Source organism: Priestia sp. USM5 (genome assembly GCF_058323215.1).
The window spans coordinates 1-81899 of the sequence record NZ_JBSGKN010000007.1; the positions used below are offsets into that span (position 1 = coordinate 1).

The 81899-nt window shown below is 35.9% G+C and carries 69 protein-coding genes, 18 tRNA genes, 3 rRNA genes, 1 pseudogene and 1 riboswitch; of the genes and pseudogenes, 54 read left to right on the plus strand and 37 right to left on the minus strand.

Translation table 11 applies throughout. The features are described 5' to 3' along the window. Positions 1-121: 121 nt before the first annotated feature. The 4 genes from ACWATA_RS27850 to ACWATA_RS27865 all read right to left on the minus strand — a co-directional run bounded on the left by ACWATA_RS27850 (position 122) and on the right by ACWATA_RS27865 (position 2353). Entirely contained in the window at positions 122-328 is a 207-nt protein-coding gene (locus tag ACWATA_RS27850) for a hypothetical protein (RefSeq protein ID WP_060744819.1), read from the minus strand. A 25-nt stretch (positions 329-353) separates the two neighbouring features. Next, the gene (locus ACWATA_RS27855; RefSeq protein ID WP_060744820.1) at positions 354-995 is read right to left on the minus strand and encodes a hypothetical protein; all 642 of its coding nucleotides are present in this window, start codon (positions 993-995) and stop codon (positions 354-356) included. A 153-nt stretch (positions 996-1148) separates the two neighbouring features. After that, a complete protein-coding gene (locus ACWATA_RS27860; RefSeq protein WP_060744821.1) occupies positions 1149-1583 on the minus strand; it encodes a GNAT family N-acetyltransferase in 435 nt (144 codons plus the stop codon). 422 nt (positions 1584-2005) lie between these two features. Continuing rightward, positions 2006-2353, minus strand: a complete 348-nt coding sequence (locus ACWATA_RS27865) for a winged helix-turn-helix transcriptional regulator (RefSeq protein WP_016766175.1) — start codon at positions 2351-2353, stop codon at positions 2006-2008. 197 nt (positions 2354-2550) lie between these two features. Between ACWATA_RS27865 and ACWATA_RS27870 the strand changes: the two genes are divergently transcribed. The 5 genes from ACWATA_RS27870 to ACWATA_RS27890 all read left to right on the plus strand — a co-directional run bounded on the left by ACWATA_RS27870 (position 2551) and on the right by ACWATA_RS27890 (position 6190). After that, positions 2551-3414 (plus strand): SDR family oxidoreductase, encoded by an 864-nt coding sequence (locus ACWATA_RS27870; protein WP_047934403.1) that lies wholly within the window; start codon positions 2551-2553, stop codon positions 3412-3414. Between the two features lie 301 nt (positions 3415-3715). After that, on the plus strand, positions 3716-4075 hold the full coding sequence (locus ACWATA_RS27875) for an immunity protein CdiI family protein (RefSeq protein WP_047934401.1): 360 nt from the start codon (positions 3716-3718) through the stop codon (positions 4073-4075). A 596-nt stretch (positions 4076-4671) separates the two neighbouring features. Then, a complete protein-coding gene (locus ACWATA_RS27880; RefSeq protein WP_060744822.1) occupies positions 4672-5070 on the plus strand; it encodes an IDEAL domain-containing protein in 399 nt (132 codons plus the stop codon). A 32-nt stretch (positions 5071-5102) separates the two neighbouring features. Next, the gene (locus tag ACWATA_RS27885) at positions 5103-5561 is read left to right on the plus strand and encodes a flavodoxin (protein ID WP_047934397.1); all 459 of its coding nucleotides are present in this window, start codon (positions 5103-5105) and stop codon (positions 5559-5561) included. Continuing rightward, complete coding sequence (locus ACWATA_RS27890; RefSeq protein ID WP_053215362.1) at positions 5558-6190, plus strand: WD40/YVTN/BNR-like repeat-containing protein; 633 nt, start codon at positions 5558-5560, stop codon at positions 6188-6190. Before ACWATA_RS27885 ends, ACWATA_RS27890 begins: the two co-directional genes overlap by 4 nt. Positions 6191-6544: 354 nt before the next feature. Here ACWATA_RS27890 and ACWATA_RS27895 read toward each other — a convergent pair whose 3' ends face one another. From ACWATA_RS27895 to ACWATA_RS27905, 3 genes are all read right to left on the minus strand, one after another. Next, positions 6545-7345, minus strand: a complete 801-nt coding sequence (locus ACWATA_RS27895; protein WP_152669696.1) for an ABC transporter ATP-binding protein — start codon at positions 7343-7345, stop codon at positions 6545-6547. 86 nt (positions 7346-7431) lie between these two features. Then, positions 7432-8457, minus strand: a complete 1026-nt coding sequence (locus ACWATA_RS27900) for a FecCD family ABC transporter permease (protein WP_060744824.1) — start codon at positions 8455-8457, stop codon at positions 7432-7434. Next, a complete protein-coding gene (locus ACWATA_RS27905) occupies positions 8457-9500 on the minus strand; it encodes a FecCD family ABC transporter permease (RefSeq protein ID WP_060744825.1) in 1044 nt (347 codons plus the stop codon). Before ACWATA_RS27905 ends, ACWATA_RS27900 begins: the two co-directional genes overlap by 1 nt. A 173-nt stretch (positions 9501-9673) precedes the next feature. On the opposite strand from ACWATA_RS27905, the gene ACWATA_RS27910 reads away from it, so the two are divergent. The 3 genes from ACWATA_RS27910 (at position 9674) to ACWATA_RS27920 (ending at position 13802) form a co-directional block, all read left to right on the plus strand. Beyond that, complete coding sequence (locus ACWATA_RS27910) at positions 9674-10612, plus strand: ABC transporter substrate-binding protein (RefSeq protein WP_047933997.1); 939 nt, start codon at positions 9674-9676, stop codon at positions 10610-10612. 210 nt (positions 10613-10822) lie between these two features. Then, positions 10823-12538 (plus strand): ABC transporter ATP-binding protein, encoded by a 1716-nt coding sequence (locus tag ACWATA_RS27915; protein ID WP_047933999.1) that lies wholly within the window; start codon positions 10823-10825, stop codon positions 12536-12538. Positions 12539-12911: 373 nt separating this feature from the next. Then, positions 12912-13802 carry an Rpn family recombination-promoting nuclease/putative transposase gene (locus ACWATA_RS27920; protein WP_080967604.1) on the plus strand — a complete coding sequence of 297 codons (891 nt, stop codon included), beginning with the start codon at positions 12912-12914 and terminating at the stop codon, positions 13800-13802. A 381-nt stretch (positions 13803-14183) separates the two neighbouring features. Here ACWATA_RS27920 and ACWATA_RS27925 read toward each other — a convergent pair whose 3' ends face one another. The 5 genes from ACWATA_RS27925 to ACWATA_RS27945 all read right to left on the minus strand — a co-directional run bounded on the left by ACWATA_RS27925 (position 14184) and on the right by ACWATA_RS27945 (position 20793). Beyond that, positions 14184-15284: a GerAB/ArcD/ProY family transporter gene (locus tag ACWATA_RS27925; protein WP_047934002.1), complete on the minus strand. Its 1101-nt coding sequence runs from the start codon at positions 15282-15284 to the stop codon at positions 14184-14186. Between the two features lie 213 nt (positions 15285-15497). Further along, a complete protein-coding gene (locus ACWATA_RS27930) occupies positions 15498-16610 on the minus strand; it encodes a GerAB/ArcD/ProY family transporter (protein ID WP_047934003.1) in 1113 nt (370 codons plus the stop codon). A 214-nt stretch (positions 16611-16824) separates the two neighbouring features. Continuing rightward, positions 16825-17934: a GerAB/ArcD/ProY family transporter gene (locus ACWATA_RS27935; RefSeq protein WP_047934004.1), complete on the minus strand. Its 1110-nt coding sequence runs from the start codon at positions 17932-17934 to the stop codon at positions 16825-16827. A gap of 20 nt (positions 17935-17954) precedes the next feature. Then, positions 17955-19181 (minus strand): Ger(x)C family spore germination protein, encoded by a 1227-nt coding sequence (locus tag ACWATA_RS27940; RefSeq protein WP_047934005.1) that lies wholly within the window; start codon positions 19179-19181, stop codon positions 17955-17957. Next, positions 19171-20793, minus strand: a complete 1623-nt coding sequence (locus ACWATA_RS27945) for a spore germination protein (protein WP_047934006.1) — start codon at positions 20791-20793, stop codon at positions 19171-19173. Before ACWATA_RS27945 ends, ACWATA_RS27940 begins: the two co-directional genes overlap by 11 nt. Before the next feature lie 133 nt (positions 20794-20926). On the opposite strand from ACWATA_RS27945, the pseudogene ACWATA_RS27950 reads away from it, so the two are divergent. Continuing rightward, positions 20927-21150, plus strand: a pseudogene (locus ACWATA_RS27950) (YczF family membrane protein). 91 nt (positions 21151-21241) lie between these two features. Here ACWATA_RS27950 and ACWATA_RS27955 read toward each other — a convergent pair. After that, positions 21242-22018: a DUF4046 domain-containing protein gene (locus ACWATA_RS27955; protein ID WP_047934007.1), complete on the minus strand. Its 777-nt coding sequence runs from the start codon at positions 22016-22018 to the stop codon at positions 21242-21244. A gap of 166 nt (positions 22019-22184) precedes the next feature. Between ACWATA_RS27955 and ACWATA_RS27960 the strand changes: the two genes are divergently transcribed. Further along, a complete protein-coding gene (locus ACWATA_RS27960; RefSeq protein ID WP_047934008.1) occupies positions 22185-22457 on the plus strand; it encodes an AbrB/MazE/SpoVT family DNA-binding domain-containing protein in 273 nt (90 codons plus the stop codon). Positions 22458-22886: 429 nt separating this feature from the next. Next, positions 22887-23393: a shikimate kinase gene (locus ACWATA_RS27965; protein ID WP_047934009.1), complete on the plus strand. Its 507-nt coding sequence runs from the start codon at positions 22887-22889 to the stop codon at positions 23391-23393. 1222 nt (positions 23394-24615) lie between these two features. Here the strand turns inward: ACWATA_RS27965 and ACWATA_RS27970 are convergent. The 3 genes from ACWATA_RS27970 to ACWATA_RS27980 form a co-directional block, all read right to left on the minus strand. Next, on the minus strand, positions 24616-25047 hold the full coding sequence (locus ACWATA_RS27970; protein WP_060744826.1) for a hypothetical protein: 432 nt from the start codon (positions 25045-25047) through the stop codon (positions 24616-24618). Beyond that, positions 25044-25250 (minus strand): helix-turn-helix transcriptional regulator, encoded by a 207-nt coding sequence (locus ACWATA_RS27975; protein ID WP_060744835.1) that lies wholly within the window; start codon positions 25248-25250, stop codon positions 25044-25046. Before ACWATA_RS27975 ends, ACWATA_RS27970 begins: the two co-directional genes overlap by 4 nt. Positions 25251-25412: 162 nt before the next feature. Next, positions 25413-25694, minus strand: a complete 282-nt coding sequence (locus ACWATA_RS27980; RefSeq protein ID WP_060744827.1) for a hypothetical protein — start codon at positions 25692-25694, stop codon at positions 25413-25415. Positions 25695-25884: 190 nt separating this feature from the next. On the opposite strand from ACWATA_RS27980, the gene ACWATA_RS27985 reads away from it, so the two are divergent. Beyond that, complete coding sequence (locus ACWATA_RS27985) at positions 25885-26349, plus strand: helix-turn-helix domain-containing protein (RefSeq protein ID WP_060744828.1); 465 nt, start codon at positions 25885-25887, stop codon at positions 26347-26349. Between the two features lie 337 nt (positions 26350-26686). On the opposite strand, the gene ACWATA_RS27990 is transcribed toward ACWATA_RS27985, so the two are convergent. The 5 genes from ACWATA_RS27990 to gdhA form a co-directional block, all read right to left on the minus strand. Beyond that, positions 26687-27154, minus strand: a complete 468-nt coding sequence (locus ACWATA_RS27990) for a hypothetical protein (protein WP_060744829.1) — start codon at positions 27152-27154, stop codon at positions 26687-26689. Between the two features lie 222 nt (positions 27155-27376). Beyond that, complete coding sequence (gene ltrA, locus ACWATA_RS27995) at positions 27377-29026, minus strand: group II intron reverse transcriptase/maturase (protein WP_060744830.1); 1650 nt, start codon at positions 29024-29026, stop codon at positions 27377-27379. 1325 nt (positions 29027-30351) lie between these two features. Next, entirely contained in the window at positions 30352-31638 is a 1287-nt protein-coding gene (locus ACWATA_RS28000; protein ID WP_473050491.1) for an IS110 family RNA-guided transposase, read from the minus strand. 416 nt (positions 31639-32054) lie between these two features. Further along, positions 32055-32333 (minus strand): YesK family protein, encoded by a 279-nt coding sequence (locus tag ACWATA_RS28005; protein ID WP_081085184.1) that lies wholly within the window; start codon positions 32331-32333, stop codon positions 32055-32057. 56 nt (positions 32334-32389) lie between these two features. Then, positions 32390-33772: an NADP-specific glutamate dehydrogenase gene (gdhA, locus tag ACWATA_RS28010; protein ID WP_047933711.1), complete on the minus strand. Its 1383-nt coding sequence runs from the start codon at positions 33770-33772 to the stop codon at positions 32390-32392. A gap of 169 nt (positions 33773-33941) precedes the next feature. On the opposite strand from gdhA, the gene gltC reads away from it, so the two are divergent. The 10 genes from gltC to ACWATA_RS28060 all read left to right on the plus strand — a co-directional run bounded on the left by gltC (position 33942) and on the right by ACWATA_RS28060 (position 42857). After that, complete coding sequence (gltC, locus tag ACWATA_RS28015; protein ID WP_047933710.1) at positions 33942-34847, plus strand: glutamate biosynthesis transcriptional regulator GltC; 906 nt, start codon at positions 33942-33944, stop codon at positions 34845-34847. A gap of 1156 nt (positions 34848-36003) precedes the next feature. Then, positions 36004-37008, plus strand: coding sequence for an LLM class flavin-dependent oxidoreductase (locus ACWATA_RS28020; protein WP_016766178.1), 1005 nt, complete (start codon positions 36004-36006; stop codon positions 37006-37008). A gap of 105 nt (positions 37009-37113) precedes the next feature. Continuing rightward, positions 37114-37452, plus strand: coding sequence for an ArsR/SmtB family transcription factor (locus ACWATA_RS28025; RefSeq protein WP_034669104.1), 339 nt, complete (start codon positions 37114-37116; stop codon positions 37450-37452). Between the two features lie 18 nt (positions 37453-37470). After that, complete coding sequence (locus tag ACWATA_RS28030) at positions 37471-38427, plus strand: TIGR03571 family LLM class oxidoreductase (protein WP_016766180.1); 957 nt, start codon at positions 37471-37473, stop codon at positions 38425-38427. A gap of 57 nt (positions 38428-38484) precedes the next feature. Then, positions 38485-39462, plus strand: coding sequence for a nuclear transport factor 2 family protein (locus tag ACWATA_RS28035; protein ID WP_016766181.1), 978 nt, complete (start codon positions 38485-38487; stop codon positions 39460-39462). Between the two features lie 109 nt (positions 39463-39571). Beyond that, positions 39572-39853: a hypothetical protein gene (locus tag ACWATA_RS28040; RefSeq protein WP_016766182.1), complete on the plus strand. Its 282-nt coding sequence runs from the start codon at positions 39572-39574 to the stop codon at positions 39851-39853. Between the two features lie 87 nt (positions 39854-39940). After that, positions 39941-40369, plus strand: coding sequence for a DMT family transporter (locus ACWATA_RS28045; RefSeq protein WP_016766183.1), 429 nt, complete (start codon positions 39941-39943; stop codon positions 40367-40369). A gap of 15 nt (positions 40370-40384) precedes the next feature. After that, positions 40385-40861: a DMT family transporter gene (locus ACWATA_RS28050; protein WP_016766184.1), complete on the plus strand. Its 477-nt coding sequence runs from the start codon at positions 40385-40387 to the stop codon at positions 40859-40861. A 324-nt stretch (positions 40862-41185) separates the two neighbouring features. Continuing rightward, complete coding sequence (locus tag ACWATA_RS28055) at positions 41186-41614, plus strand: MarR family winged helix-turn-helix transcriptional regulator (RefSeq protein WP_016766186.1); 429 nt, start codon at positions 41186-41188, stop codon at positions 41612-41614. A gap of 214 nt (positions 41615-41828) precedes the next feature. Beyond that, positions 41829-42857, plus strand: coding sequence for an NADH:flavin oxidoreductase/NADH oxidase (locus tag ACWATA_RS28060; protein ID WP_205663327.1), 1029 nt, complete (start codon positions 41829-41831; stop codon positions 42855-42857). A 79-nt stretch (positions 42858-42936) separates the two neighbouring features. On the opposite strand, the gene ACWATA_RS28065 is transcribed toward ACWATA_RS28060, so the two are convergent. Next, positions 42937-43080 (minus strand): anti-repressor SinI family protein, encoded by a 144-nt coding sequence (locus tag ACWATA_RS28065; protein WP_016766188.1) that lies wholly within the window; start codon positions 43078-43080, stop codon positions 42937-42939. Between the two features lie 307 nt (positions 43081-43387). After that, on the minus strand, positions 43388-45472 hold the full coding sequence (locus ACWATA_RS28070) for a methyl-accepting chemotaxis protein (RefSeq protein ID WP_205663329.1): 2085 nt from the start codon (positions 45470-45472) through the stop codon (positions 43388-43390). 451 nt (positions 45473-45923) lie between these two features. On the opposite strand from ACWATA_RS28070, the gene ACWATA_RS28075 reads away from it, so the two are divergent. Beyond that, positions 45924-47573: a catalase gene (locus ACWATA_RS28075; protein WP_060744834.1), complete on the plus strand. Its 1650-nt coding sequence runs from the start codon at positions 45924-45926 to the stop codon at positions 47571-47573. A 136-nt stretch (positions 47574-47709) separates the two neighbouring features. Here the strand turns inward: ACWATA_RS28075 and ACWATA_RS28080 are convergent, their stop codons facing one another. Beyond that, a complete protein-coding gene (locus ACWATA_RS28080) occupies positions 47710-48837 on the minus strand; it encodes a 5-methyltetrahydropteroyltriglutamate--homocysteine S-methyltransferase (RefSeq protein ID WP_205663331.1) in 1128 nt (375 codons plus the stop codon). Between the two features lie 81 nt (positions 48838-48918). Then, a riboswitch (SAM riboswitch) is annotated at positions 48919-49019 on the minus strand. 386 nt (positions 49020-49405) lie between these two features. On the opposite strand from ACWATA_RS28080, the gene ACWATA_RS28085 reads away from it, so the two are divergent. From ACWATA_RS28085 to ACWATA_RS28095, 3 genes are read left to right on the plus strand one after another with little or no spacing between them, the layout of a single operon-like run. Continuing rightward, complete coding sequence (locus ACWATA_RS28085) at positions 49406-49705, plus strand: hypothetical protein (protein ID WP_060746203.1); 300 nt, start codon at positions 49406-49408, stop codon at positions 49703-49705. Between the two features lie 12 nt (positions 49706-49717). Then, positions 49718-50851 (plus strand): FtsK/SpoIIIE domain-containing protein, encoded by a 1134-nt coding sequence (locus ACWATA_RS28090; RefSeq protein ID WP_473050482.1) that lies wholly within the window; start codon positions 49718-49720, stop codon positions 50849-50851. Further along, positions 50848-51543 (plus strand): hypothetical protein, encoded by a 696-nt coding sequence (locus ACWATA_RS28095; RefSeq protein WP_473050484.1) that lies wholly within the window; start codon positions 50848-50850, stop codon positions 51541-51543. The genes ACWATA_RS28090 and ACWATA_RS28095 overlap by 4 nt, the downstream gene beginning before the upstream one ends. Before the next feature lie 1008 nt (positions 51544-52551). Here ACWATA_RS28095 and ACWATA_RS28100 read toward each other — a convergent pair. Then, positions 52552-52767 (minus strand): helix-turn-helix domain-containing protein, encoded by a 216-nt coding sequence (locus ACWATA_RS28100; protein WP_016766070.1) that lies wholly within the window; start codon positions 52765-52767, stop codon positions 52552-52554. Between the two features lie 467 nt (positions 52768-53234). On the opposite strand from ACWATA_RS28100, the gene ACWATA_RS28105 reads away from it, so the two are divergent. Further along, positions 53235-54776: a hypothetical protein gene (locus ACWATA_RS28105; protein WP_060746206.1), complete on the plus strand. Its 1542-nt coding sequence runs from the start codon at positions 53235-53237 to the stop codon at positions 54774-54776. 118 nt (positions 54777-54894) lie between these two features. Here the strand turns inward: ACWATA_RS28105 and ACWATA_RS28110 are convergent, their stop codons facing one another. The 5 genes from ACWATA_RS28110 to ACWATA_RS28130 all read right to left on the minus strand — a co-directional run bounded on the left by ACWATA_RS28110 (position 54895) and on the right by ACWATA_RS28130 (position 60317). Continuing rightward, positions 54895-55116: a helix-turn-helix domain-containing protein gene (locus ACWATA_RS28110; RefSeq protein WP_016766067.1), complete on the minus strand. Its 222-nt coding sequence runs from the start codon at positions 55114-55116 to the stop codon at positions 54895-54897. A 341-nt stretch (positions 55117-55457) separates the two neighbouring features. Next, positions 55458-55931, minus strand: a complete 474-nt coding sequence (locus ACWATA_RS28115; protein ID WP_016766066.1) for a MerR family transcriptional regulator — start codon at positions 55929-55931, stop codon at positions 55458-55460. An 803-nt stretch (positions 55932-56734) separates the two neighbouring features. Then, entirely contained in the window at positions 56735-57469 is a 735-nt protein-coding gene (locus ACWATA_RS28120) for a MerR family transcriptional regulator (RefSeq protein ID WP_016766065.1), read from the minus strand. Positions 57470-58170: 701 nt separating this feature from the next. Then, on the minus strand, positions 58171-58926 hold the full coding sequence (locus ACWATA_RS28125) for a ParB N-terminal domain-containing protein (protein WP_473050485.1): 756 nt from the start codon (positions 58924-58926) through the stop codon (positions 58171-58173). Between the two features lie 107 nt (positions 58927-59033). Continuing rightward, positions 59034-60317, minus strand: a complete 1284-nt coding sequence (locus ACWATA_RS28130; RefSeq protein ID WP_473050486.1) for a replication protein — start codon at positions 60315-60317, stop codon at positions 59034-59036. Positions 60318-61969: 1652 nt separating this feature from the next. Between ACWATA_RS28130 and ACWATA_RS28135 the strand changes: the two genes are divergently transcribed. The 22 genes from ACWATA_RS28135 (at position 61970) to ACWATA_RS28240 (ending at position 70209) form a co-directional block, all read left to right on the plus strand. Beyond that, positions 61970-62158, plus strand: coding sequence for a hypothetical protein (locus tag ACWATA_RS28135; RefSeq protein ID WP_060746209.1), 189 nt, complete (start codon positions 61970-61972; stop codon positions 62156-62158). A 1490-nt stretch (positions 62159-63648) separates the two neighbouring features. Then, positions 63649-65200, plus strand: a 16S ribosomal RNA gene (locus tag ACWATA_RS28140). Positions 65201-65425: 225 nt separating this feature from the next. Further along, positions 65426-68361, plus strand: a 23S ribosomal RNA gene (locus ACWATA_RS28145). A 63-nt stretch (positions 68362-68424) separates the two neighbouring features. Beyond that, positions 68425-68540, plus strand: a 5S ribosomal RNA gene (rrf, locus tag ACWATA_RS28150). The 16S, 23S and 5S rRNA genes sit together here with 18 tRNA genes alongside, the layout of an rRNA operon. A gap of 116 nt (positions 68541-68656) precedes the next feature. Next, positions 68657-68732 (plus strand) — tRNA-Val (locus ACWATA_RS28155). Between the two features lie 4 nt (positions 68733-68736). Next, a tRNA-Thr gene (locus tag ACWATA_RS28160) sits at positions 68737-68812 on the plus strand. Positions 68813-68820: 8 nt separating this feature from the next. Beyond that, positions 68821-68904, plus strand: a tRNA-Tyr gene (locus tag ACWATA_RS28165). A gap of 9 nt (positions 68905-68913) precedes the next feature. Next, positions 68914-68988, plus strand: a tRNA-Gln gene (locus ACWATA_RS28170). A 4-nt stretch (positions 68989-68992) separates the two neighbouring features. Further along, a tRNA-Lys gene (locus ACWATA_RS28175) sits at positions 68993-69068 on the plus strand. Positions 69069-69081: 13 nt separating this feature from the next. After that, a tRNA-Leu gene (locus tag ACWATA_RS28180) sits at positions 69082-69163 on the plus strand. Between the two features lie 19 nt (positions 69164-69182). Beyond that, positions 69183-69257 (plus strand) — tRNA-Gly (locus ACWATA_RS28185). An 8-nt stretch (positions 69258-69265) separates the two neighbouring features. Next, positions 69266-69339: transfer RNA gene (locus ACWATA_RS28190), tRNA-Cys, on the plus strand. Between the two features lie 14 nt (positions 69340-69353). Next, positions 69354-69442: transfer RNA gene (locus tag ACWATA_RS28195), tRNA-Leu, on the plus strand. Positions 69443-69451: 9 nt separating this feature from the next. After that, positions 69452-69528: transfer RNA gene (locus ACWATA_RS28200), tRNA-Arg, on the plus strand. 4 nt (positions 69529-69532) lie between these two features. Then, a tRNA-Pro gene (locus ACWATA_RS28205) sits at positions 69533-69609 on the plus strand. Between the two features lie 10 nt (positions 69610-69619). Then, positions 69620-69695 (plus strand) — tRNA-Ala (locus ACWATA_RS28210). Positions 69696-69705: 10 nt separating this feature from the next. Further along, positions 69706-69798: transfer RNA gene (locus ACWATA_RS28215), tRNA-Ser, on the plus strand. Between the two features lie 11 nt (positions 69799-69809). Beyond that, positions 69810-69885, plus strand: a tRNA-Asp gene (locus tag ACWATA_RS28220). Between the two features lie 13 nt (positions 69886-69898). Further along, positions 69899-69972 (plus strand) — tRNA-Gly (locus ACWATA_RS28225). 6 nt (positions 69973-69978) lie between these two features. Then, positions 69979-70055: transfer RNA gene (locus ACWATA_RS28230), tRNA-Ile, on the plus strand. A 3-nt stretch (positions 70056-70058) separates the two neighbouring features. Further along, a tRNA-Asn gene (locus tag ACWATA_RS28235) sits at positions 70059-70133 on the plus strand. 4 nt (positions 70134-70137) lie between these two features. Beyond that, positions 70138-70209 (plus strand) — tRNA-Glu (locus ACWATA_RS28240). A 364-nt stretch (positions 70210-70573) separates the two neighbouring features. On the opposite strand, the gene ACWATA_RS28245 is transcribed toward ACWATA_RS28240, so the two are convergent. From ACWATA_RS28245 to ACWATA_RS28255, 3 genes are all read right to left on the minus strand, one after another. Next, positions 70574-71698, minus strand: a complete 1125-nt coding sequence (locus ACWATA_RS28245; protein ID WP_205663320.1) for an FtsZ/tubulin family protein — start codon at positions 71696-71698, stop codon at positions 70574-70576. Continuing rightward, positions 71695-72000, minus strand: a complete 306-nt coding sequence (locus ACWATA_RS28250; RefSeq protein ID WP_029325486.1) for a hypothetical protein — start codon at positions 71998-72000, stop codon at positions 71695-71697. The genes ACWATA_RS28245 and ACWATA_RS28250 overlap by 4 nt, the downstream gene beginning before the upstream one ends. Positions 72001-72650: 650 nt before the next feature. After that, positions 72651-73622, minus strand: a complete 972-nt coding sequence (locus ACWATA_RS28255) for a helix-turn-helix domain-containing protein (RefSeq protein ID WP_189667139.1) — start codon at positions 73620-73622, stop codon at positions 72651-72653. Between the two features lie 476 nt (positions 73623-74098). Between ACWATA_RS28255 and ACWATA_RS28260 the strand changes: the two genes are divergently transcribed. From ACWATA_RS28260 to ACWATA_RS28270, 3 genes are all read left to right on the plus strand, one after another. Then, positions 74099-75247, plus strand: coding sequence for a tyrosine-type recombinase/integrase (locus ACWATA_RS28260; protein WP_473050487.1), 1149 nt, complete (start codon positions 74099-74101; stop codon positions 75245-75247). Between the two features lie 411 nt (positions 75248-75658). Then, positions 75659-76840: an Alp7A family actin-like protein gene (locus ACWATA_RS28265; protein WP_047933903.1), complete on the plus strand. Its 1182-nt coding sequence runs from the start codon at positions 75659-75661 to the stop codon at positions 76838-76840. Positions 76841-76857: 17 nt separating this feature from the next. After that, positions 76858-77232 carry a hypothetical protein gene (locus ACWATA_RS28270; RefSeq protein WP_205663323.1) on the plus strand — a complete coding sequence of 125 codons (375 nt, stop codon included), beginning with the start codon at positions 76858-76860 and terminating at the stop codon, positions 77230-77232. Positions 77233-77660: 428 nt separating this feature from the next. Here the strand turns inward: ACWATA_RS28270 and ACWATA_RS28275 are convergent, their stop codons facing one another. Next, positions 77661-77960: a hypothetical protein gene (locus ACWATA_RS28275; RefSeq protein WP_060744815.1), complete on the minus strand. Its 300-nt coding sequence runs from the start codon at positions 77958-77960 to the stop codon at positions 77661-77663. 226 nt (positions 77961-78186) lie between these two features. On the opposite strand from ACWATA_RS28275, the gene ACWATA_RS28280 reads away from it, so the two are divergent. Beyond that, the gene (locus tag ACWATA_RS28280; protein ID WP_060744816.1) at positions 78187-78441 is read left to right on the plus strand and encodes a hypothetical protein; all 255 of its coding nucleotides are present in this window, start codon (positions 78187-78189) and stop codon (positions 78439-78441) included. 109 nt (positions 78442-78550) lie between these two features. Then, on the plus strand, positions 78551-78769 hold the full coding sequence (locus ACWATA_RS28285) for a hypothetical protein (RefSeq protein ID WP_060744817.1): 219 nt from the start codon (positions 78551-78553) through the stop codon (positions 78767-78769). 81 nt (positions 78770-78850) lie between these two features. On the opposite strand, the gene ACWATA_RS28290 is transcribed toward ACWATA_RS28285, so the two are convergent. From ACWATA_RS28290 to istA, 3 genes are read right to left on the minus strand one after another with little or no spacing between them, the layout of a single operon-like run. After that, positions 78851-79414: a histidine phosphatase family protein gene (locus ACWATA_RS28290; protein WP_060744818.1), complete on the minus strand. Its 564-nt coding sequence runs from the start codon at positions 79412-79414 to the stop codon at positions 78851-78853. A 49-nt stretch (positions 79415-79463) separates the two neighbouring features. Beyond that, complete coding sequence (gene istB, locus ACWATA_RS28295) at positions 79464-80222, minus strand: IS21-like element helper ATPase IstB (protein WP_060746201.1); 759 nt, start codon at positions 80220-80222, stop codon at positions 79464-79466. Next, on the minus strand, positions 80219-81766 hold the full coding sequence (gene istA, locus ACWATA_RS28300; RefSeq protein ID WP_141235330.1) for an IS21 family transposase: 1548 nt from the start codon (positions 81764-81766) through the stop codon (positions 80219-80221). Before istA ends, istB begins: the two co-directional genes overlap by 4 nt. Positions 81767-81899 lie beyond the last annotated feature (133 nt).

Sequence of the window (81899 nt, forward strand, 5' to 3'; positions counted from 1 at the left end):
ATACTTTATCCCCCCTTAGCTTGTATATATCATACATTATTAGTTACCATAATCACGGGTTTAGGAAGGAACAAAAAACACCTAACTAAATAATTAGGTGTTTTTATATATTTTTATCAAATTAATTATACCAACCTATGCTATTGAGTATTATTACTCCTATAAAAACTACTAATACACCGGTTGTTAGGCTTATAAGGAGTGTGCTCCAACTTTTAATCTGAAACCAAATATTCAAAGCTAAAAGGGTTATAAAAATCAGTCCTAACAATAGTGCAGCATAAGGGTTTGTTGGAGTAATCCAATCATACCAACTTAAAAAGTGCATAGGCTCGCTCCTCCTTAGGTCTAAATTAATTTCTTCCTAATTCGTTCATTTGAAAAATCATCTGTATCTCTTCTCCGACCATTTGATAAGCAGAAGCTTCACCTTGCAAATATCCACTTCTATAATCAGTCTTATCAAGCTCAAATTTTTCTTTAAGCATGTCCGCCATTCTTTGATAATTTACGGATAACCTCTCTGTATAGCTCAACTTATCAGCGTCTTCTGATTTAAGAATCAATTCTAGATCAATCATTATTTTTTCATATGCAATAGACATACCTTCAAAAAGACCTTTTTGTAATTCTACAGGTATTTTTTTAATTTCTTCTTTTGCTTCATCAGGGATTTCATCATAAAATCCACCCGTTAAAAAATCCTTTTCCTTAAAATTACTTTTTTCTTTTGCATCTAAGGATCTTTTTTCTAATGACTCTATTAACTCTGTTAATTTTATATCCATGGCGACTCCCCCTTTAGAATAATCGAATTCTCTTACTAAACGATTTACAATCATACGGTAAGCTTTACTCATGCCAGATAATAATAATTTCTCATCGCCTGTAGTTACCTTTATAGACTTGGTGAGCTCTTTTTCCATATCAATAAAATCCAAAATACAATCTTCGATTTTTGCTCCTCGGAACATTCTTTTTCTATAATTAGACATATAATACATCTCCTTACAAAAATAATACTTTATCTGTAAACAAATGTAAACATTTATTGTTTACATTTGTTTACAAAGCTTGTCTTTAGAGATGGTTGCCCTATACAGCTTTAGTTACCATAATGTTTTTTATCGGTAGGAAAAGTACTTGAATTAATTCAAGTACTTTACAAATAGAACCTTATCTTGATTGTCTTTATTCCCCTGTTCAATTTCAAAACCCATTTTAGTATGATAAGCAATTGAAGCTTTATTCACAGGAGAAGTCACACAGCGAACAATATTGCGGCCACTTTGTTTAATTACATCGAAAAATTGATTATATAGTTGTCTCCCAATACCTTTTCCCCTGTACTGCGGATGGATTCCAACAAAATGAATGTATGCTTCATTCGAATAAGATTGAGATAAGAATCCAATTAAAAAGCCTATGATTTCACCTTCTTCTTCAACAATAAAGCTAGTATTTTTAAAATGATCAAAAAAAAGCTTTGGCAACAAGTCAGACATTTGCCTTCCATTCCACCAGTCGTTGATTAACGGAGATATTACATAATAATCTGATCCTTTTACTAAACGAACTATCATTTTGATCTCTCCCTAATTTATTTATGAATTTACTTAAATTGATGCTATCACAGGAAGAAAATGCTATGTTATTCTTTCTTATTTTTTACTAATGAATGCTAATATGAAAAGTGAATAGAATATACAAAATCAGTTAACATAATACCTCTTTCCGGAACACAACTCAAAAAAGAACCCTTGGTAGGCAAGGGTTCAAAGTTTGTTGTTCGAACGGGAACATGCAGCTTTTTATACATCCTTGGTGTCACAAGGTTTCTCTAAGCGATGTACGTCAGAAAAATGAATAAAAAGCGCACCTTTTATTCATATGCTATTCCTTATAAAAATAGTATTTTTTAGAATTTACGCTATGTTATATAGAAAAAAATTTCATATTAAGTTTCCTTTGTAAGCTAACTCACCTGACGACCTGAGGTAACTTTTTAAATTTGGTTCTTTAAATATTTTTTGCTCCATTCTCCCATACTATGCAGGATAGGAATGAAACTTTGTCCTAACGGTGTTAGCGAGTATTCTACTTTTGGAGGAACTTCTTTATATACTTCTCTGTGAACCATTTGATCTTCTTCCAGTTCTCTTAACTGACGTGTCAAAATCCCTTTTGAAATATCAGGTAGAAGTTTTTGAAGTTCATTAAACCTCCTAGTTTCTATGCTTAAATGCCATAGAAGAATGATCTTCCATTTTCCAGCAATAATTTCTTGTGTTTGTGTAACAGGACAAACTTCTTTATGCTGCTCTGGAGGTTCACCGATCCAATTTCTTGCCATAATAAATGCCTCTCTTTCTTAATGGTTCTATTTTTGTGACTATGTCATAAAAAAATGACTACTTTCAAAAAAACAGTTAAGACTATAGTATTATATTATCCCGTATAAATAAAATCTCTTTCAATAGACCTTATTTTATACATTAGTTGTAACCGAATTGGTTATAACGGAAAAATATAAAAATGGAGGAATTATTCATGAAAATGTTAGTAACAGGTGCAACAGGGAAATTAGGAACAAAAGTGGTAGACACTTTATTGAAAACTGTACCAGCGAACCAACTAGCTGTCAGCGTCCGAAAGCCTGAGAAAGCTGAAGGACTTCGAGTTCAGGGAGTAGACGTTCGTCAAGGTGATTTTGATCGTCCAGAAACATTGGATGCTGCTTTTAAAGGCATCGATCGCTTATTACTCATTTCTGCGGATGGAGATAATGAAACAAGAATTCGTCAACACACCAATGCAGTAGCTGCCGCAGAGCGTGCTGGAGTTAAATTTATTGCTTATACTAGCATAGTAAACGCACAGGAAAGTAAAAACTTCCTTGCTCCAACGCATCAGGCAACTGAAGAAGCTATCTTGAAAACAGGTATTTCCTACTCCTTCTTACGTAACAACTGGTACTTGGAGAATGAAATTTCAAGCATTCAAGGTGTACTAGCAGGAGCCCCATGGGTAACTTCTGCAGGAAATGGCAAAGTAGGTTGGGCACTTCAACAAGATTATGCAGAGGCTGCTGCTACAGTACTGTCTGGAAATGGTCATGAAAATACAATCTATGAACTTTCAGGTAAGCTATTGAGTCAAGACGAACTTGCTTCTGCTCTTAGCAGTGTATTAAGGAAAGAAGTGTCTGTACAGCTGGTTGATGACGCTACTTATGCCGATATTATGAAAGGTGCTGGCGTACCTGATTTCCTTATTCCTATGCTTGTTGACATCCAGAAAGGGATTCGAGAAGGCACACTAGAAATCGAAAGCAACGATTTTGAAAAACTTCTTGGACGTCCAGCTACACCAATTAATGAGGGGTTAACTCAAATCTTTAAAGCTATTTCTTAAACAGCATAATCGAACTTAATTAAGAACCGACCTCTCAAAATGAAACAGAGGTCGGTTTTTAAATTCAAGAATTATTAAAAATATCAGAAGTCTATAGAAGAGAATCAACTATAAAACAATGCCCCACAAATTCGTTGTCCAATGAACATGTTAAGGACATGCAAATTATATGCTACTAAAAGCCCTCCAAATAAGGCTACTCAGCATTTAATTTCCTTTAAATTACATCATATTAACTAAAATTAATATAGGATTTTACATACTTTGAATGTATTATAAGGAATGTAAATGGAGGTAGTTTATGTTCTTTAAAAAATTATGGAGTGATAAAAACTGTAAGCATAATACATATAAACTAGAAGCCGATTTTTCCGTAGATTCTATTTGGTGCAATGAATGTGGAGAAAATCTTGATATTGAGGATTTCTCTTTATCTAATAGTCTTCAAGAAGAACTGGAGTACTGGGTTAGTGATTATGGGAAGTGGATCGATTTTGGTACAGATTCTTTAAGGGAAAAAGGAATTGAAATGGAAAACGATCATAATAAAAAAGGTCTAGGTCTCTTGAAAAAGATAAAAGAAGAATTAGGGAGAGATTACCCTATTATATTTAATTCTTCTAAATCTGGAAAACTATATCAAGCTGAAAAAGAAAAATAAGAAGTCTTTATTATTAACTATTATCATTTGTCGTCTTTAAGTGTAAATAGTCAAACTTAAATTTATAAAAATGTGTTATTTTTATGAAACGTACCCGTTTATAAAGTGTGTATTTACTGATAAACAAATAGAAGAAGGTTATTTAAAAGGTATAAAGAAAAAACACCAATTTTTAAGTTGTTTTAGAAAAAGAAAAGTGAATCATCTCTCTATAGGTTCACATGCTGAATGGATTAATTACTATCAGTGGTGAAAGGTGAAGGTAATAAACAGTTTTAATAAAAATAAAAAGCTGACTATGTCACCTGAGTTCTATTCTAAGAAGGACTTAGGTTTTTTAATTTCTTTAGAACTGTTCATTGTTATACAAGTTTCTGTATGAGTGCAACATATTTTCTACCTCGTTGACAGACGTACCATATACATTTTGCATCTCTATTAATGGATTCTTGCACAAGAAAAGAGAAGATTAACCGGAACATAATTGACATTGATAATCATTATCATATAAAATGACAATGATTATCAATGTCAATTATAGTGTTTTAATAAAAGAAAATTTTAAAAAATAGAAGGAAGTAGGGGAAGACTCATCTATGGATAAACAATTTGTAATAATGAAACCATTTTGTCATGAAGTAGGATGCTGCTGTCCAGAACAACAGCATCAACATATGATTAACTTCCGTCAAGGAGATGTTTGGACGATTACAAACAACCGGAAGTACGTCGATAGCTTAGGATGGTACTGTTTAATCGATATTAATAACGAATTTCAGTTCTTTATCTATGTTGATGATATTCAGGAATTATATGTTAAGGGGAGCATTTGCTCTATTTGGGATTTAGACCTAAAGATTAATCATTTGAAGTTTAAAATAAACGAAGCACTCGATACACACGACAGAGAAGTATTTCTTTCTCTTTCTAATGAGCTACACCATATACAACAGGTAAAGAGTAAAATAAACTATGCTCATGTGCAGAACATTTAAACAAACTGAAAAACTTCAAGAGGGGAAACAATATGGCTAAAATTCTTATTGCATACGCAAGCATGTCGGGAAATACTGAAGAGATTGCTGAACTCATAAAATCAAATTTCGAACCTTTTGATTACGATATAGACATAGAAAAAATTGAACACTTGGATATCCAAAAGCTAGTAGAGTACGATGGTATTTTATTAGGTGTATATACTTGGGGAAACGGAGACCTTCCATACGAGGTTGAAGACTTTTATGATGAGATTGAAAATGTTGATTTAACGGGTAAAAAAGCTGCGATCTTCGGTTCTGGTGATCGTTCTTATCCTGAGTTTTGTGCAGCTGTTGATTTACTGGAGGAAAAACTAGAACTTTCTGGAGTAGAAATTGTACAAAAAGGATTAAAAATCGAGCTTGCTCCTGAAACAGAAGAAGACATTGAACAATGCAATTCCTTTGCAATCAGTTTTTCTAAAAGTCTCGAGGAATCTTCCCTATGAAAAACATGTTCAGTTCAACAGCTGTGACTAGAACTGAAAACAATAGTTTCGTTGTGGCTACTATAAACGAAGGCCTTTTCATTGAAAAAAATGGTATATGGAAGAATACCTTACCTCAATTAAACTACCACATTCGTGATTTGAAATGTACTGGTGGAATCATTTATGGCGTTGGAGATAAGGGAATGTTCCTTCGAAGTATTGACGAAGGCGAAACTTGGAGAATCGAGCGTTTTCCGACCAAGGCAAGCATATGGAGTATCTCTTGTAATTCGAAAGGTCTTGTAGTCGCACATGGCGAAAAAGTAATTTACATATCCACTACCTACGGGGAGACTTGGAATACTTTATATCCATTTGATGTTTCTAATCCTCCTTCTATCCGTTCCTTATGTTTATATGAAGATACTTTGTTTATTGGGACAAAGGTCCACCCTGAAAATGGGGGTGTTTGGATGGTTGATTTATTCACAAACGAAGTAAGAAGGGTAAAGGTAGAAACCTCAAGAATGATTTCGTCTATGGTGGTACACAAACATCTATTAGTAACAGTGAGTGGAGCATGCCGTGGAAAGAATGGATTATTAGAATTTCTTTCATTAAACAGCATTAAACACGAAAAAAATTAAGTTGGAATACGTGTTACAGTAGTGATGGACATCGGAGCTATTTAGATGTTTGCGCTCATAATGGTATTCTGTACACAACTTCAAGTCAAAACGAAGCAGGATACAGCACTATCTCTCGAGTATATCTTGAGAATCAAGAACTAGTTTCTTGCGATTTTGTTCGGGGACATGGCTGGAGAATATGCAATGAAAATGAAAACTACATTGTGGCAGGGTTACATGAGACAAAATATCATAAAAAAGATTCACAAGAAGTCTGCTAACGTTCACTTATTATAATATTTGAAATAGGTGCATGAGAATAGATTGTCCTTCACAAAGGCATCATTCATTCTCATGCACCTATAATTTTCTTTATTTAGAGGGCAGGCTTTTTAATAAGTCATAGGTAAGGCAGACAGGTGTATCATTTCTTGGATCTTTTACAATCTCAGCGTCAATTTGAAAAACTTCCTTCAATACCTCTGAAGTAATAACTGTTTCAGGTTTCCCTTCGCGAACAATTACTCCATCGCGCATAGCCACTATATAATCAGCAAATCTTGCTGCAAGATTTAAATCATGTAATACCATTACAATAGTTCTTCCTTCTTGCTTATTTAAATTTTCAAGAAGCTTAAGTATTTCTAACTGATGAGCTAAGTCTAAATAGGTAGTGGGCTCATCCAATAAAATTAAATCAGTTTGTTGTGCAAGTGCCATTGCAATCCATGCACGTTGTCTTTGTCCACCGGATAGAGCATCAATAGGTCTATTTTTAAATGAAGTCATTTCAGTAATATTTAAAGCCCATTCAATAACTTTTCTATCTTGATCAGACAGTTTTCCAAATCCTTTTTGATGAGGAAATCTTCCATACGTAATAAGTTCAAAAACAGTGATTCCAGAAGGTGCCTCTGGTCGCTGAGGGAGAATAGCCATTTTTTTAGCAATTTCTTTTGTTGATTGTTTGCTAATAGCTTTTCCATCAAGGTAAACAGTTCCATTTTTAGGGGCTAAAATACGTGCAAGAGCCTTCAAAGTAGTGGATTTTCCGCAACCATTTGAACCAATAATAGCAGTTATCTTACTTGTAGGTATTTGTAAATTAAGCTTTTTCACAATTTGTATATCGTCATAAGATAAATCTAAATTTTCAGTAGCCAGGATAGCCAATTTCATTGCTCCTTTTTATGATTGATTAGTATAGCTTTAATTTCATTTCTTTATATACAAAGTTTAATAATGAAGTATCTTTTAATTTATTTAGTTCTCATCAACAGGTAGATAAAATACGGAGCTCCTAAAATAGAAACTAAAATCCCTACGGGCATTTCTGTAGGAGACATCACAATACGTCCTACTGTATCGGCTCCTAATAATATTAATGAACCTAAAAGAGCAGATAATGGTAAAACTTTTTTGTGATTGGGTCCTATTAATGCTCGAGAGATATGCGGTGCAATTAAACCTAGAAATGTAATTCCTCCTCCAACAGAAACACAAGCTCCTGCCAAAGCAACACCAATAAGCAATAATTTTAATCTTTCTTTTTCAATGGATACTCCTAACCCAATAGAAACTTCATCCCCAAAGCTTAAAATATCAAGAAAACGTGATTTATATACAGCGATTGGTATTAAAATAATTAGCCATAACAAAGTGGATATAACAAATGACCAATTTGTACCCCATATACTACCCGATATCCAAGTTAAAGTTTTCATAAAATCTTGAGGTTCCATTTTCATTTGTAAAGCCATTGTACTTGAAGCAAAAGCAGCGTTGATTCCAATACCTACCAGAATTAGTCGAATAGGGGTTACTCTACCCCGTTTGCGAGAAAATCCATAAATTAAAGCCGCAGCTATAAATGCGCCTAGTAAAGCTGTAAAGGGCATCAAAAAGATTGACAAAATGCCTGTTAAAAAACTAGAGCCATGAAAAATAAACATATATAGTACAACGGAAAAACTTGCACCTGCATTGATTCCTAGAATACCCGGATCTGCTAACTCATTTCGAGAAATACTCTGCATAATAGCTCCAGATACAGCGATACCTGCTCCAATTAAAATAGCTAGTACAATTCGAGGAAGGCGAAAATTAAACAGTATTAACCTTTGATTCCCTATATCATTCCCGAAAAAAGCAGACCAAACTTCTGATAGAGGAATCTTAATAAATCCCGCGTTAATACTAACAAGTAAAATTAGAAACAGTAATAGTAGTAAGATTACACATAATAGCTTATATCCGTGTTTACTTTTATTTAATAATTGAATCATTATAAGTTCGTCCCTTCTTTACGAGCTAGATATAAGAAGAAAGGAACACCGATAAGAGCAGTTACAGCTCCAACGGGAGTTTCAAATGGTGGATTAATCATTCTTCCAAGAATATCTGCAGCTAACAATAAAACAGCTCCTATGATAGCTGAACAAGGGATAATATATCTATAGTCGATGCCAACTATAAAGCGTGTTATATGCGGAACAACTAATCCAATAAAGCCAATCATTCCAGCAATTGATACAGCTGCACCGGTTAATAATAGTACAGCAATCATGCCTAAAATACGTACAATGCGAGTGTTTTGTCCAAGCCCAGTTGAAACCTCATCTCCAAGACTGAGAATCGTAATAGAGCGTGAAAGAAAAATAGAAATAACAATTCCTATTATTATGACAGGTATAGCATATTTTAATTGATTCATTTGAATACCTGAAACGCCTCCAGCATACCAAAAGTTCATTTCCTTTGCTACATCGAATTTAAGACCAATTGCAGTAGATAACGAAGTAAATAACGCACTAATTGCTGTACCAGCAAGGGCCAGCTTTACTGATGTATTTCCGCCTTTTGATATAGCAACGATACCAAATACTAAGACTGTGGCAAAACCAGCACCAACAAATGAAAATAAAATCAATTTACCATAGGTAATGTCAGGGAAGAAAGCAAAGGCAAGGGCTATACAAAAAGAAGCTCCTGCTGTTACACCTAAAATAGAAGGCGAGGCAAGAGGATTTCTTGTCATGCCTTGCATAAGACTACCCGAAACAGCCAAAGCAGCACCCACAAAAACAGCTGCTAATGCTCGAGGTAATCTTAAATCATGAATAATGACATGTGCTGAATTATTATCATTATAAGAAAATAAACTCTCCCAAACCGTACGATAGGTAACATGAGATGCACCAAAATGAATAGAAAAAATAACTGATATTAATACAGCAATCCAACCAAATAAAATGATAGTAATTCCTATCTTTTTTTTGTAACTAGCTTCCCCCTGGAGTTCATCATCCATTTTATTTGCTTTATCCATATAAATTCTTTCCTCCTGCTCGCGAAACCAAATGTACTAGATAATGAATATTAATTAATTTTACATAGTAATAGCCATTGACATTATAGGATGAATTCGCTTTAATTAATAGTGATAATTATTATCAATGAATCAGACAGATAATATTTTAACATAGTTATAGGGGGATTAAAATGAAGTATGGTGTAAAAATAAAGAGAGTTCTTCAAATTTGCAGTGTGGGATTATTGTCAGTTGGTTTGGTTGCATGTCAAGACAACCAATCTTCTGAAAAGCACTCAGAGAATCGTACGGTAACCGATGCAGTGGGACATAAAATAGAAGTTCCAACGACCCCAAAACGCGTATTAGGATCTTATCTAGAAGATCCACTGGTAGCTTTAGGTGTTACACCTGTAGCACAATGGTCTGTCAGTAACGGTGTTCAAGATTATTTAAAAGATGATCTAAAGAATGTGCCTAAAATCTCTTACGATTTACCATTTGAAGCTGTTCAAAAGACTAAACCAGATTTAATACTTATGGATTCGTCTAGCATGGTAGAGGGTGGAAAATACGACCAATATAGTAAAATCGCACCTACATATGTAGTTGGTAAAGATAAAAATAATGATTGGCGTAAAGAATTACAAGAAGTAGGAAAAGTATTGAATAAAAAAGACGATGCACAAAAACTTCTTGATGATTATGCTAAAAAAGTAAAAGATGCAAAAGCAAAATTAGCTGAAAATAAAGAGGTTCCTTCTGCAGCAGCTGTTTGGCTAGTAAATAATAAATTATTTATCTCTTCGAAGGACTTATCGAGTGGGGACGTCCTTTACAATGATTTAGGATTAAAAGTACCAAAGGTAGTACAAGAAATCTCCGAGAATACGGAAAACAATTGGAATCCAATTTCTTTAGAAAAGTTAGCTGATTTAGATGCAGATTATATCTTCTTAGTAAATAGTGATAAAAATGGGGCAAGTACATTAAGTAATTCTATTTGGAAAAACATCCCTGCAGTGAAAAATAATCATGTAGCTGAATTTCCTAGATCCTCTAGTTGGCTGTATACAGGAGTTATTGCAAATGATCAAATTATTGATGATGTTCTAAAAACTATTAAATAATCACAAATCTTGTTTTTTCTTCACTTAACATTTCGAAAATTAAACCAATTATTAGTTCAATAACTATAAATCAGATTTAGATTGTTTACATTCATATAAGATATGAGTGAATCAAAATGAAAAATAACCAACGCTTTTCTAAAAAGTATTGGTTATTTTTTCTTTTTACATTGTGTTGGAAGATATGAATTTTCGAATAGGGGGATGCTGATGTTACGGCGTTTTTTTTCTTACTATAGACCATATAAATACTTATTTTTATTAGATTTCTGTTGTGCCATTCTAGCTGCATTGTTGGAATTAGTGTTTCCATTGGCTGTAAACAGGGTAGTTGACGATTTGTTGCCAAGTGGTAACTGGTCTTGGATTTTATGGGGTTGTATTGGATTACTAATGATTTACGTAATTAGTGCAGGTATGAACTTTGTGGTTACTTATTGGGGACATAAATTAGGAATCAATATTGAAACCGATATGCGTAAACAATTATTCAATCATGTGCAAAAGCAATCTTTTCGTTTTTTTGACAATAATAAAACAGGGCATCTTGTTTCTAGAATGACAAATGATTTAATGGATATTGGTGAAATTGCTCATCATGGTCCCGAAGATTTATTTATAGCTATTATGACCTTAATAGGTGCCTTTGGAATCATGTTTAGTATTAATCCGCAACTCGCTATCCTAACATTCATTATTGTTCCGTTGGTTAGTTGTTTATCTATCTATTTTAGTAAAAAAATGTCTAAAGCATTTAAAGGAATGTTTAGTGATATTGCCAATTATAATGCTCGTGTAGAGAATAATATAAGTGGTATTAGAGTAGTCAAAGCATTTGCTAATGAAGAGTATGAAATAGAGAAGTTTGCTGAAAGCAATGGTAAGTTCCGCAAAACAAAGTTATTAACATATAAAATAATGGCATGGAATGCTTCCATTAGTTATGTGTTGATGAAGATTATTTCTTTATTTGTTCTTGTATGTGGTTCATGGTTTGTTATCCAAAAAAATATGACCTATGGGGAATTTATCGCTTTTGTCATGTTATCAAATGTGTTCTTAACTCCAATTAAGCAAATAAACGCAGTAATTGAGATATATCCTAAGGGGATTGCAGGTTTTAGAAGGTTCTTGGACCTTCTCGAAACGAAAGCAGATATATCAGATAAACCAAATGCTAAGGATATTGAAGAATTAAAAGGGAAGATTATCTTCGATAACATAACTTTTGGATATGATAAAAATGATCAAATTTTAGAGAATATTAATTTGTCTATTCAGCCAGGAGAAACGGTTGCTTTAGTTGGTCCATCTGGAGCAGGCAAAACCACCTTATGCAATCTATTACCGAGGTTTTATAACGTTGACCAAGGGGAGATCTTAATAGATGGAATAAATATTAGTGAAATAAAATTGAGTTCCTTACGTTCACATATTGGTATTGTGCAACAAGATGTATTCTTATTTGATGGGTCGATTCGAGAAAATATTCAATATGGTAAGTTGGATGCAAAAGATGAAGATATTTTAGAGGCATTACGTCAAGCCCAGCTGGAGGATTTTGTATTAAAACTTCCTCAAGGCCTCGATACATTAATTGGTGAAAGAGGTGTAAAACTTTCCGGGGGGCAAAAGCAAAGGTTATCTATTGCTAGAATGTTTTTGAAAAATCCTTCTATTTTAATCTTAGATGAAGCTACTTCTGCTCTAGATACAGAAACAGAGAATGCGATACAAGAAGCATTATCAAAACTGTCAGTAGGTCGTACTACTTTGATTATTGCACATCGTTTGGCAACGATTAAAAATGCAGATCGGATTATTGTAGTGGCAAATAAATCAATTATTGAACAAGGGAAACATGAGGAACTTTTAGCCACTGAAGGAGCTTATAGTAAATTACATCAAGCTCAATTCAGCATATAACTTACAAGCTATATGCTGAAACTACTGATAAAAAACTTAAATTTGTGCAAGAAGGCCATTGAATTTATTCGATTGCTTACTAAAAAACCTTTAAGATAATCCTGGAGTGACCCCTGTCAAATAGACAGTCTTAAGAAAGCTACCTATGCAGCCTGAGTTCTATACTGATAAGGACTCAGGTTATTTAATTTCGTGGAGATCTTTCATAGTTATAAAGTTTTTATTGATGCGCAGTACTTTCTACTTATCATTATTAATAATGAAGGACGAGAGATACCTGATAGCCACTTTATTATGCTATAAAGCGAGAAATAGAAAGAACTCATCCAGTCATGGTATACTAATAACAAACATGGAGATGATGGAGGATATTATGACGAAACGATTAGACTTACGTGTCGACTTTGCGTTTAAATCACTATTTGGCACACATGGAAATGAATCCATTCTAGCTGCCTTTTTAAATGCAGCACTTCGCTTTCCAGACCAGAAAAGAATTCAAACGGTTCAGTTATTAGATCCTCATTTTAATAAAGAAAACCAAGAAGATAAACGCTCGATTTTAGATGTACACGCTCAGTTAGAGGATGGAAGCCGTGTCAATATTGAAATTCAGCTTAATAATAAACATGACATGGAAAAACGAACACTCTATTACTGGTCCAAAATGTATAGCAGCCAAATGAAAGAAGGTATGGACTACGGAGAGCTTTGTAAAACGATTACTATCAATATTGTTAACTTTCGTTATTTATCACATATCACTAATTATCATTCCGCCTTTCAGTTATATGAGCGAGAACAGAAATTACTCTTAACCGATATGTTGGAAATTCATTTTATGGAGCTACCCAAGTTATTAATTAAATGGCGTAACAGAGAGGTAGATCCACGAGAAGATCAACTTGTGCGATGGTTATTATTACTTGAAGCATCGGAAGATGAAGAAATCACTCAAGTATTGGAGGAGATTGCGATGCAAGAAGATCAGGTATTGAAGAAAGCAATAGATGAATGGGAACGCGTGAGTCAAGATCCAGAAGTTTTACTGGCTTATGAGGCAAGGAGAAAAGCCCTATTAGATGAAAAATCTGCTTTAAAGAGAGCAGAGAAAAAAGGGAAACAAGAAGGACGAGAAGAGGGACGTGAAGAAGCAATAAAGACTATGGCTATTGGAATGATTCAAGAAGGTATAGCTAGCAATGTAATAAGTAAATTGACAGGTCTTACGATAGAAGAAATTGAAAAGCTTCGACATCAATAAGGGAAAAGGAGCAGTGTGCATTGAGCCACTGCTTCTTTTTATATATTATTAAAAGTAAATATATAATGGTTAAGAATCAAAATTATTTAAATTAATCATGAATATCATATATAAAACTAATAGATGGAAACCCAATAAAAAAGATTCTTTCTACTTATTATTTGTTTTTTAAAATTTAACGTATACATATACACTTAATATAATGGCTACCATCACTATACAAGTAAGAGGAAATAGAATTGTATTGATAAAATGATCATAAAATCAAGTATACAGAAAAATCACCTCACATAGTTTAAATGTATATTGATAATTACTAACTTGTGATGGTTCAATCAACTAGAAGATTTTTATCATTCAAAAACCGAGTAAACAAATCTGTTATGCTTTCTGCTTCTTTCTATTTTTTAAGAATGCAATAAGAAGAAGCAGAGGAGGAATGATCGCGAGGAGAGGAATATGCAGAACAAACATTTCTACTCCTATCCCTTCATGGACATGTTCTTGAAAATTGCTAGAAATCGTCAGAGACATAAATAGAATGATGAGTCCCAAAGGGTAAGACAGTCGGGAAGGTGATTTAATCTTAAATAAATTGGCAGTACCTATGACAGCCGAATAAAACAGCACGCTTATCTTAAAAAAACCACCGATAACTAAAGCAAGCATAAAGAACACATCCAGACGCTCCAAAAAGTCAGCTACCTGGATGGTCTGAACCGTACTAAGAAGAGGGAACTGTGAGCGTGCAGTCAAATCGACACCAAGTACACTAAGATTTATAATCATGGTAATGGTCAAGTTGATGCCTGTTAATCCCGTCGCACATAACATCGTCATTTTGGCCTTTTTAGGATTTTTCAAATAAGGTAAAATCATTGTAAACACAATGGCTTCTCCAAAAGGAAAATACAGGATCTGATTAAATGTGACTTTTAGGACAGGGAAAATTCCTTCTTCAAGTACTGGCTGTAAGTTCTTAAAGTTGATTAGCCCAGAACACACAATCAGAATAAAACCAGTGACAGCTAGGATATACATGAATACAAAAAAGATTTCTCCAGATCGGGCTATTACTTCAATTCCTTTGCGGACCGTATAAATAATAACAAGAATCAATAAACCACTCGCAATAAATAAAGGGGTATCGGGATAGGCAAAGGTTAACAACATCTCTCCGATATCACGTAGAACTCTTGCTACATCATAGATAAAATAAAAGATATAAAGAAAGGCTAGTACGCTTCCTATTGCTTTACCTAAGATTTTTTGCATGTACTCTGTAGGCAAGAGATCTGGATAGTACGAGTAGAGTTTATGATAGATTAGAAACAGAACAAAACTGAACACCATTCCAAGTAGAATCGCAAGCCAAGCGTCTTGTTTTGCGTCCATTGCAATAGGTAACAATAAAGAAGTACCCAGCTCAAACAGAACCATTAAGATAAAGAGCTGACTAGCACTAATTTTGGCTTTTTCCATTCAATCTTTCCTCCTTTTCCATTTTATTTAAAGTAATCTTTTGCTTGTTTGAATGGCTCTTTACCCTTTTCATTACTTGCGCTTCTTTAAACGTTATGAAGTAGATAGTAGATTTACTCTAAGGTTAATTCTAAGCTAAAAGTATCCTTTCCACGTATAAGGGTTTTACTAGGGGAATTTAACGAGAATGACAATATTCACTATGAAAATTAGTTAATCAAATGTGTTCCCATCATGCTTCTTCCTATTTTTCAAGAAAGATACAAGAAGAAGCAGAGGAGGAATAATCATAAGAAGAGGGATATGTAGAACCAGCATTGCCACCTTTAGTCCTTCATGATTATGCTCTTGAAGATTGCTTGCAATGGTAATAGACAAAAAGAGAATGATTAGCCCCAAAGGATATGATAACCGTGAAGGTGATTTAATCTTAAATAAACTAGCAGTTCCTACGACAGCTGCGTAGAATAATACACAGATTTTAAAGAAGATAGTGATGATTAAGGCAAGCATAAAAAATACATCAAGACGTTCTAAAAAATTAGCTACTTGGATGCTCTCAATTGTACTAAGAAGTGGGTATTGTGAACGTGCAGTTAAATCAACACCCAGTACACAGACATTAATAAGCATGGTAATAATTAAATTGATTCCACTTAATCCTGTTGCACATAGCATGGTCACTTTTGCCTTCTTAGGATTATTTAAATACGGCAAAATCATGGTAAATACAATCACTTCTGTAAATGGAAAATATAACGTTTGTGTAAATACCACTTTTAGGACAGGTAACAATCCATCTTCCAAAACAGGTTGTAAATTTTTAATCTGGATTAAACCAGAAGAAATAATTAAAATAAACCCAGCAATCGCAAGGACATACATAAAAATAAAAAGCAGTTCTCCGGATCGAGCTATGACCTCAATTCCTTTTCTAATGGTGTAAATAATGACAAGCATTAACAAGGCATTCGCGATGAATAAAGGTGTGTCAGCATAGGCAAAAGTTAACAACATTTCACCAAAATCGCGTAGAACTCTTGAGGCATCATACATAAAGTAAAGAATGTAAATAAAGGCTAGTACGGTTCCAAGTACTTTCCCTAGAATCCTTTGCATATATTCTGTAGGCAAGAGGTTGGGATAATAGGTATAAAGCTTATGATAGACTAATAATAGAATGAAACTACATACCATTCCAAGCAGAATCGCAAGCCAAGCGTCTTGCTTTGCATCAATCGCAAGGGGCACCAATAAAGCACTCCCCAGTTCAAACAGGACCATTAAGATAAAGAGCTGACTAGAACTAATTTTAGCTTTCTCCATGCAATTAGAACCTCCTTTTTGTTTTTATTTAAAGCAATCTTTTGTCTTGCTGAATCATTTTTTAACATTTTCAGCATTTGCAATTTTGAATAGTATGTAGTAAATAGTAAATTTGCTTTAAGGTTAACTCTAGACTAAAAAGTTTCTTTTTACTGTTAAGTACCTTTCTAAGGAATGTAACAATAACGACAATGTTCATATGAAGATTAGCTAGTCAAATGTGTTTCCTCCTATCCTTCTTCCTGTTTTTTATGAAAGCTACAAAAAGAAGGATAGGAGGAATTATGGTGAACAGAGGAATATGTAGAATAACTTTGGCTACATGTAACCCTTCATGAAGGTGTTCTTGGAAATTACTCGCGATTGTGATAGATAAAAATAGAATAACGATTCCTAAAGGATACGCTAACATTGAAGGTGCCTTAATCTTGAATAAGTTGGCTGTTCCTATAGTGGCTGCATAAAATAATATGGTAACCTTAAAAAAAATCCCAATCACCATAGCAAGCATAAAAAACACATCAAGCCGTTCTAAAAAATCTGCTACTTGGATGCTCGCGACTGTACTAAGAAGGGGGAATTGGGAACGTGCAGTTAGATTAACACCAAGCACACTAATGTTAATGAGCATCGTAATAACCAAATTGATTCCACTTAATCCCGTTGCACAAAGCATCGTCACCTTTGCTTTTTTAGAATCATTTAAATACGGCAAAATCATGGTAAACACAATAGCTTCAGTAAACGGAAAATATAACGTTTCAGACAATGCAACCTTTACCGATGGTAGCAATCCTTCTTCTAGTACAGGTTGTAAATTTTTAACCTCAATTAAACCAGAAGAAACGATTAAGATAAATCCAGCAACCGCAAGGACATACATGAAAATAAAAAGCAATTCTCCTGATCGGGCTATTACTTCGATTCCTTTTCTGACTGTATAAACAATGACAAGCATTAATAATGCATTGGCGATAAATAAAGGCGTATCAGGATAGGCAAAAGTTAACAGCATTTCACCAAAATCCCGTAAAACCCTCGCAGCATCATGCATAAAATAAAGAATGTAAACAAAGGCAAGTACAGTACCCACTACTTTCCCTAAGATCTTTTGCATATATTCGGTGGGGAAGAGGTTGGGATAATAGGTATAAAGTTTATGGTAAACTAAAAATAAAACAAAGCTTCCTAACATGCCCAGCAGAATCGCAAGCCATGCATCTTGTTTAGCTCGGATAGCGAGAGGTACCAGTAAAGCACTCCCCAGCTCAAATAAAACCATTAAAATAAAGAGCTGACTGGCACTAATTTTTGCTTTCTCCATTCACTGGCACCTCCTTTTTCTTACTTTTGATTCTCTTTTACCCCTGAAAGAAACGATTTATTTCGTAAGCCAGCTCGACGTACATAGGCTTCCACTGTGATATCTACATCTAACTTTGGAAAGTAGACATCATTCCATTCTGTTTTTAATTTTTTAAATTGATTTGGTCTAGTACGATGAACGACTTCGCCAAATCCTAAAATATCCGTTTTGTTTTTTTGTGCACGTTCAATAGCTACCCTTAGCTCTTTTTTTATTTCTTTCCTCACAGATTGTTCGATTTTTGTAATAACCTTCGGATTGGTGATATCAACAGGTACCTCCATGTCACCGATATCTCCTTCAACACGTGTATGAACAGAAATATGAGGTTGGCCATTCTTCACTTGAGCAGACACACTTGTTTTTTGTCGTACAGTTTGATAAGCAATAGCTTCTTTCTTTCCTGCCCAATCAATATTAATATCCGTTCCTTGGATTTTATCGAGAATCCATACCGTTCCTCTTGCTGGTTTTCCATAAAGCCAATCCACCAATTTCCCTTGTTTTAAAACAGCTATTCCGGAAGCTCGAAGCGTTGCTTCGGGTGCACTTTCTTGAAGGTTCTCCAGCTTTTGTGCTTGCTTGGGATTCCCAACGAGACGGAATCCTGATACAACAGTTCCTCTTCCAGGTGATTCAAGGCTTCTCATCACCTCTTGGAGCGATGTTTTTACATTCTCTCCCCATTTTCTTTGGGTGAATTCTAAGGTTTTGAGCACCTTATTCGCTGGAATTTTATCAACCGGGGTTAATGTTTTGACAAGATCAGCTGCGGTCGAGTTTTTCGCAATCACAATGGTGGAAGTATTTCGAAATTCTGGATCCCGATCTAAACCATCGATTAGCGTATTAAGCCCTTCTTTTCTGGCCAGTTTCTCCCCAACTACGACTAAGTTTGTATGAGCATAATACAATCGTCGAGAGATTCTTCCTGAAGCCCGTCTACTTGCTTCGACTAGATTATCCCCTGAAGCAGAATAAATGGTAACAGGAGGGCTTTGACTGCCTCCCCCTCCTTGCATACCTCCTGCCACATTGCCTGGATTAATAATCTGGAGCGTTATGTGAAATCTTCCACCTTTCGTTTCGTCGATACCCATGGCTGATACAATAGCAAGGTCCGTTAACTCTTTTTTACTCCAACAACTTGTGAGCAAGAGGGTTATCGTCATCATCACCAAAAGAAAAAATCCCTTACGCTTCATTGTTGTCACCTTCTTCAAGGTCCCGGTTCACCATTCCTCGAGATGCAGGAGGGTGTGGGTATTGGTTTGCTCCTTCTCGAACCGTGTTAGCCGTAATTAATCTAGGTCTTTGTCTCAATGTCCACCATGGTAATCTAACAACCGTATCAGCATTGTTTACGGGGATGAAGGGAGCAAATGGAGCCATATAGGGCACACCAAATGAACGTAAGCTACATAGATGGACAACCATCATTAAAAGGCACAAAATGATGCCGTAGAAACCAAATGTTGCTGCACCAATCATAAACAAAAAACGAATTAAGCGAGCTGAAATCGCCATATCAAAGGAAGGTGTGGCAAAACTAGCAATGGCTGTGATCGATACAATGATAACCATTGCTGGTGACACAATGCTCGCTTGAACAGCTGCTTGACCAATTACAAGGGCCCCCACAATGGATACGGCCGAACCAATGGCTTTAGGCAAACGTATCCCTGCTTCTCGTAAGATTTCAAAGGTTAGTTCCATGAGAAGAGCTTCCACAAATGCCGGAAAGGGAACCGTTTCCCTTTGTGCCGCAATGGCTACAATGAGCGTGGTTGGCACCATTTCCTGGTGGAAGGTTGTAACGGCGACATAAGTAGCAGGTGCGATAAGCGAAATGAGAAACATAAGAATGCGTAAAAGACGAATCGATGTCGCAATGTCAAAACGCGCATAATAATCTTCAGCCGATTGGAAAAATTGTATAAATACAGCTGGCGCAATGAGTACAAAAGGGGTTCCATCCACAAATATAGCAATCCTTCCCTCTAACAGGTTTCCAGCTACAACATCAGGTCTTTCCGTGTTGTACATAGTTGGAAAAGGGGTGAATGTTTGATCCTCTATTAGTTGTTCAATATAACCTGATTCCAAAATGCTATCAATATCAATTCGCTGCAATCGTTGACGAATTTCTTTAACGACTTTATCATTGGCAATGCCATGTATGTACATGAGCGTCACATCTGTCTTAGTTACACGTCCAACTTTTAACGACTCCATCCATAAATCGGGGGTCTTAATAATGCGGCGTACCATAGCTGTATTGGTCCCAAGAGACTCGGTAAAGGCCCCTTTTGGTCCTCGCACCACCATTTGGGTAGTAGATTCCGCAATGGAACGTCTTTCTCCACCTTTGGTGCTAGCACTCAGTGCTTGATCTACTCCATCCACTAAAATAAGAGTAGCGCCTGCCATTAAAGATGCAAACAGGTCATCGAAGTTAGTGATGGAAGAGATGTTCCCAATTGTCATTATATCTTTAGAAAGCAGGTCTATCGCATTGTACTGATTTATTTCTTCTTTATGATCATCCTTCATCATAGATTGCAGTAAATACTCTTGAATCGACTGATTATCTACAATTCCATCTACGTAGACAATCGCCGTTTTAATGTGGGAGTCCCCCCCCATTTTTATCTCACGAATAACGAGATCTGAACTATTTCCGGTTTTCTGCTTAATCATGTTAAGGTTGCCCGATAATGAAACTTGTATCAGTTCTACTGGAGAATCAGTCATTTGATTCTCGTTATCCTGTGGTCGTTTCTTTTTTGGTTCGCGATCTTTAAAAAACGAAGGCATATATTTAAGCACCCTTCTGTAAGTTTTTATTACTTTAACCATATAAGAGTTTTTTTATGTAAAAATTAACAATAGATATTTATGTATCATCATAGAAAAAAGAGAAGACCCTATTAAATTGAGCGTGATAAATATGAAAATCATGAGTATTAGTCTTTTAATGATGGGATGCTTAATGGGCTTTTCTTTAGGCATCGATATTTTTCAAGGATTTGATGTTTCTCAGGCGTTGTACAACGCCTGAGTCCATTTAGGGTAATGGAGGTTGCTGAATTATTTGTACTCTTTTTTCTTCTTTTTCTTTTTTTTGCTGAATCTTTATATCTTTTTATGAAGAAGAAAAATCAAAGCAATTAACTGCATACTTATAAATCGCTATTTTAAAAAATAGGAAATAAAAATAATAGGAATGTAGTTCACAGGCTATTCGTTTCAATCAGTTCTTTCATTAATCAAGATCCACATAAAATAATCTATTGTCTATATTCGTTAGTTGGTTTTTTATCCATTCCTTCACGTTGTTCATTCTGGAATCAAACGCCATTTGAAAGAGACCTGTTAACTGAAAATCGGTAAAATGATTTCCTTTTAATTTGAGAAAAGCCTCGTTATAAGAAGAGAAATGAAGCTGTTTGAATAAAAAATCGTCCATTGCCTCTCGAATATATTCTTCGTTTTTCCAACAATTCATGGGAACATGAGCAAACTGCCAGGGTTTAAAGACTTCCGGATAAACAGCTTCTACCACTTGAAAAGGGGATTGGCCGAAAAGGGAAAAGACACCTCCTAGGCTATGTTGATTAAAAAAGTGAATATTAACCTGATTAGGAATCTCTTTAAGAGGGATTTTTAGTTTTTCCTCTATTACATACTTTACTGCTTCAATAGCTCTTCTCTTTCCTTCTTCCCCGTCCCAATATTTATCAGGAGCTTGTTGGAACTGCCAAGGTTTAAATCTTCCTGGATAGGCATTGTCGATAACTTCATAATAATTCCATCCATATAGCATAGCAGGTGGTCTTAGACGATGGGACCATAATGTATTGGCACCTACTTGAAAAGGGATTTCATCGATGGGGATCGATAAGCGTTGCTCAAGTAGATAGCATGTCATATAGCGCATATATTTTTTTCCTTCATTACCTATAAAGAAATAATTCGGAAATCGTTTTCTTCTCTTATCTAGAACATCTTGATAAACTTCAATGACTTGTTCTTTATTCACTATCGAAAGCCCCTTTTGAGAAATTATATTTGTTTATTATTATGTATAATAATGGGATTTATATACAAGTAGGACTTAGTCTGCATAAGGTACAGATTAAAAAAACAATAAAAAGCATATTGTACACTTAATGGGTAAGTAAGTAATATTTTATGGAGGTTTTAAATTGAAAGCTACTGGCATCGTTAGGAAACTAGACAACCTGGGAAGAGTAGTCTTACCCATCGAACTAAGAAGAACGTTAAATATTAAAAAGAACGAACCTGTTGAAATTTTTGTAGATAATGAGAACATTGTATTGAAAAAATATTCACCTAATTTAGCTTGTAAAGTGACAGGTGAAGTCTCTGAAAATAATTTAATCTTGGCAAAAGGAAAAATAATTCTAAGCCGTGAGGGAGTAAAAAAACTGCTTAGAGAGTTAGAAGTAAAGTTATAACTCAAATATGAAGAATGAGAGCAGACTCTTTTCGACTTTTATACCTTGTCTCTTAATTAAAATGTCTGTCCAATCTGCATAAAGACAGCACCTAAATAATTAGGTGCTGTCTTTATGCAGAAAAAGGATTTCTGAATCTTCAATCAACTAACTTTATATTACCGGAAACTGATATAAGCAAGCTATAACTTTGTTATAATGTCTGACACAAATAATCTAATGTTATTTTTCTTTTTTTAGTTAACATAAAACGTATCATCAGAAGTAAATACTTAGTATAGTAGCAGGCTTAAGCCTGCTTTTTTTATTCTGATAAAGAACTTATTTAAAAAATAATGAAAAACTTAATAATCAACCTCTTATGGGACATATACATAGCATAGATTGGGATAGTAACCTTACTGTCATTTCTAAAGAGGAGGGTGAGAATTGTCTAAGATATGTATTCTTGGAAACGGTTGTGCAGGTAAAACTACACTTGGGGAAAAATTAAGCAAAGATCTTTCACTTCCATTCTTTGAGATGGATGAAAAACTCAAATTTTTAAGGACAACTCCTTTTCCTACCAGACAACAAATCAGACATTTTTCAAGAGAACTAAACAAATTATTAGATAAAGATAAATGGGTAATAGAAGGTTGGGGATATAGAGAAACATACGAAGAAAGGTTTAAAAAAGCAGATATTATTATCTTCTTAGATGTACCTTTCCAAATTTGTTTAGAACGATGCCATAAAAGATTAGGTACAAACGACTTAGAGATTCTAAAACGAGGTGTAACGAAGTTAAATATATTTGATAAACATGTACGTCCATTGCTACTGAAGTTAATCCAAAAATACAGCAACGAGCCTGAGAAAATCATACTTTACATTGATGAGAATTATAAATACGAGGCCATAATAAGACAAATTAAAACCTATTCAAAAACATAAAACCACTAATCAGAATAAAGACTAATACTGTGAGCAAACTACTCATGATGGGTAGCGTCCTTCTTAGCTAATACTCCATTGCACCTAACAAACTACCTCGCCACCTTTCTAACTGACTTAGGGGTAGTTTGTTTTTTATGGACAAGAAGTTATAGAACTTTATAAACAGGCATATAATCTAAAAAAGGGCCCCACGTGCTCATGAATTGAACTAGTAGATCACTCATGAATACATTGTATTCGTGGGTTATTTGCTTTTTACAAGAATTAAAATATTACAACAAGAGCAAACTACTCATGATGTTCCCAAGCATCGACCATTTTTTCTGTAAAATACTTTCCACCTTTCAACAGAAAAAACTACTGGAAAACAGGACCAGTAGTTTTTTTTCATTTTTACACTGTATACATTATACAAGGCTAGTTAACATAGTGGATTTTCTATGAAGAAAAATATATTTGATGTTTTATTTTCAAACATAAGGGTAAAGGATTAAGCTGGATTGGATTTTAAAAGAAACAGTCTTTTTTAGATCTGTTTCTTTCTTTTTATTTAAGGATTATAAAACGAATAATAAATAGTAAGTCGAGCAAACTATCCAAGACGCCGTGAGGCATCACACCAAATTTCCTATTCTAAACATGGGAAACCTACTGTACAGGAGCAGTAGGTTTTTCTATTTTTCGGCTGTATATGATATACACCTTTAGTTACCATAATGGATATTCTAGGCAGCAAATAAAAAAAGAAGCCCTCTAAATGCGACTTCTTTTTACCTTTATTGAAGTTTTTTATTTTTGAAAGAATACATTACTGAATTAATAACACATAAAGCCACTATTATTAAAAACATATAAGATGAAATAGTAAGTATCTCCTGATAAATTAAGATCATCTACAATTATTTCTTCTAAGAAAAGGATTAAGCCTGAAATGAATAAACTAATGATTACTATAGTGATTACGTGCAAGCCAGCAACTAATTTCTTCTTATTTTGCATTAAAATTGTGATAAACAAAGCAGACAATACAACAATGAAAAATATAAATACTGGTCTTGAATATAAAAGGCTTATGGCACCCTAACTATTACTCCATATATACATATTAAACCTCCACTACCACCTTCATTTTTCCATTTTATCAATAATATTGATTTCAATCACTATGTATATATGTTTCTAGTTTTCATAAGGTTGGTTCCAAGAATTTTTTTAAAACTTATTCGTCTTCATCTTTGGAACGTTTTTTTATTAAAAAATAACCAAATGAAAAAGTTCCTAAAAAACATAAAAATATAACTAGTCCAATCATTGTACTATCTTGAACGCTGCTATTAGACGTTATCTTTGTTAGAAGGCCAAAAATAATTCCTATAGTCAAACAACCTATAACTATTAAATAGTAAGGTGTTTTTCTAAGTTGTTTCCCACTTTCATATGAATCAACAGAAATACCTAAATTCAAATATCCTAATATAACACTAGTCAGTATTAAAACTAACCACAAAGGGTTATCGGTAACATTATTAAAGCCTCTAGTAATTCCGTCATATATTAAAATTCCTACCATAGCCAAGGTTTGGAAAGCAAAAGCGATCCGAATATTCTTTAAATTTTTAATAACGAGCCTTTCATCTCTTATTAACTTCATTTAATCTCCTCCTGGTCTATCCAAAAAATTTCATCTAAGGTTCTGTTGACTACATAACAAATCTCTAAGCACAATTTTAAGGTAGGATTGTATTTTCCTTTTTCAATTAAACTTATTGTTTGACGAGTAACTCCAACCTTTTCAGCCAATTGATGCTGGGTCAAGTCAGCCTGTACACGAAATATTTTTACATTGTTTTTCAACATATACCAATCCCTTCCATATTTTAATTGTAACATATATATTACATTTTTTAATATATATATTACATAATTGGTGAATCACATTGACATAATTTAGTTTCTCGAAATACATAATAAAAAAGAAGAAGCATCTAGTTTTTCAAAGACTAAATGCTTCCTCTTTTACATCTTATAAATTTCGTTAGAAGATAACCAATCGATGAATTGTTGATAAGGATAATATGTAGTCCCTTTAAGCTCTATTTTAGGAGCACCGGGATATTTATTTAACAATTCTTCAATTTCACCCTTACTTAAATTAAAATGATAGTGTAGATCTTTTTCTTTAATTAAATAAGGATAGCTTGATTTTTTTTGAGGTTTACTAAAGTTCTTTAAACCATCACCTATAAAATAACCAAGGGCTGCTAATCCTACAGCAATCCAAAAAAAACTTATTTCCACAATAAATTACCTCCTAAACATTTCCTCAAAATCCATTTTATCATAAAATTAATAGAAGGATAGTTTGTATATATAATGCGTTTCTAGTTAACATAAAACGGATTATCAGCAAACATATATGCAGGATATTGGTTTAAAAGTCATGAATATATGAACCTAACAGCATAATGAAAGCAGGTGACTTTTAGTTATGTTAATAGGTGAAATGCTTACAAAAGTAATGAAGGAAGAAATGACAATTAAAGAACTAGCCACGATGTACAATGTCACTACTCAGACTATTCAAAGAAAAATTAAGAAACTGGGATATGAATGGGATAAAAAGAAGTCTATTTACAAATATACAGGGAAGCCACCACAGCCGTTGGACGTTGATTTCAGTACCCTATTTAGAAAACCACCCACCATTAGCACTGATTTAACCCAGCTTAAAGGTAAAAGTAAAAAGAAAGGAATTAGCCGCAATAGCACTAGTGACGTAGTAGATGTTTTATTGGCAGGTACAAAACCACAACAATCCAAAAGAGTGTATCAGGGATTTCATTTTGATAAAGATATATTAAGCATTATAAATAGTGTTCCTAAAAATTATAAATCTGAACTCATTAATGAAGCGTTAAGAAAAGTGTTTAAAGAAAAAGGGCTACTCAAATGAAAATCTGCATGACGCTTAAGCAAAAGAAATTCCGATGAGGATTAACAAGCTTTAATAAAGGTAAACAACCTCTCTTATAATTAACTAAATCACTCCGTAGAATAGAGCGCGATTTGTCGTTACTAAGTGTAAATAAGTCAAACTTCAATAATATAAGAAGTTACCAGACCCGCAGTTTTGGACGGGGATAGTTTTTGCGTCTAAACCAGTGGCGTAAAGCCACACTATATAAAAGCGACTTCTTGTCGCACCATAAAACGTGTTATCGGTAAAAATAAAGCCCTAAAAATGTTCAACACTCTTAGGGCTTTATTTCTTATATCTGTTATGTATGTAACTAATGTTTCTGCTGACTTTGAATAGACAGATATTCAGATACATCATTTGGAACTTTAAGCTTTAAATTAAGATTTTTAATTTCAACGTCAATATAAGGAATACCTTTGTAAGTAGTAACTGTAGCCACTTGTTTAAGATCTTTTTTACCCTTATTTGATGACTCCCCCAATTTAACGGTTCCTTCCTGATACATTTTATAGACATTCTCTTTTTTAGCATCGGCAGGGATTTCTGCAACATTCCATTTATCCATTTTTAGTTTATTGATAAATGTATTTATATCTTGCTGCTTATCAATAGTATTTAAGACTACGTCTGGGTGATTTGTAGATGATACTTCGATTTTTTTAGCTTGGTCAAATCCTAAGTTTACGTCATCCTTCATCTCTTTTTCTTTTGAGCTACAACCAAACAAGAGTATAGATACACTCAAAGCTGCTATGATCCCAATATAAACTTTTTTCATAAATACCCTCCATGTAATATCCATTAATTTATATGGAAAATTTTAACGCTTATTCTTCGTTATTACTATACATCTAGAGACGTAGATTGTTATAAATCTCCTGTACAGGTTTAGTTAAGTCGGGTAGGCAGGCACTCTCACGAGCGCCCGCCCCCCTAAGAACCGTACGTGACAGATTTCCCGTCATACGGCTCAAGCCTTCTTTTTATCCGAACAACTTATTTATTTATTACACGGTGCATGTACTAATTTAGCAGTTTTACCTGTAGAAACTTCTAAGTTTCGTACAGTGACTTTTTCGCCATTTTGTAGAGTGTATTTACACAATGCGCAACGGTAACCTTGTTTCCTTGCGAGTTTCATCCTGTCTAGCGTATTTTCGCTATTAAAGACCTTACGGTCTCGCTTTTCCCAATATTCTTTTAGGCTAGGATCATCTGGGCTGTTTTTATAAGCTACCATCACATGACGCTCTATTTTAATCCACGACATTTTTAATAATTGAATATTGGTAAGTGGACATGTGAGAATCCATCTATCATTTCCTCCATGGTGGGGTTTCTTAAAATAACGCTCTCGAATCCATTTCCAAGACTTCTTTGGATGCAATTGTCTAAGGTGTTTTCTTATTTTCAGGAAAACATAATTGTCCATATACCCAAACGTCTTTTTTGATACGACATGTTTCCAATACTGTCCGTAACCACGAATAATAGGGTTTAAAACACGTATTAGTTCTTTTACTGGTCGTCCTCGCATTACTGCGAACGTATCTTTTATCTTACCTTTTGCTTTTTTGATACTGTCTTTGCTAGGTTTGATCAATAACTTATTTCCTTGCTCAGTCTTGTATTGACGAAGTGAGAAACCGAGAAAATCAAACCCACTCTCGATATGTGTTACTTTTGTTTTATCAACACTCAATTTAATTCCTCGCTTTTGCAAGTAAGGATTGAGTTTCTGATACATACTTTCAACTTGTTCCTTCGTTTCCGTTACGATGACGAAGTCATCTGCGTAAGCGACACGTCCCATCTTACACTTTGGATCAATCTTGTAGCCCGTGCCTGATTTGTATGTCTTTCGGTAAACAATACCAATCTCTTTTTCCATTCCATCTAGCGCTATATTAGCTAGAAGGGGAGAAGCTACACTTCCTTGAGGACTTCCTTCCATTGTGTTGTGAAACATACCTTGCTCCATATATCCCATCTTGAGCCACCTTTTGATGAGAGTATTTCCTGGAAACATAGACGTTTTTTCTACTATCCAATGATGATTAAGGTGGTCAAAACACCCTAGGAAATCTCCTTCAAACACCCACTTTTTCTTACTATTCGTGTTAAGCTTGTTAAAGAGATTACTTATGGCATCATGAGTGCTTCTCTTAGGACGGAAACCGTAGGAACTGGCTTCGAACCTGACTTCCCATTGCGGTTCGAGTGCGTTCTTTACAACATTTTGATAAACTCGATCTCGTGTCGTCGGGATACCGAGAGGTCTTAATTTCCCATTCTTCTTAGCAATAAACGTTCGTTTCGCTGGCTTTGGGCGATGTCGAAAGACATTGCATTTAACTAGTTGTTGATATAGCTTGATACGTTCGCTTGGTTTTGAGGCCGTGTAGCCGTCTACACCAGGTGTTTGCTTACCGGTATTTTGTTGCGTCACTCTGCGTATGGAGAGTAATAAATTGGCTTTACTCCGGAGCAGTAAACGTTGAAGTTTTCTTACTCTTCTTCGTTGATTTTGTTGTTCGGCACGATAAATTCTTTGTCGTAACTTCGTTACATAGTGTTGTATAGTATTCCAATCAATAGAGTACCAACCTTTATGCGAGACGTGCGCCGACGCTCGTAGAGAGGTATTCATAACAGCACGCTCCTTTTCGTTAGAAGATAGCCACAAATTTATTTTCGTGTTGAAGACCAATGAGAAGTAGGCACTCTTTCGAGCCTGTCATTGTCTGTAAAGACGACAGTATCCGTCCAGTTATACAATGTTTCTGCTTTCCTGTCCCTTTTCAGGGTAACGGCTTTCGCTTTTTCTCATATCCCATACCCTCTGTCACATCGTTTGACTTTGCAGTCATCCTACTGCTTATGCAGATGACATAGGGCTTACCAAGTTCCACTTTCTACAGATGCAATAGGGGTAGGTAGGTTCTTTACTCCGGGCAAGATGCGGGACGCATCAGAGCAGCATTATGATTCTACTTTTCCTCTTGCCAAGACCCAAGCAAAACTATGCATTATCTTGAGCTAACGCTTACGAAGCTTACAAACCTTCACTTTCGTTTACCATACCTATCTTCTCCTAGCAGTATTCTGGACCATGCAATTGTCCTCTGTTTCCGCATTTCCTCATGCAACCGACAGGCTCGTTACCAAGCATGCCGTTTCGGATGGAGATCATCTTCGCGTCTAGATGAGTAGCGTCAGCTACACTGTAAGAAAGCGACTTCTTGTCGCACCATAATCCACATTATCGGAAATCAATAACAAAAAAACGCCTAGAATACTAACTCTAAGCGCAGAGATCTATATTTGTTCAGAATTACTAGACTCAGTAGTATTTCTCTTTTTTAATTCAAGAAGGAGAGCGATAATCCCAATAAGTCCACCTATCGTAAAGAGGTAAGAAACAAATGGTATTGGTTCACTTATTAATAAACCTCTGATTCCAAAAACAAATAAGATAATATTACTGATTAAACCAATCACAACTCTAATATTTTTACTAATGTTTTTCTCCACCTTGTATTTTGCTTTTTAATCCATATAGAATATTTTACCATATTAACCTATTTGATAACATGAATATAATATTCATCTTTCCCTCTATAAATTGAGTAATATCAAGGGTTTATAGGGGGGAATAAAATATATAAAAATTTTTTACGCCCATTCTGAACCTTATATTCTCATTTTTATAAGAAACTGGTACTAAGAGGAATAGCTTCGCTATTCTTTTTCCATTATTTTAAAAAAAGATGGAGACATACATATGGTCGCACAATGGATCTCTATATGTCTCATAGCGATGAAACCTCCCATGTCTCTCAGCGTCTTAGCGCCCACATTCCTTCGTTCAATCTGTCTATGAGATAGAGTTTGGTAATGCTAGTTTGCAAGGTCGAATGCCTGAAAGAATGCTTTATCCCAAATACTCCGTGCTTCATTTTTAATGGACAAAGGTTAAGCTCCTAAAGCTAAAGAAAGATGGGGAATATCTCGTATCATTCGCTCTTCATCAAACGGACATTGTTTCTGACCTACAGTATGTAGAACACGAACTAACTTCCCACAAAGTACAATCAGTGATTGTTTCTTACGTAAAGGGTTTTCTTGTCTGGTTGTATAGTACTGATGCAGAGCCTTAAAGGCTCGATTATGTCGAACAAGGGGCATAACAGTCCGAAAGAGCAAAGCCCTCAATTTAGACCTTTCCCGTTTGGTAATTCGAGTCTGTCCTTTGTGCTTTCCTGAGCTAGATTCTCGCAAATTTAATCCCGCGTATTTTAGTATTTGGCGTGGATTTTCAAAATTTTTAATATCACCTAACTCCGAATAAAGTTCAATCACCGTTACCATCCCAACGCCAGGTACAGTCAGCATTTCAGCAATACCCGGCAGGGTGAGCACAAGGTCCTCCAATTGTTTTTCTAATGCATGTAGTTCTTCTTTCAGCATCTTATATCGTTTGATATTTGTGGCTATTTCTCGTTGTGCCATCTGTAGTCCAACCGTTAATCCTACTGAACGTGCAGCAGCCTCTTGAAGTCGCTGTATTCGTTTATGACTTGGGCGTTGTACGCCTCCGTAAGTGGACCATATTTCTGCCACCCTTTCGGGTGTTGTTTGATTAAGTTGAACTGGAAGAGGAATATGTTCTAGCGTGGCCAACGCCATCTTTCCACCCCAGTCTTTAAAAACGGTTAGAAACTCTGGGAAATACTTATCTAGCCAATTATGAATCCGTCCTCGTAGGGCCTGTAAATCACCTACGATTTGATTCCTGATTGTAATTCCTGCCTTTACTTCAGCGTCTTGATCCATTGGTAAACGAGGATAAGAAAATCGACCATCTTTTATCAGTTGAGCGATAACTCTAGCATCCTTGATATCATTTTTCGTTGGAGAGTTATCGTCAAGTTCTTTACTTCGCTTAACGTGAAGAGGATTAACGACTCCGAAGGAGACAAGTCTCTCCTTTAGTGTATAGGCTAGATTTAACCAGTAATGACCGGTAGGTTCCATACCAACTAGAACATCAGCTTTCTCGTGTTTGTGTTGCATCTCTTCCAACCAGGCAAAAAACGCATCAAATCCTTCTTTTGTATTCGTAAAGGTTAGAGCTTTCCCAAGAATCTTTCCACGATCATCTTGTGCCCGAGCAACATGCTTAAATTTAGCAATATCTACTCCGACAATCAGTGTATGGGGTGTAACTTGATTTAACTTTTCGTTTTGAGTATAATTCATAAGAGTCCTCCTTGAATGATGAATTGAAGTCATGGCCATGACCTTCTGCATCATATCAAGGGGACTTTTTTATTTCAAGACACCAAGTAATTTCAAACAGGCATGCTAGTTAACATAATCACTCTTTCCGGAAGACACGACAAAAAGAACCCCTTATGTCACAAGGGGTTTAAGAACGGATGATTACTTCCTTTATGCAGCTTTTTATACATCCTTGATATGACGGAGTTCTCTCCAGGTGTGGGTAAAGAAAAAATGTATAAAAAGCGCACCTTTTATACATATGCTCCAACTTATTTAAAATGGTCTTTTTTACAAAATTATGTTATAATTTTCTTAATGATATTTCTACCTTATGAAAAGTAACAAAATAAAAAGCCTCCTCTATCGACGACCAGAGGTGGCTTTTTATTTTGTTAACGATAATATTTACTGAATTTTCTTTTTACAGATTCAGCTATAGATATAATTAGTAGGGAGATAAGTGATGAGATAAAAGCAGTAAAGCTAATTGTCCCTACTCTCATACCGATCCATCCTCCGATAAGGAAACTTACGATAACAACACCCACACTAACTACTCCTACAATTAGAGGTGCTATATATTTAATAGTAGTTTTTTTTCTACTGAGTGCATATGAGAGTACAATTAAACTAGCAATCATAATTATAGAAACTATGTATAAGTCACCCATTATTAACAGCCTTTAAATTTAAGATATCCATACTAGTATATTCTCCTAATGAAGTATCAAATAACGCCTTGCTCAATCATAGCATCAGCCACTTTTATAAATCCGGCAATGTTTGCACCTACGACAAGATTACCAGGAGCGTTGTATTCTTGAGCAGCTTTCTTGCTATTTTGGTATATGCTTTTCATAATCGCATGTAATCTGCTATCGACTTCTTCAAAAGTCCAAGAGAGCCTAGTACTATTTTGAGCCATTTCTAACGCTGATACAGAAACACCACCAGCATTTGCTGCTTTAGCAGGGGCAAATAAAATATTATTCTCTAAGAAAATCTCGACAGCCTCTAATGTAGAGGGCATATTGGCACCTTCACCAATTGCTTTTACTCCATTAGAAACTAATAATTCTGCAGAGTTTTGATCGATTTCATTTTGAGTAGCACATGGTAAAGCAATATCACATGGAACTGTCCAAATTCCATTACAACTTTCCACGTAAATCGCTTCAGGATGATCAGTTACATAAGTACTTATACGTTTTTTTTCTATTTCCTTAATGCGTTTAACTGTCTCTAAGTCAAGACCATTTTTGTCATAGATATAACCATTAGAATCGCTGCACGCAACCACTTTAGCTCCTAGCTGAATCGCTTTTTCAATTGCATAGATTGAGACATTTCCTGACCCTGACACAACAACTGTACTGCCTTCAAAGCTAAGATTATTATCTTTTAACATTTCTTCAACAAAGTAAACTGTTCCGTACCCGGTTGCTTCTTTACGAGCTAAGCTTCCACCATAACTAAGACCTTTACCTGTTAAAACGCCTGCTTCAAAGCTGCCACACATTTTTTTATATTGTCCAAACAAAAAGCCAATTTCTTTACTTCCTACACCAATGTCACCTGCAGGAACATCTGTATCAGGTCCGATATATTTGCTAAGTTCTAGCATAAAGCTTTGACAAAAACGCATTATTTCTCCATCTGATTTACCTTTAGGATCAAAATCAGCGCCGCCTTTACCGCCGCCAATTGGTTGACCAGTTAAAGAGTTTTTAAAAATTTGCTCAAATCCTAAAAATTTAATAATACTTGCGTTGACAGATGGATGAAATCTTAATCCACCCTTATATGGGCCAATTGCGCTGCTATATTGGACGCGAAATCCGCGATTTACTCTAATATTTCCCTGATCATCGACCCACGGTACACGAAAAGAGATGACTCTCTCTGGTTCAACAATTCTCTCCAGAATAGCTTGGTTAATATACTGAGGATTTTTAATGAGAACAGGTATTAAAGAATCGAATACTTCTTTGACCGCCTGATGAAACTCACTTTCATTCGGATTTCGTTTTTTAACTATTTCAAATACTTGATTAACATAATCCTGCACACTTTCTGTATACGTCGATTGATTTTTTTCAATTGTTATCATACTTATCCGTCTCCTATTTATTGATTTATAATGAAAATTTAAAAAATTCTTCGTAATTTTTTTAGGTTGTTATTATAAAATATTTTATAATTGAAATAATGATCGAATCAATATAAAGAAACGATAATATTAATGCGTTTTACGCATTAATTAATAAGGAGGATACAAAATGGACTTTAGACAAATCCGTTATTTTATGGAGGTTGCTACTCGCGAACACGTAACTGAAGCTGCCCATTCTTTACATGTAGCACAGTCCTCGGTAAGTCGACAAATAGTAAATTTAGAAAATGAATTAGAAGTTGATTTGTTTATCAGAGAAGGAAGAAGAGTACATTTAACCCCAATTGGAAAAATATTTTTTGAACGAATGAAACATGCCATGAATGTGATAGATGATGCGAGACGTGAAGTTAAGGAATATTTAGATCCTGAAAAAGGAACAATACGCATTACTTTTCCGATAAGTTTAGCAGCGTATACATTACCAACTGTAATCTATGCATTTAGATTGCGCTATCCGGAAGCAAAATTTCAGTTAAAACAAGCGCTTTACCACGAATTAATTGAAGGTGTAATTAAAGGAGATTTTAATCTTGGTCTAATAGGTCCACTTCCTTTCAAAGAAAAAAAACTTCAACAAAAAATATTATTTACGGAAAATATTGTGGCTCTTTTGCCAATTCACCACCGCCTTGCAAAAGAATCCTCCGTAAAACTTCAAGAACTAGTAGACGAACCGTTTGTTTTATTACCTGAGGGTTTTGTCTTTCGAGATATTGTTGTGAATGCTTGTCAGAATCTTGGCTTCACACCAAATGTTGCCTTTGAGGGGGATGATATCGATGCGTTGAAAGGGTTAGTTTCTGCTGGTTTAGGTGTAACACTCATGCCAGAAGTCACGTTAGTCGATAGCTTGCCACGCTCAACAGTGAAAATACCATTGGTTGAACCAAGCGTAACAAGGACTGTAGGAGTTATTACCCCAAAGGAACGAGCACTACTTCCAACCGAAAAGTTATTTTATGATTTCCTTCAGGAATTTTTCACTAGATTAGATGATTTTAAGAATTAATTTATACTCAAGAAAAATCACGTGATTAGTAAAGAAAAGTAGTATATTACATTTTTAGTTACCATAATCACTTTTTCTGGAATCCAAACAAAAAAGAATTTCTTGAAAACAAGAGATTTAAGAAAGGTTACGATTACGAATTATGCAGCTTTTATACATATGCTTATTCTTATAATAAATCGCTTTCATGAAGAAAATATGTTGTAATTAATTTGCTAACACACACACATTTCATATCTAGTTTTATAAAAAGCTGCCTCTCCTAACGCTCCAAGGCAGCTTTTTATTTTGTTAATAATACTAAATATTTTAGCATCTTGTAATAGATCTAAATGAAAAGTCCGCAAAAGTATACGTTTACGGACTTTCTTTGTGCATATAAGATCTATCGTTTTCATTGTTCATTTAAGTTTAAAAATCAATTATGAACGTCCTCTGAAAAACACATACTTTTACGAACGTTTTTAATAGAATAATAGAGAGAGAACACATAGAAGAGGATTGAGTACAATCCTCTTTCATTAGATTTCTAGCTTTGTGCCTGAATCTTTTCATCCTAGGGGATTTGTTTGTTTTTAAGATTGTAAGTTAGTTTAGTCGGGGGATGAGCCTTCTAACTCGTAAGGCTCATCCCCTCATTACAGTTGAAGCTCATAGAAGTAGAAGATGGGTGATCAACTCGATTTACGCTATATCCCTACTTGTAGTTATACTGTGTTTCTATTTTCATGTACCACAAGCTGTAATTATTACTGTAATCTTATTTTGCATATGTACAATTAGCGAAATACTATATAGAGCGTTAGATAAAAAAATAGAACTACGCTTAAAACGGATTAAACAGGAGAAAAGAAAGAGCATATTTAAAGTAAATAAATCCTAACAACTTTTCTATAAATCCTTTTCTGTTATACAGGTTTCAAGAGAAAAAGCAGTCCTTTTAACATTTAAGGACTGCTTTTTTAGTAGTTATAACAAGTTCTATACATAGCGTTGGAGCTAATTTTATAAAAAATGAGAGTTAATAGTATTGATTAAAAAAAATGAAGGAAGTAAATATTTATTGACAATATAAAAAAGAGAATATATCATCTGTATATCGGTATATTCCGATTAATAGATATAGAAAGTGATTCATAAATATAGGAGGATGATTATGAAAGTCAGTGTGTTAGATCAAACACAGTTATTAGAAGATCTTTCAGCAGAAGAGGTTTTTGCCCAATCTGTAGAGTTGGCAAAACATGTTGATGAGTTAGGTTACCATCGTTACTGGTTATCCGAACATCATAGTACAGATGCGTTAGCAGGATCTTCTCCAGAAATCCTTGCAAGCCATTTGTTAGCCAAAACAAACTTTATAAAAGTAGGTACCGGTGGGGTCATGTTACCACACTACAGTGCATACAAAGTGGCAGAGAACTTTAAGGTTATGAGTGCTCTCGCACCAGGACGGGTAGATATGGGGTTAGGTCGTGCACCTGGTGGTCATCATTTATCATCTATAGCTTTGCAAGGAGAAAGAGCTAGAAGAAATGTGGATATTTTTCCTGAACAAATTGATGAAGTCTTAGAATATCTAGAGGATAGACTACCAGATAATCATCGTTTAAGAGGATTACAGTCAACACCTGTTATAGTGAAAAAACCGGATGTATGGGTATTGGGAACGAGTAATTCTTCAGCCCTTTTAGCAGCAGAAAAAGGATTATCATATGCATTCGCGCAATTTATTAACTATCAGCCAGGTGGAATGGAACAGGCATTAAAGTTATATGTTGATAACTTTAAGCCATCTAAATATTTAAATAAGCCACAAGTACTCGTAACAATGAAAGTGATTGTGGCAGATACTGATGAGGAAGCTGACAAAATTGCGGAAAGTGCATTACGATTTAATTTTTATTTACATCGTGGACATTTGACACGCCTCGTTGATCCTGAAAAAGCACTAGCACATGTGTTAAATCCAACTGATAAACGAGAAATAGAATCGGTAAAAGAAACGTATATTATTGGTTCGAAAGAAACAGTGGCTCAAAAAATAAAGGATCTAACGAATAAGTTTCCAATTGATGAATTTATGGCAATTACCCCTATTTACGATTTTGAAAGCCGAAAACGTTCCTTTACCCTTTTAAAAGAAGCAGTTAGTGAATAATTAATTATTCTCATTATTGATAGGCTTTTAAAGCATTATGGTAAAATAGATCATGGTTTCTAAAAAGAGGGTTTCTTGTCTAAAGAAAAGGAGATTGGAAAAATCATGAAAGAACAAAAAGTAGTCAATGATGAAAAATTTATAGATATGTTTAAAGCTTTATCTAATACAACTAGGTTGAAAATTTTACAGATGCTAAAAGAGCCGGAAAGAAATTTCCCACCTCAAGTCCATATTAATAAGGGAGATAATTTTCAAGGAGGGATTTGTGTCGGAGATATACGAGATAAGGTCGGACTAGGTCAGTCAACTACTTCTCAATATTTATCAATACTACAACAAAGTGGTCTTTTAGAAGCACAGCGAATCGGCCAGTGGACCTATTATAGAAGAAATGAAGAAATGATTAAGCAATTAGAAAGTTTTATTGGTGAAAGCCTGTAATAAAAGAGGAGGAATTATATGAGTCTCAAAGGACATAAAGGATTTAATCGAATGTATCAACAAGACAAAATGACACTTGGTTTTCTAACCCCCTTTGAACCAATGACTAACCAGCTTCCAAAGATGGAAAATACGATAGAGCTTGCCCGTAAAATCGAAAGTTTTGGATTTTCAGCAATTTGGCTTCGGGATGTTACAATACAAGATTTACATTCTAATGATCATGGGCAGCTTTATGATTTATGGATTTATTTAACGTATCTGGCTGCACGTACAAATCATATCGCATTAGGAACATCAAGTGTTGTTCTCCCGTTGCGGCATCCGGTTCGGGTGGCAAAAGAAGCGACCTCTATTGACCAGTTGTTCCCTGACCGACTTATTATGGGCGTTGCATCAGGAGACCGAAAAAAAGATTTTACTGCTTTAGGCGTAGAAAGAGAAAAAAGGGGAGAACAGTTTAAACAGAACTTTGATTTTCTTAATCGATTATTGAAGGAAGAACAGCCAACCATTGAGTCTAAGTCAGGAATAATGGATGGAAGCAGTATGAGATTAATCCCTAAGCCTGTCACTACTATTCCGACAATGATAACAGGGTTTAGTCAGCAATCTATAGAATGGATTGCCAGCCAAGGAGACGGTTGGATTCAATATCCACGTGGTATCCAAGAACAAGCATCCTTAATTCAAACTTATCGTGAGTTATCAGAAAGAAAAAGTCCAGGATTGTTTAAGCCCTTTACGCAGACTTTGTATATCGATTTATCGGAAAATCCAGATGAATATCCAACCCAAATACCACTAGGCTTTCGTTTAGGACGAAATCATTTATTGGACTTATTATACAAATTCCAAACAATAGGGGTTAATCACTTAGTATTTGTGCCTTACTTTGCTAAACGGCCAATAGAAGAAATGATTCAGGAGATTGGTGAAGAAATCTTACCTCATTTTCCAACACATAATTTTTAACAAAGAATAATAGCTATTAAAATCGTTACGAGAATAAAACTAGGAGGAAGAAACAAAATGCGGGAAAATAGTCTCTCTAGTAACATATCAGACCAACATAAGTCTAGCCGCGTTGAAATTCAGGATATCTTTCTTAAATTTGCTGAAGCATTTGAGAAAAATAATCTTTCTTCAATCAGAAGCTACTTTACACCTGATGTAGACGTGAATTTCAGCAATTTAGGGCAATTTAAAGGTGTGGATGAACTTGTAAATGGTTTAGTTCGTGAAGGAACTAAAGTTGATATAACACGATTTAAAATAACCAATTCGTACGTTGCTGTATCCAAAGAACAAGCTCAGCAAAGTGCGTATCTGATGGGAGTTTTTGCGAACGATATGGGGAAAGGAGAGTTGGACACCTTTTTATTCGGTGGACACTTTGCTAACACCTATGTGCATACAAGCAAGGGATGGAAAATTTCTCACCTTCGTTTTGAACTTGATTGGCAGCACGGCAATACTAACTATGTAGCAAATTGGAAGTTGACTGATGGTATAGTTGGATGGCATCCAAAAGTAGTAGCTCCAACAATTCTAAGCGAGTTAGATGCACCTTGGAGAGTCTTCCCAAACCCAGATGATAGAGGCACTGATGAAGAGCAGGTGACTGAAACATATCTTCGCTATTCCTGGGCATTGGACCAGGCTGATTTTAGCTTATTAACAACTGTGTTTACAGAGGATGCAAAAGCTGATATGTCTCCATTTGGCCCTATGAGTGGAAGGAAAGAGATTGTTAGTTTGTTGAAAATTTTGCGTTCAGGGCAACCTTATATGCAACATGCAGCTACAAATTTCAAAGTAAATGTTACAGGAGATACTGCCACAATGGATATTTATCGTGTCGTACCATTCACTCCTAATAAAGAAAATTTAGATGCCCAAATCTTCGGTGCTCGTTATGAAAGTCGCCTACGTCGTGAGGGAGGGTTATGGAGGTTCGAGTGGCTTCATTACATTCCAGGATGGGTTACTGACCGTAAAAAGATATAAATATATATATATCATAAATTGTAGCCCATAGAAACAATGAGTGTTGGTCAAAAAGAAAGTAGTAACGGTTGGTTCTAATCTAAAAATGGTGATGTTGGTGAGTATAAATATGAATGAAACGAAAGAGAGAATTATTAATAGGACTGATTTACATTTTCTTAGATATTGTCAAGGACAATATGGTATAAATCGAGGTGTTTATAACACTATTGAACAGTGGTTTTATAATAAAAAAGTCTATAACATTGAATCTAGAAGACAATATATTCTTGACTTTCTTAAACACGTATTTGGAGAAAACAAAGGTTCTGGGAAATTTGGAAGAGAAGGGTTAATCAGTAACCTCCAACACTTTTGGGTAAGTGTAACTGAACATCAAAATGAAAGTTAGTGCAAAGTGTAAGTAATTTTAAAAATGCGTAAAAAAGAATCATTTATACATGCATGCGCATTCATATAGTTTAAAAGGAGAGTATTCATGAAAGTATTATATTATGTGTTAGCTTTTATAGCAGGAGCTTCTCTAAGTATAGAAGGGGCAATTGGCGGAACGTTAGGAGAAAATATTGGAGAAATAGAAACCACATTTTATATGTTTGCGATAGGGTTTATGACAGTCACACTCATTACCTTGTTCTTCGGTAAAGGAGACCTGAGTCAGACATTTAAAGTGCCAAAATGGAAATTGCTTGGAGGCACTTTAGGTAGTTTCTATAATTTAATGCTTGTCATTAGTGTACCGGTTATTGGAGTAGGACTTGCAGTTATCGCTGCTCTTTTTGGTCAAATCGCTATGAGTGCATTAATAGAACATAAGGGTTGGTTTGGATCTTCAGCTATTAAATTCAGTAAAAATAAGGGTATTGCGATTGTATTATTAGTATTATCGCTATACCTTGTATATTAAAAGGAGAAATATGTAATGGGTATTATTATTGTTGTTCTTACGCTTATATCGGGTGCCGTATTAGGGGCTCAGTCTGCCATTAATCCAGCATTTGCAAAAAAAGCCGGATCATTAGAAAGTGCAATGGTTAACTACTTCTTTGGGGCTGTAATAATGGGGATTGTAGTTGTATTATTCGGAAAGGTAGACATGATTGCTATATCCGAAGTGCCTACATGGCAGCTTCTATGTGTATTTTTTGGAGTAGGATATGTTGTGCTAACAATCCTTTCTGTTCCAAAAATTGGAGTAAGTACCGCCGTGATTTTAGTTATTGTTGGTCAATTAACAACTGGTATGGTTGTTGATAACTTTGGTTGGTTTGAGAATTCGGTTATTCATTTTGACTTAAAACGTTTGATTGGAGTAGTTCTAATGCTTATAGCACTTTATTTTAGTTTGAAAACTGAACCTAAAAAGAAGGAAGCTCAGCGATACGAAGTGGCCAAGTGATTTTAATTAATAAATAAACGATGAGAAAGAAGTAACTTTTCAAAAGAGCCTGCTCCTATGTTTAAGGAACAGACTCTTTTGAATTAAAGAAAATTGATCAAGCTTTTTACTTAGCTTATTAAGATGCCTACAGGCATCTTTTTTATTGTTCATCTGTATGTAAAGTATAAATATCAATAATAAATCCCCTATCTTCCTACTTCATTTGTCCACCCTCTAATTAAAAGTTGATGAATTGTTATATAATAGAACTTGAACATCATATCTGTATACATTATGATAATTGATTAAAGTGCTATATAGGATAGAATAGGTGGAATTCATATGACAACCAATCCAAAAAACGAACTTTTAAATAATTGGATATCCATTACTAATATTCAACTAAGTATTGCTAATGAACTTGAAAGGGCTCTACAAAAAAATTATGATCTATCATTGAAAGAATTTTACGTTCTTTACTTTTTATCTCAAAGCAGTGATAAAAAATTAAGACTACAGCAATTACAAGAGATGGTTGGATTAAGCCAAAGTGCTATGTCACGATTAGTAGGTAGACTTGAGGCTAAGAGTTGTGGAGTTTTGCAAAGACATATATGTGAGGATGACAGGAGAGGTATCTATACTAGTCTGACTGAAAAAGGTTCAGAAAAACTACAGGGATGCTTAGATACTGTTTATACCATTCTTCAATCTGCGTTTTCAAAAGAAAATATTCATCATGAGTTACAAGCGTTATTACACGAATCATGATGTAATGCATGTGTTTTTTACAAATTAGTTTATCTTAACTGATAAATAAAAATGACCTAGTAAAATTTACTAGGTCATTTTTATTTATCACTTGGTCCACGTGTACCTTTATAGTGTGAGCATAAACCATAAACATATAAATTGACAAGAAATAAAGAATAATATAAATTATATGCTTGCGCATGCATATAATTTTGATAAAGGAGATTTTATTATGGATCACTTATTTAGCCCTTATAAGATAAAAGGATTGGACTTAAAAAACCGTATTATGATGCCCCCAATGTGCCAATATTCTGTTAAAAAAAAGGATGGAATTGCTACTGACTGGCATTACTTACACTATGTAAATCGTGCAATCGGTGGGACTAGTTTTATTATAATTGAAATGACAGATGTGGAACCTGATGGCCGTATTACAGATTATGATTTAGGATTATGGTCAGACGACCAAATTCCTGCTTTAGCACGAATTGTAGAAGCTTGTCATCTTTACGGAGCTAAAGTGGGCATCCAAATTGCTCACGCTGGTCGTAAAGCTGAAGATGCAGAGGTACCAGTTGCTCCTTCGGCTATTCCATTTGATGAAAAATCAAAAACACCTAGAGCTCTTTCAACAGATGAAGTGAAAGAAATGGTAGAGAAGTTCCGTAGAGCTGTACAGCGTGCTGTGAAAGCTGGTGTAGATGCTATTGAAATTCATGGTGCTCATGGATATTTAATTCATCAATTCCACTCTCCTTTAACAAATAAACGAGAAGATGAGTATGGAAAAGATCTGACTAAATTTGGCCGAGAAATTATTGAAGTAGCAAAAGCTGAAATACCGGAAGATATGCCACTAATCATGCGGATATCTGCTAAAGAGTATGTAGAAGGTGGATATGGCATTAATGAAAGTATCGAGTTTGCAAAAGACTATCAAGAAGCTGGCGTAGATATGTTTCATATCTCTTCAGGAGGTGAAGGTCCTATCGGTGCTGGTGGGAGACCCGGCACGCATGCAGGCTACCAAGTACCATTAGCTCGAGAGATTAGGAAAGCTCTCAATGTTCCAGTCATCGCTGTTGGAAGATTAGATGATCCTGCGCTTGCAAATGCTGTTATCGGTAATGAGGATGCAGACCTTGTAGCTGTTGGAAGAGGCATGTTACGAAACCCTCATTGGGCATTAGAAGCTGCATCTACATTGAAAAGAGAAACGACTGTCCCAAAACAGTATGCAGATGGTTTTAGAAGATAAGTTCAAGAACAAAATCTAAAAACTAAGTGTTTTTAGATAGTAAACAAATTTCTTGAAAGCAAAAAACATTAGATATTCATTATCTAATGTTTTTTACTTTGTTGTTATTTTCAGCTTTTTCTTCTAAAAACTGTTTAAATTGTTCTTTGCTCTCATTTGAATTCATTGCTTCTCTAACTAGCTTCATCCATTCTTCAGGGAGATTTTTCTCAGAATTCTTCATCATCATTACCTCCCATACTTGTTCGCCTATCCTTAATTTGTAAGTTAAAACGACCTAATACAAGTATATATATCTAAATATATTTCCTTAAGGATTATAAGTTAATATTTATAGGTGGATAAGATTTCTAGATCTTTATTTACAAATGTCCGTTTATCTCTTGCTTTTATGATAATTGGCCTTCTTGCACTGCAATCTCTTCTAGTAGCTGAGTTATTTCTTCACTTTCAGGTTCTTCAAGTAATAATAACCATCACACTAATTGGTTAGTGTTATCGATTATAGTTATAGATGCACCATATCTACTTTAAGAGCGTATTTCAACTTGAAAATTTTCTACTGCAGTATCTAACTCAATAATCAATTTAGATAAGTGGTCCGTATGACGTGTTAGCTCATTTGAAGATGCGGATTGCTCTTCAGCTATTGATGCTATTTCTTGAGCAGATGCCGTAGTTTGTTGAGAAACGGCACTTATTTCTTGAATCAGCTGAATAAGGACTTCTTTTTGTTGATTTATACTGTTAATGGATTCAGTTTCTCTAACGATAGAATCTACTGCCTTAGTTAAAGATTCAGTAATAAACGTCATAGATTCACTCACTGTTTTTACTGCCTGGCTTTGTTCAAAGTTAGTTTGAGTTGTTTCTGTCATCATATTAACAAGCGTGCTATTTTCTTTAAGTATACTATTTATAACTTCGTTAATGTCTTTAGTCGCTTGTTTAGAATCTTCAGCTAAACGTCTAACCTCTTGAGCTACTACGGCAAATCCTCTGCCATGCTCACCTGCTCTCGCAGCTTCTATGGAAGCATTTAAAGCTAATAAATTGGTTTGTTCGGCTACTTCAGAAATTCGATCAGTCACATTTGCGATAGTCTTTGAATTATTATTTAAATTTGAAACCATTAGTGTAATATCTTTAAAATTCGAGTCTAATTTTTTATAAGAGGTTTTTAATCCCTCAACTTGTTCCTCGCCTACTCGGACTTGAGTGGAAGCCTCTTTCATTTCTTTTTCAACCATATTAGATTGCTCTAATAATAAGTCAATTTCAATACTTAACTCTTTAATAGTATGTAAACCATTTTCAATTTGATTTGATTGAGCTGATGCTCCCATTGCGATTTCCTCTATGGATTGGGAAACTTCAGCAATTGCGACGTTATTTTCTGAAGCAATCGTGTTAACGCCATTAGTGGTTGTTTCAACAGAGACAACATTGTTCTTTACTTTAAAGATTAATTGTCTCATGCCAGCAAGCATCTCGTTATAACTCTTTGCTAAATCACCCAACTCGTCTCTTGATGCAATACTGAGTTCGGTATTTAAATCTCCATGTGATGTCTTTTTTAAGACTTCCTGAATATTAAATATAATCTTTTTTAGCATTCCAGAAAGGTAGTAGGCACACAACGCCCCAATTATTAAACCTATAATTATTGAAATGATTCCAGTTTGTTTAATATCATTCACCTTAGATAAAAAGATGTCTTTGGGTGTTAAAGAAATCACTTTCCAATTTAAATGAGGTATTGTTGTCACTTGTCCAGTATAACCCTTCTTATTTAATTCCACATCAAGAGAATGCACAGAATCATTCTTATAAATCTTTGATACCCAATCATATTGTGAATTAAAGTTTTCTCTGTGTGATATTAAATCACTAACGCCCTCTACAGTACCACTTTTTTCAGGGTTCATATTTTTCCCGTCAGAATTTTTTATAAAAGCACTAACCACAAATCCTTGTGAGTCTAAGATTATAAGATTATTTTCAGTATATTTTTCTATTTTGCTTCTAGAAACTCCAATTGTAGTTAAGTCTATGTCATAACCTAAGGCTCCTACCATTTTTCCACTTACGATGACCGGAGATACGACGGAGGTCATAATTTTTCCGGAAATTTTATCTTTGTATACATCCATCCATGTTACTTTAGGTGCCTTTGTTAAAGTTTTATATGTTCTTGTTTCATGTACGTCCTGCTTAAAATCAGCATAAGGAGAAATATGGAGTTTTCCTGTTTTCCCATCCATGTAATAGGCCGAAATAATTGTAGAATCATTTTTCTTAACGGCTTGCAATAGACTGTCGACGTTAGAAACAGAACCTTTGTTGTTCATTTCATCAGATACGACACCTGCCAACTGTTTTAATGAATTTTCATAGCCTTTTAAATTTAAACTTACTTGTTCAGAAGCACTTTTTGCAGTAACCTTGTTCGAACTCAAATCATCTTTTTTTAAAACGTTACTTATACTTATCTGCATAAATATAACTGTTCCTATAAGTGCTACAAAGGTGGTTGTACAAATAAATAAAATCCATTTGGTTCGAATAGATAGCCTTCTATCATCTTTTTTTCTGAATGAAAATTTTTCTCTCATATAGATACCTTCTTTTTTTGAATTTAAATTTACTTTTTACAAATAAAAATTGAACTAAATTACTATCGGGTTATTTCTTTCTTTCTTAACAACGTTTCAATAAATTTTATTTTTCAGTTTATTTACACAAGCTGTCATTTGTTTCAAAGTAAATCTAACTGTACAGTTGGTAGAAGAGTATGAAAGTCTTTACGAAAAGGTGCAAGATATGAAAGGAAGCACAAGTTATTTTGAAATTTAAAGGGGTAATCACAAATAAATACTTATTTAGTCTTATGTCACCTTATTTTGTAATCAAAGAGTGAAAAAAGATTAAATTTAAACTAATGACGGTTTTTATAGATTAGAATTCATAGTATGAGAGACAAACCATGAAAAACTAAGTATTATTGAATACATTTTCCAATACAGGGAAAAAGATTAAAGTGATCATTCAAAGGAGGTTTTCATTTTGGCAGAAAATAAAGACGTTAATGCTTCAAACGAGGATGATATAAAACGTGAAACGCTGACTACACGTCAGGGACATCCTGTAAGAGACAACCAAAATATTCGTACAATTGGTAATCGTGGGCCAGCTACACTTGAAAATTATCACTTTATCGAAAAGATTTCTCATTTTGACCGCGAAGAAGTTCCAGAACGAGTCGTCCACGCACGAGGATCTGGAGCCTTTGGCTACTTTGAAACATATGGAAAAGTGGGGGACGAACCAGTAGAGAAATATACTCGGGCAAAGGTATTTTCAGGTGCGGGCAAGAAAACACCATTGATGGTTCGTTTCTCCACAGTTGCCGGAGCAAAAGATTCTCCAGAAACAGCTCGAGATCCACGCGGATTTGCTGTGAAAATGTACACGGAAGAGGGGAATTGGGATTTAGTTGGGAATAACCTAAAGATTTTCTTTATCCGTGATGCAATGAAGTTTCCTGATATGATTCATGCGTTTAAAGCAGACCCAGCTTCGAACGTACCAAACCCTCAGAGAATGTTTGACTTTGTTTCCCGTACACCTGAGGCTACCCACATGATTACATTTTTATTCTCTCCATGGGGGATTCCAGCGACGTATCGTCACATGCAGGGGTCTGGTGTAAATACCTACAAATGGGTGAATGATAAGGGAGAGGCTGTACTAGTAAAGTATCATTGGGAACCTAAGCAGGGAATTCGGAACTTAACACAAGAGGAGGCAAATACGATACAAGCCAAAAACGTGGGACATGCAACGCAGGATTTATACGAAGCAATTGAGGGTGGAGATTATCCAGAATGGGAGCTCTTCGTACAAATTATGGAGGATGGTTATCATCCAGAGCTTGATTTTGATCCCTTAGATGATACGAAACTTTGGCCGGAAGATAAGTTTCCATGGTTGGCAGTGGGCCGTATGGTTCTAGATCGTAATCCAAAGGATTTCCATGCAGAAATCGAGCAAGCCGCCTTCGGTACAGGAGTTCTTGTGGATGGAATGGACTTCTCAGACGATAAAATGCTACAAGGACGTACCTTTTCTTATTCAGATACACAGCGCTACCGTGTAGGTGCCAACTATCTAAAATTACCTGTGAATGCACCGAAAGTGCCTATTCATACGAATCAGCAGCGCGGTCAAATGGATATTCGTGACCCAAAGGAATCTGGGGATAATCCACATATTAATTATGAGCCTTCAATGCTTGGTGGCTTTCAGGAAGAAAATAAGAAAGACCGTGTTCCACATCAACCAACGTATAATGCAGCCGCAATGAGTGCACCAATTGACCGTCCTAACGATTATGGGCAGGCAGGTCACACATACCGTAGTTTTGAAGATTGGGAGCGCGATGAATTGATTAAAAATCTATCGGATGCACTTGCTATTTGTGATAAACGAATCCAAGAAACGATGATTTCTCATTTTACACAAGCTGATGAAGAATATGGTCGACGTGTGAAGAAAGGTATTGAAAAGAAACTACACGAAATGCAGGATATGAAAAATACAAGTGAGGTACCTGGTCGTAAAGCAGGTAAATCAAAATATGGACAAGGTACATTAGCTGCAAATGAAGCAACAGAAGATGCTGTAAAGAAAAGTCACGAAGTCGATCCTTATTAAGTGAATTGCTCCATTTTAAAAATAGGGAACCGACGTATGGGTATAGTATAATCTTAAGGGAATACCTTGCCTAAAACCTCATGATTTAAAAGATACCTCTCCTAATTGACAGGAGAGGTATCTTTTAAATCATTCTTTAGTTATTTGTCCAGACATCTTGAGCGATTTGAATTACGTGATTAATTTTATTCCATTGCTCTTCTTCTGTTAATTCGTTTCCTTCTTCTGTACTCGCAAAGCCACATTGAGGACTCAATGACAAGTTTTCTAGAGGAATATATTCACTTGCTTCTTGGATTCTTCGCTTAATGACTTTAGCATCTTCTAATGTAGGGAATTTAGATGTTACCAATCCTAATACAACGGTTTGATTGTTAAGTGTAAAACTTTTTAATGGTTCAAAATCTCCTGAACGGTTATCATCATATTCAAGGAAAAGTCCATCTACATGTAAGTTAGCAAAGATAGCATCAGATATAGTATCGTAGCCACCACTTGTGATATACGTAGATCTAAAGTTTCCACGACAAATATGCATCGTAATGAGCATATCTTCAGGCTTTTTAGAAATAGCATCATTTAAGCAACTTACTCGATTATCGATAATGTCTTTTACATCCATACCAAGCTTCTCAACAACCGCATTGATGCGTTCTTCAGAAACGAAATCAATCCAGGACGTATCATCTAGTTGTAGATAACGGCAGCCTGCGTCGTAAAAGGCTTGAATAGCTTTTTGATAAGCAGCCACAGTATCATGATAAAATTGATCTCTGTTTCCCTTGTAATATGTATCTTCTTGAATTCGAGTAAATAACATGTTTGGGCTTGGAATTGAGAATTTAGCAACTTGGCTTCCATCACCATGTCGTTCAACAGCTTCTTTTAAAAACGTGAAGTGTTCCACCATATAATGGTGATCGAAGTCCACTTTACCTACTACCTTAATTGCGTTATTTTTGGTTTTTGCACCTTTGAATTGGCTGATATATTCTGTTTCAAACTGCTCCACACCTTCTAAGCCTGATAAGAAGTCCAAATGCCACCAAGAACGTCTAAATTCACCGTCCGTGATCGATTTAAGACCCAATTCAATTTGCTTCTGAACAAGCTTTTCAATTTCTTTGTCCTCTACAGATTTTAAATCAGCTTTATTAATTGTACCATTCGCATACGCTTTTCTTGCTTCTTTGAGGGGAGTTGGTCGTAAAAAACTACCTACGTGATCAGCTTTAAATGGAGCCTTCACTAATGTCTTAGTCATGGTTTTGTTTCCTTCTTTCTTTTCAAAATAAAAAACCTCTTCTTACAAATAAGAAGAGGTTAATAATCGTTATGGATTCTCTTCTTATCTTCAAGCAAATTGCTACTGGAATTGGCACAGTACTTTAACAGTCTGTTGCCGAGGCTTCCTAGGGCCAGTCCCTCCACCTCTCGAGATAAGAATATTCAATTTATTTAACTAAAAAAAGGTTACACTTGTTTTCTTAGGTTGTCAACAAAAATTCGAAAAATCAGAAATAATACACCTCTTACCTCATTACTTCCTCATTACCTACTGCAGCAAGGGTTCTTTGTTATTTTTCGATTGGACAGGCAAGCTTACCGCAGTAGCTACATAGTATCTAAAGTATTGTAACTCCGTTATCTAATCAGTAGCTAGTTCAGTATCGCTACCCCATTAATACAAGCTTTATAACCCTGTTGAAGCCATTTGTGGAATCTGTAAGGGAGCTGAGCCGAAGAGGCGAAGGGGGCGACCGGATGCCTTGAGCTGAAAAAACAGGTACGTCAAAAGCAAAAAAATTAAAAGAGTGAAAGAAGGTATCAACATGAGAAAAACAAAAGGATTTACCTTTCCAAAAATCTTTTCTCCACCTCACAAACCACCTCTTACGAGACCTCGTCCCCTCAAGGCTTATTCCTTTGTTCCTTTTAGTCCACTAGCCCTGCTTGACCCCACTATTTTGACCATAGGAGGCATTGTCTTAGGAATTGCGATCATCGAACGAATACTAGAGCGATGGGGTGTCATCGATCTTGTTGATCAGTTCGCAAAGGTGATGCGGTTTATCTTACCTGTCACCTTTTATGGGGCCTTATTTTACTTCTTTGCGACATTTATGTTTTGAGGAGGGTTTCAAATGTTTGAGAAACTAAAATTACGTGGAAAGCTTATTAAAGCGTTTCGTACAGCAGAGATTTATCGAGTCATAAAGCGTGGGGATCGTACCTCCTATCAATTTCCGAAGATCCATCGAATCGATCATCAGAACACCTACACTCGGTATGCTTTTTCCTTACTGAATGGGATTGATCCTGAACTTTTAAATAAAAAAAGATGGGCATTACGACAAGTATTAGGCAGCAATATTGAAGTGAATGGCAGCTTAAAGAACTTTAGTATTACCGTTCATCACAAAAGCCTACCTAAGATGCTCAATTATAAGTATGAAGTCATTCATCCTCATATTGAGAAAATGGAGCTCCCAGTATGCATTGGTCAAGATATCTATGGAAACCCTGTTTCATGGGATTTTGCGGATTTGGAAACCTTACTGATTTCTGGCGAAATTGGAGCTGGAAAAAGCAGTCTCATGCGTGTCATCCTCACCACGTGGGTGAAATATTCCTCTCCTGAAGACTTGCGCTTAGTCTTAGTGGACCTTAAACGAGCCGATTTGGGCTTATTTCATGAGATTGACCATGTGGATGCGCTTTGCTTTGAAGCAAAAGACATGCGAAAACCTTTTGCATTATTACGAGCTGAAATGTATCGAAGAGGCGATTTATTGTTAGAGCATGGCGTAACACATATAAGCAGGCTTTCATTTAAGCTTCCTCGGATCGTTGTGGTAATTGACGAAATGTCCATCGTGAAGAAAGAAACAGATCTTGTAGAAATGATCCAACAGTTTGCCAGCCAAGGTCGTGCATTAGGTGTTCATACGATTATTGCCATGCAGCGTCCCGATGCAGATTTATTAAATTCAGCATTAAAGGCCAACTTACGGGTACGGATATCTGGTAGGCAAGCTGATGCAACCAATGCCAAGGTTGCCGGAGTGATTGGAACAGAAGAAATCGATGCTGCGGCTAGAGGCCGTATGAAAATAAAAATTGACGAAGTGAAGGAATTTCAAGCGTATTTCTTAGATGAAGAAGCGTGTAAAGTAATGCTTTCTCCTTATAAAACACGCATAAAAGACCCTGAACCTCAACTGGAGGTCGTACCACAGTCTATCTTTGGATTATTAGAGAAGGAGGAACAGCGATGAGTTTCCGTTTATCTCAACGTGATAAAGACATCATTGGGTTTATCAACCAGTTTCGAGCCGTAGATCGAGACTCGTTGGTTGAGCTGTTCTTTAAACAGCTGAAATCGCCTGTAAATGCGTGTAATAGTGTGATGGTACGTTTATATCGATTAGGGGTAATTGAACGCACTCAGCAGTATTCTCCAACCGTCTATTTGCCTGTGGATGCAAAAATCAAAAAGAACTCTCAAAAAATATTACATTTCCTTTCTATCTTGGATGTCTATAAACAAATGTGTACGTATAGTGTGCCTAAGAATGTCATTGTCGAAGATAAGCCCACCGGACGAAAAGGAGGGATTGAACCGGATCTCTTTTGTATTTTTAAAGGATCTCCTTTTTGGATTGAAATTCAACGAAATCAGTATTCAGAACAGAAAATGCAAGTGAAGATTAACCTTTATGAAGAGTTTTTCTTTTCGGATGAATGGAAGGCATTGCATTGGCAGCCAGAGGACCGATCAGCTATCTTCCCTTCCGTTATTTTGATTACGCCTGTTCGTTACGCGGTGTCTTCAGAACACATCCGAATCATACAAGTAGCAAGTATTCATGAACTTATGGAGAAATATAAAAGTTCTCATAAAAAACAAAGGGAAGAAAGACCAAAAGTAGTATCATCGTCAAATGGAATCAAAATTAACTTAACATAGGAGACTAAGAAACTATGTTTTCTAATAAAAAAGAAAGCTACCCCATCGTTGCAGGACAGGTAGCTTTTGAGGGAATTCATAAACTAATTTATAAAAAGTCTGAATAATTTTACAATAATTTTATAAATAAATCAATATAAGATGATCTTGAAGACATATATATAACGTGCACTTTTTATACATCCTCCTCCCACTTGGGTATCGAGTAAACGCAGTCATATCAGGGATGTATAAAAAGCTGCATATATGTAAACTAGCTACTTGGTGTCTTGAAATAAAAAAGTCCCATTGATATTACTCAATTTATAGAAGGAGCTCCGTATATCATATACAGCCTGAAAACAGAAAAAACAACTGGGCCCGTTCAGTTGTTTTTTCTGCTACATTTATTTGATTAAAGGATGGAAACTTTACAGCTTCTTGAGTAGTTTGTTCATAACATGTGAAATTATTCAATCTAGTAGACATAACAAAAATAGACAGAATATTTCAATTAATTAGTTTACTTTGTAATCGCTTTCATTTATAATAAGGGTAGGTTGGATGGCATGAGTGGCTGTCATAGTATTTAGCGTAGGCGGGGCTGATACGAGAGAACAGGGCATAAAAGAAATGTCCTTTTTTATTTTCATGAAAAAGGTAAAAATAACATTTGATAATTTAAGTCAGGAAATATAACAGAATGATGGTTTTTTTATTCTAATTATGTAAAATGAAGTTGTGTAGAATCTACATAAAAAAGAAAGGATTATCTTTGGGGATAAGGTAGTCCTTTTTTTATTGGTTCGAAAATTACACAAATATTTATATTTTCAAAATATTAAGTGATGACATTGATCATCATAGATAGTAAGATATAAGTGGTCAGCCTAACGGTGGGTTCACGTTTGATAACCCAAATCATGCTTATAGGAAAGAGCATTTCTCATTTGAGAGGAATGCTCTTTTCTCTGTATAAGAAAAAGCAGGCTTAAGCCTGCTTTTGTAGCCTTAGAGGCTATTTTATAGTTAAGAAGTACGTATTAGTTCTTGTGAGGATTCTTGATACAAATTCAGAAACTGTTGAACAGCTTCTGTCATACATGATGTATTCCACTTCTTTAAGATACTTCTTTTTTGATTCTTAATCGTGCACTCTTCTTTATGGAAAATGTCTTGTGTTGCTGAAATAGAATGACCATCAAGAGCAAAGACTTCTTGTTCTGCTTGAGTTATTTGATTCATAAATACTTTCTATTCCAGGGTTTTACATTCTTTTTCTTCATTCTTTAGCCCAGCAACTTCACCAACTAAATCAGACGCTACACTCAAGATATTTTCAATACCCATTAATAGTTTTTCGCTTTTATCCATGATAAGGCCCTTCTACTTTTTGAGGGCAACCTATGTTATAATAAAAGTCCGTTACGTACTAAGTTTTGACATCGGGGTGCTTTCCTAGCCGGGAAAGTGCCCTTTTTCATTTTATTTTGTTTGGACTTGGATTGTTTATAATAATGTTTGATCAAGAATCTTGTATATAACAGGATTTTTTTGTTTGATAGTAAACCCATTTCATTGACTAAGAAATAGCTGAGAAATACACTCGTTGGATTTAATTTATCTAACGAATGCTGTTTCGTTGTTGCTATATTAGGATTCGATGAGTTTTTAACGACTTAAATGTTCATCATGAAGAAGGAGAGAATTGAATGGTTACAACAAAAAACCAAAAAAAGATTGCAGTAAAAGATCTAGAAACTGATACAACAACTGTTGAACAGCTAGCGTATTATCGAATATTAGCCCCACTAAAAGTTAGATCACTCTTATCTCATCTTAATTCAAGTGAAAAGAAATCTATTTCCTTTGATTTTAAAAAAATGAAAAATGGGGATTTAGATCCTTTACGTCACAAATTTATAGAAGAGGTAGACAAACAGCAAACAGGCTTTACTGAAACATCTGAAAACAAAGAATCTACGGCTTACAAAGTAGATTTTGTTAACATGCAAAAGGAAGCTTTTAATTTATTTGAAGAGATAATTCACGTATATGGTATCCTAGACGACGGTATTAGGTTACCAGTGAAGGAAGCTAAATCAGATGAGTTAAACGAAGTGGTTTACATGAACAGTGAATCCACCCTTGTTACTTACCAAATCATTGAAACAGAGAAAGGATTCAAGGTCGTTATAGAAGATACTTTAACGTTGAATTTTGATAGGAGAAAGAAATATGGTCTATTCCATCTACAAAAAGTAAAAAGCCTCGGTTCCTATATGAAATGTTTGCGATTAATAAACTATTACATACAGCGCAATAAGTTTCCTTTTCAATCTTTACAGTTATCTGGTGGAACATTAAATTTAAAGGGACATCTCGAAGAAATTGAGGAAGAGATTGAATCTTACAAAGAACTGATAGATATCTGTACTCAAATTGGAATAAGTGAAGATTATATATTCGATGATAAAGAAGATTTACCTTCCCTATTCAATGCTATAATCAATATCTTTAAAAATAAACAATATAGCTTGCTTAATATTCGTCAAGAAAAACTGAAAAAAACGGAGATAATCAATATTGGACTTTCTAACTATGTAAAACTATCATTAGTGTATACAGATGGATGTTTCCTTAACCTTTATAGTGAAGAAGCGTTAAAAATAATGGATAGACCTTCGTCTATAACAGATGTAGCTAGTAACCAAAGCCAGGATAATATTGAGCCTGTTATATTACCTGATAATCAGGGGAGTTATGACCACAAAGTAAGTATGTTTGCTTCTCAGAAAATTGAAGGAATGGTGAAAGATACAAACTTTGATTTTGACATAGTAAAATTATCTTTTGCCGATGAACATCATGATATACAAGCTGACTTAACAATTACTAGTTCTTTAGAGTATATAGACTTTTATGATAAAACCCTCGATGAAAATTATTTAGAGCTTGCTCTTGATCTAAATCAACGATACTTAGCTAAGTATCCAAAAGATGAAATTGCAAAAGTTAATGTTTATCTTATTAAACTCAAGCAAGGCCATAAATTATCAGAAGATGAACAAAATGATCTTTATAACATACAAGTAAGAGCAGAAATGAATAACGAGCAAACAATATGTTTTGCATGTGAGGTTTTGTTGAAAAATAAGACAAAAGCGAAGAGAATATTTGCTACTCTTCCTGGTGAAGAAAAAGAAGAAATCATGGAATTTCCAATTTACCGTTTTTATCAAAACTTGGAGTAGTATGCTCATTTTCCTCTGTATATAGATTGCTAATAAACTTTTATAAAAGCTCCCTTTTATATTATAAAGTTCTTTGTCCTTAATACAATAAATAAGCCCTATTTACCCACAATAGGGCTTATAAATTAAAAAAGTCTTCTACTTTTAGTTTTGGGTCAATTTTTTTTAAGACATTCATAATTTTCTTAATCGTGGTACCTGATGGGATATAATTTGAATCATTATAAATCTTGCTAACTGTTTTTCTATCCATCTTAGTTACTTTAACTATTTCCGTTTGATTATAGCCTTTGTTCATTAAGTATTTTCCTAATTTACTCTTTTTGGTTATCTTAGGCATGAGAGCACACTCCTTTTTATAAAGGATTGACACTTTCAAAAAAAATATTCATTTTAGGGAAAAAATTCCGCAATAAAATTTATTTACAGCATATAATAAACTATAAAATAAACAATATATAAATATTGCTTATGCAGAGTTGGAATAATGTCGATATTTTTGTCATAATCATATAGCATGAATACAGTTAAGACCGCCTTATAGACTGATACATATTGGGCGGTCTTTGTTGTCGATATTCTTTGAAATTGAACTTCAAACAAAAAACCTTTTCCCTCTAGGTGGAGGGAAAAGGTTTTTTGTTTGAATATTAGATAACAAGATACCACCATTCTAGCAAATCATTTTTCAAAAAAGGTTTTTAACCACTTATAAAAACTCTTCTTTTGTTGTTGTGCTTTTTTTAACGCTCGAATTTCACGAGCCATTGAGATTAATTGACGTTCGCGTTCCTCAAACTTGGCATCGATATAGCTTTGTATCTCTTTCATTTGTATCTCACGTGTTTCTAAGCTAAGGGCTTGCTTTTCAGTTGAAATATTTGGTGGAGTGTCTGGTACTAGGTTGAATTTTTTTGCAACGGTTATAACGGCTTTTTCTAAGGTCATTTCGGGATGGGCATAAATTCTTTTTAGTTCGTGAAAGATGGTAACGTCGTCATTTGTATAATCTAATCTGCCGTGTTTTTTAGTAAATTGCACACCAATTTTGGCAAAATGAAAGTTGTATTTTCGTATAGTTGCTATGGGCAAACCAAGTATATCAGCTAATTCTTCGGTGGTATATGCTGCTTCTGCGGTTATGACTCTCAACATATGATCACCTCCTCTTATCAAGAGAACTATTCTAGGTATATACGTTAAAACCTTCAATTAATAAGAGAACGAGATATTATATCTTGTAATGCTATTGTTACTATAGTAATCGGTATTCTCAATTGAGGGTATATTATCATGTTTAGCTATTTACTAACGTCATAGATTAAATATTTGGCCTCTCCCCTCATCGTGATGGTTTTTCCTGATTCAGCGATGCATTTAGCTATATAAACATAAACTATCTAAAGAGATTAATCTAATAAATCATTAAATAGTGCTATCTTAATTTTAAAGTGTAATATCTACTGGATTTGAGTCAATAATTTAGATATAACAAAGTCGTCATGGTGCCAGATGAGCTAATTGTAGTATTGATAAATGTTAGAGTTTTATTTTTAGAGGATTAAGTCTTTTGTTAAATAAAAATCTATTTTTGAATTCCTGCTTTATTTAGGGAATTACAAATCTGTAAAACCGGAAATAAAACAATAATGATTCATTTCCGGTTTTATTAAACTTAAAACATTTTAAAGTTGTGTTTGTAAAAGAATAAATGAATTATCTTTTAAATTATTGATTTTTTGCACGTTGATGTTTTCAATAATTTCACAGCATGTTTGTTATAATTAAGCAATAAAATTCAGTTGAACATAAAATTAATCTTAAAATGATAATTAAAGCAAACATAAGTAAATTCCGATTTAGATATTTTTATAAAATTGATAAATAATTAAATAAAGATAATTATTGTTTTTTATTATTTATTAGTTAACAAAATAAAAAACTAGGAATGATTTTTCCTAGTTTGAGAATAGCTTTTGCCATAATGTCTTCTTTTGATTTTGTTCTTTAATCAACTCTTTTTGAGTATGAGTAAATGCATTTAAAAGATCTTCATCTCTTTGTTTTAATAACTCTTTTAGATTAGTATTTATCAGTTCTTCAAAATTCTGTTTGCTTTGATTTAACTCCTGTTCAGCTGAATTATCTTTTAGCGTTTCTTGAGTTTTTCTAATGTTTTCAAGAAGAATTTTATCACGTTTTTTTAGGCTGTTTTCTATGTATGCTTCTAAGTCTTTATTTTCTGTTTTTACTTCAATCATTTGCTGCTTTGTTGCTGCAATTTCTTTATTTGCAATAGCTAACTCTTTTTGAGTAGAAATAAGTTCCTTTGTTAGAAGCTCCAATTTTTCTGAAAGAATCCTGTTAAATTCTATTTGTTGGTTCTGGCCTTCAATTAGGTGATCTATCTTCTTTTCTAAAATAGACCGTTCTACGTGGTCATTAATAGTCATTTCTTCACCATTACGCCATTGTTTCACTTGATCCCACGACCAACCTTGCTCATGAATTTTCTTCTTTATACTGTTAAGTGTCTCTAGATTCTCTTTTGTAAACCTTCTATGACCTTTTCCATAATCAGTGCCTGTCCACTCTGTAATAATATTGAATTCTTCACACCATTTACGAAGCAAATCTCCAGAAATACCCAGTATATTTACCACTTCTTTTGGTAAGTACAATTTTTCAGACATAACTACACCTCCATATGTCAATTAATAATTAATATAATACAAGAATCATGCAATTGATTTTGAAGTGAAACGTACCATAGGGTTATTAACGTAGATTCTAATAACATTATTCTTATCTCATTATTGATTCTATATTAACTGCTAACTTCTTCTATGTAAATCTTAAAGCAATAATAATGTAATAACTAATTCCTGAACAAGATTATTGTTTTATCTTTTAATCAATAACTATCATTATTGATTAAAACAAAACGGAAAAAACTTATTATTGATTTAATTATCGTTTAAATGTATTTAAGTTAATCTTAAGTTCAACAAAAAATGCATTTTAACTGAAAAATAAGTTCTTTTTTTATTCGCAAACCCGAATCCTTCCTCAAATTCATCTTAAGTTCAACTCATATTTGGATATTAGAACACGCAAATAGAGTAATAGCTCTAAAATAGCTTCATTCGACTAATGATATATCAAAGATAAAATGATTAAGTTTAGCAGAGCCAAAAGGAAAGTTAAAGCATTCTTTTTAATTTAAGGACTTATAATAATACAATCAAAAATGAAAATGAAATCATATAGTAGGTGAGCTATATGTAGAAAGTGGCTTTCAAGATAAATAGACAGCAAACAACTATGAAAGGGGACACCTTATAGTTGTTTGCTGTCTATTACGAATAACTAGCAATTCTTAGCTAAAAATGCTTTATTTTTGATATTCATAGATAACAGGAACGTGATCCATTTTCATGGTTTTTGCCACAATATAACGACGATAGCCATCCTTTAAAACCTTAGTTCCTTTCTCAATCGTTAACGGCTTGTCAAGATGTCCTGTACGCTTCACAAATTCAATGACTTCTTCTGTTTTCACAGGGTTTGGACGTGTCTTTAAGAAGGCTTCAGGAACGATAATGTCATCAAAACTCACGACATCCTTTGTCCCTTTTGGCTGAACAGGTTGCGGCTTCTTTAGTTGTGCAGCCTTTTTCTCTTGAACAGGTGTTTCGTTCACTTCTGGCTGTACAGTTTTCGCTTCTTTTGCTACAGACTCTTGTTTTTCTTCCTGCTTAGTAGCTGCAACCTCTTGTTGAGCCTTAGAAACCTCTTGTTGGGCTTCTTTCTTATCTTTTGACTCATTGGCTTCTTTATCGTTTTTATTCGGGAGAACGGTAATCTGGAAGCAGATGATACCAATTTCCCCAGGGCACTCGTCAATGGGAATATCTAACGTTGGTTCCCCTTGAATCAAGATTTTTTCATGCATAATACTCTTTTTTGTTAGTCCGGTTTTATTAAAGGCTTTCTTCGCAACAAATACGGTATACGAAATAAACGTACTCTTCTTCAGTCCTTTAGGAGCAGCAGGTGAACCTTTTTCACGCATATCAAAGGCAACGTAGCGATCGTATTCTCGTAATGGTCCTGTCGCAGATCCTGTTATTGTCATTTTATGTGGCATGGTGATCTCCTCCTACGTAGTTTTATATATTGATTATTTAGAAGTATGTTCTAAATAATAATACTCTTATTAAACATCAGCTTCCAAGGGATTTCTTCACTTTTGAATTAGGAAACTGAGCCTTTTAACTGGTCCTGTTGGTGCAATAAAGCTTGTTCCTGTGGTGTTAAGGCTTGTCCTAGATCCTGTTTTAGCTGCGCCATTTCGAACGAACTGTACGTAGAACTGTGCTCTTTGAGTACGTTTTCTTCTTCTGGCGTTAGTTCTTGCCCTAAATCGTGCTTTAACTGAATCATTTCAAGCTGTTGATCCAGAGAGATAGCTGTTTCTTTTGTAGACTCTTTTTGCTCCTGTTCAGCTTGTAACCAAGCAGGAACCAATTCCTTGCGGATGATATGTTTAGGCGTAAATAAAGCTGTCTTAGCTTCAGTATGTATGTCTGACTTAGATGTTTGTTGTTCTGTATTTCCTTTTAGTAGATTTGTAAATTGATTGAATGCAATTTGATAAACAAGACGGCACATTTCATCCAGTGATAGGGTAGTACCTTTGTGATTTGCTTCATGGACATATTTATCTAAACCAACAATGGCTGTATAAGCAACTTCATGTACTTGTTCTTTGACAATTTCAATCTCTGTATCTCGTTTTACTGCTTTTGCTGCATTTTGAATACGAGCATAAAAGTCTTTTAGTTGATGACCATATTTCCCTGCATACACATTATTTACTTTCTTAGGAACACCTACGATATAAGCAAATGACTGTGAAGCAGATATTAAATGATTATTTAAATGCTTTTTAGGTAAATCAAGGTTAATAAAGGGGGACGACGTTTTTTCGTCCTCAAAGCTTGGTGTATCAACGTTTTCGGCACTTTCTGGACTTGTCACAGGAGTTGTCACAGGACTTATCATTTCTTCTTGTTGAAGCGTTTGAATACCTGTTGTATCGTGTGCAAAAAAGATTTCCTCACAAATTTGATCAAAATTCGTATGGCTTTTAAGGATAAACACATAGCTATCAGGATGAGCACCTGTCGTATCTTCTTTGATATAACGGGCCACGATCATAAACGGTGTTTCCTTTAACGATTTTACAAAGCGAGAAACGGTACTTTGAGATACATCAAATTTTTCCATAAGTGTTTTGGAGTGAATCGCTTGAATGCCTGTGGCAACAAGGTTATAAATCACGTAATCTAACATTTCCATCCGTTTTTTAGGGAATACTTTATGTAGGGCTTCTTGTTGTTGTTTAAAATAAGTACGAAGGGTTTCTAAAAAAACTTCTTTCTTTTTACGAAGGGTCGGCTTTTCTTTCCATAACCATTTGAATCGTCCGTTAAAGCTATTTACATCTGGTAAATAGCAAGTTAATATCTTGTTCATTTGTTCATCTTCTCCTTTAAGGAACACAAAAAAGACATTATCTCCCTTGTAAAAGGAAAACAATGCCTCAATTAAGATAAACTAAGCCCTTGAAATAGATGTCAATTTCGTATAAAATAAAACCATAAGTTTTATTTTGTACAAAACTAACTCTATTAACAAGAGACTTCGACAAGTGTTTTCCCTACCGTTTCTAGGGGGAACGGTTTAAGAGTGTTGTCGCACTACTTAAACAGTTGAAGTCTTTTTTCTATCCGCACGTTTTTGTTAGTTTTATTATAGCGTTAACTAGTCTCATAATTCAATAAAAATTAGCAAAATATATCAAAACAAGTATTTTTAGCTACGATCCGTTTGTTATTTCTTTAGGAGTCGACTTTATCATAGCTGAATTTGTGGAATTTGGGGAGGGGTATTTTTTTACCCCTCCCCAAGTATTTAAAAGTATGTTATAATGCTACATTTTTAATAACATTAAAGATTGGGTAATCAGTATACTTTCAATGATAACGGTAATTATCTATTCTGGATAGGGTGATTTTTTGTAGTCCTTTTTCGTGCATAGGGTGAGAAAAGATCACCCTATGCAAAGAGTTAAAAATATGATAAAAGCAGTTTCCACCTTATGTAGGAGCTGCTTTTTTGCTAAATCCTAGGAGTAGAAATTTTCCTGTACCTCTGGCTATTTGTACATGCTTGTGGGTATTGGTAACGTCAAGTTGTAACTTTTTAAGTTCCTTGTTTAAATTGTTTTTCAACTCAATACAAACAGTTTCTGTAATGGTTGTTAAATCCTATTATTTCTCTTGCTCGTATTTGAATCTGTTATAGACGTCAGCTAAAGCATCGCTAGGATATCTGATTTTGTTTTTAAACATGTAATCTTGAATGTATTAACACGTGATTTTATCGAGTGAAATCACCTGGATTTTTTATTCATTATCTCCATAATTTCTCATCAATTCTTTTAACCTATCATTTAAGTTTTTCATCGGAATTGCAAAACGGTTCATCATCTCACTTTTGGCTTCAGTAAATTCTTAAGAGGTCCTTCTCGGGCAGAGTGTTGATTAAAAATAGCTAATGGGTAAAACTGATTCTTTCAAAATTGCTGTCAGGATTAGTCATGTTCCTTTACTAACCCAATAATTTTTTTAACGGCAATAAGATCAACATTTCTTATTTGAAGTTCTATATATACTGTTTGAAATTCTTAAAAAACAGGTGCTTTTTAAAAAAGGGGAAGAAGAGCATAAGGAGTTTTTGTCCCCACAGGCTGTGTGGAGTTAGGCAGAGCCTAACAAAATCTTGGGTACAAGGAAATGTTTGCAAGAACCCCCTCAGCGCACCCTCAAATTATGGGACAGTCCCCTCACCGCACCTTCAGTGATCACAACATTTGTGTCAGAAACCCCTTCACCGACCCCTCATAGTTGATAAATGTCCCCCCAAGGGTCACTTCGTTTTGAAGTATTTTTTTGAAAAAAATAAGACAGAAGCAAACGATCTTTTTTATTTTTTTCGCACGTTCATGGTCAAAACGGCCATTTCTTTTTGCTTGCAATACAGGTGATTTACGCGTGCTTTTTTATCATTTATGAATCAATTTTCATTCTATAAACGATGATTGTTTTAAAAGAATGCAAGTTCAGATGTCATCAATATTTATCTTTTTGATTTTTACATCGGGTTCATATGAGTTAGAAGAAGATTTCGTGAAAAAGAAAATAAAAAACTACAGAAAAGCTAATACAGAATCAAAAATCGCAATAAAAAAAGTTGCGATTCAATCCAGTGATGAAAGCATTCAGCTCTATGAAGATGAACAAAAAAGTTTATAAGAGAAACTCCAAAATTTGAATGAGATGAAACAGGATTTAGCCATAAAATGAAAAAATAGGTGTCGCCACTGACTCGCCAATGTGTCGCCAGAGAGTCGCCGGATACCGTTTTTGAGTCGCCAGAGAGTCGCCACTTTGAGGGTTTCCGTGATATCAGGGTTTTGCTAGGCTTTGCCTAGCCTATCACACCCTGTGATAGCAAAAACCCCTTATGCTCTTCTCTCTTTTATATTGGGGAACCACAATTTATAGGAAAGGAACGAATGTCATGGAAGTGTTTTTGCCGAATGTTAATCTGATTGCTGTTGGAAAAATAGCGAAAGAAAAGAACATTACTTCCCGAAAATTTATAAAAGTCAGCTTAGAAATGAGGGGGTACTGAGAGAGATAAAGGATTATGACAAAGGGAGAAAAGAGAAATTGTAAAATAGATTTAAGAGATTTTTTGCACGGAATAGTGGAGCACAATTTTAAAAGAAAGGAGTACAGTTCAAGAAATGGAACGCTAAAAAAAGCAAAAGTTTGAAGGGTAAGTGAAGGATGTATATTTTTCATACTTGAAAGGTAGAAGGAGGAAGTAAGCAATCGAAAGATGTTTCTATGATGTCTCTTTTGAATAATTGGTTGAGATATCTCATATAACACAAACGGGATGTAAACGATTATACATCCCGTCATGTGAAGAAGGAAAAAATCAGCTTTTAATGTAGCATATGATCTTTAAGGAACAACTCATTTACGTAATTCCATTGCCTAATGAAACAGTAACTTGAAAAAGTATATTCTCTTTAACAAACACCTCATTTAAGCATTGAGCTAAAAAAATATACAATGTGAACGAAATCGTTCTTGGTCTGGAACAAACACCTCATTTATATAATTAGTTATAAATGAACATTATTGTCTACCCATTATATATATTCTTACTACGTTCATGACTACCATCCCCTTATGAATCCAACATACATCGATTTACAATAAGGTTTTCTGAAATATGCCTGCTGTAGACACCTCATCCCAAATGTAAGAAGCTTTGTAATGATTAGTTTAATCAATAACTTGTTTTCCCTCTTCCTTATATAGAATGTCTCAATAGCCTATTTATAATTCAGTAAAGCTAATAGAGATTTTTTGGGATACATGCACTCTTTATTTACAAGGTAATTTAACTAATGAAGTCTTATATATATAGAAATTAGTCTTATTGATTAGTGACTAATAAAATGTATGCTAAAAGTATAATGAAATAAATAAAAAAAATCGAGAAAATGTATTGACCTTTTAGTGAATATATTTTATTATTATAAAGCGTCGTTGAGACACACCAGTAACAACGAAGTGAAAAAAGTTTTTAAAAAGTTATTGACATTGAGTTGATAACTTGGTATAATACAAAAGTTTCTCAAAGGCAACGCTTGAACTTTGAAAACTGAACAAAGCGACAAACGTCAACGTTAATTTTTATTTTTTTAATGAGCAAGTCAAACATTTCTTCGGAGAGTTTGATCCTGGCTCAGGATGAACGCTGGCGGCGTGCCTAATACATGCAAGTCGAGCGAACTGATTAGAAGCTTGCTTCTATGACGTTAGCGGCGGACGGGTGAGTAACACGTGGGCAACCTGCCTGTAAGACTGGGATAACTTCGGGAAACCGAAGCTAATACCGGATAGGATCTTCTCCTTCATGGGAGATGATTGAAAGATGGTTTCGGCTATCACTTACAGATGGGCCCGCGGTGCATTAGCTAGTTGGTGAGGTAACGGCTCACCAAGGCAACGATGCATAGCCGACCTGAGAGGGTGATCGGCCACACTGGGACTGAGACACGGCCCAGACTCCTACGGGAGGCAGCAGTAGGGAATCTTCCGCAATGGACGAAAGTCTGACGGAGCAACGCCGCGTGAGTGATGAAGGCTTTCGGGTCGTAAAACTCTGTTGTTAGGGAAGAACAAGTACGAGAGTAACTGCTCGTACCTTGACGGTACCTAACCAGAAAGCCACGGCTAACTACGTGCCAGCAGCCGCGGTAATACGTAGGTGGCAAGCGTTATCCGGAATTATTGGGCGTAAAGCGCGCGCAGGCGGTTTCTTAAGTCTGATGTGAAAGCCCACGGCTCAACCGTGGAGGGTCATTGGAAACTGGGGAACTTGAGTGCAGAAGAGAAAAGCGGAATTCCACGTGTAGCGGTGAAATGCGTAGAGATGTGGAGGAACACCAGTGGCGAAGGCGGCTTTTTGGTCTGTAACTGACGCTGAGGCGCGAAAGCGTGGGGAGCAAACAGGATTAGATACCCTGGTAGTCCACGCCGTAAACGATGAGTGCTAAGTGTTAGAGGGTTTCCGCCCTTTAGTGCTGCAGCTAACGCATTAAGCACTCCGCCTGGGGAGTACGGTCGCAAGACTGAAACTCAAAGGAATTGACGGGGGCCCGCACAAGCGGTGGAGCATGTGGTTTAATTCGAAGCAACGCGAAGAACCTTACCAGGTCTTGACATCCTCTGACAACTCTAGAGATAGAGCGTTCCCCTTCGGGGGACAGAGTGACAGGTGGTGCATGGTTGTCGTCAGCTCGTGTCGTGAGATGTTGGGTTAAGTCCCGCAACGAGCGCAACCCTTGATCTTAGTTGCCAGCATTTAGTTGGGCACTCTAAGGTGACTGCCGGTGACAAACCGGAGGAAGGTGGGGATGACGTCAAATCATCATGCCCCTTATGACCTGGGCTACACACGTGCTACAATGGATGGTACAAAGGGCTGCAAGACCGCGAGGTCAAGCCAATCCCATAAAACCATTCTCAGTTCGGATTGTAGGCTGCAACTCGCCTACATGAAGCTGGAATCGCTAGTAATCGCGGATCAGCATGCCGCGGTGAATACGTTCCCGGGCCTTGTACACACCGCCCGTCACACCACGAGAGTTTGTAACACCCGAAGTCGGTGGAGTAACCGTAAGGAGCTAGCCGCCTAAGGTGGGACAGATGATTGGGGTGAAGTCGTAACAAGGTAGCCGTATCGGAAGGTGCGGCTGGATCACCTCCTTTCTAAGGATTTTTACATGACGTACGTTTCGACACTTTGTTCAGTTTTGAGAGTTCAATCTCTCAATTATAGAAAGCATACTACTTTCTTCTTATTAGATAAGAAGAATTTTGGTTGCGATTGTTCTTTGAAAACTAGATAACAGTAATTGCTGAGGAAAAGTGAAACTTTTCTTTAATCAAACCAATAAATAACACAACAATATGTTGTACCATTTATTCGCTAATGGTTAAGTTAGAAAGGGCGCACGGTGAATGCCTTGGCACTAGGAGCCGATGAAGGACGGGACTAACACCGATATGCTTCGGGGAGCTGTAAGTGAGCTTTGATCCGGAGATTTCCGAATGGGGAAACCCACTGTTCGTAATGGAACAGTATCTTTATCTGAATACATAGGATATTGAAGGCAGACCCGGGGAACTGAAACATCTAAGTACCCGGAGGAAGAGAAAGCAAATGCGATTTCCTGAGTAGCGGCGAGCGAAACGGAATTAGCCCAAACCAAGAGGCTTGCCTCTTGGGGTTGTAGGACACTCTATACGGAGTTACAAAGGAACGAAGTAAATGAAGCGACCTGGAAAGGTCCGTCGAAGAAGGTAACAACCCTGTAGTTGAAACTTCGTTCCCTCTTGAGTGGATCCTGAGTACGGCGGAACACGTGAAATTCCGTCGGAAGCTGGGAGGACCATCTCCCAAGGCTAAATACTACCTAGTGACCGATAGTGAACCAGTACCGTGAGGGAAAGGTGAAAAGCACCCCGGAAGGGGAGTGAAAGAGATCCTGAAACCGTGTGCCTACAAGTAGTCAGAGCCCGTTAACGGGTGATGGCGTGCCTTTTGTAGAATGAACCGGCGAGTTACGATCCCATGCAAGGTTAAGCTGATAAGGCGGAGCCGTAGCGAAAGCGAGTCTGAATAGGGCGTTTAGTATGTGGTTGTAGACCCGAAACCAGGTGATCTACCCATGTCCAGGGTGAAGTTCAGGTAACACTGAATGGAGGCCCGAACCCACGCACGTTGAAAAGTGCGGGGATGAGGTGTGGGTAGCGGAGAAATTCCAATCGAACCTGGAGATAGCTGGTTCTCTCCGAAATAGCTTTAGGGCTAGCCTCATGTTGTGAGAGTCTTGGAGGTAGAGCACTGATTGGACTAGGGGCCCCCAACGGGTTACCGAATTCAGTCAAACTCCGAATGCCAAAGACTTATCCATGGGAGTCAGACTGCGAGTGATAAGATCCGTAGTCAAAAGGGAAACAGCCCAGACCACCAGCTAAGGTCCCCAAGTATACGTTAAGTGGAAAAGGATGTGGAGTTGCTTAGACAACCAGGATGTTGGCTTAGAAGCAGCCACCATTTAAAGAGTGCGTAATAGCTCACTGGTCGAGTGACTCTGCGCCGAAAATGTACCGGGGCTAAACGTATCACCGAAGCTGTGGATTGACATCTTTGATGTCAGTGGTAGGAGAGCGTTCTAAGTGCAGCGAAGTCAGACCGTAAGGACTGGTGGAGCGCTTAGAAGTGAGAATGCCGGTATGAGTAGCGAAAGACAAGTGAGAATCTTGTCCACCGAATGCCTAAGGTTTCCTGAGGAAGGCTCGTCCGCTCAGGGTTAGTCGGGACCTAAGCCGAGGCTGAAAAGCGTAGGCGATGGCCAACAGGTTGATATTCCTGTACCACCTCCCCGCCGTTTGAGTAATGGGGGGACGCAGTAGGATAGGGTAAGCGCGCTGCTGGATATGCGCGTTCAAGCAGTTAGGCTGATGAGTAGGCAAATCCGCTCATCATGAAGGCTGAGCTGTGATGACGAGGGAATTATAGTACCGAAGTTCCTGATTCCACACTGCCAAGAAAAGCCTCTAGCGAGGCGGGAGGTGCCCGTACCGCAAACCGACACAGGTAGGCGAGGAGAGAATCCTAAGGTGATCGAGAGAACTCTCGTTAAGGAACTCGGCAAAATGACCCCGTAACTTCGGGAGAAGGGGTGCTCTGGTAGGGTGTATAGCCCGAGAGAGCCGCAGTGAATAGGCCCAGGCGACTGTTTAGCAAAAACACAGGTCTCTGCGAAGCCGCAAGGCGAAGTATAGGGGCTGACGCCTGCCCGGTGCTGGAAGGTTAAGAGGAGGGGTTATCCTTTGGGAGAAGCTCTGAATCGAAGCCCCAGTAAACGGCGGCCGTAACTATAACGGTCCTAAGGTAGCGAAATTCCTTGTCGGGTAAGTTCCGACCCGCACGAAAGGCGTAACGATCTGGGCACTGTCTCAACGAGAGACTCGGTGAAATTATAGTACCTGTGAAGATGCAGGTTACCCGCGACAGGACGGAAAGACCCCGTGGAGCTTTACTGTAGCCTGATATTGAATTTTGGTACAGCTTGTACAGGATAGGTAGGAGCCTGAGAAGCCGGAGCGCTAGCTTCGGTGGAGGCGTCGGTGGGATACTACCCTGGCTGTATTGAAATTCTAACCCGCGGCCCTGATCGGGCCGGGAGACAGTGTCAGGTGGGCAGTTTGACTGGGGCGGTCGCCTCCTAAAATGTAACGGAGGCGCCCAAAGGTTCCCTCAGAATGGTTGGAAATCATTCGTAGAGTGTAAAGGCACAAGGGAGCTTGACTGCGAGACCTACAAGTCGAGCAGGGACGAAAGTCGGGCTTAGTGATCCGGTGGTTCCGCATGGAAGGGCCATCGCTCAACGGATAAAAGCTACCCCGGGGATAACAGGCTTATCTCCCCCAAGAGTCCACATCGACGGGGAGGTTTGGCACCTCGATGTCGGCTCATCGCATCCTGGGGCTGTAGTCGGTCCCAAGGGTTGGGCTGTTCGCCCATTAAAGCGGTACGCGAGCTGGGTTCAGAACGTCGTGAGACAGTTCGGTCCCTATCCGTCGTGGGCGTAGGAAATTTGAGAGGAGCTGTCCTTAGTACGAGAGGACCGGGATGGACACACCGCTGGTGTACCAGTTGTCTTGCCAAAGGCATCGCTGGGTAGCTATGTGTGGACGGGATAAGTGCTGAAAGCATCTAAGCATGAAGCCCCCCTCAAGATGAGATTTCCCATAGCGCAAGCTAGTAAGATCCCTGAAAGATGATCAGGTTGATAGGTCAGAGGTGGAAGCGTGGCGACATGTGTAGCTGACTGATACTAATCGATCGAGGACTTAACCAAACTTTTAAAAGCGTAAGCTTTACTCAGCAAACTGTTATCTAGTTTTGAGAGAACAATCTCTTGTCTGGTGGCGATAGCGAAGAGGTCACACCCGTTCCCATACCGAACACGGAAGTTAAGCTCTTTAGCGCCAATGGTAGTTGGGACTTTGTCCCTGTGAGAGTAGGACGTTGCCAGGCAATAAATAAGACCCCTTATGAGTCTCTTGTAAAAGAGCATAGGGGTTTTTTATTTGAAATATTCTATCATAAGTAATGAAAATAACGCTTATTAACGCGCTTATATAGATTTTTTTGGAGGATTAGCTCAGCTGGGAGAGCACCTGCCTTACAAGCAGGGGGTCGGCGGTTCGATCCCGTCATCCTCCACCACCGTGCCGGTGTAGCTCAACTGGTAGAGCAACTGACTTGTAATCAGTAGGTTGGGGGTTCAAGTCCTCTTGCCGGCACCATTTATATCGGAGGGGTAGCGAAGTGGCTAAACGCGGCGGACTGTAAATCCGCTCCTTCGGGTTCGGCAGTTCGAATCTGCCCCCCTCCACCATCTCTTTATTGGGCTATCGCCAAGCGGTAAGGCAACGGATTTTGATTCCGTCATGCGTTGGTTCGAATCCAGCTAGCCCAGCCATAGAGAGCCATTAGCTCAGTTGGTAGAGCATCTGACTTTTAATCAGAGGGTCGAAGGTTCGAGTCCTTCATGGCTCACCAGTTATATTCACACGCGGGTGTGGCGGAATTGGCAGACGCGCTAGACTTAGGATCTAGTGTCTTATGACGTGGGGGTTCAAGTCCCTTCACCCGCATCTTAAATTAAATAAATGTGCGGAAGTAGTTCAGTGGTAGAACACCACCTTGCCAAGGTGGGGGTCGCGAGTTCGAACCTCGTCTTCCGCTCCATATATATTGGCGGCATAGCCAAGTGGTAAGGCCAAGGTCTGCAAAACCTTTATCACCGGTTCAAATCCGGTTGCCGCCTCCACGTATAAAAGTCCTGCCGGGGTGGTGGAATTGGCAGACACACAGGACTTAAAATCCTGCGGTAGGTGACTACCGTGCCGGTTCAAGTCCGGCCCTCGGCACCATTTTAATAAGCGCCCGTAGCTCAATTGGATAGAGCGTTTGACTACGGATCAAAAGGTTAGGGGTTCGACTCCTCTCGGGCGCGCCATGAACGGGAAGTAGCTCAGCTTGGTAGAGCACTTGGTTTGGGACCAAGGGGTCGCAGGTTCGAATCCTGTCTTCCCGACCAGAAGTATCATGGGGCCTTAGCTCAGCTGGGAGAGCGCCTGCCTTGCACGCAGGAGGTCAGCGGTTCGATCCCGCTAGGCTCCACCATGCAATATACGGAGGAATACCCAAGTCCGGCTGAAGGGATCGGTCTTGAAAACCGACAGGGGTGTCAAAGCCCGCGGGGGTTCGAATCCCTCTTCCTCCTCCATTTTCTATTTTGGTCCCGTGGTGTAGCGGTTAACATGCCTGCCTGTCACGCAGGAGATCGCGGGTTCGATTCCCGTCGGGACCGCCATTTTTAAAAATAAGCGGGTGTAGTTTAATGGTAAAACCTCAGCCTTCCAAGCTGATGTCGTGAGTTCGATTCTCATCACCCGCTCCAAATAATGGGCCTATAGCTCAGCTGGTTAGAGCGCACGCCTGATAAGCGTGAGGTCGGTGGTTCGAGTCCACTTAGGCCCACCATATTCCACAGTAGCTCAGTGGTAGAGCTATCGGCTGTTAACCGATCGGTCGTAGGTTCGAGTCCTACCTGTGGAGCCATATTGGCCCGTTGGTCAAGCGGTTAAGACACCGCCCTTTCACGGCGGTAACACGGGTTCGAATCCCGTACGGGTCATCTTAAAAGCAGTTTGCATATGCAAACTGCTTTTTTATTTGTAGGAGATAAATTATTGATTTTAATTAATATAGAATTTATATCGTTTCATAGCAAAAATGTTAATTAGAAAATTTTTTGATATTAGAGTAACAAATACGAAGTATATTCTTATACTCAGATTCTTCTATACCCAATGTTTACATACTTATTTCCAATTTAAACAACAACTTTTTCTGGAACACTCTACAAAAAAGAACCCTTGTGGCAGTAAGGGTTTCAAGTGATTCATAAAGGTGATCTCTCCACATCTGTGTAAACAAAGAGTCTATAAAAAGTGCATCTTATATATATATGTTTGTCTTCATAGATATACTAAAAATGCTCAACGATTCTGATACTTATCTAAAATTGAATTGATTGCCTTCTTTTTATTTCTAGGTAGTGGTTTCTTATGAGAAGCCTTAGGCAATTTCAACTTAGATTCATAACCTGTTTCTATGGTAGATAACTCCTCTTTTACCTTCTGCTGTGCTTCAATTTTTTCTTCAATAGTTTTTAATCGGGTAGAATAATAAGGCATTCCTGATAAAATTGTTGTTACCTTTGCATGATCACTTTCATAGGTTCCTTCAAATAGATGGGTTGGCTCTCCCCCCTTAAAGGAACTAAATAGTTGGGCTGAATCTATCGTAAATAAGTCTAGTGGACCTTCATATATAATTCCTGCTTTTGGTATAGTTTGCATTTCAAGTGGTGCAAAGATTGAGTTTTCCCATGATTTCTTAATTACTTCTGTAATACCCTCATTTCTAATATCTGCTTGCCCTTCATCTAATTTTGTTATTTCTGCAGATGAAATGGCAGAAATTCCTTTTGTTGAAAAAATTGTACGTAAGTCTTTCTTATCTAAAACACCATGCTTAGAGTGTCTATCCGTATATTTAGGAAGAGTACTAATTAAGTTCACAAATGTTTCGTTTGTTTCTTTAAAGATTCTAGCTTTTCCTGCATTCGGATTTTTCTTTTTCACCTGCTCGTTATCAATAGGTAATACACAAAGGTCCTGAGGTGAAAGCTCTTCAGTAACATACAGTGCATTGACTTGATGAACCAATGCTTCTGTAGTATCGGGTAAGATAGGAACTGCTACAATTGCTTTGTCATCCATTTCCTGAGCAAGAAGATCCACAAGCATCGGTCCAATACCACCACCAGAGCCACCACCTGCAGAAAAACAAACCATAATAATTTCAGTACTAGGTGTTGAAAAGTTCTCTTTAATAAACTTCAGTGCCAGTTCCCAGTTTTTATCGACCATAAGATTAATAGCTTCATCTCGATTTTTTCCTACTCCTTCGCTACCTATAAGCCTTAGACGCTCTTCTACAAAATCTAATGACTCCAAATCACGTTCTGAAAAGTTCAATGCAACAGCATTAATACCATTTTCAAATGCTAAATCAGCTATATTCCCACCTGCAGCACCAATTCCTACAATACCTATCATATTTCCTTAACCCCCTCATTTTCTTCTCCTTGAAGTATGGCCTGTTGTACAGCTTGTTGACCGTATTCTGTTAGATACAATTTATGTTCTTTTCCTCCAGTAACAGTTCCTATGAAATGGATAGCTTCAAGCTTGTTGAGTGTCTTACGAAAGTTAGCTGTTGAATATTCAAACTCATCTGCAATACTACTTTTCTTTATCGCTTTAAACACAGCGTTTGCTTCATTCTGAAATAACCATCCCAGAATGCTAACATCTTCAATAGTCAGTTTCCTCATTACCTCCTCAAAGTAGTCACTCATATAGATACTCCTTTCTCTAAAATGTACGTCATAGATATTTAAGTAGTTTATTAGCTTTTTTTGTCATTCAGATACTTTCGATGGTTTTTTCTATGCAATAAAAGTTCATGTGAATCTATATAAACTCACTGATTTTCATTGCGCATCAAGTATCACTGAGTAACAATATCGCTACATCACTATCCATATGTATATTAGAAAATCCTTATGACACATTTCCCAGTTTTGCATCGGAATTGTATACTTTGAATTATTTATGACAGAACTAAAAGAATAAATAACTGTTAAAAGTCATATTAAAAAAGAGCATACACTTGTTGGAAACCAACGGGTGTATGCTCTTTTTTTACTTATAACACTCATTATAGTAGCTAACTTTACATAGCAATAAAATACAAGTTTCTAGAGTACTGAAACTTGTATTGAACGGCCAATAACTTCCATTATAATCTAGAAATCATGAGGGAATATTTAAAATACAGCTGAAATCAAATAGAAAGTAAATTAATCTATCAAAAGGATTAATTTACTTTCTAAAGTCCTAATAATGAGAAGATAATTTATTAAACTTTTTTATTTCATCGTATAGATAAAGACAAGCCCGTTTTTATTGGCTTGTCTTGTTAAAGTTGAACGTTTCTTATTTCATTTTATAATTTTTGTACAGCATATAGTAACAATTCTTCAATGCTTCGTTTACCTAATTCTTTCGCTTTTTGCTGCAATTCTTCTTTTAAATCGCTTGTTACTTTGACTCGTACCACTTCCAAATCGCTATCAATATAAATGCCACGGCTACGCTTGTTAATTTTACCTGAGACAAGAACAGACTCTAATAACTCCATAAGTTCGTGTGAGGATTCGGTCAGTAATATAGGTTTGATTTCAATTAAAAATTGCTCTTTCTCTTCTTGTGGCGTAATCCTCATATTGGTCGGGCTTAGGTATTGATAAAATAAATCCATGAGCTTATAAAGATGTGATTTTGCATAAGCTGTTTGCTTAAAGGTAAACGTAGCATAGCCTTCTTTGGTAATCATTTTTTTCGACTCAATGGTATAGGCTGCTTCAAAGCCTCGGTCAATTAATTCCTCTAATGTTAACTCCTCATGTTGTTCTGTAATAGCCATAATCGGATCTTCTACGGAGATGATACGGGCAAGTTGCTCTTTTTCCTCGTCTTTCTTTACAAAAAGTTGAAATAAAGCAATATTTTGTTCGGCATGATAAAAATGACGCTTACTCGGTTTACGACCGATTTCATGCGTGCGCTTAAATACTTCTAACTCTTCTTCATGGATAAAATAACAATTGATTCCTCGGTATTCTTCTTGGAACGCTGGTAATAATTCTTGCTTAATATACTTATTGACCGTTGTAACGGATACATCCAGTTGCTGCGCTACTTCTTTTGTCGTAAGTCCTGGCTTTTTTAATTCTTCTTTTAACCGAACCACATCTACTAGATCAAATTCATAACGACCTTCGATATGCCAGTCATCTTTATTAATCGGATGTAGTTTTCCTTGCTGGATATATGTATAAATTGTTTTCTTAGATGAAATAGCTAACATCTCCATCACGTCTTCAATGGTAATGATTTTACTGGGGTTATCAATCATAATGCACACTCCTTATATTTTTCTATTAACTAATAATGTATTATATCATATTTAAATAAGGTTAAAGTGTAAAAGTTATTGTATTATAAGTGTAAATGGTGAAACTAACTTATAAAAAATAATGTTTTAATATTAACTCTAAATGGCGACAAATGGATCATTTTTCTACAAATGATATAAATTTTATCCTATTTTTATAAAAAGTAAGTTTTCACTTTTACTTCTATATAATATAAAATAAAGAAGTAATATCTCTAAAAAATAAATTTTAATACGTACTTAACTGTAGTAATAATTAATATTAAACTAGTATTTTTTCACTTTTAAATTTGTTATGAACGTTATCACCACTGTTAGAAGTCCCTTGCTTTTTACATACACATAAATTGATACATAATCTTAAGTAGAGAAGAAACTACCTTAACACTAAAGAGAAATATGAATAAGAAAACGGGATTATTGAAAGGAGAGGTTTTATGCAAAATATATCTTTAATGAATATAGGAACGGAGATACGTGAGAGAAAAGAGAATTTCCATAAAGTTGTTTCGTTGATGTTGAATACTACATACTATGATGCTTTAGAAGAAAGAAATGAGCATCACCAGCGAAAAAACGAAGGCATGTTTAGCGATTTTACAGACGAAGACATGATGTACTACTATGTTCATCAACGAAAGCATATTCGAAAGAATCGAGAACGAAAAGAGAACACAAAAGTAGAGTACTTACGGATCTTATTGCAGTTTTATCAGTATGCAATAGAAAGTGAGTCATTCTTACGACAAGATGTAGACCATTATATAGAAGAAACGATTTTTAAAAATCTAAGACCTTGGCACATAAGGAATTATCAAATGTATTTAAGTACTGCATTGTTAGGTAAGGGTGGTAAACCTTATTCACCCGCAACTTTAGATGCTAAAATGACGATTTTAAAAAGTTTTATGAAATGGTTACATGAAACGAAGTATATTCAGTATCCGTTGCATAAAGAAATTTTGAGCACATCACTATCAGAACAAGAAATTCCAAATCGAGATTTGTACTATCATGAAGTTAAGCAGATCCTAGACTATTATAAAGACCATCCCATCAACCATGGATTGTTAACCATGTTGGCTATGACAGGATTACGTGTACAAGAAATAGCCAATGCTTCATGGGGAGATGTATATCTAGACAGCTTAAGTGGGCATTATCGCTTAAGAGGAGTAGGTAAGGGTGGAAAGAAATTTGATAAGTTACTTCATCCATCCCTATATGAACGAATTCTTGTCTTTAGAGCAAGACGTAATGTCAGTACAGCCTTAAATACGAGTGATCAAGGTCCATTATTTCCGAGCAAAGATGGAGAGTATTATCACTATAAAAATTTAAGTAATTATATTGTGCGTATCATTGAACGAACAGAGTTACCTTTTGTGAAAGAACGAGCTGACAGGATTACGCCCCATTATTTTCGTCACTTTTATGCCATTTACAGTAGGCAGCAGGGAGCAGATATCTTTTTAATTCAAAAGGAACTAGGTCACAGTGATCGTAAGACAACAGAGCGTTACCTGGAGAAGGTTTTGCAGCGCGAACAAGAAATTGGGCTAATGTGGAAGGAACAAGATTTCTAATTACTGTATGTATGGAATTACCCAAGTGTGCTTGAATGGTCTATATAAAGATTTAAATAGAACCTTTTGCTGTTAGTTTTTCTATTGTAGCAAATTTTATTTCTTTAGATAAGAACGGGTTTTTTGTGTTCCTTTTTTCTTTTTAGATGTATGAAAATACTTGATGTGATGGTTATGTAGTCAACACATAGTATTTTTCATTATAAGCGACTTAGTACCTTCTTATTAACATGATTCCTCTTATCCTAATTTAATTTACGTCTCAAGGTAAGATCAACTAAATAAACATGATTGTTGATATATGTAAGTTTTTGATGATAAATAAGTTCACCTAAAAAGATTGTATAACCTCTTTTTTTTATGTATAATTAGTTCAACAGAAGTTCAACTTAAAAAATGAGGTGTATAGAGATGAAAATTTCACGTTTTAATAAAGACTGTGGGAACTCAGTCGATATGAATATTATTGATGGGTACCTATTTGATTTTCCAACCAACGTAGTAGAACTCCAAAAGGATGCTGCTGATTCATTCTTTACAGATGCGGTGACAGCACCAGAAGAATTTAAAAAGCGTATCTTGCTTTCTACAACTATTGGAGACGAAGAAAAAGAACGTTATTTCTTAGTCGGCGACATTGCAGCAAGCCAACAATTAGCTAACAATCACATCAATCGTTTACATAATAAAATAACAAGCCATATTCCATACGTGACATTTTTAGCTGCAATTGCCTACTACAACGCGTTGCATGCAAAAGATCAAAAGGATACTAGTATTGAAATTGACTATTTCTCTACAATGTTACCAATCTGGTTACTCAAAAAAGAAAGTACTTTCGGAGAAGCGCAAAAAGCCATGGCCAATCGCTTTGTAGGTGATCACACTTTTCACGTCCATACACCAGGATTTGAAAGAGAATTAAAGGTGTATGTGGAAGAAAGTTCTTGCTTAAAAGAAGGTGAAATCGCTCGTTTTGCGTTAAAGAAAGACTTAACGCTTCAAGACCGTGAAGATGCCAATGAATATGTGGAATGTGAAACTGTAATGGTCGATATCGGTGGAGGATCAATTGATGTCGTAATCTTACCTGAGGGGTTAAAAGCTGCGAACAGCCGTGAATCATTCCAAAGTATCGAGGGTATTCCATATTTAGCACATATCGATAAGTTAAGAAAAGAGAAATTCCCAGAGTTGTTTACCGATCTACGTGCTTTTGATCAATTTATTTTAGATAACTACAGCAAACAAAAGTTTGAATTAAAAAATGAAAACACAGGTGAATCAATTGATTTAACTGTTCAAATTAAGTCTTCCTTAAAAGAATATGTGGAGATTTTACTGGCTAAGTTGAATGATGTGGCTCCGCCGCCAGCGAATAAATTACGTAAATACGTATATTGTGGGGGTGTCGCTCCTACACTAGAAGTAGCCATTATGAATAGTATGGGTGAGAAGATCGGCGAAGAACGAACAGAAAAATATCATAAAGTGCCAGAGGATAGCCGTCACTTAAATTTATTCGGCTTAGAGATTCGCAGCATTGGTTATCTTCAGAAGAAACAAGCCGAGAAGAAAGCCGTTAAATCCTAACAGCGTAGGTGATACCCATGTCAGAGCGTCAGAACGCATTTACCATTAAAACTAATAAGTTAAGTAATGAAGTCTATGACGTACTCGCAAAATACGCCAAGTCTCGGAAATTAGGGGATTATATTTCTTCTTTAATTGTTCGTGATCTCCATCCTTCATCGTCCGACCAGTTAGAAACGGACCGCAAAACAGAAGAGCTCCTGGAACAAATTAATTGCGAATTACGTGAGCTCAAACAATTAGCGCAAACGAATGGTTTCAATAACAAGCCGGATGATACAGAAGAAAAACCTTCAGAAGGTCATCAAATTAAAGAAGGAAAGATTGCGGATTTAGAACAAGTATCTGGCTCATTAGACGATGATGATTTAGAAGAATATAGCGATTTTTAAACGGAAAGCCACTAGATGCACTAGTGGCTTTCTTTATTATAATAAAACTTAATTTTAAAATTAAAATAGAACACAAATCTTATATACTTATAAAAAATCGTATACACTCGTCAGATCTACAAAATTTTTATAAGAATAAGTTTCATTTAGTATCTACTTTGTAGAAAAAGATCATATTTGTCGTCACTTAGTGTAAATAGTAAAACATTAATAATACACAAAATACTTTAATATTTACTTAACTAAAGATGAAGTTTAAATGAGGTTGTCTTCTGAAAACAGAGTCGGTCAAAGTATTTTTTTAAAAAAGTTATATGTATATGAATCTACAAATCTGTCCAGACTAATAACGTATTCCCCCTATTCCGATAAATTTGAAAACCCTTTGCCTATATGAGCAAAGGGTTCTTTTTTTATGTGAATATTTATCAAGGCGCAAACCCTTGAAAACTGACTGCAAGATAGATACCAAACGAAAGAGCACATAAGGAAACAAAATGTAATGTTAAAAAAGGGATTTTCTGTTTACCTTTGATAAAGAAAGAATAAATAAACCCGAGTATTGTAACTAAAATTAAAATAGGCACAATAATCTTAATCATAGTACCAAAAATATTTGCTGTAACAACTGATAAAAGAAAAAATGCAGTTATAACTACATATAAAGTTATCGATATGACTAAAGAGGCTATTGATACCTTGAAAGCATCTTTAAAGAGTTTCTCCATCTAATTTCCTCCTATTTTTAGCAACGCATATTCATTATAATATAGAGTCTAAAAGGAAATAAATACCTTTTTTTCTTGGGGTATATTATATTTCTAGTTACCATAACGTTATTTATCGGTAGTTATGATTCCCTTGTTCAAATATGTATTTTCTGGTAACATCAGGATCGTTAAGAATACTTATTTATAACTCATATAAACTATTAAGCAAGCGAGGCATAACACAATGAGAAAACATTTTGGTAAAATTTCATTTGCTTTTTTAATTTTGACTTTTGGCTTTTATTTCATGGTTCCAACAAATAATAATTACTCATCAACAGCTATTAACACATGGTTATTGGTTGGATTAGCTTTGACGTTATTTTTTGCTTTTTTAAGTCCTAAAAGTATATGGAAAAAAATCGTACTAACCGTTATTACAATAGCAATTGTACTATTTTTATTTATTGCTATTGCATTTGGAATATCAGGTCTATAAAGGATGGAGCTGTTATTTACATAATGTAACTTATCGAAAAATCTACCCGAAATACATTTTTTTCTTTTTATGGTAATATAAAAAGTGAAAATGTATAGGAGGATTTACCTTGATAAAAAATTTACCCTTACTAATTTCCATTTTAATAATAGGAGTTAGTTCTTCTACGATAAGTTTGAATAGACACTTACCTACGTTCTTTGAATGGACATTACCAATTATGAGTATTATTTTAAATATCATCGCAGTTATAGGGTTATCTTTACACGTATTTGTATATAAGCCTATGAAAAAAGCAAAAGATAGCCTTAATGGAGCTATTAAGTAAAAATGAAAAAAGAGCTATAGATAGCTCTTTTTTCATTCTTATAATATATACGGTATAAAGAACTAGTTAACATAAAACCAATTATAGGAATTCATTAATTAGTACTCTTGAAATCGCCTTTAAATTATTTCCTTCAAAAGATAACTTGTAGATATCGGGCATCTGTAGGTTCTTCCAGAAATCAAAGTCGTATCTTGCATCAAAATAATTCATAATAAGCACTATAATATTACCATGTGTTCCGATTACAATATTTTTTCCTTTATGCTTCTCTAGAATTTTAAAGATACATGCTATTCCTCTTTGTTGAGCTATCCTATTGGACTCTCCTCCCTTTAAACAAAAGGAGGGATCTTCCCAAACTTTTGTAATAGCCGTCTTAAAATCATCTATCGGATAGGAACTAAGTTTTCTTTCCCTTAGTTCAAATTCTATTTGAATTTCTAAATTAAAGTGATTAGACACCCCTTCAATTGTTTGAAAGGCTCGTTTATATGGACTTGAAATAGCAATATGTATATCTTCATTTTCAAGTAGATTAGTAATATAATTAGCATCTAAAAACCCTTTTTTTGATAAAGGCCTTCCCATTTCATCTGGTGTGTAAATTGAATGAGCATGACGAACCAAATATAAGTTTGTCATATACTTGTAGACGTCAAGTAGAATTTTACACTTTTTGCTTATTTACTTTTTACACTTCAGCTGAAAATACACTTTTTCGATGTTTCATTCGATAGCTATCTCCATCCATATGAATGACTTCTACACGATGAAGTAAACGATCTAAAATCGCAGTGGTAATTCCCTGATCTCCCATTAATTCACCCCACTGTTCAGGGCTTTTATTGGATGTAAGAATGATGGAACTTCGTTCATACAAATGATTAATTAAATGAAAAAACAAATTTGCTTCTCGCTGATCCATTGCCATATACATTAAATCATCAATAATGACCAGATCGGCGCCTCTTAATCGCTTTAGCTGCACTTTTGATTTATTTAGAAATTCTTCCGTTTTTAAAAGATGAATAAGCTCACCCATAGTTACGAAATAGACGTTGAAACCTCTGTGAATAGACTCAATTCCCAAACCGATTGCTAAAAATGTTTTACCAACGCCTGGCGGTCCCAATAAAATTAAATTATACTGCTGCTCAAGCCAGTTTAGCTCTGCGAGCTGGGTCAATTGGCGCCCCGTTAAAGCTGTTTGCTCTTCTAAATTAAATTCACTTAATGACTTCACGTAAGGGAAGTGCGCCCACTTCATTCTTCTTTCTAAACTCTTTACTTCACGTTTTCTCAGTTCATAACGTGTGATAGATTCAAGAAATTCTAAATACGTCCAAGAAGATTTTTCAGCCTCACGTAGGAGCTTTGGTAGCTCCTCAGCTGTTTCCGATAACCTTAATTGGCGAAAGTGCTCCTGCAAGTCATTTACAGTCTTATTCACTGTGGTTCACCCCCTAAAATACTTGTGTAAGTAGTAAGGGAGCGAGTTGTCACTATGATGTTGTCTTTACCTGAATGTTTTATAAAGGGAGGCTTCACCTTTTGGGTACATTCAGTTTGTAATGCATTTTGATGGTTTGCTATATCCCGAAAGTCATTGGCGCTGTAAAGTTTATCTATCATGCATTTAGTCAAAGTGGCTTCAATCCACATTGGATATTTCTCAATGACGTTTTGAATAATTATGAGCTGATCACGCCGATACCGTGGGTATCTTAAACAAATTTCATTTAAATAAGAAGTTGCACGTTCCTGATCTTCAAAATGTGAAACCAGTTGTTGCTTAAATTCTTCAATACCTTTTGAACGATCCCGGATATGATGTAGATGTTGAATAAGCTTTCCCTTTTCATTACTAATGCTATGTTCAGCAATTACTTCTCCCTCTAACTGTTTACGGATAATCAGCGTTGGCGGTTGGCTCGAAGTGACTTCAATAAAAACCTCATTATCAGAGGCTGCACTATACGTTCCGAGAGGAACGGAATAACGGTTTGATTTAAACCGTATTGTATTGTCCTTACTAATATTCCTTGTTATACTTGGGGTAATGACGCTTTCGTATGAGAGTGGTGAAGAGACGGGCTGTAAGTGTTGCTTTTCGACGGGGAACACTTCAGCTGGTCTTTTTTTCGTTGTCTGATGAACATGTTGATTTCCAGTGCGATGTAGCCACTGTAACGCACGGTTATTCCAATCTTCAATATTGCTAAATACTCGGCTGTCTGCGAAATTTCCCTTTATGTACTTTACAACGTTCTCAATCATTCCTTTTGATTCTGGGTCTGCCTTACGACATAAATGAACTTTAAACTTACGTTCATTTACATAGCTTTGAAACTCAGAAGTTAAAAGTAGCTGACCTGAATTTTCGCTTACTGTAATTAAACGATCCTGATCATACACAATTTCTTCTGTGCGTCCTCCGTAAAATTGAAATGCATTTTCATGACATCGTATGGCATCATTTGTCGTAAAAGGCCGGTCCTGCCACTCCATGTATTTGTATCGAGAGTGAGCTAAGACAAAAGCGATGAAATATAGTTTAATTTCATTCTTTTCAGTTGTCTTCTGTTTCGTTTCTCCCCAATCCACCTGGATTTGCTTACCCATAGGTTGTTCAGGGATTGCTTCATACTGCCGAATTATTACTTTTTTCTCAATCTGATAAATCTCCCGCATCTCTTTCACATATGCTCTTACTGTACTCTCGCCAACAACTAAATCGGGATAACGCTCTAAGAGCCAATCGTGGATTTGCGCTGCACTGAGATGAGGGTATTCTTCAAGCCAAGCGATAATCCAATCCCTGTAGGGATCCAATTTCTTACCTTTGCCTTGAAGCTGTTCCATGTATGCTTTTGTCTCTTCAAATGTCATTTTTAAATATTTATAAACGGTTGGTCTTGATACTTTGAGCTCCTGTGCAATTTGAGATACTTTAAACTTCCGTTGATGTAATTGTTGAATATTTAAATAAAGCATTAACTTCTCCTCCAAGACGCTGTCCCCCCAGTAAAATAACACCTTCTATTATTTTACTAGAGTTCTAGCTTATTGAAGCAAAAGTGTAAAATTACATTGAGCAAAAACTGTCAATTATATTCTAGCGTTTACA

Coding starts and splice junctions, on each gene's coding strand:
- ACWATA_RS27905 (WP_060744825.1), bottom strand. CDS start 9,500: ATGGATAAAGCAAATAAAATGGATGATGAACTCCAGGGGGAAGCTAGT.
- ACWATA_RS28105 (WP_060746206.1), top strand. CDS start 53,235: ATGGTTACAACAAAAAACCAAAAAAAGATTGCAGTAAAAGATCTAGAA.
- ACWATA_RS27940 (WP_047934005.1), bottom strand. CDS start 19,181: ATGAAGCGTAAGGGATTTTTTCTTTTGGTGATGATGACGATAACCCTC.
- ACWATA_RS27925 (WP_047934002.1), bottom strand. CDS start 15,284: ATGGAAAAAGCCAAAATTAGTGCTAGTCAGCTCTTTATCTTAATGGTT.
- ACWATA_RS28040 (WP_016766182.1), top strand. CDS start 39,572: ATGAATGAAACGAAAGAGAGAATTATTAATAGGACTGATTTACATTTT.
- ACWATA_RS28005 (WP_081085184.1), bottom strand. CDS start 32,333: ATGGGTGACTTATACATAGTTTCTATAATTATGATTGCTAGTTTAATT.
- gltC (WP_047933710.1), top strand. CDS start 33,942: ATGGACTTTAGACAAATCCGTTATTTTATGGAGGTTGCTACTCGCGAA.
- ACWATA_RS27920 (WP_080967604.1), top strand. CDS start 12,912: ATGACGAAACGATTAGACTTACGTGTCGACTTTGCGTTTAAATCACTA.
- ACWATA_RS28270 (WP_205663323.1), top strand. CDS start 76,858: ATGTCAGAGCGTCAGAACGCATTTACCATTAAAACTAATAAGTTAAGT.
- ACWATA_RS28125 (WP_473050485.1), bottom strand. CDS start 58,926: ATGCCACATAAAATGACAATAACAGGATCTGCGACAGGACCATTACGA.
- ACWATA_RS28280 (WP_060744816.1), top strand. CDS start 78,187: ATGAGAAAACATTTTGGTAAAATTTCATTTGCTTTTTTAATTTTGACT.
- ACWATA_RS28060 (WP_205663327.1), top strand. CDS start 41,829: ATGGATCACTTATTTAGCCCTTATAAGATAAAAGGATTGGACTTAAAA.
- ACWATA_RS28085 (WP_060746203.1), top strand. CDS start 49,406: ATGAGAAAAACAAAAGGATTTACCTTTCCAAAAATCTTTTCTCCACCT.
- ACWATA_RS28265 (WP_047933903.1), top strand. CDS start 75,659: ATGAAAATTTCACGTTTTAATAAAGACTGTGGGAACTCAGTCGATATG.
- ACWATA_RS28055 (WP_016766186.1), top strand. CDS start 41,186: ATGACAACCAATCCAAAAAACGAACTTTTAAATAATTGGATATCCATT.
- ACWATA_RS28110 (WP_016766067.1), bottom strand. CDS start 55,116: ATGCCTAAGATAACCAAAAAGAGTAAATTAGGAAAATACTTAATGAAC.
- ACWATA_RS27990 (WP_060744829.1), bottom strand. CDS start 27,154: ATGAAAAAAGTTTATATTGGGATCATAGCAGCTTTGAGTGTATCTATA.
- ACWATA_RS28025 (WP_034669104.1), top strand. CDS start 37,114: ATGAAAGAACAAAAAGTAGTCAATGATGAAAAATTTATAGATATGTTT.
- ACWATA_RS27885 (WP_047934397.1), top strand. CDS start 5,103: ATGGCTAAAATTCTTATTGCATACGCAAGCATGTCGGGAAATACTGAA.
- ACWATA_RS28100 (WP_016766070.1), bottom strand. CDS start 52,767: ATGAATCAAATAACTCAAGCAGAACAAGAAGTCTTTGCTCTTGATGGT.
- ACWATA_RS28045 (WP_016766183.1), top strand. CDS start 39,941: ATGAAAGTATTATATTATGTGTTAGCTTTTATAGCAGGAGCTTCTCTA.
- ACWATA_RS28090 (WP_473050482.1), top strand. CDS start 49,718: ATGTTTGAGAAACTAAAATTACGTGGAAAGCTTATTAAAGCGTTTCGT.
- ACWATA_RS28275 (WP_060744815.1), bottom strand. CDS start 77,960: ATGGAGAAACTCTTTAAAGATGCTTTCAAGGTATCAATAGCCTCTTTA.
- ACWATA_RS28000 (WP_473050491.1), bottom strand. CDS start 31,638: ATGAATTATACTCAAAACGAAAAGTTAAATCAAGTTACACCCCATACA.
- ACWATA_RS27985 (WP_060744828.1), top strand. CDS start 25,885: ATGTTAATAGGTGAAATGCTTACAAAAGTAATGAAGGAAGAAATGACA.
- ACWATA_RS28250 (WP_029325486.1), bottom strand. CDS start 72,000: ATGAGTGACTACTTTGAGGAGGTAATGAGGAAACTGACTATTGAAGAT.
- ltrA (WP_060744830.1), bottom strand. CDS start 29,026: ATGAATACCTCTCTACGAGCGTCGGCGCACGTCTCGCATAAAGGTTGG.
- ACWATA_RS27970 (WP_060744826.1), bottom strand. CDS start 25,047: ATGAAGTTAATAAGAGATGAAAGGCTCGTTATTAAAAATTTAAAGAAT.
- ACWATA_RS28115 (WP_016766066.1), bottom strand. CDS start 55,931: ATGTTGAGAGTCATAACCGCAGAAGCAGCATATACCACCGAAGAATTA.
- ACWATA_RS27945 (WP_047934006.1), bottom strand. CDS start 20,793: ATGCCTTCGTTTTTTAAAGATCGCGAACCAAAAAAGAAACGACCACAG.
- ACWATA_RS28035 (WP_016766181.1), top strand. CDS start 38,485: ATGCGGGAAAATAGTCTCTCTAGTAACATATCAGACCAACATAAGTCT.
- ACWATA_RS28065 (WP_016766188.1), bottom strand. CDS start 43,080: ATGAAGAATTCTGAGAAAAATCTCCCTGAAGAATGGATGAAGCTAGTT.
- ACWATA_RS28020 (WP_016766178.1), top strand. CDS start 36,004: ATGAAAGTCAGTGTGTTAGATCAAACACAGTTATTAGAAGATCTTTCA.
- ACWATA_RS28120 (WP_016766065.1), bottom strand. CDS start 57,469: ATGTCTGAAAAATTGTACTTACCAAAAGAAGTGGTAAATATACTGGGT.
- ACWATA_RS28095 (WP_473050484.1), top strand. CDS start 50,848: ATGAGTTTCCGTTTATCTCAACGTGATAAAGACATCATTGGGTTTATC.
- ACWATA_RS28050 (WP_016766184.1), top strand. CDS start 40,385: ATGGGTATTATTATTGTTGTTCTTACGCTTATATCGGGTGCCGTATTA.
- ACWATA_RS28255 (WP_189667139.1), bottom strand. CDS start 73,622: ATGATTGATAACCCCAGTAAAATCATTACCATTGAAGACGTGATGGAG.
- ACWATA_RS28130 (WP_473050486.1), bottom strand. CDS start 60,317: ATGAACAAGATATTAACTTGCTATTTACCAGATGTAAATAGCTTTAAC.
- ACWATA_RS27855 (WP_060744820.1), bottom strand. CDS start 995: ATGTCTAATTATAGAAAAAGAATGTTCCGAGGAGCAAAAATCGAAGAT.
- ACWATA_RS27860 (WP_060744821.1), bottom strand. CDS start 1,583: ATGATAGTTCGTTTAGTAAAAGGATCAGATTATTATGTAATATCTCCG.
- ACWATA_RS27875 (WP_047934401.1), top strand. CDS start 3,716: ATGTTCTTTAAAAAATTATGGAGTGATAAAAACTGTAAGCATAATACA.
- ACWATA_RS27930 (WP_047934003.1), bottom strand. CDS start 16,610: ATGGAGAAAGCTAAAATTAGTTCTAGTCAGCTCTTTATCTTAATGGTC.
- gdhA (WP_047933711.1), bottom strand. CDS start 33,772: ATGATAACAATTGAAAAAAATCAATCGACGTATACAGAAAGTGTGCAG.
- ACWATA_RS28260 (WP_473050487.1), top strand. CDS start 74,099: ATGCAAAATATATCTTTAATGAATATAGGAACGGAGATACGTGAGAGA.
- ACWATA_RS28245 (WP_205663320.1), bottom strand. CDS start 71,698: ATGATAGGTATTGTAGGAATTGGTGCTGCAGGTGGGAATATAGCTGAT.
- ACWATA_RS27880 (WP_060744822.1), top strand. CDS start 4,672: ATGGATAAACAATTTGTAATAATGAAACCATTTTGTCATGAAGTAGGA.
- ACWATA_RS27890 (WP_053215362.1), top strand. CDS start 5,558: ATGAAAAACATGTTCAGTTCAACAGCTGTGACTAGAACTGAAAACAAT.
- ACWATA_RS28080 (WP_205663331.1), bottom strand. CDS start 48,837: ATGACTAAGACATTAGTGAAGGCTCCATTTAAAGCTGATCACGTAGGT.
- ACWATA_RS27870 (WP_047934403.1), top strand. CDS start 2,551: ATGAAAATGTTAGTAACAGGTGCAACAGGGAAATTAGGAACAAAAGTG.
- ACWATA_RS28290 (WP_060744818.1), bottom strand. CDS start 79,414: ATGACAAACTTATATTTGGTTCGTCATGCTCATTCAATTTACACACCA.
- istA (WP_141235330.1), bottom strand. CDS start 81,766: ATGCTTTATTTAAATATTCAACAATTACATCAACGGAAGTTTAAAGTA.
- ACWATA_RS27850 (WP_060744819.1), bottom strand. CDS start 328: ATGCACTTTTTAAGTTGGTATGATTGGATTACTCCAACAAACCCTTAT.
- ACWATA_RS27935 (WP_047934004.1), bottom strand. CDS start 17,934: ATGGAGAAAGCAAAAATTAGTGCCAGTCAGCTCTTTATTTTAATGGTT.
- ACWATA_RS27900 (WP_060744824.1), bottom strand. CDS start 8,457: ATGATTCAATTATTAAATAAAAGTAAACACGGATATAAGCTATTATGT.
- ACWATA_RS27915 (WP_047933999.1), top strand. CDS start 10,823: ATGTTACGGCGTTTTTTTTCTTACTATAGACCATATAAATACTTATTT.
- ACWATA_RS28030 (WP_016766180.1), top strand. CDS start 37,471: ATGAGTCTCAAAGGACATAAAGGATTTAATCGAATGTATCAACAAGAC.
- ACWATA_RS28135 (WP_060746209.1), top strand. CDS start 61,970: ATGTCATCAATATTTATCTTTTTGATTTTTACATCGGGTTCATATGAG.
- ACWATA_RS27865 (WP_016766175.1), bottom strand. CDS start 2,353: ATGGCAAGAAATTGGATCGGTGAACCTCCAGAGCAGCATAAAGAAGTT.
- ACWATA_RS28070 (WP_205663329.1), bottom strand. CDS start 45,472: ATGAGAGAAAAATTTTCATTCAGAAAAAAAGATGATAGAAGGCTATCT.
- ACWATA_RS27910 (WP_047933997.1), top strand. CDS start 9,674: ATGAAGTATGGTGTAAAAATAAAGAGAGTTCTTCAAATTTGCAGTGTG.